Genomic DNA, 113,389 nt, shown 5'->3' on the forward strand with positions numbered 1-113,389 from the left:
AGGTGGTGCCGCGCACGCCTTCACTGACGATCACCGTCAGCGTCGCATCCAGAATGTCGCTTTTAATATCCCTGCTCACAACCATTAACCCGTCTCTTTCTGCTACAAAACAGGGCAAGAATAACCTGTATGGCCTGGCAAAGCCCAGATACATCTGTGCAGCGGTGCTCACTCCCGTTATTATTCCACCTGTGAGTGATAACCAGATGCAGGGAGGCGCTATTAACAGCACAGGGATAATTATCAGTGACGGAGAGGTGCGCCGGTGAACGCCTCTGCATCACGTCATGCCTTTCATTACGTTCCGTTCCGCAACCTGTTTTTCGCCCGAACGCTCACGGTGCTGGGCAACAGCGTCGCGCCCGTGGCGCTGGCGTTTGCCGTGCTGGATATGGGCGGTTCCGCTGCCGATCTGGGGATAGTGGTCGCCGCGCGCTCGCTGTTTAACGTGGTTTTTTTGCTGTTCGGCGGCGTGCTCGCCGATCGCTACTCCCGCAATCGCGTGCTGCTGCTGTCGTCGGCGGTTGCCGCGCTGTCGCAGAGCGGCGTCGCCTGGCTGGTGCTGGACGGGAGCGCGACCCTGAACGCATTAGCCCTGCTGAGCGCGGTGAACGGCGCGGCGGCGGGCATTGCGCTGCCTGCCTCTTCCGCGCTGGTGCCGCAGACCGTGCCTGCCCAGAAACTGCGTCAGGCGAATGCCTTTATTCAGTCGGGGGTCTATGCCGGGACCATCGTCGGCGCGTCGCTGGGCGGTATTCTTACCAGCGCCGTCGGCGCAGGCTGGGGACTGGCGGTTGATGCGCTGGGCTTTGCCATCGCCGCGCCGCTCTACTTTTCAGTTCGCACCGGCGTACAGCTTGCAGGTTCGCAGACAACGCTGTGGCAGGATCTACGCGACGGCTGGCGGGAATTTACCTCGCGCAGCTGGGTCTGGGCAGTGGTGGCGCAGTTTGCCGTGGTCAACGCCGCCTTTACCGGTATGGTAATGGTTCTCGGCCCGGTTATCGCTGACGACTCCTTTGGTCGCGCGCGCTGGGGCATGATGATTGCGGCGCAGAGCGTCGGGCTGATTCTGGGTTCCTGGATGGCGCTGCGCTGGCGTCCTCGTCGCGCGATGCTCGCCGGGGTCATGCTGGTGGCGCTCTGCGTTCTGCCCATTTTGCTGCTGGCAGAGGGCGCGCCTGCCGTCTGGCTGATGATCGCATTTTGCGTGGCGGGCATAGGGTTCGGCCAGTTTGGCGTCGTCTGGGCACAGGCGCTGCAAACCCATATACCGCGCGACCGGCTGGCGCGCGTCTATGCCTATGATGCGATGGGATCCTTTATCACCATTCCACTGGGCGAGCTGGCGGCCGGGCCGCTGGCGATGCAGTTTGGCAGCAGCGCTGTGCTTGTCACCTGCGCGGCGGCGGTGCTGGCGGCGACCGGGGCCGCCTGTCTGGTGCCGTCGATTCGGGGGTTAACGCAGCGGGAATAGCCAGAAGAGAACAGCAAAAAGCCCGCTCAGGTTTCCCTGAGCGGGCTTCTCTAAATATGGCTCCTCTGACTGGACTCGAACCAGTGACATACGGATTAACAGTCCGCCGTTCTACCGACTGAACTACAGAGGAATCGTTTGAACGGGGCGCATATTATCGACCTGCCTCTGCCTTGTCAAAGCTCTTTTTCACAAAAACGTTCAACTGCTGAAATAAGCGTCAGGCCACCAGAGGCGACGGCGACGGCCTGCGGCGCAGCGAGAAAAATATTTTTCTATTCACGGCAGGGATGGAACGAAAAAATCTTTTCGACATCAGCGTGGCTGAGCCTTAACCGCCGAGCATTAACCCCCTTTAATAAAGATTTCAAAGCGGCTCACACTTCTCAGCGCTGCCGTTTGCTTGCGCGTTTTGCGAAACGTATATTCCGAGATATGCAAACAATGAAATATAAGGGCAGGCGATGAATAAAGTCAGAATCGGCATGATCGGCAGCGGTTATATCGGGCGTTGTCACGCCATCGCCTATGCGCAGGCGCCCACCGTCTTCGCGCTGAAAGGGGAAATCGTGCGGGAAATGCTGGCGGAGGTGAACCCGACGCTGGCTGAGAAACAGGCCGCCGCCTTTGGTTTTGCCCGCTCAACCGGTGACTGGCGCGAGCTGGTGCGCGATCCTGCTATTGACGTGGTGGACATCTGCGCACCCAACTTTTTGCACAAGGAGATGGCGCTGGAGGCAATTCGCCACGGCAAGCATGTTTATTCAGAAAAGCCGCTGTCGCTGTCGGTAGCGGATGCCGAGGAAATGGTGAAAGCCGCACAGGCCGCTGGCGTGAAAACCCTGGTGGGTTTTAACTACATGAAAAATCCTACCAGCCAGCTGGCGAAAGAGATTATCGCGCGCGGCGAAATCGGCGAGGTGGTGCACTTCTACGGCACCCATAACGAAGACTATCTGGCGAAGCCGGAGACGCCGCTTGACTGGCACTGCCAGAAAGCGCTGGCGGGTCTCGGCGCGCTGGGCGATCTGGCGGCGCATATCGTCAATATGGCGCACTACCTGGTGGGGGAGATCGACGAGGTGAGCGGCGACATGATGACGGTGATCAAAACGCGTCCCGACGCGAAAGATCCCAGCCGCCTGCTGCCGGTAGAGAATGAAGATCAGGCCAGCGCGCTGCTGCGCTTTCGCAACGGCGCGCACGGCGTGATTGAAACGTCGCGAATCGCCTGCGGCAGTAAAATGGGCCTGACCTATGTGGTGACCGGCACCAGAGGCGCGCTGCGCTACAGCCAGGAGCGGATGGCGGAGCTGGAACTCTATCTGCATGATGAACCGGCGGGACGTCAGGGATTTAAAACCATTCTGACCGGTCCGGCGCATCCGGATTATGCGAACTTCTGCGTGTCAGCCGGGCACGGCATCGGTTTTAACGATCAAAAAACGGTCGAAATTCGCGATCTGATCAACGGTATTGCGGCGGGGGATCGTCTGTGGCCTGATTTTGCTGAAGGATTGCAGGTGCAGAAAGTGCTGGAGGCGATTGCGGTTTCTGCCGCAGAGCGACGCTGGCAGGTGGTTTAAGGGAGCAGGGCGCGCGGCCCGTTAAGACTGCGCGCCTGAAAGGCTAACCCGTGGCTTTTTCCCACCACAGCTTGTCCAGCGCATAGTAGCGGTCGCGCTCGCTCTCCGGCTGCTGCAAATCGCGCTTCCACGGCTTCGCCAGAATATAGTGCAGGTTCTTTACCTCGCTCTCCTTCCACATGCGGCTGTGCTGGAAAGGCAGCGTTTTCAGCGCGTTGTAGATATAAGAGAGCGGCTGCCAGCGTCCGGCGAATGCTTCGTTCAGCAGGTCCTGCTCCGAGAAGGGATACGCCTTTAAATCTTCAATCGCGGCAATGCGGTTCGCCAGCTGCTCAAAGATGACATTATCCGGTTTCAGCACCAGAAAGCCGCCGTTGAGGTAGTTATCCAGCGAGGCGGGCGCAGGCTCGCCGCGCTCCTGCCAGGTGTAGTGGCAGTTTTCCGGCTGCCAGCTGGCGGGATAAGAGGCAATCTGGTTAGGGTTGCAGCGGCAGGCGTGGCAGGCTGCCAGCAGGTTGTCGCCCAGATCGAGTGTAAACAGCTCATCCATGTTTTGTAGTACCAGCATATCGGCATCGAGAAACGCCACGCGCGCGTAGTCGGTTAGCTGCCAGGCGCGCAGCTTGGTCCAGACTTCGCCAAACTGTGCCGACGCGTAATGCTGCTCCAGCTCGCGGTTGGGGTAAATCGGCTCGACCGGGTGCACCACGCAGCCTTCAGCCTGCAAGGCTGCGCGGTCCGCCAGCGGGATCGCTTCGGTGGTCATCACGACAAGCGGCCAGCGCGTGCCGCTCTGCTTTAGTGAGCGGTGCAGCGCCTTTACGCCCACCAGATAGTCAGGCTGCGTCAGCAGTGTAATCCATGCAAACATGGTTCTCTCCCTGTAAAAGTCAGTCAAAAAGCGCGGTCAGATAGTCGTTGCTGAAGCGGCGCTGCGGATCCAGTTCGCTGCGCAGCGCGCGAAAATCGTCCCAGTGCGGATAGAGGTCGCGCCAGGCGTAGCGGCTGGCGTCATAGTATTTGCCCCAGTGCGGGCGACCGCCTTCTTCCGCCAGCAACTTCTCCACCTCGGTAAGAAAGTGCAGGCCATCCTGCGACAGCGAGCCGTCGTCAGCGTAATAGACCACAAAGCCAAAAAAGCAGGTCGGCTCGCCATAGGCCGGGCTGAGCCAGGCGTCTGACGCGCCGGTGCAGCGCAGGATAATCGGGTAGTGCATATGCGGTTTTTCCGCGGCGTACCAGCGCTTGATTTTGCTGATAACGGCAGGGGTGCGCGAAAGCGGCACGCCAATTTCAACGTTGATTTGCGGCACCGCAATGCCGCGGCAGAACAGCTGGTAAATATCGCCGGTCACGTCGGTAAAGTCGCGAAAGCGGGTAACGGTGCGGAACTGCTTGCCGCCTTTGCCATGGATCTGAGTATCGCGGTGCATCTGCTCCAGCGTCTGATCGATGGTGCTGTTCAGACTGTCGTCGCCTTGATCGGTGTGCTTTACCACCTCGCGACCGTTGCGCTGCCACTCTGCGTTTTCCTGCTCGCTGGCTTCGTTCGCGTTCCAGACGTGCATCAGGTTGTCGTCAACGAACCACCAGGCCTTGCTCAGCGCATACTCCTGGTTCCAGCGCAGCAGATCCTGCTCAAGGTTATCCGCCGACACGGCGTTTTTATGGCAGGTATAGATGCGGAACGGCTGGGTACGCAGCGTCACGGCGGTCACGATGCCGAGCGCGCCCAGCGTGACCTGAGTGGCCGGAAAGTCCGGCTCGCCGCGCGTAAATTCGCGTACTGACCCGTCGGCCAGCACCATGCGAATACGCAGCGCCTCGTCCGCCAGCGAGCTTTGATGCAGCCCCTGACCGTGCGTGCCGGTCGCCATCGCGCCCGCCAGCTTCTGAACGGCAATGACGCCGGGCGAGGCAGCCAGCATGCGATCCATTGCGGTCAGCTGAATATAGACGTCGTTGAGCGTGGTGCCTGCGCCGACGGTAATGCTGTCGCTGTCCTGCGCCAGCAGGCCAGAGAGCGCGCTGATATCCACCAGCACAGCTTCTTCGTCGACACACAGCATACGGCCCGGCGACAGGCGGCTGCCGACTACGCGCACGCGACCTTGAGTATTCCGCAGCAGCTGTTGTAATTCCGCCTCGCTGCGCGGCTGGTGTAACCGCTGACGGCTGCCAACGCGGGCGTTCTGCGCCCAGTTCCACAGCGCGTCATCCTCGGCGCTGAGGGTAGTGTTGCGTAGGGGATAACGTTCGACGTCTCTGCTCACGACTGCGTTCCTGTGTTGAGATCTGAGAAATAATGTCAGTTAAGCGTAGCCCATCGCAGCATTGTCGCTTCCCTTAGGCCGTTTTACGGATGTAACGCAGCGTCGCCGTCACCGCCAGCTGGCGATTGCGGCGGATACTCTCTTCTTCGCTGTTATCGGGGCTGAACAGCGCGTTAAAGGTGTAGCGATTAGAGACGTGATGCACACAAATACTGCTGATCAGGCGGTGCACGTCGATGGTCTCTATTTCGCGAATAAAAATACCCTGCTGCTGGCCGCGCGTCAGGATCGCCTCCAGTACGTCAAGGGCGCTGCGGTTCAGCGCCTTAATGCGCGGCGACTGGGAAATATAGCGACCGCGCAGCAGGTTCTCCGTGCACACCAGCCGCATAAAATCGGGATGGGTGACGTGGTAGTCAAAGCTGGCTTCCACCAGCTTGCTCATTGCCAGTTCTGGCTCCATCGCCGCCAGGTTCAGGCCGGTTTCATGCTGACGGATCGCCTGATAGACCTGCTCCAGCACCTCGATATAGAGCTTTTCTTTGCTGCCGAAATGGTAAACCACCATTCGTTTGGTGGTCTGCGCATTCTCCGCAATCTGCTCCAGACGTGCGCCCTGCATGCCGTATTCGGCAAAGGTCGTCAGGGCGCCGGCAAGGATGCGTTTTTTTAGCCCTTCAGGGTCATTTTTTCGTTTTGGGGTGGTATCCGACATAGTGCTCAGTAACAAAGAGAGTCAAAACGGCATGGTAGCACAGCCTGACAGCAGGATTTGGCGACGCGAGCGGCAACCTGTTTATATGCATTTCAGGAATAGCATTGCCGTATAAATCATAATGCAGATATAAGCAACTGCGTATACTGCGGCTATCTGTCGTTACGACAGTCAATCTTAACTTTAGCGACTATCACTTTTGGGAAGCAAATTTATGCACACACGTGTGGCTGTTACTAAAAATAAACTTTTGTCTGTTACCGCCGCCGCGCTGCTGCTGGCCGGTAGCGCTCTGGCCCCTTTTGCCGCCGCCCAGGCCGCGGACAAAACCTCCGTCAAAGTGGGAATTATGAGCGGCGAAGATGAGGATGTCTGGCGCGAGGTGGTGAAGCAGGCGGCGGCAAAAGGGTTAACGGTAAAAACCGTGGTTTTTAACGACTATAACCAGCCAAATGAAGCCCTGCAGAATGGCGAAGTGGACGCCAACGCCTTCCAGCATCAGCCTTTCCTCAACAACCAGATCAAAGTTAACCACTACGACATCGTGCGCGTCGGCGACACCGCCGTATGGCCCATCGGTCTCTACTCGAAAAAAGTAAAATCCGCCGCGGAGCTGAAAAAGGGGGCGGTGATTGGCGTACCGAACGATCCCTCTAACGAAGCGCGCGGGCTGGTTCTGCTTGAGCAGCAGGGCGTGATCAAACTTCGTCCGGGGGCAGGCATCGCGGCCACCACCGCCGATATTACCGATAACCCGCGCCAGGTTCAGATCAAAGAGCTGGACTCCGGCATTATTGGCCGCTCGGTGCCCGATCTGGATGCGGCGGTGGTCAATACCGACTGGGCGCTGAAAAGCGGTCTGACTAAAGAGGACCGCATCGCTCAGGAGCCGGTCAAAGACAACCCTTACAACAACTTTATCGCGGTGAAAAAAGAGAGCGTCGATGCGCCCTGGGTTAAAACCCTGGTGGCCTCTTACCAGAATGATGCGGTAAAGAAAGTGTTTGATCAGGTTTACAAAGGCACCGGCCTGACCGCCTGGTAAGGATAGCGAGCATGACGGTATTTTCAGAGGCAGCCGCGCCTGGCGCGGTGATGCGCGGCGTCGCCGAGGGCGCGCAGGATGTCGCCGCAGCAGGTGACAGCGTGGTGCGCCTGCAAAATGTGTCGCGCCGCTTTGGTCAGACGCAGGCGCTAAAAGCAGTGTCGCTCAGGGTGCGTAAAGGCGAAATCCTCGGCATTATCGGCCGCAGCGGCGCGGGGAAATCGACATTGATCCGCTGCCTTAACGGGCTGGAGCAGCCCGATGAAGGCGTGATTGAGATTGAAGGGCAGCGGATTACCGGTCTGTCGGAGAAGCAGCTGCAAAAGGTTCGCAGCCGCGTCGGCATGGTATTCCAGCATTTTAATCTGTTGTCGGCAAAAACCGTCGCGCAAAACGTGGCGCTGCCGCTGAAGATCGCCGGTATGCCAAAAGCCCAACGCGCCCAGCGCGTCGCGGAGCTGCTGGAGCTGGTAGGGCTGGCGGATAAGGCGCACCACTATCCGGCGGCGCTGTCGGGCGGCCAAAAGCAGCGCGTCGGCATTGCGCGCGCGCTGGCCGCCAGCCCGGCGCTGCTGCTGTGCGACGAGGCGACCTCCGCGCTCGATCCTGAAACTACCCGCTCTATTCTCGCGCTGCTGAAATCGCTGAATCAGCGGCTCGGCATCACCATTTTGCTGATCACCCATGAAATGGAGGTGATCAAATCGGTGGCGCATCGCGTGGCGGTTATCGACGCCGGGGAGATCATCGAGCAGGGTCCGGTGTGGCAGGTGTTCGCGCATCCGCAGGCGGCGCTTACGCGCACGCTGCTGCGCGGGCTGTTGCCGCAGCTGCCCGACTACCTTGCTGCCCGGCTGAGTCAGCAAAAGCAGGGCGAGGCGATCTATAGCGTGCACTTCGCCGGGCAGGAGGCGCAGGGCGAACTGCTGACGCGCTTTGCCTGTGCCTTGCCCGGTGCGTTTCGCCTGATCCAGGGCGGCATCGACCATATTCAGCACTATGCGGTGGTGCGCTTCTTTATTGCCATTCCGGCCAGCAACAGCGCCGATGAGCAACGGGTTCTTGCCTGGCTGCATCAGCAGCAGGCTCAGGTAGAAAAGGTGGGTTATGTCGCCAGTGATGATTGATCTGCTGCTGAACGCGCTGTGGGAAACCGTCATTATGACGGCAATCTCCGGCCTTTTTTCGCTGCTTGCCGGGTTGCCGCTTGGCCTGATTCTGGTGATGACCAGCCCTGGCGGCATTGCCGAGCATCGCGGCGTCAATCGCGTGCTTGGCCTGATTATCAACGGCTTTCGTTCTCTGCCGTTTATTATTCTGCTGGTGGCGCTGATCCCTTTTACGCGCTTTCTGGTGGGGACGTCGCTGGGAACCTGGGCGGCCATTGTGCCTTTGTCGATCACCGCTACGCCCTATTTTGCGCGGGTCGCGGAGGTGTCGCTGCGCGATGTCGATCGCGGACTGATTGACGCCGTACGCGCGATGGGGGCCAGCAAGCTGCGTATCGTCTGGGACGTGCTGATCCCTGAAGCCTTGCCAGGCATTCTGGCCGGTTTCGTGGTGACGCTGGTGGCGCTGATTGGCGCGTCGGCGATGGCTGGCGCGATTGGCGCAGGGGGGCTAGGCGATCTGGCGATTCGCTATGGCTATCAGCGCTTTGATACCGCAGTAATGGTGGCGGTGATCGCGGTGCTGATCGTCCTGGTGTGCGGCATTCAATGGCTGGGCGACCGCCTGGTGACGCGCATCGACAAGCGGCGCTAGCGCGCTTGTGCTTTTTCCCGCAATGGATAGCACTATTTCTTTTTAAACATCAGCGCGCTACCGGCATAAAGTACCGGCAAACAGTTGTTTAATCCGTCAAGGAGTGAGCCATGCATCTTGCCCGTTTTCCTCGCCTCTCGCTGGGCCATTTTCCCACGCCGCTGGAGCCGCTGCACAATCTGACCAGATTGCTGGGCGGTCCGCAGCTGTGGATTAAGCGAGATGACAGCACCGGTCTTGCCACGGGCGGCAACAAAACGCGCAAGCTGGAGTTTCTGCTGGCGCAGGCGCTGGCAGAAAAGGCGGACACGGTGATTACACAGGGGGCAACCCAGTCTAACCATGTCCGTCAGACTATCGCGGGCGCGGCGCGTCTCGGCCTGAAAGCCCATGTATTCCTCGAACAGCGCGTCAGCGACTACGGCGAAGCCTATCAGCGCTCCGGCAACGTCCTGCTCGACAGGCTGCTAGGCGGCGAAATCATCGCGCATCTGCCCAATGGCGCAGATATGCAGCAGGCGATGGAGCAGCACGCTGCGCAGCTGCGTGAACAGGGGCATCGCCCCTACGTTATCCCCGGCGGCGGCTCGAATCCGGTCGGCGCGCTCGGCTATGTCGCCTGCGCGCAGGAGCTGCTGTGGCAGTCAGCGCAACAGCGGTTGCGCATCGATCATGTGGTGCATGCCACCGGCAGCAGCGGCACCCAGGCGGGTCTGGTCGCCGGTCTGTTCGCCAGCAACAGCGCTATTCCGGTGCTGGGTATCAGCGTGCGCGCGCCGAAAGAGAAACAGCAGCAAAACGTCTGGAATCTGGCGTCGCAGACGCTGGAACTGCTGGGCGTCGCGCAGCCGCTGCCGCGTGAGGCGGTGGTCGCCAATAGCGACTACGTGGGCGACGGCTACGGCATTCCTGCGGCGAGCACGCTGGAGGCGTTGACGCTGCTGGCGCAGCATGAAGGCATCTTGCTCGACCCGGTGTACTCCGCCAAAGGCTTTGCCGGCCTGATCGATCTGATTCGTCAGGGTCATTTCCGCCAGCATGAGAATGTCGTGTTTATCCATACCGGCGGCGCGGCAGGGCTGTTTGGCTATCAGCAGCCGCTGGAGAGCGCGTTCACCCATGGCTAAGCCGTTTCTGCTTGGCGTACTGGGCGGCATGGGACCCCTCGCCGCCGTCGATTTTCAGCATCAGCTGCTGCAGGCGGTGAACAGCCAGAGTGACCAGCAGCAGATCCCGATGGTGGTATGGAATGTGCCGCAGATCCCCGATCGGCAGCAGGCGCTGGCGGGCACCGGCCCGTCGCCGCTCCCGCAGCTGATCGACGGCATTGAAAAACTGAACCGCGTTGGCGCGAGCCATATTGTGATGGCCTGCAACACCGCGCACCACTGGTTTGAGGCCCTACAGGCCGCCAGTCAGGCGCCGCTGCTGCATATCGCCGACGCCACGGCGGAGGCGGTCGCCGCGCTGTCGCCGACCTCGGTGGGGCTGATCGCCACTCAGGGTACGCTGGACGCGGGCTGGTTTCAGCAGCGCTTCGCGCGCCACGGCATTGAGACGCTGCTGCCGACGGCGACAGAGATCAGGGACTATTTTGTGCCGGGCTGCTACGCGGTAAAACGCGGTGAGGTTGCGGCAGGCGGCGAGCTGCTGGCGCGCCAGGCGCAGGCGCTGCTGGATCGCGGCGCGGAACGGCTGGTGCTGGCCTGTACCGAAGTTCCGCTGGCGCTGCGAGCGGCAGACTGGCAGCCGCCGCGTAAGGCAATCGATCCGGCAGAGGCGATGGCGGCGCTGTGCGCCAGTCTCTGGCAGCAGCAACAGACTCTTTTTTAATTACAACATACTTTAATCACGTCACGCGTTCAGCGCGTGCGACGGCATGCTTTTGCCTGTCGTCAGGACATTCACAAGGGAGACGCTATGAAAAAGCAGTGGGGATTATTACTGGCCGCCAGTCTGATCAGCGGTTTTAGCTACGGCGCTACGCCGGATGAAGTGCGTATCGCCTACAGCGGCGGCTCGCAGGTGCTGATGCTGGCAAAAGCCGACGGCTCGCTGGAGAAAGCTTTTGGCACCAGAGTGAACTGGGTACAGTTCGCTTCGGGGGCGGACGCGCTCAATTACTTCGCCAGCAACGCTATTGATATTGCTAACTTCGGATCCAGTCCGGCGACGGCCGGCATCGTGCGTAAACTGCCGATAGAAATCGTCGGCGTTTCTGGCGTTATCGCCAGCTACGAACGGCTGATCGGCAAAGAGGGCATCAGGGATCTGCGCGATCTGGAAGGCAAGCGCGTTGGCTATCCGCCCAATTCCACCTCACAGTACGCGCTGGACGCAGCGATTAAGGTCCATCATCTGGATCGCAGTAAAATCACGCTGCTGCCGCTGCGTCCGGCGGAGATGGTCGCTGCCTGGAAGCGCGGCGATATTGATGCGGGCTACGTCTGGGCGCCATTTGCGCAGGAACTGGAGGCGGCAGGCGGTCATCAGGTCTTTGCTACCAAAGATCTGCAAAAAGATGGCTACCTGATTTACAACAACTATGCGGTGCGTAAAGCCTTTGCCGAACAGTATCCGCAGATCGTCACTGAGTTCCTGCGCGTGCATCAGCAAAAGGTTGACGACTTCCGTAAAAATCCTGAGCAGGCGGCGGCAACGGTGGCGAAAGTAGTGGGCGCGCCCGTGACGACGGCAACCAATACTCTCTCCGGGCTGGAGTATCCGTCGCTTCAGGATCAGGCGACCACGGCCTGGCTGGGCGACGGTAAAGATGCCGACGCCAGCGGCATCGGCAAGGCGCTGAGCAAAACGGCCAGCTTCCTCGCTGAAACCGGCGAAGTGCGCCAGCGTGATATTCCGGCGCACTGGAATGCCGCTATCAATCCAGGTTTCTTACAGCAAGCAGCACACGCCGCGCCATGAAACTCCGGACAAAAATGAGCATCAGCGTTATCTCCGTGACGCTGTTTTTTCTCCTGTGGCAAACGGCCGCCGAACGGCAGTGGGTCGATCCGCTGCTGCTGCCGTCGCTGAGCGACATCGGTATTACCGCGCAGGAACTGGTCAGCGACGGCTATCGTCAGGTGCCGCTGTGGCAAAACATCGCCGTCAGTCTGGCTCGCTCGCTCGGCGCGTTTGCCTGTGCGATTGTCCTTGGCGTGCCGCTTGGCCTGCTGATGGGCATGTCGGAGCCGCTGGCGGCGGCGCTCAATCCCTTTGTGCAGTTTCTGCGTCCGCTGCCAAAAATCGCCCTGATCCCGCTGGCGGTGGTGTGGCTCGGTATCGGCGAGGCCTCAAAGTTCTTTCTGATCTTTATCGCCACCTTCCTCAGCGTAGTGGTGGGCGCGCACGCGGCGGTAGAGCGACTGGCGCGCGCGCGGATTCGCGTCGCGCAGACGCTGGGGGCATCGCCACGGCAGATTTTTCTGCGCGTGGTGCTGCCGGACACCTTGCCTGACCTCTTTACCACCGTCAGGCTGTCGGTCGGCATCGGCTGGACCTCGCTGATCGCCGCGGAAATGGTGGCCGCAAACTCCGGCCTCGGCTGGATGGTCATTAACGCCAGCGCCTATCTGCGCACCGATATTGTGATGCTGGGTATATTGCTGCTAGGCGGCATTGGCTATCTGCTGGATCTGCTGCTGCTGGGATTACAGCGCTGGCTGGTGCCCTGGGCGGGGAGAGACGCATGAGCGAACATATTTCACTTCAGCAGGTTACGCTGCGCTTTGCTGCGCTGACGGTGTTGCAGGAGATCGATCTCAGTCTGGAAAAAGGAGAGTTTGTCGTGCTGCTGGGTCCCTCCGGCTGCGGCAAATCCACCATCCTCAATCTGCTGGCGGGATTTACCCAGCCGCAGCAGGGACGCGTGCTGTGCGGCGGCGAACCGGTACGGCGGCCGCATCCGTCACGCGGCATGATTTTTCAGCAGCCGAATCTGTTTCCCTGGCTCAGCGTGCTGGAGAACGTCACTTTTGGACCGCGTCTGCGCAAGCATAACCGGGCGGAAGTGGAGTCCCGCGCCCGTGAATGGCTGAAGCGCGTCGGGTTGGCCGGTTTTGAAAATCACGCGCCCTGGCAGCTTTCCGGCGGCATGAAACAGCGCGTGGCGCTGGCGCGCGCCTGGCTGCCAGGCCCAGAGGTGCTTTTACTGGATGAACCCTTCGGCGCGCTTGATGCGCAGACCCGAATGATGATGCAGGAGCTGCTGCGCGAGGCCTGGCTGGCCACAGAGACCACGCTGCTGTTTGTGACTCACGACGTCGAAGAGGCGCTGTTCCTCGCTGACCGGATTCTGGTGATGTCGGCGCGTCCCGGACGCATCGTTGACGAAATCAGGCTGCCGTTTGGCCGCCAGCGTAACATCGAAACCCTGGCCAGCGAGCCGCACTACAGCGACATCAAACGCCATGTGCTACAGCGCGTGCGTCATGAGGCGAAACGTCATCTGACGCCCTTCACCGAGGAGGAATAATGAGCCTGAATACGCTCCGGCAGCGGCTTGAAAACAGTCTGGAACAGCATGGCGCTCGCTATGTTGAGGTGGCGAAGGCCATCTTTAATCGACCTGAAACCGGCAACAACGAATACTTTGCCAGCCAGCAGCTGACGCAGCTGCTGGCGGCGCAGGGTTTTTCCGTTACGCGCAGCGTAGCCGGACATGAGACCGCGTTTTACGCCATTAAGGAGAGTGATAAGCCTGGCGCCACGGTGGCCTTTCTTGCTGAATATGATGCGCTGATCGGCATCGGTCATGCCTGCGGTCATAACCTGATCGGCGTAACCAGCGTCGCTGCGGCGATTGCGCTGGCCGAGACGCTGCCGCAAACCGGCGGCCGGGTAGTCGTGCTGGGAACGCCTGCGGAAGAGGGCGGGCTGGCGGGGCCTGGCGGTCCAAAAGGAAACGTTAAAAAACGCTTTGTCGACGCGGGCCTGCTCGATGGCATTGACGCGGCGCTGATGGTGCATCCGGCGGGTAAAACCCGCCTTACTGAGACGACGCTGGCGAACAATCATCTCTATTTTCACTTCTACGGCACGCCTTCGCACGCCGCCAGCGCGCCGCACAAGGGCATTAATGCCCTTGATGCGCTGGTGTTGCTCTACAACGGCATCAGCGTGCTGCGTCAGCAGTTGCCAGACGGCGTGCGCGTGCACGGCATTATTACCAACGGCGGCCAGGCGCCCAACGTCATTCCTGAATACGCCGCAGCGCACTATTACATCCGCGCCGACAGCCGTGAGCAGGTAGAAGCGCTGGAACCGCGCCTGCGCGCCATTGCCGAAGGCGTGGCGCTGGCAACCGGCACGCGCGTCGAAATTGATCATCAGACCGGCCCGCGCGACTTTCAGCTTAATCCGGCGCTGGATGCGCTGCTGCTGGAGGAGCTGACGGCGGCGGGCGAGCAGGTGGATGTTTCGCCCCAGACCAGTAAGGTCTCCACCGACGCGGGCGACATCAGCCATGCGGTGCCGACGGCGCATCCCTGGCTAAAAATCGGCTCCGACGATCTGATTTTTCATACGGTGCCTTTTCGCGAGGCGGCAAATTCCGAACAGGGCTATCAGGCGCTGATCACGGGCGCGCGCGTGCTGGCGCGCACCGGGCTGCGGCTGTTAACCGACGCCGACGCGCTACAGCGCATCAAGGCGGATTTCACTGCGCAGCAGAGGAGACTATCGTGACGCAACCCATTCGCAGAAAACTCAAAACGCTGGTCGGCGCGGCCAGCGTCGTGGCGGCAGGCAACGACAGCGCGCCGGACATCGGGATTAAACGTGCTATTGCGCTGGCGAAGATCGCGGAGCGCGAGAAGATTACCGGCCTGTTTACCGCTGACCTGTTACAGGCCGATCCGGCCGGGCTGGCGGGAACCACGGGCAGTCAGGATCCGCTGATTACGCTGGCGGCGCTGAGTCAGGCCACCTCGCATATCGGACTGATTGCCACCGTCAGCACCAGCTGGCTGCATCCTTATCATCTGGCGCGGCAAATTGGCACGCTGGATCACCTGAGCGGCGGACGCGCGGGCTGGAATGCGGTGACCTCATCGGTAGGTGAAGAGAATTTTGGCGAAGGCGAACTGCCGCCGCCGGAAGAGCGCTACGCACGCGCCAGCGAGTTTATTGAAGTGATCAATGCGCTGTTTGCGGCTAACCAGCCCGATGCGGTACAGCGCACGGCAAGCGGCGGCATTAAAATCGATCCGGGGAAACTGCATGCGATTAACTATCGCGGCGACTATTTTCAGGTGGCCGGACCGCTCAACGTGCCGCCGCCGCCTCAGCGCCGCCCTGTGCAGTTTCAGGCCGGACAGTCGGACGCCGGCGTCTCGCTTGGCGCACGCTTTGCGGAGGTGATTTACACCTCGCAGCCGACCTTCGATGCGGCGCAGTCATTTGTCGCCGACGTGCAGCAGCGAGCGCGGCGCTTTGGCCGCCAACACAACCTGCCGCTCATAATGAACTCTTTCCATGCCATTATCGGCGACAGTGATGCTGACGTGGCGCGCCGCCTGCGCGAGAAGCATGAGCGTATCAATTATGAGCAGGGCAGGCTGCGCGTGGCCGATATGCTGGGCGGTAACCTTGATCTGAGCGATCTGCCGCTTGACCGTCCGCTGCCCGCCGCGCTGATCCCGGAGCTGGGGCAGGTACATCGCCGCCAGGGCCGCGCCGCTATCTTCCGGGGCTTTGCGCTGGAGGGGCTGACGCTGCGCGAGCTGATTATTAAAGCGGAAGAAACCGGGCACTGGTTCACGGCGGGAACGCCGGAAATTCTGGCCGATGCGATTGAACAGCGCTATCGGGCGGGCGTGCTGGATGTAATATCTCTGCATGGTCTGGGTCAGCCAGACCAGCAGGACTTACTGCTCAACGGACTGTTGCCTGAACTGCGCAGACGCGATTTGCTGGACAGTGACTATGTCGGCGAGGATTTTCGATCGAGCCTGGAGCTGTTACCCCTGCCGCAGGCCTGACGCCGCCGCTGCGTTTCAGTCTGCTTATGTTCCCGCTGTTCACGTGAACCGCGGGCATGTTCCTTTAATAGCCTGATTTTGCGGCCTGGGCTGAAAAAAAACTGATTGTTTGCAGTCCCAATGATGAAACTGCACAGCGCTTCTCAGACTTCACCGGTTATCCAGATGACCTGCCTGTTCCCACCCATCACACTCCGGTTATGGCTTTACATCTTTATAGGTTGCAAGCTATATTTGTCAGGAGGACGCGTGTGGGTAATCAAAACCACGGACAGATTTGATAGCTGGTTTACCCGGCTGTGCGATAGCGATCGCGCCAGTGTGCTGGCTGCCATGATCTCCCTTCAGGAGAGAGGGCCGGGTTTACCCAGGCCCTGGGCTGATACGCTGAAAGGCTCTCGCTATGTCAATATGAAAGAGCTGCGTATTCAGTGCCGGGGTTATCCCGTTCGCGCCTTTTTCGCTTTCGATCCTGACCGGACGGGAGTGTTGCTCTGTGCCGGTCATAAATCAGGAAATGAAAAACGGTTTTACGAAGTGATGATCCCCATTGCCGATCGGGAATTTACGCACTGGCTTAAGGGGCTGAAACAGAAGAGGTAACAGGGTGGGCAGAACACTTAAACAACTTATTGCGGATGAAAAGCCGGACGTGGTTGCTGAAGCACAGGCCATCGCATCGGATATATTGCTGAATATTCATCTGGCCGAGCTGCGCGAGAAAGTGCAAAAAACTCAGGTTGAGATGGCGCAGACGCTGGGCATCAGGCAGCCCACCGTCGCCGGTATGGAAAAACCGGGGCGAGACATCAAACTCTCTACGCTGAAACGCTATGTTGAAGCGACGGGCGGCAAATTACGTCTGGATATTGAACTGCCGGACGGCACCCATTATGCCTTCTTCGTGTAAAACGCGTTGAGTTAACGCGCTTTCTGACCGAGGGCCAGCCTGTAGCGCTGGCTTTGGTCAAACGCCGCAGACAAAAAGCCAAAAGCCCGCTCAGGTTTCCCTGAGCGGGCTTTTTAAATCTGGCTCCTCTGACTGGACTCGAACCAGTGACATACGGATTAACAGTCCGCCGTTCTACCGACTGAACTACAGAGGAATCGTTGGAACGGGGCGAATATTAGCGACGCCGTTCGGCCTTGTCAAAGCACGATTTCACTTTTCTCGTCTGAATGCTCGCAAAAGCAGCGGATTGCCGCTTTTTCAACTGATTTGGCGCGATTTCAAACTGCCAACAGGATCTCACTTTAAACGCATTTCCTGACAGATGTTAGAGGCGTGTCAAAGTTTTGTTATTTGCCGATGTTAAAACAACTGTTTCAGTGCTTTTATGATAAAAATTTCAAAATATGAATTTATGGAATAAATAAACTGCATATCATCACGGCCGAAACGATTCTGTGAAAATGGAACGGGATTCTAAAATTAATTAGTGTGAAAACAGATGATTGCAAAAAGGAGGGGTGGGTCACAAAAAAGCGCAAACGACCAGGTTTTACCTCTTTCAGCAGAAATGAAACCGCCCGCAACGTTGAGTGAATGTAAAAGATATTTTTCATTCGCTGTATCAGCAGCGTCGGCAAGTTAACGACAATAAGGGTTACCCATGAACATCAAAAAAACACTCGCTGTCACACTGTTAGCCTGCATGTTGCCCGCCGCTGCTATGGCAAAAGATCTCTCTGTCGGCGTCTCGATGGCGCTGTTCGATGATAACTTCCTGACCATCCTGCGCAACGCGATGCAGAAAGAGATGCAAAAGGATGGCGTTAAGGGACAGATGGAAGATGCCAAAGGCGATGTGTCGCAACAGTTGCAACAGGTGCAGAACTTTATCGGACAGGGCGTAGACGCGATTATCGTCAACCCGGTGGACACCAACGCCGTCAAACCCATTATGGATCAGGCCACCAAAGCCGGTATCCCGCTGATTTTCGTCAACCGTCGGCCGCAGGCGGAACTCACCGACAAAATGGCCTACGTTGGCTCTGACTCAGAACTGGCGGGCCGTCTGCAAATGGAAGCGCTGGCGAAAGCGATGAACGGCAAAGGCAATGTCGCCATTCTGATGGGCGATCTTGCTAACGAATCGACGCGCGACCGTACTAAGGGCGTCGAGGCGGTAGTGGCCAAAAATCCCGGCATCAAAGTCGTACAGAAGCAGACCGCTAAGTTCATGCGTAATGACGCGGTGGACGTGGTGAGCAACTGGCTGACCGCAGGCGACGACATTCAGGCTATCGCCTCTAACAACGATGAGATGGCCATCGGCGCGCTTCAGGCGCTGGGCAAAAACCCTAACCATATCCTGATTGCTGGCGTCGACGGCACTCCTGATGCGCTTCAGATGCTGAAGAACGGCAAAATGGTCGCCACGGTGTTCCAGGATGCCAAAGGGCAGGGTGAAGGCGCGGTTCAGGCGGCCGTTAAGCTGGCGAAGGGTGAGAAAGTGCAGAAAATCATCGACATTCCTTACCAGCTGATCACCAAAGACAATATGGAGCAGTTCGTTAACCGTAATCAGAAATAACCGATCCCGACTCAGCCGTACGGAGGTGATGTATGACCGCTTTTGCGCTTGAAGCCGAAGGCATCAGCAAGTTCTTTCCCGGTGTGAAGGCACTCGACAATGTTTCGCTGCGCGTGCGTCCGGGATCGGTACATGCCCTGATGGGTGAAAATGGCGCGGGCAAGTCCACTTTAATGAAGTGCCTGATCGGGATGTACCGTCCCGATCAGGGCACCATTCGCATTAAAGGGGAGCCGGTGCAGTTTCAGGATACGATGGACGCCTTGCGTTCCGGCATCTCTATGATCCACCAGGAGCTCAACCTGGTGCCCTATATGACCGTGGCGGAGAATATCTGGCTGGGACGCGAGCCGATGAAATATGGCTTTGTCGACCACGGCAAGCTCAACCAGCAGACCCAGACGCTGCTTGATCAGCTTAATATCCGCCTGAAAGCCGATCGGCTGGTGGGCGAGTTAAGCATCGCCGCCCAGCAGATGGTAGAGATCGCCAAAGCGGTTTCCTGGAACGCCGATATTGTCATTATGGACGAACCCACGTCCGCGCTGACGGAAGGGGAAGTGGCGCATCTGTTCACCATTATTCGTGACCTGCGCGCGCAGGGTAAAGCCATTATCTATATCAGCCACAAGATGGACGAGATCTTTGCTATCACGGATGAAATCAGCATCTTTCGCGACGGCAGCTGGGTAGGAAGCAATCACACCGCGCAGTTTACCCGCCAGTCGCTGATTACCCAGATGGTCGGACGCGAACTGACCCAGCTCTTTCCTAAATTTAACAACGCGATTGGCGAGGAAGTGCTGACGGTGCGTAACCTCACCAGCAAAGATCGCTTCCATGACGTCAGCTTTAGCGTACGGCGCGGCGAAATCCTCGGCGTAGCCGGGCTGGTTGGCGCGGGGCGCAGTGAAGTCATGGAGAGCCTGTTCGGCATGGAGAGCATTGACAGCGGCGAAGTGCTGATTGATGGCGTTCCTGTGCAGATCGACTCGCCTTCCAGCGCGATTGAAAAAGGCATGGCGTTTTTAACGGAAGATCGCAAAAAGTCCGGGCTGTTTCTGGTGCTGTCGGTCATGGAGAACATGAGCATCGTCAATATGCCGGAATACAGCAGCAAAAGCGGCTTCGTTAGTCACGTCAAAATGGCACAGGACTGTATGGAGCAGATCCGCCGGCTCAATATTAAGACGCCGACCATGGATCAGATCATCAATAACCTGAGCGGCGGCAATCAGCAGAAAGTGTTAATTGCCCGCTGGCTGCTGGCGCAGCCCAAAATATTGATTCTCGATGAACCAACGCGCGGGATTGACGTCGGCGCAAAAGCAGAAATTTACCGTTTGATCTCTGAGCTGGCCAACCGCGGCGTGGCCATCATCATGGTGTCGTCTGAACTGCCGGAAATTCTCGGCATGAGCGACCGCGTGATGGTAATGCATCAGGGACGTGTTACCGGCATCCTCGATAAAGAAGAGGCCGACCAGGAAACTATTTTGTCGCTGGCATCCGAGTGAGGCGCGAGACAACTATGAGCAACATGAAAGTGACTGCCACTCCGGCAACCCAACCCTCGTCGTTCTTTAGTCATCTGCGGCACAGGCTGCCAAAAGATACCGGTATTTTTATCGTCATGGTCGGCATTGCGCTGATTTTTGAGGTGGCCGGCTGGTATGTGCGAGACCAGTCGTTTCTGATGAATACCAACCGTCTGATTCTGATCGTATTACAGGTGGCGATCATCGGGGTGATCGCCGTAGGCGTCACCCAGGTCATTATTACCACCGGTATCGATCTCTCTTCCGGCTCGGTGATTGCGTTGACGGCGGTGGTCGCCGCCAGTCTGGCGCAAACCTCTGACAGCCTGTCGCCGATGTTTCCGTCGCTGGTGAATATGCCTGCCGTGGTGCCTATCGGCGCGGGGATTGGCGTGGGGCTGCTGTGCGGCCTGGTGAACGGCGTGCTGATTACCCGTACCGGTATCCCGCCCTTTATCGCCACGCTGGGCATGATGGTATCGGCGCGCGGGCTGGCGCAGTATTACACCCAGGGTAATCCCATTAGTTTCCTCTCCGATGGCTTTACTTCTATTGGTCAGGGCGCCATGCCGGTAATTATTTTTCTGGTCGTGGCGCTGGTATTCCATATTGCCCTGAAGCACACCCGGTATGGTAAATATGTCTACGCCATCGGCGGCAACATCACGTCGGCCAGGGTATCCGGCATCAACGTGAACAAATATCTGGTGATCGTCTACACCATCGCCGGCGCGCTCTCCGGCCTGGCGGGCGTGGTGCTGGCGGCACGCGTCAGCAGCGGCCAGTCGAGCATGGGGATGTCCTATGAACTCGACGCCATTGCCGCAGCCGTTATCGGCGGCAGCAGCCTGATGGGCGGTGTCGGGCGCATTACCGGCACGCTGATTGGCGCGGTGATCCTCGGACTTATCAAAAGCGGATTTACCTTTGTCGGCGTTGACGCCTACGTGCAGGACATTATCAAAGGCGCCATTATTGTGGCGGCCGTCTCGATTGATATGCATCGCAACCGCAAAAAACGCTGATTGATCCGGCATTCAGGCCTGCTTGCGCTCTCACAGTAAGCAGGCCTGAATAAGTTTTACTGCTGGATAACCGGCTTTCTCCGCGTAAATCACGCTTTCCTGCGGCGGGTCATCACTTTTATGCACGTCTGGCTCGCATATCCTGCACCAGCCGAGTGCAGTCTTTGACGAGCAGCCTGCGCAATCCCCATTCCTGCGGCTTATTACCTCTTAATGAGTAATCAGAAACGCTTATTTTTCGCGTTGTTAGGATTTACTGCCACTGCCAGAACGGGGACGGCGCGAAAACTGGCCTGCTAATTGCAATCTTACTTTCAGCAGGCCAGCTGGCCTAAGAACAGAGATAACTGGCATTCGGGGAAAGTGACGGAGGCATGATGAATTTAAGACGACTGAAATACTTTGTAAAAATCGTCGATATTGGCAGTTTGACGCAGGCGGCTGAAGTGCTGCACATTGCGCAACCTGCGCTCAGTCAGCAGGTCGCCACGCTGGAGAACGAGCTGGACCAGCAGCTGCTGATCCGTACCAAGCGCGGCGTGACGCCGACCGAAGCCGGTAAAATTCTCTATGCGCATGCGCGGACTATTTTACGCCAGTGCGAACAGGCGCAGACGGCAGTGATCAATGCCGGTCAGGCGCTGAGCGGGCAGGTGTCTATCGGCCTGGCGCCGGGTACGGCGGCCTCCTCGCTGACCATGCCTTTGCTGCAAACGGTGCGGGAACAGCATCCGGATATTCTGGTTTATCTGCATGAAAACAGCGGCAGCACGCTAAATGAGAAGGTTATGAACGGCCAGCTTGATATGGCGGTGCTCTACGATCGCGCGCCGACGGCGGGCATCACCAGTATGCCGCTGATGAAAGAGGAGCTTTATCTGGTGGGCGCGACCGACTGCCCCGGCACCACTGTGGATTTAGCCGATGTCGCGCAGATGAGTCTGTTTTTACCTCGCGACTACAGCGCGGTGCGCAAACGTGTCGATGAAGCCTTCTCGCTGCGTCGATTGAGCGCGCGCATTATTGGCGAGATCGAGTCGCTGTCGATGCTGACGGCTGCGGTTGCCAGCGGCATGGGCGTTACCGTGCTGCCGGAATCCGCTGCGCGGTCGCTGGTAGGTTCCACCCAGGCATGGATGGCGCGTATCAACAGCCCGGCGCTAAATCTGCCGCTGTCGCTGAACGTCTCGGCGCGTATGCCCCTGACGCCGTCTGCGCAGGCGGTGAAAGATATTCTGCTGTCGCTGCTGAATAAGCCGGTAACGGATGAAAGGCCCTTGTTGTTGGTGGGATAACCATAGAATGGCGGTCCTCAGGACCGCTTTTTGCTTCTCAGCCCTTTGCTAATGCTGAAGCGATGCATCCAGAAAACATCAGCCAGGGAACGTTGCCCTAATATGTAGCTCGCTCATTCCATGAGTCAGTGTAAATAATATTGCCGGCGCAATGCTTCCAGGTGATTTTTTCATAGCGCAAGAGAATCGTTTCAAGATGCGTGCCGGTATTTGAGCCGGAAAAAAAATCGGGCGTGATTGAGGTTATTTTTACCCCTTCAAGAATAATGTTGAAGTATTCCTGCTCCAGACCTGCTTCATTAATCTGGTACATTTTTATAGTAGCGCCCTGAAGTGTTCTGCCAGTGCTTAATGCGCGAAAAAGCAAAGGCGTTACGCGGTCAAACTCCTTTTGAAACATAATGGGAAGATGTACTCGCGTTCCCGTTAATTTACCTGTGTTTCCATCCGCAGGAATATTAACATTATGCGTAAGTGATTTTAACTCAATCGCCCCTTCACGGCCTTTCACAAGCGAGGCGCCAGTCATGGGCGAGCCATTTTCATCAGTTAACCAAAGGTATGCTGGATGAGACATAAAATTCCCTTTTAGAAGTGATTGTTAGTCGTACTTGTCAAAGCGTCCAAATAAGATTGGGTGGAAAATAATGAATGCAACTATCGATATGAAAGTGAATATAATCCAGTGATCAGGAAATAAATAAAGGAAAAAGCATGCGGATGCAAAAATCCAGACAGGGAATAAGATCTCGGTGAATAATATCGACAGAAAGCTTTTAAACATGGAGTACTTCCTTTATATAATTGTGAAATCCCTGGAAATCGTTAAGGAAATGCATTTGATAATGTTTAATCAATCCGGCAAGGACAGGCTCAATGAAGTAATACAACATTTCAATTTCTGCCTGATAAAGAGCCTGATAGTATTCAGGATCAAGTTGCTTAAGCCGCCGAGCCGCGAGGGCGCATTTTTGGTCGGTGCCGATTAGCTGAAACGCCAGGACAATGACTGGCACTCGTCGTGACAAACGTTCAATAACAACACGGGTTACTAGTTCAGAGGCAGCAAGCGCATTGGCCAGAGATAAAGCTATTGCCAGGCGCATAGCTCTGCCTGTCATAACATGGTCTGCAACCTTCGTGATTTTTGCATTAACGCTACGAACGCGGCCTGAAGGGTTTCCATTCTTACTATCATCGATGATCGTTTCAAAATAAAGCCTGAACATGTGACTGATTACATTACGGTAACGGTACAAAGAAAGAACTGATCGATGCATTCTTTTTTCTTCTGCAATCAGTTCCTGACATACGTCCCGATAGCCGGGAATAACACAAGAGGAATACCAGCTAACGCGTTCCACTCCTGCATAAATATCTGTGCCGATCTCCTTTATTGCTCTCCATGTTGAAATCACACCCTGTTGACCATAAACGGCTAACTGCCGTTCACTCTGGAACTTCATCCTTAAATAATCCGAAGCCTGCATAATTAATCCCTGTATAGTGCAAGGTTATCAGGGTAGGCATTGAGGCAGAACAGGTTCAAGCTATTCCGCCTGCGGGCCTTCCATTTTGTGAACCCGATAGCGCACCAGACTAAAAACGCCTGCCGATGGCGCGGCCGCTGAATCTTCCATATTCCCCACATGCATAAGCGAAAAGTTTTTATTATTTGTTGTTATCAATAAACCTTCTTACCATCGGAGTTAACAATTTCGTAAAGGGAGGTAAATATCGTGAATTTCCAGCAACTTAAAATCATCCGTGAGGCAGCGCGCTGCGAGTTCAATCTGACGGAAGTGGCAAACACGCTGTTTACCTCTCAATCTGGCGTTAGCCGTCATATCCGCGATCTGGAAGATGAGCTGGGCGTAGAAATCTTTATCCGCCGCGGCAAACGTCTGCTGGGCATGACCGAACCGGGCAAGGCGCTACTGACCATCGCCGAACGTATCCTGGATGAAGCGGGAAAAGTGCGTCGGCTGGCCGATGTTTTTACCAACGAAACCAGCGGCATTCTGACCATTGCGACCACCCACACTCAGGCGCGTTACAGCCTGCCGCGCGTGATTAAGGCATTTCGTCAGCTCTATCCCAATGTCCGTTTGGAGCTTAATCAGGGATCGCCGCAGGAAATCGTGGCAATGTTGCTGGCAGGCGAAGCCGATGTCGGCATCGCCAGTGAACTGCTGGTAAACAACGCCAGCCTGGCCGCCTTTCCGTGGTTCAGCTGGCACCATGCGCTTCTGGTGCCCAGCGATCATGAGCTGGTGCAGCAGCAGCCGGTATCGCTGAGCACGCTGAGCCGTTATCCGCTTATTACCTATCGTCAGGGCATCACTGGCCGCTCGCGCGTTGACCGCGCCTTCCAGAGCGCCGGGCTGAAGCCGGACATCGTGCTGAGCGCGCAGGATTCCGACGTGGTGAAAACCTATGTGGAGCTGGGGCTTGGCGTCGGCATCCTGGCCGATCAGGCCTGTGAAACGCAGGAAGACGAGGCGCTGGTCCGCATCGACGCACAGCATCTGTTTGACGCCAACACCGTCTGGCTTGGCCTGAAGCGCGGCCAGCTGCAACGTAACTACGTCTGGCAATTTATGGAGCTGTGCAACGCGAATCTGTCGCTGGAAGAGATTAAACGTCAGGCGCTCTCTTATCAGAACGAAGACGAACCCGTTATCGATTTCGAAATTTAATCGGGCAGCGATTCGACGATGGCCAGTTGCAGGCCATCCCAGCCTTTACTGCCGACGGTTTGCAGCGCGGTAGCCGTCAGATGCGGACTGCCGCCAACGTCGCGCAGATACTGCCGTAGCCCCTGCACGTTCTCGTCGGGGGACTGTGAATCGACAATCCGTCCGTTGCGCACCACGTTATCGCCAATAATAACGCTGCCGACGCGCGCCAGCTTTAGCGCCCAGCGCAGATAGTGCGGATTGTTGCGCTTATCGGCATCGATAAAAATCATATCGAAAGGACCCTGCAACCCCGGCAGGCTTTCCAGCGCCGGTCCTACAAGCAGTTCGATTTTTTCCGCTACGCCTGCCGCGGCAAAATTTTCGCGCGCGACCTGCGCATGCTGAGGCGAAAACTCCAGCGTCACGATTTTGCCGTTCTCCGGCAGGGCTTGCGCCAGCCACAGCGTGCTGTAACCGCCCAGCGTGCCGATCTCAAGAATACGCGAGGCATTCATCATGCGCGCCAGCAGATAGAGCAGCTTGCCCTGGTTGGCCGCCACGTCAATTGGAGGCAAACCGGCCGCCGCGTTGCGCGCCAGCGCCGACGTCAGTGTCGCATCCGGTTTTACCAGCGTCTGGGTAAAATAGTCATCCACTGCCCGCCACATATGATCGCTCATGTTTATCTCCTTGCTTAAAAACTGAGCATAGCAGCCATGCGGCATAAAATTTTCTTTCTGCGCGTAAAACTCGCTGTTTACGGTTTCTGCCCGGTGAGAAAAACATCCTGCGCTGAGGCGACGCGATAGAGTGGAATCAAACCGATCAAAAAGGAGAGTGAGATGTCGCGTCTTCAATTAAACGATTCCGATCTGCTGCGCCAGCAGGCGCTGTTCGGCGGCCGCTGGCAGGATGCGCATAACGGGGAAACCCTGCCGGTTATCGATCCCGCGACCGGCGAAACGCTGACGACGATACCGGCGCTGGGTCGCGATGAGACGGAAGCGGCAATCGCCTGCGCCGAGTCGGTGCGCATTGCCTGGGCAAAAATGCCCAACGCCAGCCGCGCCGCGCTGCTGGAGAAGTGGTATCAGCTGATCCTCGATAACGCTGATGACCTGGCTGCGATTATGACCGCCGAGCAGGGCAAGCCGCTGGCGGAAGCAAAAGGCGAAGTGGTGTACGGCGCCAGCTTTGTAAAGTGGTTCGCCGAAGAGGCGCGCCGCATTTACGGCGACACCATTCCTGCGCCGAGCGACGATCGCCGCATTCTGGTTCTGAAGCAGCCGGTCGGCGTCGCGGCGGCCATCACGCCGTGGAATTTCCCTGTTGCCATGATCACTCGTAAAGTCGCCCCGGCGCTGGCGGCAGGCTGTCCGATTATCGTTAAGCCGTCGGAGCTGACGCCGCTGTCGGCGCTGGCGCTGGCGGTGCTGGCAGAGCGCGCGGGCTTCCCGGCAGGCGTACTCCAGGTTGTCACCGGTCAGCCTGCGGAGATCGGCGCCGCGCTTACCAGCAGCCGCACGGTGCGTAAAATCTCGTTTACCGGCTCCACGCGCATCGGACAGCTGCTGATGCAGCAGAGCGCTGACAGCGTCAAGCGCCTTAGCCTGGAGCTGGGAGGCAATGCGCCCTTTATTGTGTTTGACGACGCCGACATCGATATTGCCGTAGCGGGCGTAATGGTCAGCAAATTTCGCAATGCCGGTCAAACCTGCGTCTGCGCTAACCGCATCCTGGTGCAGCGCGGCATCTATGAACGCTTCGCGGCGAAGCTGCTCGATGCGGTTGCTACGCTGAAAGTGGGCGATGGTTTTGCGGCGGGCAGCACCATCGGCCCGCTGATCAACGAGCGTGCGGTTGAGAAAGTGAACCACCATATCGAAGACGCGCTGGGGCAGGGCGCAGAGCTGCTGGCTGGCGGTATCAGCCGGGGCAACGGCACCTGGGTCCAGCCAACGGTGCTTGGCAAGGTCACCGCCCATATGCGGATCGCCCACGAAGAGACCTTTGGTCCGGTCGCGCCGCTGTTTATCTTTGATGATGAAGAGGAGGCGATACGCATGGCCAACGATACGCCTTATGGCCTGGGCGCCTATTTCTTTACCGAAAATATTCGTCGCGCGTGGCGCGTCGCCGAAGCACTGGAATTTGGCATGGTCGGCTTTAATACCGGCGCGATTTCATTAGAGGTGGCTCCCTTTGGCGGCATAAAATTATCCGGCACCGGGCGAGAAGGTTCGCGCTATGGTATTGAAGAATATCTGGAACAGAAAACATTCCATATTGGCAGTCTGAATTAATCCTCCTCCTTTTTATTCTTCCTGAAAGAAAGCGTTTGCAGCCTCGGCTGCAGGCGCTTTTTTTGTTGGTGCGCTGCGTCAGGCTTTTCTCATTCTTCGCCATTTTAGTGCAAGTTTCATGCGCGTTGCACCACGGCAATGCATGAATTTTGTGAGCCAAATCATCTGTTTACCTCTTCGGCAATTACGCAAAATTTCCGCTTTCAATACGGCAGAAAATTTTTTTGCGCTGTTTTAAACGCATTTTTATTTTTCAGCTGGCTGGCATACTTTCTGCATTACCTTTTTGCATGAGCTTATTAACGCTGAATATAAGCCTGTTCTGCGGCGCTAATTCCATAACGGTTGACGGGTGTAACAAATAAGGATTTATCCATGTTAAGTTTCGACCCTGAAAAAGTTTCGCTTCCGGTTGGCCATTATATCAACGGCCATCACATTCAGACCCAGGGCGCGGCGTTTGCGGTAAAACGCCCCTCAGACGGCAAGATCTACGCCACGCTGCGCGAGGCTGACGCGGCCGATGTGGATCGCGCGGTGCAGATTGCCCATCAGGCAGTAAAAATTAGCGGCTGGGCCGGCTGCGCGCCGCGCGAACGCGGCCGCGTGCTGCGCCGCTGGGCCGATTTAATTGAGCAGGACAGCCTGCTGGCGCAGCTGGAGGCGCTCGGCTCCACACGTCCTGTCTCGGATGTGGTACAGCATGAAATTCCGTTCACCGCCGAGGCGATTCGCTTCTATGCCGAATGCGCCGACAAGTACAGCGGCGATCTCTTTCCTACCCGCGACAGCAGCCTCGGCATGCTGATCACCGAACCTTACGGCGTAATTGGGGCTATTACGCCATGGAATTTTCCCCTGTCGATGGCGTCGTGGAAATGCGGCCCGGCGCTGGCGGCAGGCAATGCCGTGGTGCTGAAACCCTCTGAGCTGACGCCGTTTTCTACTGTGCGCATGGCCGAACTGGCGGTGCAGGCCGGGCTGCCCGCAGGCGTGCTCAATATCGTGCAGGGCAGCGGCGCGGTGACCGGCCACGCGCTGGTGACGCATCCGCTGGTGCGCAAAGTCTCTTTTACCGGCTCGACCGTTACCGGCGCGCGCATTATGAGTGATGCGGCCCAGCACGGCATGAAACCGGTGACGCTGGAGCTGGGCGGCAAAAGTCCGCAGCTGGTTTTTGACGACGCGGGCGATATTGACGTGGTGGCGCAGCGCATCCTGCGCGGCTTTACCGCTAACGGCGGCCAGGCCTGTGTCGCCGGCACGCGTCTGATCGTACAGCGCGCCATTGCCGCGCCGCTGCTGGACCGTCTGACCGTTCTGTGCCGCAGCGTACAGCCGGGCGTCACCTGGGACGGCGACAGCCGCTACGCGCCGCTGATTGATGAACGCCAGGGCAACAAGGTCGCGTCTGTGATTGCCGCCGCGAAGGCGCAGGGGGCAGAGGTGCTGGTGGGAGGCGAGCGTTTCGCCGACACCGCGGAAGGCTGGTTCTGGCAGCCAACCTTGCTGTGCAATCTTGCGCAGGACAACCCGGCGGTGCAGCAGGAGATCTTCGGCCCGGTGCTGACGGTGCAAACCTTCGAGGAAGAGGAAGAGGGGCTGCGGCTGGCGGCGCACGAGATTTACGGCCTGTGCGCCGGTGTACATACCCTGAGCCTGCCGCGCGCGCTACGCGCCATGCGCGCCATCGAGGCGGGCACGGTGTGGATTAACCGTTACGGCCGTTCCGGCGACTTCATTATTCCGACCGGCGGCTTTCTTGGCTCCGGCATCGGCAAAGATTTGGGGCGACAGGCGTTTCAGGCCTGCCAGCGCCAGAAAAGCGTACTGATCGATTTTTAACTTTTCCTGAGAGACGAGGTCGCGTCATGGCACTGTTTAAACCGAAATTCATCACCTTTGACTGTTACGGCACGCTGATTAACTTCGATATGGCGGGCGCGGCGGCGCGCTGCTTCAAAGAGCGCGTGGCGGCGGACGAGATGCAGGCATTCACTACCGATTTCTCTCGCTACCGCATGGACGAAGTGCTGGGCGCGTGGAAGCCCTACTACGACGTGGTGAGCAACGCCATCCAGCGCACCTGTAAGAAGTGGGGCGTGGCGTGGGATAAGGCCGACAGCGACTTTATCTACACCGACTGCGCCACCTGGGGACCACACCCCGACGTCCCTGCCGCGCTGGCGACGCTGGCGACCGAATTTCCGCTGGTGCTGCTCAGCAACTCCATGAAAGATCTGCTGCCGCATCATATTCCACGTCTGGGCGCGCCGATTCATATGGCTATTACCGCTGAGGAAGTGGGGGCCTATAAGCCGCAGATGAAGGGCTTTGAGTATATGTTGCAGAAGCTCAACTGCCGCCCGGACGAGATCCTGCATGTCTCCTCCAGCTTCCGCTACGACCTGATGACCGCGCACGACCTCGGCATTACGCATAAAGCCTGGGTCAACCGCGGCCATGAACCGGCGAATCCTTACTACGGCTATACCGAAATCAATGACCTCGGCGGATTGCCTGCCGTGGTCGGACTCTGAGGATCGCGCGATGAAACTCGAATCGTTCTGGCAGGCCACCGCGCCGCAGTTTCACGGCGCGGCGCAGGGATCGCTGCCGTCGCGCGCCGACGTGGTGGTTATCGGCGGCGGCTTTACCGGCGTCTCGGCGGCGCTAAGCCTGGCGCGCCACGGTCTTGACGTAGTGCTGCTGGAAGGGGGCGAGGTGATGAGCCAGGCCTCGGCGCGCAACGGCGGACACTGCAACACCGGCGTGGCGCAAAACTTCGCCTCGCTGGTGGCGAGCCAGGGCATCGAAAAAGCGACGCGTTTCTACCGCGCCTATGACGACGCGGTGAGCTATGTCGAACAGCTGGTGCGCGATGAGCAGATCGACTGCGATTTTCGCCTGTGCGGCAAGCTTAAGCTCGCCAGCAAGGCGTCGCACTTTGCCGGGCTGCGTGACGCCTGCGAACTGATGCGCCGCACCGTCGACCCCGACATAGCGCTGCTCGATAAAGAGGAGATTCGCCGCGAAGTGGACAGCGACGCATTTCACGGCGGACTGCTGCAAAAGCGCGGCGGCCAGATGCACATGGGTAAGTTCGGCGTCGGCCTGGCGGAGTCCGCGGCGCGCAGCGGGGCAAAGATTTTCCCCTGTCATGCGGTCACCGGCTTAACCCGTCTTGAAGGCTATCGTCATCGGGTGCAGACCGCCAGAGGCGACATTCTGGCCGACCGGGTGCTGATGGCCACCGGCTGCTCCAACGTTGGTCCTTTCCGCTGGTTTCAGCGCCGTATCGTGCCGGTAGGCAGCTTTATCGTGGTCACCGAGCCGCTGGGGGACGCGGCGATCCGTAAGGTGCTGCCGCAGGATCGCACCTATGTCACCTCGCTTAATCTCGGCAACTACTTCCGCACCACCGCCGATCGTCGGCTGGTGTTCGGCGGACGGGCGCGCTTCGCGGTGAGCAATCCGACCTCCGATTCGCGCAGCGGCGAGATCCTTCAGGCCACGCTGGCCAGCCTGTTTCCGGCGCTGGCTCAGGCGCGCATCGACTACTGCTGGGGCGGCATGGTGGACATGTCCGCCGACCGTCTGCCGCACGCGGGCGAACATGACGGCGTTTTCTACTCTATGGGCTACAGCGGCCACGGCACGCAGATGTCGGTGTGGATGGGCGCGGTGATGGCCGATCTGATTGCGGAAAAAAGTAACCGCAACCCCTGGCAGCGCGACGCCTGGCCTGCGCTGCCGGGCTATCACGGCAAGCCGTGGTTTTTACCGCTGGCCGGACTCTATTACAAAGCCAAAGACCGTTTCTCGTAATGCTTGTATTGCAAGGGTTAAACCTTAACGCTTATTGAGGGTACGCAGATGAGTAAAAATGATAACAACGCGCTGACGCGCATGCTGACCGAAGGCACGCTGTCACGCCGCGGCCTGATGAAAATGCTCTCCGCCGGCGCGGTAATGAGCAGCGGGATTATTGGCTTTCCACAGCTGGGCTTCGCCGCAGAAACCCCGGTGAAAGGCGGCAAGCTACGCGCCGCGATGTCAAACGCCTCTGCCACCGATACGCTGGACCCCGCCAAAGCCAACAACAGCGGCGACTATACCCGCCAGTGCATGTTTTACAACGGCCTGACCGAGCTGGACAAAGATCTGAAAGCCTTGCCCGCGCTGGCGACATCGCTGGACTCCAGCGACGGCATCACCTGGCAGATCAAGCTGCGCAGCGGCGTCACCTTTCACGACGGCAAACCGCTTACCGCCAGGGATGTGATCTATTCGCTCAGCCGCCACAAAGACCCGGCGGTCGCCTCCAACGCCTTTAAGATTGCCGATCAGTTCAAGACCCTTAACGCGGTCAGCGACAGCGAAGTGCAGCTGGTGCTGAGCCAGGCGAACTTCGATCTGCCCTATATCCTCGCCGCGCCGCCGTTCCTGATTGTGCAGGACGGCACCAGAGATTTTACCAAAGGCATCGGCACCGGGCCTTATGTCTGTAAAGAGTTCTCGCCGGGCGTGCGCTCGGTGGGCAGCAAAAACCCCAACTACTTCAAGCCAGGCCTGCCGCACCTCGATGAGGTAGAGCTTCTGGGCGTCACCGACCAGGCGGCGCGCGTTAATGCGCTGATGTCGGGCGATCTGCATATCGTCTCGACGCTGAGCGCCAACGACTGCAAGCGCATCAAGGCCACCAGCGACTTTGGCGTGCTTGAGAGTAAATCGGGCATGTACACCAACCTGATTGTGCGCACTGACATTAAACCGGGCAGCAGCGAAGATTTTGTGCTGGCGCTCAAGTATCTTCAGCCGCGCGAAATGCTGGTGAAAACCGTGCTGCAAGGCTACGGCGACGTCAGCAACGACACGCCGGTGCCGCCGTGGCACCCGCTGTATAACGCCGACCTGAAACCGCGCCCGCTGGACGTCGAAAAAGCCCGATTCCATATCGAGAAAGCGGGAATGAAGGGCGCAACGGTAGAGATTATTACCACGCCAAACATTGAGGGGGCGGTGGAGGGCGGCCAGCTCATTCAGCAGGTGTCGCGCAACGCGGGCATCAACGTTAAGGTGCGTCGCGTGCCTTATGACGGCTACTGGTCGACGCACTGGACCAAAGATCCGGTGGGCTACGGCTCTATCAACCCGCGCCCGACGCTGGATATGCTCTTTTCGCAGTTCTATCTCTCTGGCGCGCCGAACAACGAATCCGGCTGGAAGAATCCTCAGTTTGACCAGCTGGTGGTCGCCGCGCGCGGCGAGCGCGACCAGGCGAAGCGCAAGCAGATGTATGGCGATATGCAGAAGCTGATCTACGACCACTGCGGCACCATCATCCCGACCTTTATCAGCTCTACCGACGGCTTTAGCAAAAAGGTAAAAGGCGTCGAGGCCTGGCCATCCGGCATGATGATGGGCTACCGCTTCCACGAATTCGCCTGGCTGTCCGCTTAACCTCTTTACGCTGGAGAACGCCGATGAACCGATACATGATGTTCCTGATTGCCCGGCGCACCGGCGCCGGCATCCTGACCTTGCTTATCGTCTCAGCGGTGGTGTTTTTTATCACCAGCCTGCTGCCGGGCGACGCGGCGCAGATGATCCTCGGACAAAACGCCACGCCGGAAACCGTGGCGGCGCTGCGCGCCCAGCTGGGGCTGGATCAGCCGCTGCTGCTGCGCTACTTCAGCTGGCTGGGCGGTATGCTACAGGGCGATTTCGGCACCTCGTTCGCCAGTCATCTGCCGGTCACGCAGCTGGTGGCGCAGCGTATTCCGGCCACCTTTGAACTGGCGGCGATCACCACGCTGATCTGTGTGCCGCTGGCGCTGATCATCGGCATTGCCGCGGCGATGAAGCGCGGTTCGCTGCTGGACCGCGCGCTGGTGGTCAGCACCATGGCGATGGTGGCGGTGCCGGAATTTCTGGTGGCGACCGTGGCGGTGCTGATCTTCGCCGTGAAGCTGCACTGGGTGTCGGCGATGTCTTTCGGCTCGCCGAATATGGATTTGGTCAGCTACCTGAAGGCCTATGCGCTGCCGGTGCTGACGCTGTGCTGTGTGCTGGTGGCGCAGATGGCGCGCATGACGCGCGCCGCCATTATTAATCAGCTCGATAGCCCTTATCTGGAGATGGCGCTGCTGAAAGGCGTCTCGCCGCTGCGCGCGGTACTGCGTCACGCCTTGCCGAACGCCGTTGGTCCTATCGCCAACGCCATTTCGCTCAGCCTCTCCTATCTGTTCGGCGGCGTCATCATCATCGAAACCATCTTTAGCTATCCCGGCCTCGCCAGCCAGCTGGTGGACGCGGTCAGCAATCGCGATCTGCCGGTGGTGCAGTTTTGCGTGATGCTGTTCGCCGGTTGCTATCTGGTGCTGCTGCTGCTGGCTGACGTGCTGACTATCGCCTTTAACCCGAAATGGAGAAGCGCATGAATACCTTACTTCCCGTTCGTTTCTTTCAGTCACTGTCAGTCTCTGGACGGCTGGGCCTGGCGGTGTCGATTTTCTGGCTGCTGCTGGCGGTGTTCGGCAACCAGCTGGCGCCGCACAACGTTGAGGATATTGGCGGCGGCCCGCTGTTTGGCGGCTTTACCGCTGACAACTGGCTCGGCACCGACGCGCTGGGCCGTGATATTCTCAGCCGCATCTTATACGGCGCGAAATTCTCTATCGGCCTGGCGCTGGGCGCGGCTATCGGCGCCAGCCTGATCGGCACGCTGCTGGCGCTGCTGGCGGCCGTCACCGGCCGCTGGCTGGAGGAGATTCTGGGCCGCGTCAACGACGCCATGCTGGTCCTGCCGGGCAAAGTGCTGTCGCTGATGATTGTCGCGGTGTTTGGTTCCTCGCTGCCGATGCTGCTGCTCACCGCCATCTTTACCTACTGGCCGGGGGCGTTCCGTATCGCCTTCGCCATGGCGGGCAGCCTGCGCAATATGGACTATGTACGCGCTTCGCGGCTGCGCGGCGAGAGCCGCTGGTATATCGCCATTCATGACATCCTGCCCAATATGGTGCACCCGATGCTGGCCGACTTCGGTCTGCGCTTTGTCTATATCGTGCTGCTGCTTAGCGGCCTGAGTTTCCTCGGTCTTGGCGTCCAGCCGCCCTATGCCGACTGGGGTACGCTGGTGCGCGAGAATATTCAGGGGCTGTTCGACGGTTCGCCCGCCGTTCTGATGCCTGCGCTGGCGATTGCCAGCCTGACTATAGGCGCGAATCTGTTTATCGACAGCCTGCAACAGATGCGTCCGCTGACGCTGGCGAAGGAGGGCGTATGAACGTCATGCCGCATACCGCAATGCCGGTGATTTCCGTAGATAAGTTGCGCGTGACGGCGCAGAGCGATCGGGGCGAACCGATCGATCTGGTGTCCGATATTCGTTTTACCGTGCAGAAAGGAGAAGTGCTGGCGCTGATTGGCGAGTCTGGCTCCGGCAAGACCACCATCGCCATGGCGCTGATGGGCTATGCGCGCCACGGCTGCCGCATCGCCGAAGGCACTATCCACGTCGCGGGCGTTGACGTTAACAGCCTCAGCCCGCAGCAGTTGAGGGAGTTTCGCGGCAACAAAGTGGCCTATATCGCGCAGAGCGCGGCGGCCTCGTTTAATCCGGGCATGAAGATCATCGACCAGGTCATTGAGCCGGTGGTAATCCACGGCACCATGACGCGCAAAGAGGCCAGGGCCAAAGCGGTGGCGCTGTTCCGCGATCTGGCGCTCCCGAATCCCGACACCATCGGCGACCGCTGGCCGCATCAGGTCTCTGGCGGCCAGCTACAGCGTCTGATGACCGCTATGGCGCTGATTGGCGACCCCGACGTGGTGATCCTTGACGAGCCGACCACGGCGCTCGACGTCACTACGCAGGTTGAAGTGCTGAAGGCCTTTCGCCGCGTGGTGGCGCAGCGCGGCGTCACGGCGATTTACGTCAGCCACGATCTTGCGGTTGTCGCCCAGATGGCGGATCGCATTCTGGTGCTGCTGCGCGGGCAGATCGCCGAGTATGGCACCACCGAACGGCTGATCGGCGCGCCGCAGGCGGATTACACGCGCCTGCTGATGGATGCGGCGCGGCAGAAAGAGCGGCCCAGCCCATGGCATGCGAAGAACGACGACGTGCAGCCGCTGCTGGAGGTGCGCGATCTCTGCGCCGGTTATGGCCCGCGCGGCAGCGATGGTCAGCCGAAAATTCGCATCCTCGAAGATATTCATCTCCGGCTGTGGAAAGGTCAGGCCATCGGCATTATCGGCGAATCAGGATCGGGCAAAACCACGCTGGCGCACGCCATCGCCGGACTCAACGCCCCCTGTCACGGCCATATATTGTTTAACGGGCACTATATCGCGGGCGATATGCACAAGCGGCCTGACAACGAACTGCGCCGCATTCAGTATGTGTTTCAGATGGCGGATACCGCGCTTAACCCGGCGCACAGCGTCGAGCGCATCCTGGCGCGGCCGCTGGCGCTGTTTCACGGGCTGCGCGGGCAGGCGCTGACCCAGCGCCTGCATCAGCTGCTGGATCTGGTGAAGCTGCCGCGCAGCGTATTGTGGCGGCGTCCCTGGGCGCTCTCCGGCGGGCAGAAACAGCGGGTTAATCTGGCGCGCGCGCTGGCGGCGGAGCCGGATCTGATTCTGTGCGATGAAGTCACCTCGGCGCTGGATACCGTGGTCGCGGCGGCGGTGCTGGATCTGATCGGCGAGCTGCGGCGCGAGCTGGGCCTGTCGGTGCTGTTTATCAGCCACGATATGCACGCGGTCCGCGCGGTGTGCGACAACATCGTCGTGATGAAGTCCGGACGCATCGTTACCCAGCTGGCGCGAGAAGATTACGACAAACCGACCAGCGAGCTTTACTTTGAGCGCCTGAAACGCGCCGTGCCGGAGCTGCGGCAGGGGTGGCTCGACGAGCACGAAGAGATTCTTAAAGCGGAATAGGGCTATCCTGCTTGCCAGATTGTCCTCAGGCAGTGCGCGCCATCCTCACGTACTTCAGTACGCGCCGGGGCTGCGCGCTGGCCGTGAACAGGCTGGCTGCGCCGATAACGCCTTCACCGAATACAGACGAGGTTATAACGCTATGCCCGCTCCACTCCGCTATGTACAGGACAGCGCAGATTTCCCCGACGCCGCCGATGTGGTGATTATCGGCGCTGGTATCGCCGGCGCTGCCGCCGCCTGGGAACTGACGAAAAAAGGGCTAAAGGTGGCGCTGCTGGAAAAGGGCCTGGTCGGGGCTGAGCAGTCGAGCCGCAACTGGGGCTGGTGCCGCCAGCAGAACCGCGACGAACGTGAGCTGCCGCTGATCATCTATGCGCTTCAGCGCTGGGGCGAGCTGGCGCAGGAAACCGGCGAAGAACTGGGCTTTCGCCGCAGCGGGCTGGTGTATGCCACGCGCAGCGAGGCGGATATTGCCGCCTGGGAGCGCTGGAACCGCATGGCGAAAAATTACGACGTGCGCAGCGAAATCCTCACGGCAGAGGCGGCGAAGGCGATGACGCCGGGCAGCACGACGCGCTGGCTCGGCGGCGTCTCGTCGCCCACCGACGGCCATGCCGAGCCGCGCCTCGCCGCCCCTGGATTAGCCATCGCCGCGCAGCGTCTTGGCGCGCAGGTGTTCCAGCAGTGCGCGGTGCGCGGACTGGATATTGCCGCCGGACGCGTCAGCGGCGTCTTAACCGAGCGCGGCTTAATTAAAACCAGCCGGGTGATCTGCGCCGCAGGCGCATGGACCTCAATGTTCTGCCGCCGTCACGGCATCGATCTGCCGCTCGGCAACGTCATCGGCACGGCATTTCGCACCCAGCCTGGTACGCAGGCGATAGCGATGCCGCTCTACACGCCGGGCTTCGCCTGCCGACCGCAGGCTGACGGCAGCTATACCGTTTCAGTATCCGGACGAGGACGGCTGGAGCCTGGCGCGCAGGGCATTCGCTATGCGCGTCAGTTCTATCCCACCTTTAAAAGCCGCCGTAAAAATCTGCGTGTGAATCTCGGCGTGAAACCCTTCTTTCACGGTCCCGAAGCGCTCGGCGGCTGGGCTTTCGACCGTGAATCGCCGTTCGAACGCGCGCGCATCCTCGATCCCGCCGCCGACGCGACTGTTGTGCAGGCGGGCTTAGCTGCGATGCGCGCAGAGTATCCGGCGCTGGCCGGGCTGAAACTGGCGCAGGCGTGGGGCGGCATGATCGACAGCACCCCCGACGCCATTCCGGTTATCTCTACCGTGGCGGCGCTGCCGGGGCTGGTGCTGTCGGCAGGCTACAGCGCCCACGGCTTCGGCATCGGGCCGGGCGCAGGACGGCTGGCCGCCGATCTCGCCGCCGGCGACACGCCGATTGTTGATGCTACACCCTATCGCTACAGCCGTCTGGTTGACGGCAGCGCACTTGAAACGCCAGGCATGATGTAAGGAGCACCGCATGACCGCAATTTTTCGCGCGATGACCGCGCAGGATCTGGAACACTGCTACCGCATGACGCAGCAGCTGAAATGGCCGCATCGCCCTGAAGACTGGCAGCAGGCGCTGGCGCTGGGCGAGGGCGTCGTGATTGAAGAGAGGGGCAAGCTGCTGGGCAGCGCGATCCTCTGGCGCTGGGGCGAGCGCGCCGCCACTATCGGCCTGGTGATTGTCGATAATCAGCAGCAGGGGCGTGGGTTGGGTAAACAGCTCATGCTGACCCTGCTGGAAAAAGTTCCGGACCATAACGTGCGGCTGCACGCCACTGAGATGGGCAAAGGGCTGTATGAAAAGCTCGGCTTTGTCGCCACAGGGCAGATTTTTCAGCACCAGACGCGCTCGCTGGAGAGCGTGCCCTCAGTCATGATCCCGACGGGACTGACGCTGCGCCGCGCGCAGGCGCAGGACGCGCCCGCGCTGACCGCGCTCGATCGGCAGGCGCACGGCATGCTGCGTCCTCAGCTGATCGCGCATATCGTCGGTCAGCATCAGACCGTGCTGCTGGAGGACGTGCAGGCTAAGGTTCAGGGCTTTGCCAGCCTGCGCCGCTTCGGCCACGGCTGGGCGATTGGCCCGATCATCGCTGCGGATTTACCGGTCGCTCAGGCGCTGGTCGCCTCGCTGATGCAGGGACTACGCGGCGAGTTTGTGCGTATTGATACCGATGCCGCGCTGCCGCTGGCGGCCTGGCTCGCCACGCTGGGGCTGGCGCAGGTGGATAACCCCACCACGATGGTGCGCGGCACGCCCTGGATGCCGCAGGCGGGCGGCATGCAGGCCTTTGGCCTGATGACTCAGGCGATGGCCTGATGCAGATCCTCTATAAATCCGATCCCCAGCGCGGCGCGCTGTGGCAGCAGTGGCTGGCGCAGCACGCGCCTGATATTCAGCTGCATCTCTGGCCTGAGACCGGCAATCCGCACGAGATTGAGATGCTAATCGCCTGGCAGCCGCCGGAAAACATGATGGAGACCTTTCCCGGCCTGAAAGCGCTGCTGTCGGTGGGCGCAGGCGCGGATCAGTTTGATCTCAGCGCGCTGCCGCCCGACCTGCCGGTGGTGCGCATGATTGAACCTGGCCTGACGCAGGGCATGGTGGAGTACGTCACCTTTGCGGTGCTCGGCCTTCATCGCGATATGCCGCGCTACCTGCAACAGCAGCGCGACGCGCGGTGGCAGGCGCACAGCGTCAGGCCCGCCGCGGCGCGGCGCGTTGGCGTAATGGGGCTGGGCGAGCTGGGGCAGGCGTCGCTGCGCCAGCTGGTTTCGCTCGGCTTTGACTGCGCCGGCTGGAGCCGTACGCCGCGTGAGATTGAGGGCGCGACGTGCTTTCACGGCGCGGATCGGCTGGGCGCGTTTCTGGCGCGCAGCGATATTCTGGTCTGTTTGCTGCCGTTGACGGCGGAGACGCGCGGCCTGCTTAACCACGATCTTTTCCGTCAGCTGCCCGCAGGCGCCGCGCTGGTACAGGCGGGGCGCGGGGCGCAGCTTCATCACAACGATCTGCTGGCGGCGCTCGACAGCGGCCAGCTGAGCGCAGCGGTAATTGACGTCACCGATCCGGAACCGCTGCCGTCCACCCATCCATTCTGGCGTCATCCCGCTATCTGGCTGACGCCGCATATCGCCAGCCAGACGCAGGCCGACAGCGCTGCGGCCGCGCTGCTGGAGAACCTGCGGCGCTACCAGCGCGGCGAGCCGATGAAAGGCCTGATCGATCGCGCACGAGGTTACTGATGAATATCGACGCTCTGATTGCGCTGCGGCGCGATCTTCATGCTCATCCTGAAGCCGGCTATCAGGAGCGGCGCACCAGCGACATGGTGGCGCGCTTCCTGCAACAGCTGGGGCTGGAGGTTTATCGCGACATCGGCAAAACCGGCGTCGTCGGCGTGCTGAGGCGCGGCAAAGGCGCGCGCGTTATCGGACTGCGCGCGGATATGGACGCGCTGCCGATGCAGGACCAGAGCGAGACGCCGTGGAAAAGCCGCACGGCCAACCTGAGTCACGCCTGCGGTCATGACGGCCATACCGTTATGCTGCTTGGCGCGGCGCAGCAGCTGGCGGAGTCGGGCGATTTCAACGGCACTATCTGTTTTATCTTCCAGCCGGCGGAAGAGGGGCTGGCGGGCGCGCAGGCGATGATCGACGACGGGCTGTTCAGCCGCTTTCCCTGCGAGTCGGTTTACGCGCTGCACAACTGGCCGGAACTGCCGCTCGGCGAGGTGCAGACCCGTCCCGGCGCTATTATGGCGGCGGCAGACCGGTTCGATATCGTCGTCAAAGGCGGCGGCGGCCATGCGGCGCAACCGCACCTGACGCGCGATACGCTGCTGGCGGCCAGCGAGCTGGTGGTACAGCTCAATACGCTGGTGGCGCGCGCCATCGACCCCTGCGAAGCGGCGCTGCTGAGCGTCACGCGTATGCAGGGCGGTTTCTCCCACAATATGATCCCGGCGGAGGCGACGATTACCGGCACGGTGCGCACCTTCAGCCCGGCGGCGCAGGACACGCTTGAAGCGCGACTGCGCGAGATGGCGCGGCACGTGACCGCCGCGCACGGTTTGCAGGCCGAGGTGAGCTATCTGCGCTACTACCCGGCTACGGTTAACAGCGAGACCGAGGCGAATCTGGCGCTGAGCGCGCTGGGCGAGGCGGGCTTCAGCGTCCGTACGGCGCGGCAGCCTGCGCTGACCTCGGAGGATTTCGCCTTTATGCTACAGGCGAAACCGGGGGCTTACCTGTGGATTGGCTCCGCGCCGTCGCAGCCGCTGCACCACTCTGCTTATGACTTCAACGACGACCTGATCCCTTACGGCGTCCGCGCATGGACGGCGCTCGCTCGCCGCGCATTACAGTAAGAAATTTCCCTGCTGAAAGGGCGCTGTTTTTAACAGGAAATGCCGCCGCGTTACCCAGAACGGCAGCATGCTAAACCAATGGGTTGCGATACTTGAGCCAACCGAACGTTACCTGGATGAGGTATAAAAATGCAGAATGTCATGGCCGAACAACAGACATATTCCGACAACAGTTTGCTGCTGGATGCGCGCGAGCAGAGTGTGCCGCGCGGCGTGGTTACCGCTCACCCGCTGGTGATTGAACGGGCGAAAGGCAGCGAAGTCTGGGATGTGGAAGGCAACCGTTACCTCGACTTCGTCGGGGGAATTGGCGTGCTGAACGTGGGGCATAACCATCCGGCGGTGGTGAATGCGGTGACGCGCCAGCTGGGGCTGGTGTCGCACGCCTGTTTTCAGGTGGTGGCCTATCCGGGCTATATCGAACTGGCGCAGCGTCTTAATCAGCTGGTGGGCGGCGATGAGCCGTATAAAAGCGTGTTCTTTACCAGCGGCGCGGAGGCCGTAGAGAATGCGGTGAAAATCGCGCGCGCCCGGACCAGCCGCTCCGGCGTCATCGCCTTTGACGGCGCTTTTCACGGCCGTACGCTGCTTGGCGTGACGCTCACCGGCATGAGCCAGCCCTACAAGCAGAACTTTGGCCCGTTCCCGTCGGATATTTACCGTCTGCCGTTCCCTAATCCGCTGCATGGCGTCACCGAAGTAGACTGTCTGAAGGCGCTGGAGCAGCTGTTTGCGGTACAGATCGCGCCGGAGCGCGTGGCGGCGATTATTATCGAGCCGGTTCAGGGCGACGGCGGTTTTCTGCCTGCGGGTCCGGCGTTTATGCAGGCGCTGCGCCGCATCACCGAGCAGCACGGCATTATGCTGATCTGTGACGAAGTGCAGACCGGCTTTGGCCGCACCGGCAAGATGTTCGCCTTCCAGCATTTCAATATCAAACCTGACCTGATCACCGTGGCGAAGAGTCTGGGCGGCGGTCTGCCGATCTCCGGCGTGGTGGGCAAAGCGGCCATTATGGACGCTCCCTTGCCGGGCGGGCTGGGCGGCACCTATGGCGGTAACGCGCTGGGCTGCGCGGCGGCGCTGGCGGTGCTCGACCTGCTGGAGCATGACGCGTTGTTAACGCGCGCGAATCAGCTTGGCGAGCAGCTGCATGCGCGTCTGCAACAGCTGGCGGAGAAGTACGCCTGCATCGGCGATGTGCGCGGCCTCGGCTTTATGCTGGCGGTAGAGATCCTCGACTTTGAAACCGGCAAGCCGGACGCCGCGCTGACGCAGAAGATCCTCGACAGCGCCTGCCAGGAGGGACTGCTGCTGATTAAGTGCGGCGTTCATCGTAACGTTGTGCGTTTTCTTGCCCCGCTGGTCACAACGGATTCACAGCTGGACGAGGCGCTGCACATTTTTGATATTGCGCTGGCGCGCGCCACCGGCCGTCTGGGTTAACGCCATCTTCCTCATTGATATTGCTGGAATAATTATAATTTTTCCTGATGGATAGCACGCGCGGTAACGCTGGCGTTGTTGGCGCAAAGCGTGTTATACCATCAGCACGTCCTGCACAATTGGTTAACAATGAGGGGTGGTATGAACGGCTTAATGAAACTTGACCGCATTGATATCAACATCCTGGTGCAGCTGCAAAAAGATGGCCGTATCAGCAACGTTAATCTCGCCGATGCCGTGGGACTTTCGCCCAGCCCCTGTTTACAACGCGTTAAGCGCCTTGAGCAGGCTGGCTTTATCACGGGCTATGAAGCTCATATTAATCTCACCAAAATCACCGACTCGGTGACGGTGTTCACTGAAGTCACGCTCTCCGGCCACCGCCGCGAAGACTTTATGAAATTTGAAAGCGCGCTGCGCGACGTGGATGAGCTGATGGAGTGCCATCTGATCACCGGCGGCTACGACTACCTGCTGCGCTTTATCACCCGCAGTATTGAGCATTATCAGGACGTTATTGAGAAGATGCTCGACGCGCAGATCGGTATCGACAAATACTTCAGCTATATCGTTATCAAGTCGCCGGTGCTGAAAAGCAGTGTGCCGCTGCGTTCGCTGATTACCCGGCAAAATGATGTGCTGGGAACGGTATAGGCTGAGCTGAGCCGTATTGATGCGCGAGATAAGCGCATCGCGCGGACTCACTCAGGGGAGTAATGGCAACGATGGGCTAAGCCGGGCAGCAAGGGTAATCACGCCGTAAAAAACGCCGCTTTTCTCTTCAGCCCTTACGTTTTTTTCTACTCTGCCTGATGCGCGCCGCAAAAAACGACTAAGCCCAGCCCAGGGCTTTTTTATTGCCCGGACGCCGCGAGTCTCACAGCATAAAATTTCATTTCTGCCTTTTTTTCACCGCATCTACGCGGTCAACGCCTCTCTTTCAGCCGTGGCCGCTGATGCAGTGCCATTACTATAAATTCACAGCGTGACAAGGAGTTACTGATGACCGCACTGATTATTGCCGACCATCTCTGGCAGCGTGACGATGTCACCCTGTCGACGAAACGGACGCGGCTGGATATGGACTGGATTCATTACCAGCTTGCCGAACGCTCTTACTGGGCGCAAGGGCAGACGCGCGCCGCCACCGAGCGGGCGATTGCCGCTTCGCTGCCGTTTGGGCTGTATCACGGCGAAGCGCAGATCGGCTTTGCGCGGCTGATTACCGACTACACCCGCTTCGGCTGGCTGTGTGACGTGATTATCGACGAAGCCTGGCGTGGTCATGGCTTAGGCAGCTGGCTGGCAGGCTGCGTGCGCGAGCATCCGGAACTGGCTACGGTGCGCCGCTGGATGCTCTCAACAAACGATGCTCATCAGCTCTACCAGCGGCTCGGCTGGCGCGTGGTGCAGGAGCCGCACAAGCTGATGGAGTTCCCTCTCTCCTGACTCTGGAGTGACACAGATGCGTTACCGCGTTGGCGTGGATATAGGCGGGTCCTTTACCGATTTCGCCGTGCTGGATCGGCAAACCAGCCAGATCCATACCCTGAAAGTCCTGTCGCGGCCGGATGCGCCGGGCAGTGAAATCCTCACAGGCCTGACGCAGTTCGCCGAGCGCGACGGTCTCGATCCTGCTGAGATCGGCTACTTTACCCACGGCACCACGGTGGGCATCAACGCGGTGATTCAGCGGCGCGGCGTGCGGCTGGCGCTGTTCGCCACCGAAGGTTTTTGCGACGTGCTGGAGCTGGCGCGTCTGAAAATCCCCCATATTCATGACCTCTTTTCCCGTCGCCCCGCGCCGCTAATCAGCCGCGACCGCGTCTTCGCTATTCGCGAACGTACCGATCGCGACGGCAAGGTGCGGCAACCCGTTGACCGCCAGAGCGTGCTGGACGCTATCGAACAGGCGCGCGCAGCGGGCTGCCAGGGCATCGTGGTGGCGCTGCTGCACAGCTATCGCAACCGGCACAACGAGGCGGCGGTAAAGGCGATTGTCGACGAGGTCGCGCCAGAGCTGCTGACCTCCTGTTCTGCCGACGTCTGGCCGATTATTCGCGAATATGAGCGCACCATCACCGCCACCATTAATGCCTATGTGCAGCCGATGGTCATTAACTACCTGGAGAAGTTTGAGCGCGCGCTGCGTGACAAAGGCGTCACCACGCCGCCGCGGATAACCAGGTCTAACGGCGGAGTAATGGGCGTAGAGCAGGCGAAGCGCGAATGCGTGCAGATGGTGCTTTCCGGCACCGCATCGGGCGTAATCGGCGCCAGCTATCTCGCCAGCGCCTGCGGCTTTGACCGTATTCTCAGCCTGGATATTGGCGGCACCAGCGCTGACGTGGCGGTGATCGTCAACGGCGAGGCGGCGCAGGGCAACGGCGAAATTATCGGCGACTTCCCGGTCTATATCCCGTCGGTGGCGGTGACCTCTGTCGGGCAGGGCGGCGGATCGCTGGCGTGGATCGACGCGCAGGGCGTCATGCAGATGGGACCGGACAGCGCCGGCTCGCTGCCGGGACCGGTCTGCTTCCAGCGCGGCGGCACCCAGCCAACGGCGACCGATGCCTTCGCCGCCTGCGGCATGATCGGCCACGGCGATCTTGGCTATCACGCCGTGCAGGTCGATGTCGCCGCCGCGCGCGCCGCCTGGCAGCCGCTGGCGGAACGCCTCGGCGCGTCGGTGGAGCAGACCGCTGAAACCGCCATCGAACTGGCGATCTCCAGCATGTACAGCGACACCAGCGGCCTGCTGTCGCGCTTCGGTCTCGATCCGCGCGAGTTCTGGTTCCTTGCCTTTGGCGGCGCAGGTCCAATGATGGGCTGCTTTCTGGCGCGAGAACTCAATATGAAAGGCGTGATTGTGCCGCCGACGCCGGGCGTGCTCTCCGCGCTGGGCGGTCTGGTGGCGGATATCCGCAACGACTTTATCCGCACGCTTTACGGCGATCTCAACGCCCGACTGGCCGACCGGCTGGCGACAGAGGCGGAAAATCTGAGCCAGCGCGCGCAGGCCTGGCTGGCGGCGGAGCACGGCCCTGATACGCCTTTCACGCTTCAGTTCAGCGCCGATATGCGTTATCGCGGCCAGTCATTTGAAGTAGACGTGCCGCTGGAGCGGGCGTGGCTGGAGACGGCGGACGTGGCGGCGCTGCATGCGGCCTTTGACCAGCAGCATGAGCGGCTGTTCGGCCACAGCGACGCCGCCGCCCCGGCGCAGCTGATTAACCTGCGGCTGGTCATTACCTCGCCTACGCCGAAACCGACGCTGAATCGTCTCGCGCCAGCCAGCGCGCCGGTAGAAGTGGCGAAACAGGTGCAGGCGTGGATAGACGGCGCCTTTCACCAGGTGGATCTGGTGCTGCGCGGCACGCTGCGCGCGGGGCATCAGCTCCTCGGCCCGGTGATTGTGGCGCAGGACGACTGTACCACCTGCGTGCCGCCGCGCATGCGGGTCGAGGTAGACAGCTTCGGTAATCTGTTAATCACGCCCCAGGGCGAGGAGAAGTCATCGTGGCTATAGACGGACGTAACCTGCAAATTCTGGCTAACTACTGCGCGGCGGCGGCTGACGCGATGGCCTTTACCCTGATGCGCACCGCGCACTCAACCTTTGTCAAAGAGACGGAAGATTTCTCCTGTCAGATCGTCAGCCGTAACGGGCTGGCGTTCGCCTCGCCGCGCAGCTTTGGCGCGCCCTGGTACAGCGGCATTGACTATGCGCCGGTGCTGGCGCTGATTGACCGGTATGACGAAGGCGATATCTGCATCACCAATGACGCATACGCGGGTAACGTCGCCACCCATTCGCCCGATATTCATATCTGGAAGCCGGTGTTTTACGCCGGGGAAATTGTCTGCTTTGTGGTGGGCCACATCCACAATACCGACATTGGCGGCGCGGTGCCCGCTTCGCTGTCGCGCTCGCTGACCGACATCGTGCAGGAGGGTATCCGCATCCCGCCGCTGAAGATGGTGCGCAACGGCGCGCTGAATGAGGATGTGGCGCGTATCCTGCGGCTTAACGTGCGCGTGCCGGAGCAGAACTGGGGGGATTTCAAGGCGCAGATTGCTTCGGTCAATATCGGCGAGCGTAAGATCCATGACATTATTGCCCGCTTCGGCGTGGACGATTTTCTTCAGGGGATCGAGGGCATTCTCGACTATGCCGAACAGCAGGCGCGCGCGATTATCCGCACTATTCCTGACGGCGACTATTTTTATGCCGACTACGCCGATGAAGACGGCGAAGGGGGCTATCCGTGCCGCATCGCCATCACGCTGCGGGTACGCGGCGAGACGCTGGAGCTGGACTATACCGGCAGCGATCCGCAGCTTGCCTCATCGCTGAATATGCCAACCGGCGGCCGGGAGCGTCATCCGCTGGCGCTGGTGGGCGTAACCTATGTGCTCTCGACGCTGGACCGCACTCTGCTGCTCAATGCCGGAACGCTGCGCCCGACGCGCGCCATTTTGCCGCCGGGAACGGTGATGAACTGTGAGGCGCCCGCCGCCGTGGGCATGCGCTCGCTGACCTGCGCGCTGTCGCAGATCGCCACCGTCGGCGTTTTTTCGCTGGCGCTGCCGGAGCGCATCCCTGCTAACTCGCCGGGCGGCAACTCGATTATGAACATTCGCACGCTGGATGCCGACAACCGCACTGTTGTGGCCTCGCTGGGACCGGTCGGCGGCGGCGCGGGCGGCACGCCGCGTCACGACGGGCCAGACGGATCGGGCGGACTCTCCGCGTTTCTGAAAAATACCCCGATTGAGATCAACGAAGCCGAAGTGCCGGTTCGCTTCCTGCGCTACGGTCTTGTCGCCGACAGCGCCGGTCCCGGACGCTTTCGCGGCGGACTGGCCACGGAAATGGCCTTTGAAATCTTTACGCCGGAAACCACTGTCACCGCGCGCAACCGCAACCGCTCGGTGTTTGCCTCGGCGGGCGTGGCGGGCGGCCGCGCGGGGGCCTGCTCTTACTTTCGCACGCTGCGCGACGGCAGGGTGCTGGAGCACGGCAACCGCGACCTGATCCACTGTCAGCCTGGAGATGTGGTCGAGGTGCGCGGACCGGGCGCGGGCGGCTACGGCTTACCGTCGCAGCGCGCCGCTGACGCCGTGCTCAACGACGTGCGCTGCGGTTTTCTCAGCGTCGCGGCGGCGCGCGAGCAGTATGGCGTCGCCATCGTCGAGGGAGAAGTAGATCGGGCGACAACGGCGCAGCTGCGCGCCGCCATGCCGCAGCAGGCCGAGGCGCATTTTCATCACGGCGAGGCGCGTCAGCGCTTTGAGGCGCGCTGGACGCCGGAGCGTTACCATCTGCTCACCGCCTTTCTTGCCGACGCGCCGGTCAGCTGGCGTCATTTTCTGAAAACCCAGGTGTTTCGCGCCGTCGAGCAGGTAGGGGAGGCAGCGGATATGACGCAAATATTCAGTGATTTACGGCTGCGCTTTCCTGCATTAGCAGAGGGATAAGGCGGATTGTCGTCTACCCTTACTCTCTGACACGGATTTTCGAGGAGGCGACACCATGAGCATGAAAACCAGCGATTTCTTTGTGCAGCGGCTGAAAGCCTGGGGCGTAACCCGTATTTACGGCTATCCCGGCGACGGTATCAACGGCGTACTGGGAGCTATCCAGCGCGCTAACGAGAAGGGCGACGGGATCGAGTTTATTCAGGTGCGGCACGAAGAGATGGCCGCCTTTATGGCCGCCGGGCACGCCAAATTTACCGGCGAGCTGGGCGTTTGCCTCTCCACCGGCGGCCCAGGCGCAACCCATCTGCTCACAGGCCTGTATGACGCTAAAATGGATCACGCACCGGTGCTGGCTATTGCCGGTCAGGCTGAGGTGACGGCGCGCGGCGCAAGCTACCAGCAGGAGATGAATCTCGATCGCGTGTTTGCCGACGTGGCGAATTTCGTCCAGGAGGCTGCGGCCCCTGCGCAGATCCGGCATCTGATCGATCGCGGCGTGCGCATTGCGAAAGCGCAGAACGGCGTAGCGGTGGTGATCGTGCCGAAAGATATTCAGGACGAACCCTGGGAAGCGCCGAAACATCTGCACGGCTTTACCCACTCTGGTCCCGGCTATCAGCGTCCCAAAGTGGTGCCCTATGAAGCCGATTTGCAGCGCGCCGCCGAGGTGCTCAACGCCGGGAAAAAAGTGGCCATCCTGATTGGCGCTGGCGCGCGCGAGGCGGCGGTGGAGGTGGTGCAGACCGCCAACGTGCTGGCGGCGGGCGTCGCCAAGGCGCTGCTGGGCAAAGATGTGCTGCCGGACGACGCGCCCTTTGTTACCGGCTCTATTGGCCTGCTCGGCACCAAACCCTCGTGGGAGCTGATGCAGAACTGCGATACGTTGCTGATGATCGGCAGCGGCTTCCCCTGGACCGAATTTCTGCCCGAAGAAGGCAAAGCGCGCGCGGTGCAGATTGATATCGATCCGGCGATGCTGGGGCTGCGCTATCCCTGCGAAGTGAACCTGCACGGCGACGCGGCGGAAACCTTGCGCGCGCTGCTGCCGCTGCTGGAGCACAAAGAGGACCGTAGCTGGCAGGAAGAGATCGCGGTGCAGGTGCGTGACTGGTGGAAGGTCATGGAAGATCGCGCTCATGCGCCCGCCAACCCGGTTAACCCGCAGCGCGTGGTGTGGGAGATGTCGCCGCAGCTGCCGGATAACGCTATTGTCACCTCGGATTCAGGCTCCTGCGCCAACTGGTTCGCCCGCGACTATCGCGTTAAGCAGGGGCAGCGCGCGTCGCTCTCCGGCGGGCTGGCCTGTATGGGCGCGGCGGTGCCTTATGCGATTGCCGCCAAATTCGCCCATCCCGATAAGCCGGTGGTGGCGCTGGTCGGAGACGGCGCAATGCAGATGAACAATATGGCGGAGCTGATCACCATCCAGAAATACTGGCAGCAGTGGCAGGATCCGCGCCTGATCGTCTGCGTGTTCAACAACCAGGATCTTAATCAGGTCACCTGGGAACAGCGGGTCATGGAGGGCAACGCGCGCTTTGAGGCGACGCAGCAGCTGCCGGACGTGCGCTACGCGCAGTTTGCCGAAACCCTGGGCTTGCAGGGCATCTTCGTCGATAACCCGGATGAGCTGGAGGACGCGTGGCGGCGCGCGCTGAGCGCCGATCGCCCGGTGGTGCTGGAGGTGAAAACCGATCCAGAAGTCGCTCCGCTGCCTCCGCACATCACCTTTAAACAGGCGAAAGCCTTTATGAGTTCCATGGCGAAAGGCGATCGCGGCGCGGCGCAAATTATCAGCGACACCGCCAGCCAGCTGCTGCATAAGAAGTAGGGCGCACACAGCGTTAAGCGGCCCACCAGCGGGCCGCTACTCTTACTCCTCTCTCTTCTCCCGGCCATCTGCGTCGGGACTCAGGCAATTCGCCGTAAATCATTTTTTGGAGCAAATCATGGCTACAGAGAACAATCCGGTGTGGTTTATTTCAGGCTGCTCGACAGGTTTTGGACGCGAACTGGCGCAGCAGGCGATAGCGCGCGGCTTCAGGGTGGTGGTCACGGCGCGCGATACCGCGAAAGTGGCGGATCTGGTGGACGGTCAGAGCAACGCGCTGGCGGTGGCGCTGGATGTGACGCGTGCGGAGAGCATCGACAGCGCAGTGAAGGCGGCGCTGGAGAAATTCGGCACCATCGATGTGCTGGTGAATAACGCGGGGTATGGCTATCAAAGCTCGGTAGAAGAGGGAGAAGAGCAGGCCATCCGCGATCAGTTTGACGCCAATGTGTTCGGCCTGTTCGCCCTGACGCGCGCCGTGCTGCCCACCATGCGCCAGCAGCGCCGCGGTCATATTATTAATATCACCTCGGTCGCGGGCTTTATCGGCTTCGCCAGCTCAGGCTACTATTCGGCCAGCAAACACGCGGTCGAGGGCTGGTCCGATTCGCTGGCGGTGGAAACCGCCTCGCTTGGCATCCATGTCACCTGCGTCGAGCCAGGTCCGTTCCGTACCGACTGGGCGGGGCGCTCGCTGCATCAGACGCCGAGCAGGCTGCCGGAGTACGCCGAAACCGCGGCGGCGCGCATGAAGGCCACCTCGGAGTACAGCGGCACGCAAAAAGGCGATCCGGCGCGCGCGGCGCAGGCGATGATTGCCATTACCGAGCACAGTAATCCGCCGCGCCATCTGGTGATGGGCGCGTGGGGCTATGATGCGGTAACGGCGAAGCTCAAAGAGCGTCTGGCGCAGATCGAAGCCTGGAAGCAGACGTCCGTCGAGACCGATTTCCCGGAGTAATTTCACCGGCGCGCTGGCTCGCAGCGCGCGTTATTGCCCCTGTCGCCTCCCGTCCTTAGCGCATCCAGTCGCCCAGCCGCTCAAAGGGGATCGCTTTGCTGAACAGGTAGCCCTGGAGCTGATTGCAGCCCGCATCGGCCAGCGCGCTCATCTGCCCTGGCGTTTCCACGCCTTCCGCCGTGACCGTCAGCCCCATGGCATGCCCCAGCTTCACTACGGATTCGATAATCGCGACGGAGTTATCCGCTACGCCCAGCGACTGGGTAAAAGAGCGGTCGATTTTGATCTTGTCGACCGGGAAGGTGCTGAGGTAGTTAAGGCTGGAGTAGCCGGTGCCGAAATCGTCCAGCGCGATGCGAAACCCCGCCTCGCGCAAGGCGATAATGATGGCGCGCGCCTCATGCTCATCTTCAATCAGCACCCCTTCGGTGATCTCCAGCTCGATACGCTGAGGATCGCCGCCGCTTTCACGCACGATCTCCGTCATGCGGGCGACAAAGCCGGTGGCGCGAAACTGCACCGGGGAGACGTTAACCGCCACCATCAAATCCGGGAAGCGCTGCTGGGTCAGACAGGCTTCGCGCAGCACCCATTCGCCCAGCGGAATAATCAGCCCGGTCTCCTCCGCGATGGCGATAAAGTCGCCTGGCGCAATGGCGCCGCGCGTCGGATGATCCCAGCGCAGCAGCGCCTCCACGCCCACCATATTTTTGCCGTCAATATCCATCAGCGGCTGATACCACACCGCCAGCCCGCTGTAGCTCTGGAGCGCAACGCGCAGGTCGGCGGCAATGTTCTGCCGCGTGCGGATCGACTCATCCATGACTCGCTCGAACTGGCGATATTTGCCGCGCCCGCTGCTTTTGGCCTCATACAGCGCAATATCGGCTTTACGCACCAGCTCCAGCCGATCCAGTCCGTCTTTCGGCGCTAATACCAGTCCGATGCTGGCTCCGCTCCATACCTCGCCGCCGGAGAGCGCAAAGGGCTGGCTGAGGGTGTCGAGGATACGCTGCGCCAGCGCCTGTACCTGACCGATATTGTCCACCTCTGACATCACCACGATAAATTCATCGCCGCCGATGCGTCCTACGGTATCGCTGGCGCGCACCAGCGCGGAAAGGCGCTGCGCTACCGCGATAATCAATTCATCGCCGGCGTGATGGCCATGGGTATCGTTAATGTTTTTAAAGCGATCAAGGTCGATCAGCAGCAGCGCCACGCGCTGTTCATGACGCGTCGCCTGCGCCAGCGCCTGGGTCAGGCGCTCCTCCACCAGCGCGCGATTCGGCAGCCCCGTCAGTACGTCGTGAAAGGCGAGATGCAGCGCCTGGGCTTCGCTGGCGCCGAGCTTCAGCATCGACTGCGACAGGTTCAGGGATGACGTCCACAGGCGGCGCACCATATAAAAACAGAGCAGCATCACCACCAGCACCGCAACGCCGGTTGACGGCCCGATGGCGCGCAGCATCTGCGCGCCGGGGCGCATCGGGTCCCAGTTGATATAACCGACGCCTTCGCCCTGCTGTGAGGTCAACAGAAAACGCGCAGGCGCATCGGGCGGCGCGCTGAGGTCAGAGAAGTGCAGTCCTTTTAGCTGGCTGCGATCGGACAGGCCGGCGAGATAGCCATCATCGAGAAATTTCAGGCCGACCAGCCTGAATTGCGCCGCGTCGCGGCCAATATCGCCGATCGCCAGCGCGGCCGCGCGGCCTTCAACGCGCGCAAAATCGGCCTCTTCCTGCTGCGTATGTCTGCGCAGCAGAGCGCTGCTTAACACCGCCTGTACGACAGGATCGGCGGCGGGCGCGTCCAGCGGCTCTCCGTTGCGCCACGCCTGCACCGGATGGTTGTCGCTGTCCAGCACCATGATCAGCTGATGGCCGAACATGTCATACAGCCAGTGGCCCACATTATCGTTTAGCCAGCGCAGATCCGCCTGCGCGGTGCTGAGGTGCGTTTCCAGCGGTTCCCAGCGCGACAGGCTGCGCAGCTGACGCTGATGTTCCGCCAGGCTCTGGCTGAATGAGGCCTCAATCATGCGCTGCTGCTGCGCTTTCGCCTCCTGATTCGTCAGCGTCGTGCCGAGAAAAAGCGCGGTGCCGGCACCGATAAAGGTCAGCAGCAGGATCGCCACCAGCGGCAGGAGGACTTCGCGAATAAAGCTGCGGCGAAAACCGGCAGAAAGTTTGACGCTGTTAATCATTTTCATTTTTCACGTAACAAGGATGTGTCAGTTAATAAGCTAGCAGAAATCCACTGTCCTGCATCGGCATTGAAGCGCAGGCTTATCACTGAAAATTCGCTAAAAAATCTCTGCCGTTTCGTTCGCAAGACTCTTCAGTCAGGCTAATCAAAGCCGTGGTCAGGGAAAAGGCGCAAGGGCAAATTCATCGGCGCGTCACTGCGCGGTCACCGTTCTGTCATCTGTAACGCTCAAGGTAGTCCCCATCACGCAGCCGGTATGGCTGCATTCGCCACCTGTTTCCGGTTGAGGTTTCGATCATGACAGAGATGTCCAGACATCCGACCACGGTTTACCAGGCCGTCGCCGCGCAGCTCGAACAAACGCTGCGGGAGAACTACCGCAGCGGCGACTATCTGCCTTCCGAACAGCAGCTGGCCGAACGCTATGAGGTGAATCGCCATACGCTGCGGCGAGCGGTCGATGAGCTGGTCAATAAGGGGCTGCTACAGCGCCGCCACGGCGTCGGCATCCTGGTGCTGATGCGCCCTTATGACTATCCGCTGCATGCGCAGGCTCGCTTTAGCCAGAACCTGCTGGAGCAGGGGAGCCATCCCACCAGCGAGCGGCTGCTGGCGGTATTGCGTCCAGCCAGCGCCGATGTGGCCAGCGCGCTGGGCGTCGCCGAGGGGGAAAATATTATTCACTTGCGCACCCTGCGCCGCGCGAACGGCGTGCCGGTGTGCGTAATCAACCACTATTTGCCCGATTTGCGCTGGTGGCCAGCGCTACAGCACTTCAGCAGCGGCTCGCTGCACGATTTTCTGTTGCAGCGCGGCGGCCATCAGCTGGTGCGCAGTCAGACGCGCATCAGCACGCGGCGCGCGCAGGCCAAAGAGTGCCGCCTGCTGGAGATTGCGCTGCATGCGCCGCTGCTCTGCGTGCGTACCCTGAATAAAACCCGCGACGGCGCGCTGGCGGAATACTCCGTCAGTCTGACGCGCGGCGACATGATCGAACTGACCCTGGAGCATGAATGGAAAGCTTAACGCAACGGCAGCACTGGTTGTCAGTGCTGGCGCACAGCAGCGCCACGGCGCTGGCGCAGCACTGGCAGGCGCTGCATCTCGCGCCGCGATTTTCTCTGATCCGCCCGGCGGAAATCGGGCTGACGCGGCTGATGGCGCGCATGGGCGCCAGCGGCAGTCGCTTTGTGATGGGCGACGCCACCGTGACGCGCGCCGTGGTGCAGCTGGAGGATGGCACGCTCGGCTACAGCTACGTGCTGGGCCGCGACAAAGCGCACGCCGAATGCTGCGCCCTGATTGACGCCCTGTTACAGCAGCCGCAGACCCACGCCCTGCTGACGCAGAAAATAATCACGCCGCTGGCGGCTCTGCGCGAGGAGCAGCGCCAGCTGCGCGCCCGCGAGATCGCCAGCTCGAAAGTGGATTTCTTTACGCTGGTACGCGGAGATAACTGATGACTTTACTGGCAAGTTTTAACCATCCGGTGGCCGATGCGCAGCGCGCGTTCCGCCGCATCCTGAAAGCGATGAGCGAGCCGGGCGTCATGGTGTCGCTGCCGCTGACGCAGGGCTGGGGCACGCTGTCGCCCGCCGCGACCGCCGTGCTGCTGACGCTGGTGGATCAGGAAAGCCCGCTGTGGATCGATCCGCAGATGGATAACGACACGCTGCGCAGTAATCTGCGCTTTCATACCGGCGCGCCGCTCCGCGATCGCCGCGATGCCCCTTTTGCCCTGAGCCAGGCCGCCAGTCAGCCCTGTCCATCGGACTTCGCGGCAGGTGATAACTTCGCGCCGGAGAAAAGCACCACCCTGATTATCGAGCTGCCGTCACTGAATGGCGGTCTGACGCTGCGCCTCTCCGGACCGGGCCTGCGCGAGCCGCGCGCCATTGCGCCGCAGCTGCCGGAGAGCGTGCTGGCCTACCTGCGCAACCGGCCGCATCCCTTTCCCCAGGGCGTCGATCTGATTTTTACCTGCGGCGAAGCGATGATGGCGCTGCCGCGCACCACTGACGTGGAGGTGTGCTGATGTATGTCGCGGTTAAAGGAGGCGAGAAGGCGATCGCCAACGCCCATCGGCTTCAGGCCGACCTGCGGCGCGGCGATCGCGACGTGGCGGAGCTGGGCTGCGATCAGGTGGCGCAGCAGCTTGGGCTGGCCGTGGACCGCGTGATGACCGAAGGCGGCATCTACGATCCTGAGCTGGCGGCGCTGGCGATTAAACAGGCCAGCGGCGATCTGGTTGAAGCGATTTTTCTGCTGCGCGCCTACCGCACTACGCTGCCGCGCCTTGCCGACAGCGCGCCGCTGGCGACCGACAATATGCGCCTCGAACGCCGCATTTCCGCCGTCTATAAAGACCTGCCCGGCGGCCAGGTGCTTGGTCCGACCTGTGACTACAGCCATCGCCTGCTGGATTTTACGCTGCTGGCTAACGGCGAGACCCCGCCCGCGCCGCGCGCCGACGAGGCGCAGGTCACGCACAGCCCGCATATGTTCACCCTGATGAGCGACGAAGGGCTGGCGGCGCGTGAAACCGACGACGGCAGCGAGCCGGTTGATATTACGCGCGAACCCATGACGTTTCCGGCGTCGCGCGCGGCGCGTCTGCAACAGCTGGCGCGTGGCGACGAGGGCTTTTTGCTGGCGCTCGGCTACGCCACCCAGCGCGGCTATGGCCGCACCCACCCGTTCGCTGGCGAGATCCGCACCGGCTACCTCAGCGTCAGCCTATGCCCGGAAGAGATCGGCTTCGAGCTGGAAATCGGCGAAGTGCTGCTGACCGAATGCGAGATGGTTAACGGGTTTACGACCCAGGGCGAAGAGGCGCCGCATTTTACGCGCGGCTATGGCCTGGTGTTTGGCCGCGCCGAACGCAAGGCGATGGCGATGGCGCTGGTGGATCGCGCGCTGCAAACCCGCGAACACGACGAACGCATCACCAGCCCTGCGCAGGACGAAGAGTTCGTGCTGGCGCACGCCGATAACGTGGAAGCCGCCGGCTTTGTTTCTCACCTTAAACTGCCGCACTACGTCGATTTTCAGGCGGAGCTGGCGCTGCTGAAGCGCCTGCGTCAGGACCATCAGGAGCGCAACCATGGCTGAGCTGACCGGCTATAACCCTGGCTATCTCGACGAGCAGACCAAACGCGCCATCCGCCGCGCCATCTTAAAAGCCGTGGCGATTCCGGGCTATCAGGTGCCGTTCGCCGGACGCGAGATGCCGATGCCCTACGGCTGGGGCACCGGCGGCATTCAGATCACCGCCAGCGTGATCGGCGATGCCGATGTGCTGAAAGTGATCGATCAGGGGGCGGACGACACCACGAATGCGGTTTCAATCCGCCACTTCTTCCGGCGCGTCAGCGGCGCGGCGACCACGGAACGCACCCGCGACGCCACCCTGATCCAGACGCGCCACCGCATCCCGGAGACGCCGCTGGAAGAGGATCAAATCCTGATTTTTCAGGTGCCGATCCCGGAGCCGCTGCGTTTTATTGAACCGCGCGAAACCGAAACGCGCACCATGCACGCGCTGGAGGAGTATGGCGTGATGCAGGTGAAGCTGTATGAGGATATTGCGCGCTATGGCCATATCGCGACTACCTACGCCTATCCGGTAAAGGTCAACGATCGCTACGTGATGGACCCGTCGCCGATCCCTAAATTCGATAATCCGAAAATGCATATGACGCCCGCGCTTCAGCTGTTCGGCGCTGGCCGTGAGAAGCGCATTTATGCGCTGCCGCCCTATACCAAAGTCGAAAGCCTCGATTTCGACGATCACCCTTTTACCGTGCAGGAGTGGGACGAACCCTGCGCGCTGTGCGGCTCGCGCCACAGCTATCTCGACGAAGTGGTGATGGACGATCGGGGCACGCGCCTGTTCGTCTGCTCCGACACCGACTTTTGCCATCAGCAGCAGGAACAGCAACATGCACAGTGAACAGCCGCTGCTTGCGGTCCATAACCTGACCCATCTTTACGCGCCAGGCAAAGGTTTTGAAGCGGTGAGCTTCGATCTCTTCCCCGGCGAAGTGCTGGGCATCGTCGGCGAGTCCGGCTCCGGCAAAACCACGCTGCTGCGCAGCCTGTCGGCGCGGCTGGCGCCGCAGCAGGGCCATATTCTCTATGCTCAGCGCGATCTCTACGCGCTGTCGGAGAGCGAACGTCGGCGCCTGCTGCGCACCGAATGGGGCGTAGTGCATCAGCATCCGCTCGACGGGCTGCGCGCGCAGGTCACGGCGGGCGGCAATATCGGCGAACGGCTAATGGCGGTGGGCCATCGTCACTACGGCGATATTCGCGCGCAGGCGAGCCACTGGCTCCAGGAGGTCGAGATCGCCGCTAATCGCATTGACGATCTGCCGACCACCTTTTCCGGCGGAATGCAGCAGCGTTTGCAGATCGCCCGCAATCTTGTCACCCAGCCAGAGCTGATCTTTATGGATGAGCCAACCGGCGGTCTGGATGTGTCGGTGCAGGCGCGCCTGCTCGATCTGCTGCGCACGCTGGTGCGCGAGCTGAATCTGGCGGTCATCATCGTCACTCACGATCTGGGCGTCGCGCGCCTGCTGGCGCACCGGCTGCTGGTGATGAAAGAAGGGCGCGTCGTGGAGAGTGGTCTCACCGACCGCGTGCTGGACGATCCGCACCATCCCTACACTCAGCTGCTGGTTTCCTCGGTGCTTAACTAATGTCGGATAACCCCATGAACATACAACTGCGCGTCGAGAATTTGTGCAAAACCTTTGTACTGCACAACCAGGGCGGCACTGCGCTGCCCGTGTTGCAGAATGCGTCGCTGGAGGTGGAAGCGGGCGAGGTGGTGGTGCTGCACGGCCGCTCCGGCAGCGGCAAATCCACGCTGCTGCGCGCGCTCTATGGCAACTACCAGGCCAACAGCGGCCATATCTGGCTGCGTCATCAGGATCGGTGGGTTGATATGGCGAACGCCCCGGCACGGCAGATTGTGGCGATGCGTCGCGACACCCTCGGCTGGGTCAGCCAGTTCCTGCGCGTGATCCCCCGCGTCCCCACGCTGGACATTGTGATGCAGCCGCTGCTGGAGCGCGGGGTAGAGCGTGCCTTTTGCGAGAAGCGGGCCAGAGAGCTGCTGGAGCGCCTTAACGTGCCGCCGCGTCTCTGGTCGCTGGCTCCTTCGACCTTCTCCGGCGGCGAGCAGCAGCGCGTCAATATCGCGCGCGGCTTTATCGCCGACTATCCGGTGCTGCTGCTGGATGAGCCTACCGCCTCGCTGGATAAAGCCAACAGCGCGGCGGTGGTGGAACTGATCGAACAGGCTCAGGCGCGCGGCGCGGCCATCGTCGGCATTTTTCACGATGAGGCGGTGCGCGAGCGGGTGGCGGATCGTCTGCACGTTATGCAGCCGGTTATCAGCGAGGCGCAGGCATGATTATTAATAATGTCAGACTGATCCTCGAACAGGAGGTCGTGGCCGGATCGCTGGAGATGCGCGATGGGCTGATCGCCAGCTTTAGCGAAACGCCGAGCCGCCAGCCCGGCGCGCTCGACGGCGAGGGCGCGTATCTGCTGCCGGGCCTGGTCGAGCTGCACACCGATAACCTGGATAAATTCTTTACCCCGCGCCCGAAAGTGGACTGGCCGGCCCATTCCGCCATGAGCAGCCATGATGCGCTCATGGTCGCCAGCGGTATTACAACGGTGCTGGACGCCATCGGCGTCGGCGACGTGCGCGATGGCGGTCATCGCCTCGACAATCTGAGCAAAATGATCGACGCCATCCGCGACAGTAACCTCAAGGGGCTGAACCGCGCCGAGCATCGACTGCACCTGCGCTGCGAGCTGCCGCACCCCACCACGCTGCCGCTGTTTGAGGCGTTAATGACCACGCCGGAGCTGTCGCTGGTGTCGCTGATGGATCACTCGCCGGGCCAGCGGCAGTACGCCTCGCTGGAAAAGTACCGGGAGTATTACCAGGGCAAATATGCGCTGAACGATCGGCAGATGGATGCGTTCGAGCGCGAGCAGCTGACGCTGGCGGCGCAGTGGTCACAGCCGAACCGCCAGGCCATTTCCGCGCTCTGTCGTACTCGCCATATCGCTATCGCCAGCCACGATGACGCCACCGAGGCGCACGTTGACGAGTCGCATGCGGTGGGCAGCGCCATCGCCGAATTTCCCACCACGCTGGAAGCCGCGCGCGCCTCGCGTGACAGAGGGATGCAGATCCTGATGGGCGCGCCCAATATCGTGCGCGGCGGCTCGCATTCGGGCAACGTGGCCGCCTGGGAGCTGGCCGCAGAGGGGCTGCTGGATATTCTCTCCTCTGACTACTATCCGGCGGCGCTGCTGGACGCGGCGTTTCGTCTGGCCGCCGACGAGCGCAACGCGCTGGCGTTGCCGCAGGCGGTCGCGCTGGTGACGCGCAATCCCGCGCGTGCGCTTGGTCTGGCGGATCGCGGCCTGATTGCCGAAGGCCGCCGCGCCGATCTGGTGCTGGCGCACACCGATCACGGCCATCCGCATATTCGGCATGTCTGGACGCAGGGCAGGCAGGTTTACTGATGGCGCGGCTGATCTGGCTTATCGGACCCTCAGGCTCAGGCAAAGACAGCCTGCTTAACGGGCTGCGCGAAGCGCCGCCGCCCAACGTGCTGATCGCCCATCGCTATATTACGCGTGCGGCCGATGCGGGCGGCGAGAATCATATCGCCCTGACCGACGCGGAGTTTGCGCGGCGAGCGGCGCAGGGGCTGTTCGCCCTGCGCTGGACGGCGCACGGCCTGCACTACGGCATTGGGCTGGAGCTGGATGTCTGGCTGGCGCGCGGTCATGACGTACTGGTTAACGGTTCGCGTCAGCATCTGCCGCAGGCGCAGGCGCGCTACGGCGCGCAGCTGCTGCCGCTCTGTTTGACGGTGTCGCCAGAGGTGCTGGCGGCGCGCCTGCGCCTGCGCGGACGGGAGAGCGAGACGGAGATTGCGCAGCGCATAGCGCGCGCCGCCCAGCTGCCGCCGTCGGGCTGCCGCTTGCTGAACAATAACGGCGCGCTGTCGCAAACCCTGTTGCAGCTGCGCCAGCTGCTGGAGCCGCTGCCATGAAGCTGACCTTTCTCGGCACCGGCGGCGTCACCGCCGCGCCGCTTTTTGGCTGTGACTGCGCCGCCTGCGCGCGGGCGCGCGTGGAGGTCAGGCGGCGGCGCGCGCCGTGCAGCGCGCTTATCGACACCGGCAGCGAACGTATCCTGCTGGACGCCGGTTTGCCATGGCTGGCGGAGCGTTTTGCGCCCGGCGAACTGTCGCGCATTCTGCTGACGCACTACCACATGGATCATGTGCAGGGGCTGTTTGCCCTGCGCTGGGGGGTGGGCAACAGGATCCCCGTCTGGGGACCGCCGGATGAGAAGGGCTGCGACGATCTGTTTAAGCATCCCGGCCTGCTCGATTTTCGGCCTGCGCTGACGCCTTTCGTCCCTCACGCATTCGGGGCGTTGCAGGTCACGCCGCTGCCGTTGCAGCACTCGAAGCTAACGCACGGCTATCTGTTTGACTGGCGCGGCTCGCGTCTCGCCTGGCTGTGCGATACCTGCGGGCTGCCGCCGGATACAGAGGATTTCCTTTCCGGTCTGTCCCTCAGTGCGCTGGTTATCGACTGTAACGATCCCCCTGCGGCCACGGCGCGCAACCATAACGACGTCACGCGGGCGCTGGCGATAATCGAGCGGCTGGCTCCGCAGCGCGCCTGGCTGACGCACCTCTCGCATCAGATGGATAACTGGTTATCACACAACGCCTTACCTGAGTCCGTGCAGGCTGCTTCTGACGGCTTAACCCTGTCGCTGGGCGCCAGCGACCCTGTCACCGTTTGATCACCGGACTGTCATCAGAGAGTCATCGCGCCGCGCCCTAATAGGCGTCAACTTACGACTGGTCAACGACGACGGAGTACATCATGGCTCAGGCCCTGTTAAAAACGGTAGTGGACAACAGCAGCGCGCCGCTGCGCCGGACGGAACATAAGGTTCTGTCGGTGCAGGGGCTGGGTAAGTCCTGGGGCGAGAACCGCGTGCTGGACAATGTCAGTTTTGATCTGCATGCGGGAGAAATGGTCGCCGTGATCGGCCGCTCAGGCGCAGGCAAATCGACGCTGCTGCATATGCTTAACGGCACCATTGACGCTTCCGAAGGGGCGGTTTACAGCCTGCGCGCTGGCGAGGCCGATCGCAATCTGCTGACGCTTAACAGCCGCGAGCTGCGCCAGTGGCGCAGCGAGTGCGGCATGATCTTTCAGGACTTCTGCCTGGTGCCGCGCCTGGATGTACTGACCAATGTGCTGCTGGGCCGCCTGAGCCAGACCTCGACGCTAAAATCCTTTTTCAACATTTTCTCCGACAGCGACCGGGCGCACGCCATTGAGCTATTGCAGTGGATGAATATGCTGCCGCAGGCCCTTCAGCGCGCCGAGAATCTGTCAGGCGGGCAGATGCAGCGCGTGGCGATCTGCCGCGCGCTGATGCAAAACCCGAAAATCCTGCTGGCCGATGAGCCGGTGGCGTCGCTCGATCCCAAAAATACTCAACGCATCATGGATGTTCTGCGTCAGGTCAGCGAGCAGGGCATCAGCGTGATGGTCAATCTGCACTCGATCGACCTGGTGAAAAGCTACTGCACGCGCGTGATCGGCATTCAGCGCGGCAGAGTGCTGTTCGACGGTCATCCTTCGTACCTGACCGACAGCCTGCTACATCAGCTGTACGGCGATGAAATCAATCAGCTCCACTAACCTTCACGGCAAGAGAAAAACCTCGAATGAAACTGACTTTATTAGCGTTACTGACTGGCGTAATGACCTTTGGCGCGCACGCAGCGGAGGCGCCGAAAACGCTGAATCTGGGCATTCTCGGCGGGCAGAACGCTACCCAACAGATCGGCGACAACCAGTGCGTAAAAGACTTTTTTGATAAGGAACTCGGCGTCGACACGAAGCTGCGTAACTCCTCTGACTATGCGGGCGTGATCCAGGGGCTGCTGGGCGGCAAGATTGATATGGTGCTGAGCATGTCGCCCGCCTCATATGCCTCGGTCTATCTGCAAGACCCGCAAGCGGTGGATGTGGTGGGTATCCTGGTGGATGACAAAGACGGGTCGAAAGGCTATCACTCGGTGGTGATCGTTAAAAACAGCAGCGACTATAAAAAACTGGAAGACCTGAAGGGCAAATCATTCGGCATGGCCGATCCCGATTCAACCTCCGGCTTTCTGATGCCAGACCAGGCGTTTAAAAAAACCTTTGGCGGCAGCGTAGATGATAAATACAACGGCTTTTTCTCCAGCGTGACCTTCTCCGGCGGCCATGAGCAGGACATTCTCGGCGTGCTGAACAACCAGTTCGACGGCGCGGTGACCTGGAGTTCGCTGGTGGGCGACTATAACAGCGGCTACAGCTCAGGGGCCTTTGGCCGCCTTATCCGTATGGATCACCCCGATTTGATGAAGCAGATCCGCATTATCTGGCAGTCGCCGCTGATCCCGAACGGCCCGCTGCTGGTGAGCAATAAGCTGCCAGCGGCGTTTAAACAGAAGGTAGTAGAGACCATTCAGAAGCTGGATAAAGAGCAGCACGCCTGCTTTGTGAAGGCGGTAGGCGGCGCTCAGCATATCGGCCCGGCCTCGGTGGCGGATTATCAGAACATTATCGATATGAAGCGCGAGCTGGCGAAAGGCCAGCGCGGCTGAGTTAAGGGCGTTCCTTTCGCGGGAAGGGAACGCCTGACGCCGACGCGGTTAGCCGGCTTCGCCGCGATTTTTTCATCTGATGCAGGACTCTCTTTTGACTGACTTCGAACGCTACTACCAACGCATCCGCAGCCAGCAGAAACGCGACGCGCTGGTCTGGTCGCTGGTGCTGGCGACGCTCTATCTGCTGGCGGGCAATCTGTCGGAATTTAGCCTGACCACGCTGTGGGAATCGCTGCCGCACGTTTTCGATTACCTGTGGGAAACCCTGCCGGCACTGCACTTCTCCACGCTGTTCAGCGGCGCGAAAACCGAAGGTTCGCTGGCTTACTGGGGCTATCGCCTGCATTTTCAGCTGCCGCTGATCTGGGAAACCCTTCAGCTGGCGCTGGCCTCGACCCTCGTCGCGGTGTGCATCGCCACGATGCTGGCCTTTTTCGCCGCCGATAACACCCAAACGCCGCGCAGCCTGCGTATCGCCATTCGCGCCGTTGTCGCCTTTTTACGCACCATGCCGGAGCTGGCCTGGGCGGTGATGTTTGTTATGGCGTTTGGCATCGGCGCTATTCCCGGTTTTCTCGCGCTGGCGCTGCACACCATCGGCAGTCTGACCAAACTGTTTTATGAAGCCGTCGAAAGCGCGTCCGATAAGCCGGTGCGCGGGCTGGCCGCCTGCGGAGCCACTAAATTACAGCGGATGCGTTTTGCCTTCTGGCCGCAGGTTAAGCCTGTTTTCCTGTCTTACAGCTTTATGCGTCTGGAGATCAACTTTCGCTCTTCGACCATCCTTGGACTGGTGGGAGCAGGGGGCATCGGCCAGGAGCTGATGACCAATATCAAGCTCGATCGTTACGATCAGGTCAGCATGACGCTGCTGCTGATCATTATGGTGGTGTCGCTGCTGGATACGGTTTCCGGCAGGCTGCGCCGCCGCGTGGTGGAGGGAAAATCATGATGGCGCTGGCGCCGGACATCAACAGACTGAAGCAGGCGCATCCTGCGCTGTTCGCCACACAGCGGCGTTACTTGCGGCGTGTCGCGCTGCTGGCCGCAGCGGGACTGCTCTATTACCTGTTCTTTTTTAGCTTTTACGGCATTGAATGGAGCCGCGCGGCGCTGGGCGTGCAGCAGCTGGGACGTTATTTTCTGCGCATGTTTGTCTGGCAGGACTTTTTCAGCTGGCCGTTCGGCTACTACTTTTCGCAAATCGGCATTACGCTGGCGATTGTGTTTGCCGGTACCCTTACCGCATCCATTATCGCGCTGCCGCTGTCGTTTTTCGCAGCGCGCAACGTCATGCACGACCGCGCGACGCGTCCGATCGCCTGGGCGGTGCGTCGTCTGCTCGATCTGCTGCGCGGCATTGATATGGCGATTTGGGGACTGATTTTCGTGCGCGCCGTCGGCATGGGTCCGCTGGCAGGGGTGCTGGCGATCGTGATGCAGGACGTGGGGCTGCTGGGCAAACTCTATTCAGAAGGGCATGAGGCGGTCGAGCCTGCGCCGAGTCGCGGCCTGAGCGCGGTCGGGGCGAACAGCCTGCAAAAGCACCGCTTCGGCATCTTTACCCAGTCATTTCCCCACTTTCTGGCGCTGAGTCTCTATCAGATTGAGTCCAACACCCGCTCGGCGGCGGTGCTGGGCTTTGTCGGCGCGGGCGGCGTCGGGCTGGTGTACGCCGAGAATATGCGCCTGTGGAACTGGGATGTGGTGATGTTTCTCACTCTTGTGCTGGTGGCGGTGGTGATGATGATGGACGCCGTCTCCAGCCGCTTGCGCAAGCGCTATATCATCGGCAAGCCGGTGCCGCTCTGGCAGCCTGCCGCGCGCGGCTAAGACGCTGGCTGCGCTGCCATGCGCGGGTCAGCGCCTGCGCCAGCTGCGCGCTCTGCCAGGGCTTCGCCAGCCGTTCGCACAGCGGCAGCGCCACTGGCTGCATACGCAGATCCTGTCCGCTGATCAGCAGCGTGGCCAGTTCGGGCCACTGCTGCTGCGCCTGGCGAATAACGTCCGCGCCGTTTAGCGCGCCGGGCAGCATCAGGTCGCTGATGAGCAGGTCAATATCAGGCGTCTGGCGCAGCAGCGCCAGCGCTTCTTCCCCGCTGGCGCACTCCAGCGTCACATAGCCAAGCTGATGCAGATGTTCGCACAGGGTCTGACGCACCGCCGACTCATCATCCAGCACCAGGATCAGCTTATCGCCCGGCATGGAGGGCGCGGCGGCCATAACCGGCGGCGGCGCCGCCGCGCGCTCAGGCGCGCGCGGCAGCCGCAGACGCAGAGTGGTTCCCTGTCCCGGCGCGCTATCAATTTCAATCTGTCCGCCTGACTGGCGCACAAAACCATACACCATCGACAGGCCCAGTCCGCTGCCGCAGCCGGTCTCTTTGGTGGTAAAAAAGGGTTCAAAGGCCTGTTCCCGCACCTCCGGCGTCATGCCGCAGCCCTGGTCTGTCACCTCTATCACCACGCATTCGCCTCTCTCATGCTGCTGACTGGCGATGCGCAGGCGGATTTCGCCAGGCTGCTGCGCCATCGCGTCGCGCGCATTGACCACCAGATTCATCAGCGCGTTCTCCAGCTGACTGGCGTCAATCCAGGCCAGCCAGCCGGGCGGCTGCGTCTCAATGATCAGACGCTGGCCAGGCAGTAGCGAATGTTGCAGCAGACTTTGCAGGCCATCCACCAGCTGCACCACCGACACGGCGCGCGGATGCAGCGCCTGTTTACGGGAGAACGCCAGCAGACGCTGAGTGAGCAGGGCGGCGCGATCGGCCGCCTGTCGCGCCCGTTCAATGCGGTTCGCCAGCGTGCCGGGCGGCAGTTGCCCCTGCGTCAGCGCCAGACTGCCGATGATCACCGCCAGCAGGTTATTAAAGTCATGGGCGATACCGCCGGTAAGCTGGCCGACCGCTTTCATCTTCTGGCTGTGCACCAGCGCCTCTTCCAGCGCTTTGCGCGCGGTGCGCTCCAGCACGGTGTTGACGATACCGCGGCGCGGCACGGGACTGAAGCGCAGTTCAAGCGTGCGGCCATCGGCCAGCCGTACTTCCTGCGGTTCGCCGGAATCCAGCAATGCCACCCCGACGCGCTGTAGCAGCTGGCGGTAGTGCAGGCCGCGATGCAGCGCATCATCAGGCAGTCCCAGCAGCTGCGGGTACTGCGCGTTCCACACCACCAGCTGACCGCTGTTGTCGAACAGGGCAAAGCCGTCCCGCATCGCCAGAAACGTAGATTCGAGCTGGCTGCTTTTCTCTTTGAGCAGGCGTGAGGTATGCGCCAGCGACGCGGTATTGCGTGCGAAGACGTTAAAGGCGCGCGCCAGGTCACCCAGCTCATCGCGTCGCTGTAGACCCGGCACCGGCACGCGTTTTTCACCCTGCGCCAGCCGCGTCATGGCGCTGGCGATAGCGGTGAGGCTGGAGCCGAGGTTGCGATAGATATAGACCCCGGCATAGCCCGTGATCGCCAGCGCCAGCAGCGCGAACAGCGCAATAAACAGGATCACCGAATTGAGTTCACGGTGGGTCGCCGCGCTGCGCGTTTCGCTCTGCTGCGCCACCTGCTGCACGCAGGCGGTGATATCGTCATTCAGCATCGCCACCAGCGCCTTGATGCGATAGGTCGCCCAGGCGATCGCCAGATCGTTTTCCGCCAGCCGATCCGCCAGCGGCGTCAGCGAGCGTTGCGTCGCTATCAGACGTGCGATCTTGTCATCCAGCACGGCATTGCCCGATGTCGGCTGCCACATGGCCATGACCTGCTGGAGCTGCTCCACCACCGCAATGGGCGAAGGGGTGCGAATTGCCACGGCGATCAGACGCTCGGTCTGCTGGCGCAGCGAGAGCGATGGTCCGCGCGGCGTGGCAAGGCGGTTGATATGCTCCAGCAGCAGCTGCGACTGCCACAGACCGCTGAGCAGCGCGTTGCGCTGTAGATGGCGCTGATGGCCGTTAACCAGTAACCGGGCGATGGTCTGCTCCAGCATCAGGCTGCGTGCGCGGATGCGTGCCACCTGTTCCGGCTGGCGCGCGGCCAGCGGCGCGGCGGCGAGCAGCGCCAGCGAGCGCTGAAGCGCCTGCTGATTCTGCTCCAGGCGTTGCGATTCACTCTGATACTCCAGCGCGCCGACGACCTGCGACAGCCGCACGGCCGCTGTGGCGACGCTGGCCGTGTCGCGCGCCAGCGCCAGGCTGGCGCTCATATCAATCAGGGTTTGCGCCTGCGCCTGCTCCTGAATACGTCCGGCATGGCGAAAGCCCAGAATGGCGACGGCGCTGACCATCAGCGTGACGCAGACCACCAGCAAGTTAAACAGCAGCAGGCGGCCACGCGCGCCCGCCTGCCAGAGATGTTGATGCCGCATTCCGCCTCCGCGCCCGCCGTGACTGAGGCGAGTATAGGGCCTGCCCTGGCGCCATTTATGACAAATATGAACCGGGGCTGACATTTTCCATTTATCTGACGTTGCTTTACTCAGCCATAACCACGGTTATCTGGAGCGGCCCATGACAGCCACACCGATTCTGCAAATGCGCGACATCAAGCGGCGCTTCGGCCAGTTCTATGCGCTCAAGGGCGTCGATCTCACCGTCTATGCCGGTGAAATCCATGCGCTGATGGGCGAGAACGGCGCAGGAAAAAGCACGCTGATGAAGATCCTCGCGGGTGCCTACAGCGCCACCAGCGGCGAGATCCTGATCGACGGCCAGCCTTACGCCATAAAAGGACCCAAAGAGGCGCTGGCAGCGGGCATCACGCTGATTTACCAGGAGATCAACCTCGCCCCTAATCTGACGGTCGCGGAGAATATTTTTCTCGGCAGCGAAATGTCGCGCGGCGGACTGATTCGTCGTCGCCAGATGGCTGAAGAGGCCCAGCAGGTTATCGATCGGCTTGGCGCGCAGTTCAAAGCCACCGATCGCGTCAGCCGCCTTAGCATCGCCGAACAGCAGCAGGTGGAAATCGCCCGCGCGCTGCACCGCAACAGCCGCATTCTGGTGATGGACGAGCCTACCGCCGCGCTCAGCAACCGCGAAACCGAGCAGCTGTTCGCGTTAATTAAACGGCTGCGCGCGGAAGGCATGGCCATTATCTATATCAGCCACCGTATGGCGGAGGTGTATGAGCTTTCCGATCGCGTCAGCGTGCTGCGCGACGGACAGTATGTCGGCAGCCTGACCCACGACAGCCTTAACGCCAGCGAGCTGGTGCGCATGATGGTGGGCCGTCCGCTGAGTGACCTGTTTAACAAAGATCGCACTATTCCCTTTGGCGATATTCGGCTGGCGGTCAATCACCTGACTGACGGCGGCAAGGTGCGGCCGAGCAGTCTGGCGGTGCGCGCCGGGGAGATTGTCGGGCTGGCCGGGCTGGTGGGGGCAGGACGCAGCGAGCTGGCGCAGCTTATCTTCGGCGTGCATAAACCGAGCGGCGGTGAAATCTGGATCGACGGGCAGAAGGTCGCTATCCACTCGCCGCGCGATGCGATTGCGCGCGGTATCGGTTTTCTCACCGAAAACCGTAAAGAGCAGGGGCTGTTTCTGGAGATGGCCGCGCAGGAGAACATCGTGATGGCCACGCTGGAGCGCGATGCCAGCTATGGCCTGCTGAACCGGCGCAAGGGGCAGAAGATCGCCAGCGACGCCATCACCACGCTGAATATCCGCGTGCCGCACGCGCAGGTGCGCGCCGGAGGACTATCCGGCGGCAATCAGCAAAAGCTGCTGATTTCGCGCTGGGTATCCATCGGGCCGCGCATCCTTATTCTGGATGAGCCAACGCGCGGCGTTGACGTCGGCGCCAAAAGCGAAATCTACCGCATGATGAATCAGATGGCGCAGCAGGGCGTGGCGATCCTGATGATCTCCAGCGAGCTGCCGGAGGTGGTGGGCATGAGCGACCGGGTTTACGTGATGCGCGAAGGCACTATCGTCGGCGAGCTGGATCAGGCGCACATCAGTCAGGAAAACATTATGACGCTGGCCACCGGGGCGCAGGCCGCGTCGCCGATGGAAATATAAGGAGCGAACTGTGACCACAGAAACTACACGCGCAACCTCTCCCACCGTGAAACGGGCGCTAATGGGAGATTTACTGCAAACCGTCGGGATTCTGCCGATTCTGGTGCTGATTGTGGTGGTATTTGGCTTTGTCGCGCCCAACTTTTTTACCGAGGCCAATTTGCTCAATATTACCCGTCAGGCCTCGATCAATATCGTGCTGGCGGCTGGCATGACCTTTGTCATCCTCACCGGCGGTATCGATCTTTCCGTCGGCTCGATGCTGGGAACCACGGCGGTGGTGGCGATGGTGGCGTCGCTCGATCCCATGCTGGCCGGCATGACGATTCCGATGGCGCTGGGAGCAGGGCTGGCGATGGGGCTGTTCAACGGCATCCTGGTCGCCTGGGCCGGTCTGCCGCCTTTTATTGTCACCCTCGGCACCTATACGGCGCTGCGCGGCGCGGCCTATCTGCTGGCGAACGGCACCACGGTGATCAATTCCGACATCAGTTTTGAGTGGATAGGCAACGGCTATCTTGGGCCGGTGCCCTGGCTGATTGTTATCGCCTTCGCGGTGATTGCCATCTGCTGGTTTATCCTGCGCCGCACCACCCTGGGCGTACATATCTACGCGGTCGGCGGCAATATGCAGGCGGCGCGCCTGACCGGCATTAAAGTCGGGGCGGTGCTGGTGTTTGTCTATGCCATGAGCGGCCTGCTCTCCGGACTGGGCGGATTAATGTCAGCCTCGCGCCTTTACAGCGCCAACGGCAATCTGGGCGTGGGCTACGAGCTGGATGCTATCGCCGCCGTGATCCTCGGCGGTACCAGCTTTGTGGGCGGCATCGGCACCATTACCGGCACCCTGATTGGCGCGCTGATTATCGCCACCCTTAATAACGGCATGACGCTAATGGGCGTCTCCTATTTCTGGCAGCTGGTTATCAAAGGCGCGGTCATCATCATTGCGGTGCTGATCGACAAATATCGTACCCGACACCATGTCTCCTGATGGGGGCGTACCTCTTTTTTACTCTCCGCCATTAAGCCGTTGGCGATACTAATAACAGCAGGAGAAGGCCTATGCGTTTTAATCCGATTGTAACCGGGCTGCTGGCGGCAACGCTGTTCAGCGCCTCTGCCGCCCAGGCGAAAGATCTTAAATCTATCGGCGTCACCGTCGGCGATCTCGCCAACCCATTTTTCGTGCAGATTACCAAGGGCGCGGAGATGAAGGCGCACGAGCTGGCGGGTGATAAGGTTAACGTGACGCTGGTCTCCAGCGGCTACGATCTGGGCCAGCAGGTAGCGCAGATCGATAACTTTATTGCGGCAAAAGTCGACATGATTATTCTTAACGCCGCCGATTCCAAAGGCATTGCGCCTGCGGTGAAACGCGCCCGCGACGCCGGGATTGTGGTGGTGGCGGTGGACGTTGCGGCTGATGGCGCCAACGCCACCATTACCTCCGACAACACCCAGGCGGGCGAAATGGCCTGTAAATATATTTCAGATCGTCTGAAAGGCAAGGGCAACGTATTGATTATCAACGGGCCGCCGGTGTCAGCCGTGCAGAACCGCGTTGAGGGGTGCATGAACGAACTCAAGCGTCACCCCGATATTAAACTGCTTTCGTGGAACCAGAACGCCAAAGGCAGTCGCGAAGGGGGACTGGAGGTGATGACCGGCCTGCTGTCGGCGAATCCAAAAGTTGACGCCGTCTTCGCTATCAACGATCCGACGGCCATCGGGGCGGATCTGGCGGCGAAACAGGCGCAGCGCAGCGAGTTTTTTATCGTGGGCGTCGATGGATCGCCTGACGGCGAAGAGGCGTTGAAACGTAAAAACTCGCTGTTCGTCGCCACGCCGGCACAGGACCCGCAGGTTATGGCGGCCAAAGCGGTAGAGATCGGCTACGACATTTTGCAGGGCAAACCGGCGCCGGATAAGCCGGTACTGATCCCGGTTTCCCTGATCGACCGTGATAATGTGGGCAGCTATAAAGGCTGGACGGTGAAATAACCTCTGCCAGAGCGGTTCGCCTGCGGCTCAGTCAGGCTGTCAGTCGAACCGCTTCCGGCCGCATGACATCGGCGGAAAAAACATAGCCGAGGCCGCGAATCGTGCGGATCAGGCTCGGCTGATGCGGATTGGTTTCTATCTTGCGCCGCAGGCGCATAATCAGCACGTCAATGGTTCGGTCAAACACGTCCAGGCTCTCGCCGTGAGTCAGTTCCAGTAGTTGATCGCGCGTCAGTACCTTGCGCGCGTGACGCACCAGCGCGCGCAGCAGAGCATATTCCCCTTGCGTAAGCGGTACGGATTCGCGCTGGGGATTAAGCAACTGACAGCGCGCTTCATCAAGCTGCCAGCCGTTGAAGCGCCAGCCGCTCTCCGCGCTATCGGGCAGGGCGAGACGTCCGCCACGCCGCAGCGCCGCGCGCGCTCTTGCCACTACTACGCGGGGGTTAAAGGGTTTGGCGATATAGTCATCCGCCCCCATTTCCAGTCCTACCACCATTTCGGCTTCTGAACCCATCCCGGTGAGCATGATGACCAGCAGATCCGGGCGCTGGCGCTGGAGCTGTTGCAGGACCAGCAAGCCATTGGTATCCGGCAGCATCATATCCAGCATAACCAGCGCGATGTCGCTGTGCTGCGACAGCAGCGCTGCCGCGTCCCGACCGTAGTGACAGCAGTAGACGCTAAACTGTTGTTCGTTCAGCACATCCTGCAACAGTTCGCAAACGGCCTTATCATCATCGATAACCAGAATGGCGGGCTTCATGCAGCGCGACCTCAAAGTTATTAAAAGGTTAACAAGATTGTACACGGGCCGGTTTACGTCGTTCTGCGAGGCGATGGAAACGTGAGCAATATCGCGGTCGAAATTACTGAAGCGTGCGTTGGCGCAGAATTTTTTTACCTTTCGACCGACGCATGAAAACGATTGCGCAGCAGCGGGGCAATGCACCATAATCGCGCCTCCGTTTGGTTCAGATTTCTCTTATAAAATGCCAGGGCTGGCGAGGTAAACGATTGCGTCTGATGCTGGCATAGCGATTGCTATTTATACAGGTCTTACGCAGATTCAGGACGTTACGTCAGCGGTCGTCAGCATGCAGCGGCGCGCTGTGCGTGAGTACCACAATAATCAGCATGTAACCCACACTGGCAAGTGAGAACGCGCATTCGTGCCGTCTCCGCTCTTGAGAGATGATGATGTTAGAAAAACTGTTCAAACTAAAAGCGCACAATACGACGGTTCGTACCGAAGTGGTGGCCGGGATTACCACCTTCCTGGCGATGGCGTATATTCTGTTCGTTAACCCCAGCATTCTGGGCGCGACCGGCATGGATAAAGGCGCGGTATTTGTCGCGACCTGCCTGGCGGCGGCGATTGGATCGGTGCTGATGGGGCTTATCGCCAACTATCCGATCGCGCTTGCGCCCGGCATGGGGCTTAACGCCTTTTTCACCTACACCGTTGTACTGCATATGGGCTACACCTGGCAGATTGCGCTGGGCGCGGTATTTCTGTCGGCCGTCATCTTCTTTGCGCTGTCGATTTTCAAAATCCGCGAGTGGATTATTGCCAGCATTCCGCTGCCGCTGCGCGCTGGGATTGCGGCGGGCATCGGGCTGTTTCTCGCCCTGATCGCGCTGGAAGGCGCGGGTATTGTGGTGGATAACCCGGCGACCCTGGTTGGCCTGGGTGATTTGACCAAACCCGGCCCGCTGCTGGCACTGCTCGGCTTTGTGGTGATTGTGGTGCTGGAAGCGCGTCGCGTGACTGGCGCAGTGCTGATCGGCATTCTGCTGATTACCTTTATTTCAATGGGTATCGGGTTGTCGCCTTTCGCTGGCGTATTCTCCGCGCCGCCCTCTATCGCCCCGACCTTTATGCAGCTCGACATCGCCGGCGCGTTTAACGTGGGTCTGGTCAGCGTCATCTTTGCCTTCCTGTTTGTGGACGTGTTTGATAATACCGGCACGCTGCTGGGCGTAACTAAACGCGCCGGTCTGGCGGATGAGCAGGGCAATATCCCGAAAATGGGACGCGCACTGATCGCTGACAGCGCCGCTGCGCTGTTTGGCTCGCTGCTCGGCACCTCGACCACTACCAGCTACGTGGAATCGGCTGCGGGCGTGAGCGCGGGCGGGCGCACTGGCTTAACCGCTATCGTGGTGGCGATTTTATTTCTGCTGGCGCTGTTTTTTTCCCCGCTGGCAGGAAGCGTTCCGGTCTATGCAACGGCGCCGGCCCTGCTGTTTGTTGCCGTGCTGATGGCCTCTGGCCTGGCTGAAATCGACTGGAAAGATGTCACGACCGCTGCGCCGGTCACCGTGACCGCGCTGACCATGCCGCTGACTTACTCGATCGCCAACGGTATCGCCTTCGGTTTTATTACCTGGACGGTGGTGAAGTTACTGAGCGGTCGCACCAAAGAGATCAACGCCGCGCTGGTCATCCTCTCTGTGCTGTTCGTGATTAAACTTGGCTGGCTGAGCGCCTGATCCTCGTTGAGGCCGCAGCAGCAGGCTGCGCGGCCTTATCCCTGCTCTGCGCGGAAGACAGTCCTTGTCTTCCGCGCATTTTTTTATCCCGTTCCCTTAAGTTTGCGTACTGGCTTCCAGAGTGCCGCAGAAACGGTGTTAATGCCTCTGCCAGGCGACTATCCTGCAAGCCGCTGGTGTAACAGAACGCTGCGATCGAGCGACTATTTTCAAGGAATTAGTTGAACGCGGAATGTAATACACACAGAAAAAGGTAAAATTCCAGACAGCAGAGCACGCGCCAGCGGAAAGCTGTACCCCATTGCAAGGAGAAGCAATCTTATGGAACACACGTTAAGCGCCGTGCCTCGCTATTTGCCTCCGCTTTTACTCCCTCTCCGACAGACTGGAGGAAACGACATGGAACGCCTCACGAAACGAGTCGAGCGCCTTGAACAGGATACCGGTCAGATTAAAACGGACCTGGCGGTGCTGACCGAACGCTCGAAAAATTTTGCCACCAAAACGGATGTGGACGCGCTGCGCACAGACCAGTTTAAGCTGCGCTGCGAAATGCTGGCTGGATTTGCCCGAATTGAAAAGCAGACTGCCGCTCAGTTTGCTCGTATTGATGAAAAACTGGCGCGTGCGGATGCCTGGACTCTACAGGCAAATGGCAATTTTGCGACCATCAGCGAGCAGTTTAAACGCATTGATGAGCAGTTCGAGCGTATTGATGAGCGGTTCGAGCGTATGGATGAAAGATTTGAACGTATTGATGAAAAATTCGAACGTATTGATGAAAGATTCGAACGTATTGATGAAAGATTCGAACGTATGGATACGAAATTCGAGCGCATCGATGAAAAATTTGACCGCCTCAACGATCGTATTACCTGGACGCTGCTGATACCGGCAGTGTTAGCCGTGCTCGGCTGGGTGGCGAAAGAGGTTTTGATAAGGGCATAAAAGACGGATGTAACAGAGCACAAGACAGCTGTCCTGTGCTCAGGTTCATTACCGGAACGGCGGTTCGTTAAAGGTACGCAGCTTACGAGAATGCAGCTTGTCGCCTTCAGCCCGCAGCAGCTCTACCGCGCAGATGCCAATTTGCAGATGTTCGGAGATAGCCCCTTCATAGAAGCGATTCGCCTGGCCCGGCAGTTTAATCTCGCCGTGCAGGGGCTTATCTGATACGCACAGCAGCGTGCCATAGGGCACGCGAAAGCGATAACCCTGTGCGGCAATAGTCGCGCTCTCCATATCCACCGCCACCGCACGGCTCAGGTTAAAGCGCAGTGCCGAGGCGGAGTAGCGTAGCTCCCAGTTACGGTCGTCCGTGGTAACCACAGTGCCGGTGCGCAGACGCTGCTTGACCTCTTCGCCTGGCATATTGCTGACGGCTTTGGTGGCGTCATACAGCGCTCGCTGCACTTCCGCGATGCTGGGTACTGGAATATCAGGCGGCAATACGCTGTCCAGCACATGGTCGTCACGCAGATAGGCATGCGCCAGCACGTAATCGCCGATGCGCTGGCTTTCACGCAGTCCACCGCAGTGGCCAATCATCAGCCAGGCGTGGGGACGCATCACCGCCAGATGATCGCAGATGGTTTTCGCATTGGACGGGCCGACGCCAATATTGACCAGAGTAATGCCGCGTCGGCCAGGCGAGGTAAGATGCCAGGCCGGCATCTGATGCTTCTTCCACGCCAGATCCAGCATGGCCGCATCGCTCTCTGCCGTATCGGCGGTGATCACCGCGCCGCCTGCGCAGGCCAGACTGTCGTAATCGCTGTCAGGATCGCGTACCTGCTCGGTGGCCCAGCGCACAAACTCATCTACATAGCGCGTGTAGTTGGTGAACAGCACGAACGGCTGAAAATGCTCTACCGAGGTGCCCGTGTAGTGGCGCAGCCGCGCCAGGGAGAAGTCGGTGCGCAGCGCATCAAAGTGCGACAGCGGAAAGATAGCGTCGGGATTAAACAAGCCATCGGCGGTTTCATCACCGATTTGCGACAGTTCGGTGGTGGGAAAATGGCGCGCGATACTGGCGCTCATGGTGCGATCCAGCGACAGATCGGAGCCGTCAATAACGTAGGGATAGGGGATCTCCTGGCTGGATGGACCCACCTGAATCTCTACCTCATACTCTTTCTCCAGCATCGCCAGCTGTTCGCTGAGGTAGTGGCGCAGCAGCGCCGGACGGGTAATCGTCGTGCTGTAGCTGCCGGTATGGGTAAAGCGGCCCCAGGCGCGCGTACGATTCTGCTGCGGGCCTTCGCCGCGCCAGGTAATGCGCAGTTCAGGATAAACAAACAGTCCCTGGCGACGAGCGGCAGCATCGGGCAATTCGCCTTGTTCCGTATAGATTTTAATCGCAGCGCGCAGCGCGTTGACGGCGTCGTCATACAGACGTTCAAGTTCGTCCAGCGCCTGCTGGCGGTTAAGGCTGTTCCGTTGTGTAGGCATTCGCTCTCCTGGTATTAAGTGACCTCACCCACAGCTTAGCGGGTTTGCCGCCGCCACAGGGCAAGAATCTGTGATCAACCGCATTATGCACCAACAGAGTGCTGGCGTGTTGCCAATCCCCGCCTACGTTTAAATGAACCCGAAGGTGACGTCGTGCGCTGTCGCTGGCGTTGCCACCTTCCTTTTGCAAAATCTCGCTATCCGTTTCGTTCTGGCGAGGTTCTTGCTTGCGATACATGGCGGCTGTTACAGCCGCACATCGCTTTCCTGAACCTGACAAATAACCTTTATCACTCCTGCGCCGTGGTCGGGCAAACGCAAACTAACTGTGTTGAGGATAGACAGCATGTCTCTGAAACTGATCAAGTTGTCATTAAACGTCGTGATTGCAGGCTGTTTCGGTGCCGCGCTCAGCGCGCAGGCAGATATTAAAATCGGCGTTGCCGGACCCTTTTCCGGACCTAATGCCACTTATGGCGCTCAGTACTGGAAAGGCGCAACCCAGGCTGCGGAAGACATTAACGCGGCGGGTGGGATTAACGGTGAGAAAATCGTGCTGGTGCAGGGCGATGACGCCTGCGAACCCAAACAGGCCGTGGCGGTGGCGAACCGTCTTGTCGATCAGGACAAGGTTATGGCCGTGGTCGGCCATTTCTGCTCTTCCAGCACCATGCCGGCATCAGAGGTGTATGACGACGCGGGCGTACTCTCTATCACCCCTGGCTCTACCAACCCCCAGATTACCGAGCGCGGTATGAAGACCCTGTTTCGCATGTGCGGCCGCGACGATCAGCAGGGCGCTATCGCCGCCAACTTTATGCTCGATAAGCTGAAAGCGAAAAAGGTTGCGGTCATTCACGATAAAGATACCTATGGCCAGGGGCTGGCCGACGCCACTAAAGCGGCGCTGGAAAAACGCGGCGTGAAAGAGGTGATGTATGAAGGTCTGTCGCGCGGCGAGAAAGATTTTAACGCGCTGGTGACCAAGATTGCCCAGGCGAACCCCGACGTGGTCTATTTTGGCGGCTGCCATCCGGAAGCCGGTCCGCTGGTGCGCCAGATGCGCGAGCAGGGAGTGAAAGCCAACTTTTTTTCCGGCGACTGCATCGTGACGCAGGAACTGGTGACCGCAGCGGGCGGGCCGCAATACACCAACGGCATCTATATGACTTTTGGCAACGACCCTCGTCAGATTCCTGACGGCAAAACGGTGATTGAGAAATTCCGTCAGGGCGGCTTCGAGCCGGAAGGCTATACCCTTTATGCCTACGCCTCTGTTCAGGCGCTGGCCGCCGCCTATAAAGGCGCAGGCAAAGACAACGAAAAGGCCAGCGAATGGCTCAAGTCTCACGACGTGCCTACCGTGATGGGTAAAAAAGCCTGGGACAGTAAAGGCGATCTGAAAGTTTCTGATTACGTAATCTATCAGTGGGACGATAAGGGTAAATATCACCAGCTCTAAGCCATATTCTGCCCCGCGCGCGGCGGGGCTTTTCCTGTCCGGGCCGCCTGCCGTGCGGCCCGCTTTGCGCAGAGACTTATTATGGATGCCTTTTTACTTCAGCAATTGATCAACGGCCTGACGCTGGGCGCGGTATACGGGCTTATCGCCATCGGCTACACCATGGTTTACGGCATTATCGGGATGATTAACTTCGCCCACGGCGAGGTCTATATGATCTCCGCCTATCTGTGCGCCATTGGTCTGGCGCTGCTGTCGTTTTTCGGCGTGCACTCGTTCCCGCTGCTGATTTTTGGCACGCTGCTGTTCACCGTGGTGGTGACGGCGGTGTACGGCTGGACCATTGAGCGCATTGCCTACCGGCCGCTGCGTCACTCTACGCGGCTGGCGCCGCTGATTTCCGCAATTGGCATGTCGCTGATTTTGCAAAACTATGTGCAGTTGAGCCAGGGACCGAATCAGCAGGGCGTGCCCACGCTGCTCACCGGGGTGCTGCGCGTCGAGTTTGACGGCGGGATCGTGCAGATCACCTGGACCAAAATCTTTATCCTGGTCGCTGCGCTGTGCGGGATGGCGCTGCTGACCTGGATTATTCAGTACACCCGGCTTGGCCGTATCTGTCGCGCCGTGCAGCAGGACCGGCGCATGGCGGCCATTCTGGGGATCAACACCGATCGCGTTATCTCGCTGGTCTTTGTCATCGGCGCGGCGATGGCTGGCCTGGCGGGCGTGCTGGTGACCATGAACTACGGAACCTTTGATTTTTACGCCGGCTTTATTATCGGCATTAAAGCCTTTACCGCGGCGGTGCTGGGCGGCATCGGGTCGCTGCCTGGGGCCATGCTGGGCGGCCTGCTGCTTGGCGTGGCGGAGGCGCAGTTCGCCGGACTGGTCAACTCCGACTACAAGGACGTCTTCTCTTTCGCCTTGCTGGTGATGATTCTCATTTTCCGACCGCAGGGGCTGCTTGGCCGTCCGCTGGTAGCGAAAGTATGAGGGCGCAATGATGAATGACTCTCTTCAGCTTCGTCAGGCGCTGCGCGAAACGGTCATGGCCGGGCTGATCGCGCTGGTGGTGTTTGGACCAGTGGTAGGGGTAGTACTCAAAGGGTATAGCTTCAGTCTCGCCCCGGCGCGCGTGGCGCTGCTGGTGGCGATCGTGATGGCGGGAAGGCTGCTGCTTAGCCTGTTTCTGCAAACCGCGCGTGGCCGCGCGCTGCTGCGCCGCTTCGAGGGCGCAGACGATGGCGTATACGTGCGTGAGCCGGGCTACCGTTCGCGGCTGCGCTGGGTGCTGCCGCTGCTGCTGATTATTGCGCTGGCGTTTCCCTTTCTCTCCAGCAAGTATCTGCTGACCGTAGCGATACTGGGCTTGATCTATGTGCTGCTGGGGCTGGGGCTTAATATCGTGGTCGGGCTGGCGGGCCTGCTCGATCTCGGTTACGTGGCGTTTTACGCCATTGGCGCCTACGGACTGGCGCTGGGCTATCAGTATCTTGGGCTGGGATTCTGGAGCATGCTGCCGCTGGCCGCGCTGCTGGCGGCATTTGCCGGAGCATTGCTCGGCTTTCCGGTCTTGCGCATGCACGGCGATTATCTGGCGATTGTGACGCTCGGTTTTGGCGAAATTATCCGCCTGGTGCTCACTAACTGGCTGAGTTTTACCGGCGGACCCAATGGCGTGTCCGTGCCGTCGCCAACCTTTCTCGGACTGGAGTTCGGTCGGCGCGCGCGTGAAGGCGGCGTTCCTTATTACGAATTTTTTCATCTCGACTACAACCCCAACATGAAGTTTATCTTTCTCTACATCGTCCTGGTGCTGGTGGTCGCGCTGGTGCTGTTGATTAAGCATCGCCTGACGCGCATGCCGGTCGGCCGCGCATGGGAAGCGCTGCGCGAAGATGAGATTGCCTGTCGCGCGATGGGCCTGAATCATGTGCTGGTGAAGCTCTCGGCCTTTATGCTTGGCGCCTCCACGGCGGGCATCGCCGGGGTGTTTTTCGCCAGCTATCAGGGCTTTGTCAATCCGACCTCTTTTACCTTTTTCGAATCGGCGCTCATTCTTGCCATTGTGGTGCTGGGCGGGATGGGATCAACGCTGGGCGTGGTGCTGGCGGCGTTTGTGCTGACGGTTGCGCCTGAGCTGCTGCGCAGCTTTGCTGAATACCGCGTACTGCTGTTCGGCATGCTGATGGTCGTTATGATGATCTGGCGGCCGCGCGGGCTGGTGCGCACCAGCCGCGTCGGCGTCGCGCCGCGCAAAGGAGTGCGACATGAGTGATGCTATTTTACAGGTCGAACATCTGATGATGCGCTTCGGCGGCATTAAGGCGCTTAACGACGTCAGCCTGCGCGTGCAGCGCGGATCGGTGACGTCGCTTATCGGTCCCAACGGCGCGGGGAAAACCACGGTGTTTAACTGCCTGACCGGCTTCTACCGCGCCAGCGGCGGACGCATTCTGCTTAACGCGCAGGCGCGCAGTACCGATGTGATTCAAATTCTTGGTCAGAAAATTCAGCCGCGGGACTGGCTGCGGCCCGCGCAGCTGGGTTCGCGGGTCTGGTACAAAATGTTCGGCGGCGCGCATCTGGTCAACCGCGCCGGGCTGGCGCGTACGTTTCAAAACATCCGGCTGTTCCGCGAGATGTCGGTGATTGAAAACCTGCTGGTGGCGCAGCATATGCTGGCGAACCGCAATCTGCTGGCAGGAATTTTTAATACCAGAGGCTATCGCGAGGCGGAGAATCGCGCGCTGGATCGCGCGTTCTACTGGCTGGAAACGGTGGATCTTGTCTCTACGGCCAACCGGCTGGCCGGCACGCTCTCTTATGGCCAGCAGCGGCGGCTGGAGATTGCGCGCGCCATGTGCACCCAGCCGGAGCTGATCTGTCTGGATGAGCCTGCGGCGGGACTTAACCCGGTTGAGACCGAGGCGCTGAGCGCCATTCTGCATCGCCTGCGCGCTGACCATCGCATCAGCGTATTGCTGATTGAGCATGATATGCCGATGGTGATGGCGATATCCGACCATATCGTGGTGCTCGATCATGGGGATGTTATCGCGCAGGGTACGCCGACCGAGATACAGCACGACCCGCGCGTTATTGCCGCCTACCTGGGCGCAGAGGAGGAGGAGCTTCATGGCTGAGCCGATGTTAATGTTTGAGTCAGTCGACCTGTTCTATGGGCCGGTGCAGGTGCTGAAAAAGGTGTCGCTCAGCGTTTTTCCCGGCGAAACCGTGGCGCTGATTGGCGCAAACGGAGCAGGCAAATCCACCCTGCTGATGTCCATTTTTGGTCAGCCGCGTATTGCTCAGGGCGAGATCTATTTTCAGGGCGAGCCGATCAGTCAGCGTTCTACCCATTTTATCGCCGCCAGCGGCATCGCGCAGGCGCCGGAAGGGCGCCGTATCTTTGCTGATATGACGGTGGAGGAGAATTTACTGATGGGCACCATCGCCATCGGCAGCGCGCATCAGAAAACCGATCTGGCGCGTATGTACGCGCTGTTTCCGCGCCTGCTGGAGCGGCGCAGGCAGCGAGCGATGACCCTGTCCGGCGGCGAGCAGCAGATGCTGGCGATCGCCCGCGCGCTGATGAGCCGTCCCAGACTCCTGCTGCTGGATGAACCCAGCCTTGGGCTGGCGCCGATTGTCGTAAAGCAGATCTTCGCCATTTTGCGCGAGCTGACGCAGCAGGGCATGACGCTGTTTCTCGTTGAGCAGAACGCTCGTCATGCGCTGGCCATCGCCGATCGCGGCTATGTTATGGTCAACGGCGAAATTCGGCTCAGCGGCAGCGGCCGGGAGCTGCTCGACAACGAAGAGGTGCGCAGCGCCTATCTGGGCGGCGCAGCAGCCGCTGCGGCAGGCGGCGATAAAAGAGTGTAATAATGATTGAAAAATCAGGGAAACGCTTTGCATAAATAGATAAGCGCACTCATCATTAGAACTCCTGTCCAATCTGTTCTGATTTGGTTATTCCCTTGCAAAATCCTGGCGTAGCAATGATGCAGGCGATAAAGCGCACGGCGTGGTATCCCAAACGTCGCTTCTATCGCACGCTGTTCTGGCGTGAGATCACGCCACTGGCGGTGCCCATCTTTATCGAAAACCTGTGCGTGATGCTGATGGGCGTACTCAGCACCTTCCTGGTGAGCTGGCTGGGCAAAGAGGCGATGGCGGGCGTTGGGCTGGCGGACAGCTTCAACATCATCATCATCTCGTTTTTTGCCGCTATCGATCTGGGAACCACGGTAGTGGTCGCCTTTAGCCTGGCGAAACGCAACGGCAAGCGCGCCCGCGCCGCCACGCGTCAGTCGCTGGCGCTAATGACAGTGCTGTCACTGCTGCTGGTGTTCGCCATTGAGCTGTGGGGACATCTGATCGTCGATTTGATTGCTGGCGGCGCGGAGCCAAGAGTAAAAGAGCTGGCGCTGAGCTATTTGCAGGTGTCAGCGTGGAGCTACCCGGCGGCGGCGATTGCGCTGATCGGCAGCGGCGCGCTGCGCGGGGCCGGGAATACCAAAATTCCCATGCTGATTAACGGTGGGATGAATATCCTCAATATCGTTATCAGCAGCATATTGATCTACGGCGCGTTCTCCTGGGACGGACTCGGTTTCGTCGGCGCAGGGCTGGGGTTGACCATCTCGCGCTATATCGGCGCGATTGGCGTGATTTACGTGCTGATGATCGGCTTTAACGCCTCGCTGAAAATTAGCCTTCCCAGCTATTTCCGCCGCTGGGATGGCAAAATCCTGATGGAAGTGCTGGGGATTGGCGTACCGGCAAGCATCGAATCGGTGCTGTTCAACGGCGGGAAGCTGCTGACGCAGGTGTTCGTCGCAGGTATGGGCACGGATGCCATCGCCGGTAACTTTATCGCCTTCTCTATTGCTTCGCTGATTAACCTGCCGGGCAACGCGCTGGGATCGGCCTCGACTATTATCACCGGCACGCGCCTGGGACGAAATCAGGTCTATCAGGCAGAGCGGCAGGTGAGGCATGTGTTCTGGCTGGCGACGCTCTGCCTGTGCGCGCTGGCGTTTCTTACCGTGCCGCTCTCCGGCGTGCTGGCGCGTTTTTATACGCGTGACCCGGACGTGATCAGCGTGACGCAGCATCTTATCTGGCTTAACGCCGCCTTTATGCCGATCTGGGCGGCCTCCTGGGTACTGCCCGCTGGCCTGAAGGGCGCGCGCGATGCGCGTTACACCATGTATGTTTCTATGTTCAGCATGTGGGGCGCGCGCGTCGTGGTGGGCTATGTGCTGGGCATTATGCTTGGCATGGGCGTGGTGGGCGTCTGGCTCGGCATGTTCCTTGACTGGGCGGTGCGCGGCGTCTGCTTCTGGTGGCGATTAAAAAGCGGCAAGTGGCTGGATAATTACCGCAAGATGCTGGCGAAGCAGCAGTAGGCAGCGACGTCACGCCTGGCGCGCAGCGGCAGCGTGCGGAACAGCGCGGGTCGAGCGCGATTACGATCAAAGCCAATGGCTTTGATCGGGCAACGGTGTGGCCCGTCCGTGAATGATTAAGCCGTTCTGCGAGCGCTGTAGTTTTCTGCTGGTCCAGTAAAAATCAACACAGCCCTAAGCGGCATGCTTCAGTCAGCCAGGAGCCTGTTATCTGTTTTCCGGCAATAAACTGCATAAATTGATGGTTCAGGTAGGGCAGCAAACGCGATTAACTGACATCCTCACTTAAAGAGGAGATCCTTTATGACCGCGCTATTGCAACTATGGAAAACGCGTCTCGACGCTTTTCTGGCCTTTCATCATGGCAATAACCCTGAGACCGAAACCAGTCTGGAGCTTGATCTCCTGATCCCCGTCAGTCAGCTTTATGGTTTTGAGTATTATCCCTCGGTGCATCGCTATCATGAAAAATAGCGGTCCCTGTTGTCTCTGTTTTCGATAAAGCCTGTTCTGACCAGAACGGGCTTTTTTTATACTGGCGCATCGCACTCGCCGCCTCGGCACGCACGAATAACGGCAAAAGGCGCTGGGACCCCGTCCGCCGCAGGTGCGTTTTTACCGCAGAAAGCAGCGGCTTCTCAATCGATGAGGCTGCGTGTCTGGGGCGAAGTGTAAGAATAAGGCTCATTCAGCCGCAGCGGCTATGGTTAAGAAGAGAGACCTTCTACCACGGAGATGCGAATGAGCGACAACGAAAGTGCCGCGCTGATACAGGCGCGGCTGGCACTGACCGCGCAGCAGCGCGCCCAGACCCGAACCGCGCTGGCGCAGAAAAAAGAGGCCGAGCCGGATAGCGCTCGCGCCCAGCGCTACGCCTTTCAGCAGCGGCTGCGCCAGGGCGTTATCGTTGGCGAAAGCAACGATCTGTTACCGATTGCCTTTTTGCAGCAGGGTTTAACCTGCGCGCGCGGCGTCGCGCTGCTGCGCGAAGACGGCATACCGAAGGGCAGCGGTTTCCTGACGCACGGCGGACTACTGGTCACCTGCCACCACCTGTTGCCGCAGCCGCCCGCGCAGGAGCGCGTGACGGTGCAGTTTGGCTGGCAGCGAACCGAGACGGGTGAGCTGGCTGAAGGCGTCAGTTATCACCTTGACGCGCAACGTTTCTTTTTGACCAGCCCGACCGACGAGCTGGACTGTACGGTGATTGCGCTGGGCGAGCCAGTTAACGGCGGCGGCGAACTGCCGCAGCCGATTGCGCTCAACGATCGCAATGATAAGCATGCCCTGGGGATCAGCCTCAATCTTATTCACCACCCCGGCGGCGCGCCGCAGCAACTTACCCTGCGCGATAACAAACTGCTGGCGCGTCATCAGCAGCTGCTGCACTACACGGCGGATACCGATAGCGGCTCTTCCGGCGCGCCGGTGTTGAATGACGGCTGGCAGCTGGTGGCGCTGCACCACGGCGGCGTTGAAAGCGATGATGGCTGGGTGAATGAAGGTATCCGTATCAGCGCCATCATTGACTGGTTAAAAGGGCAACTGACGCAGCTGCCGGAGGCGCAGCAGGCACAGCTGATGCAGGCGCTAACCGGCAGCGCGACGCTGACCGCCTCGGCAACGGCGCCGGATACGAACTATGGCAACCGGGACGGCTTTCAGCGCGATTTCCTGGAAGGCGCGCCGATCGATCTGGCGGCCATTATCGCCCCACGCGCTGCCGAAGTCGCGCCGCTGCGCAACGGGCGGCAGGGAGCAGAAGCGCAGCTCGACTATCAGCACTTTTCACTGCTGATGAATGCCGAGCGGCGGCTCGCTTTTTTTACCGCGACCAATATTGACGGCGCACGCTACCTCGCCATCGATCGCGGCAGCGGCCAGCCGTCGCTGCTGGAGGAGGCGGATCGCTGGGTGGAAGACAGCCGCATCGACAGCCGCTACGTTACCGGTCAGGAATTTTACAGTGAATACAGCCGCTGGTTTGATCGCGGGCACCTTACGCGCCGCAGCGATCCGACCTGGGGCACTGCGGCAGAGGCGGTGCGGGCCAACAAAGATACCTTCCACTTTACCAACTGTTCGCCGCAGCATTTTCGCTTCAATCAGAGCCTGCAATACTGGCAGGGCGTTGAGCGTTATATCCTGGAGTCGGGCGTACTGGAGTCAAAACGCAAAATCAGCGTCCTGACCGGCCCCGTGTTGAATGACCAGTGGCGGCAGTATGCGGAATGGCAGGTGCCGCTGATGTTCTGGAAGGTGGTGCTGCGCATTGGCAAAACCGGCCAGCCGCAGGCAACGGCGCTGCTGGTCAGCCAGGCGGATCTGCTGGATGAGCCGCGCCGCGTGTTGCCGCATACAGAGGTTGCCCCGCGGCCCAATGTCGATGAGTATCGCGTAACGGTTAGCGCGCTGGAGACGCTCACCGGGCTGGATTTCGGCGCTTTTCGCCACTGGGAGAGCTGGCAGCCGGATGAATCGCTGCTGGCGCAGCCGTTGCCCGCGAAGCTGATTATGGGGTGGGGAGAACTTTTATAGCCGATGCGCTTACTGCGACCCGAAGCCTGCTCAGCCTCCCGTTGCGCGGGCTTTTTTATTGAAACTCTTTTCCCATCAGGCCGTTACGCTTAATGCTTCTCCTTGCGATTTTGTCATGGCTGCTACACTTACTGCTCGTGCTGATAACGATTCAGCTCCCATAACGACAGCCTGAATGTCACTAAAAGGAGAGAGCGTATGACAGACCGTCCACAAAATCCTCAGCAGGCGCAACAGCAGGAATGGCCCGGCAGTTTTCTGCGAATGGACCCGGTACCCGATCATGGCGAAACCAGCTATCAGGGATCCGGTCGCCTGAAGGGCAAAACCGCCATCATTACCGGCGGCGATTCCGGTATTGGTCGCGCCGTGGCTATTGCCTATGCGCGTGAAGGCGCGAATGTGGTGATCTCCTATCTGGACGAGCATGAAGACGCCAGAGACACGGCGCAATGGGTCGAAAAGGCGGGGCAGCAGGCGCTACTGATCGCCGGCGATGTCACCGAGGCGGAACACTGCCGCAGCATTGTGGCGCAGACCGTCGAGCGCTTTGGCAAAATCGACATCGTGGTGAATAACGCGGCCTTCCAGATGACCCGCAGTTCGCTGGAGGAGATCGGCGACGATGAATTTGACCGCACCATGAAAACCAATCTTTACGCCATGTTCTATATCTGTAAGGCGGCGGTGCCCCATATGCCGTCTGGCGGTTCCATTATTAATACCGCGTCAATTAATGCCGACCAGCCGAAGCCGAAGCTGATTGCCTATTCCGCGACCAAGGCCGCGATCGTTAACTTTTCAGGCAGCCTGGCGGCGCTGCTGGCAGAGAAGGGAATACGCGCCAATGCGGTCGCGCCCGGTCCGATCTGGACGCCGCTGATCCCGGCCACTATGCCGCCTGAACAGGTTGAAAGCTTTGGTAGCGAAGTGCCGCTGCAACGTATGGGCCAGCCCGCCGAGCTGGCGCCGGCCTATGTGATGCTGGCCAGCGATGAATCGAGCTATATGTCTGGCGCAACCATTGCCGTAACCGGTGGCGTGGCGGTAATTTAATCTCGCGTAAGGGAGAGAGATGAACGCTTATCCTTTAAAACTGACTACGCCGCTCGCCACGCATATATTTGGCGGACGGCGTATCAGAGAGCAGTTGGGAAAAGCCGGTCTGCCTGACACGCCTGTTGCAGAAACCTGGGAGATCAGCGACGTCGACGGCATGATCGCCAGCGTGACCAATGGCGAGCTGGCGGGCACCACGCTGCGTACGCTGACTGAGCGCTATCCTGACGAGTTGGTCGCGCCCGGCTGGCGCGGGCCGCATTTCCCGCTGCTGAGTAAATTCATTGACGGATCCGGCATGCTGCCGGTCCATCTTCACGCTGACGATGCGCTGGCGCAGCGGCTGGAACGGCAGCCAAACGGTAAAACCGAGGCCTGGCACATTTTGTGGGCCGCGCCCGGCGCGACCTGTCTGCTGGGCGTGCGTGACGGCGTGGACAATGCCAGGCTAAAAGCCGCGCTGCTGGCGCAGGATTACGATGCGGTGATGTATCGCCTGCCGGTCAAAGCCGGCGATACCTTTTATGTGCCTGGCGGAATGCTGCACAGCTTTGGCCCCGACACGCTGATTTATGAAATTGAGCAGACCTCTGACATCCAGCAGCATGCTATGCCCTGGCGAATGGAGGATGGATCGCGTCTGACTCAGGACGCGTGGGAGAGCAATATCGATGCGCTGCTGGCCGAGCTGCGGCCAGAGCTGCGCTGCACGCCGCAGCCGGGGCTGGCGCTGGAACAGGCAGGATTAACGCGGCTGTTTTGCTGCGCCTCTCCCTGGTTTGCGCTGGAGCGCTGGCGCTTTAGTCAGCCGCAGCGGTTGAATTTCAGCAGCGCGCGCATTGTTTCTAACCTCGGCGAGCCGCTGACGGTCGAGGGCAACGGCGTCAGCGTCACGCTGGGCCGCGCTGAGTCTCTGCTGCTGCCGGCCGCGCTGGATGAGGTCAGGCTGCGCGAGGCGGGCGAGCTTCTGATCGGCTATGTGCCGGATCTTCCGCGCGAGGTTATTGCCCCGCTGCGGCAGGCGGGATATAGCGATGAGGTCATCGCGCGGCTGGGCGATTTACGGGGTTTGTAAGGCAGAAAGGCGCTGTAAAAAGACCTTGCAGGACGCGGCTGTAGCAGCAAACCAGCCGGACGCTGGGAAAGCAAAAGCCCGCTCAGGTTTCCCTGCGCGGGCTTGTTAACATCGCTCCCCTGACCGGTATCGCTTTTGTCAGCCTCAGGCCAATAAGACAGCCCAACCTGAATGTTCTGACAACACCATCCCTGTTTTATGGCGTAGAGGCGGTAGTCTTGAGCGCTAAAGCGTCTTTGCCACCATGCCAAACGCGGCCAGCATCATAATACATCCGGCCGAGCGGAAAAGGAGTCGCTGCGCTTTTGCACTGGTAAGGAGGTGGCGTATTCTCAGCGCGGCGAGAATAAAAACCGCGCCAACGCTCAGAAGGACCAGCACGGTAAGCGGCACCAGCATTCCCCCCCATGTCTGTAATGAAACATTATCCATAGAGATAACAAGAGGCAGTATCGCCAGATAGAAAGCGATGGTTTTAGGGTTGCCGAGCGTGATGGTTAACCCTGAAAGCCAGGCAGATGCCAGTTGTCGTTTTGTCGCTTTCTGGTCAATGTTTACGGCCTGCGGCCGGTGACGCCAGAACTGCCATGCCAGCATGCATAAGTACAGGGCGGCAGCCCAGTTAATCAGCGTAAAGACGGAGGTGTAAGTATGAGCAATCACCGCCAGACCAAATACCGCAACAGATAAATAAATCAAATCGCCGACAATGAGTCCGGCCAGCATCGTAAAGCCGGTTAGCGCGCCACTGCTTACGCTACGAGCGACCAGTGCGGTCATACCCGGTCCAGGGATTGCGGCGGCTAAACCGAGCGCAGCCAGGTAAGAGATGATTTGAGCCGTTCCTGACATAATGATTCCTGTCGAAATGAAATGCGGGAAGATAAGTTAATCGGGGTTGTTGTTCATCGATGTCTTGTTCCAGGCAACGACCGATCGGGCAAAGACCAGATCCTGAACGGCAAGCCCCACGGACTTAAACAGGGTTCTCCGGGGCTTAAGTGCTGTAGGACGAATCTCTGACGTAAGCAACTCTCCTGTTTCCGTTCCCGGATTGTCCTGGGATAAAAAACCCTGTTGTTTTGCCTGTTGCAGACAGCTGGAGGAATGCCAGACGGACTCTCTGGAATCAACGTACAGCTCAGCCGCGGCATAGATGTCAGGGCTTATTTCCTGAAAACCGGGCGCTGAAGCGCCAACGGCGTTGATATGACAATGAGCAGGCAGATCGCGGGAGCTGAGAAAGGGCGCATTTGATGCCGTTACGGTACAGATGATGTCCGCATCCGAGATGGCCTGAGCGGGCGTCATCGCGACTGTGACGGGGAGTCCTGAGTGCTGCCGACACCAGTCTGCAAATACCGACGCGCTTGCTGCGCTTCTTCCCCAGACGGAAATATGCCGGAGCGGGCGAACTGCCATCATCATCTGCACGTGTTTTCTGGCCTGGACCCCCGTGCCCAGCACAGCAAGATGGCTGGCATTTTGCGCAGCCAGCATCTCCGTTGCCAGCGCAGAGGCAGCCGCAGTACGTAATTCCGTTACTGAGGCTGCATCAACAAGGACTATATCGCCCTTATCGGAAGCATCATAAAGCAGAATGCAACCTTCATGAGACGTATGCCTGTCGCTGTGGCTGAAATCTACCTTGACCGTTTTTAGGCCAAACCCAGCATAGGGCCCTTCTTCAATACAGGCGGGCATCGTGCCCATCAGAGAGCCTTTCCCGGAAGCGATAACGCTGCGCAGCGTCTGTTTAACTTTTCCCCGGCTCACCAGGATAAAAGCGTCCCGGCTCAACTGTAGACATTTCAGCGGAGATAAAGCCTGCTCAACCTGCTTACGACTAATGAATTGCATGGCGAATATCCGTCTTTATTGCGTGGACGCGAGCTGAAACTGAGGCTCAATCTGCGTCTGCGCGATGCTATTGAGCAGCGTTGACATCGTTTTCTGCGCTACCGTTGGCTCAGAAATTATTTACCCTGGATCATTTATAGAGCGGGAGATTCCCGGTCATCTTTGTAACTTTCTTTTTAGGACCAATGATTCCAATCGCTACCAGCTCAATATTATTACTTTTTACTGAGGATATTTTTTCACCATACTCTTCATAGGTTCTGCATGACTGTGCCAGCGCGCTAAAAGGCATAGCATAAATATCATCATCACTTTCAGCACTGGCCTGTATTTCCCGCAGATATTCACCTGAAGCCAGCAAAACAGGAAGCGGAGCGTAAATCACCCCTGGGTAATTGACATCATCAAGGCTTTGCATATCTGGGCCAACAAGATTTTCTACGGTGCGTCCAAAGCTAATGCCAATAACGCTTGCCGCATTCATAGCAAGACCGGCTGGAAGGTCTTTATCAATAATAATCGTACAGCGATGTTGGCTTGCGTCAAATTTCATCTTTCATCCTCAACTCTACACAAATTTTCTCAACGGGCGTTGGGCAGGTCATTTAATACAGAGAGCAAACCACTGTTCAGCGTAAAGTCACTGGGCAGCTCAATATCTACAACTTTCCAGTCTGTGATAGATCGCCATTTTGCGACGCCTTACTGGTGATCAGGGTGGGTAATATAAGAATCAAGATCTTTACGGTTTTCGAACAGGCTAATCACGACGAAATCTGCGGCTATATCTCGCTTTGTGGTGTTTCTGCCGCAGCTCCATCCTTTTATTTCACCAATGTGATTTGGATGGGCTCGCGTTGCTCTTTCTGCATTGATGGCTTCCAGGGATGCCCAGCTCCATGAGTTCCTGAAAGTAAAAGTGACGATATGCATTAACATAAGATTGAGTTTTCTCCTTATGCTGCTTGAGATGATTCATTAAAAAGGCGAATTTATTATGCAGCAGCGAAATGGAAAAATGTTACCTATATCATTTACTAAATGCTGAATTTTGGGTAAAAACTACCTCTTGCCGCCCCTACAGAGAAAGGAGTTTCCCCATATGGCGCTTGGTCCGACAGATATGAAAATCCTCAAGATTTTACAAGACGATGCGCGTGTAACTAATCAGGAACTGGCGGAGAAGATAAACATTTCAGCCTCTCCTTGCTGGCGCAAAGTACGCAAGCTCGAAGAAGATGAAGTGATTCAGGGCTATCGGGCTGTTCTCGATCGTAAAAAAATCGGTCTGGGTGTAATGGTGTTCATTCGGGTCGCCATTGACAGCCATAGTGAAGCGGAGGCCAGGAAATTTGAAGAAGAGGTGACCGCGCTGGAGGATGTAGTTGCCTGCTATAGCATCGGCGGTGATGCCGACTTTCTGCTACAGGTCGTGGCGTCGGATTTGGACTACTATGCTGATTTTGCCATGTCAGTGATCCGCAGACTGCCAGGAATTAAAGAGATGCAGAGTATGTTTGTGCTTAAAGAGATCAAACCACTCGTCACTTATCCTGTAAAGAAACTCTCTGAGTAGGCTGGGGCTGCCGGGATAGTTCAGGACCAGGAGGCTCTGAATTAGCTAAAAGATACACACCTTTGGAAGCGGAAATCTTGCAGCGTGTTTTGGATGGTTTGCAGCTACGGATTTGGCGTAGGTAAGAGAGATATGCGGATTATGCCCTCATCAAGCCATCATAACCCTAAACCTGCTTACCAGACTTCCCCGATGCAGAAAGTAAACGATAAACGCATCGGGAAATTGTTTCACACTACCGCCTGAAATCTGATTCACATCAGCATTCGCAACCGCCATGAAAACAAAAAGCCCGCTCAGGTTTCCCTGAGCGGGCTTCTCTAAATATGGCTCCTCTGACTGGACTCGAACCAGTGACATACGGATTAACAGTCCGCCGTTCTACCGACTGAACTACAGAGGAATCGTTTCGATGGGGCGCATATTAATGGCAGCGCGCCGGGGTGTCAACAGCAAAAAACACATTAGCATTCAACTGGCTAGCTTTGCAGCAAAGCGATCGCGGATTAAGCGGGGTAGGGCGAATTTTGCGCAAAACGCGGTAGCGGATGCTGTCGATAAAACTGGCTTAAGTGGCGATACATCGCCGGGAAGCGTTCCGCCAGCAGCTGCGGCGCGGTAAAAAAGTATTCGGACAAAACGGCAAAGCATTCGGCCGGGTCGCTGGCGGCATAGGGATCGATGGTCGCCGCCTGCTCGCCGACCAGCTCGACCTCGTTTTCAATCTCGTCCATTGTCGTCCGCAGGTCTTTTTCCCACTGCGCGACGTCGCGCAGCGGCATCACGGGAATACCGCTGGTATAGCCGCGACCGCGCGCGTCCAGCTTGTGCGCCACTTCATGGATAACCAGGTTATAGCCGGACAGGTCGAAAGCATCCTGGAGGTCAAGCAGGTTCAGCACAATGGGTCCCTGCGTCCAGCTCTGGCCCGCATGGATGGCGGCAGCATGATGAACCAGACCCTGCTCATCTTCCCAGCTGTCGGCAACCTTAAACGGTTCCGGGTAAATCAGCACATCGTGAAAACCATCCAGCCATTCCAGACCCAGTTTGAGCACTGGCAGGCAAAACAGCAGGGCGATGCGTACGCTGCGCAGCGCATCGAGTTCGACATCCTGTAGCGGCACCAGCTTTTTCTGCTGAAGAAAACGCTGCGCCATCGCAATCAGCGCCTGCTGTTCCTCTTCATCCAGCCAGCTAAACACCGGTTTTGCCAGCCCCTGCTGCCAGGGCAAATCGGCGACAGCAGTGCGGTTATCGTTTTTCCACGGCCATTTGAACATCGCTGTACTCGCTGATGAATTATCCGCGCTATCCTGAAGCCAGAAAAAATGCCAGCATCCGCAGGGGCGCTGGCACGAGATTTCGCTACAGGGATGAAAGCTATCTATTCAACCGCTTAGCATGCAATTTGTCTGTGATTCAACCCGCAAAGCGAACTTATTCGCGCTCCACGCGCGCAAATTCAATCACCCAGACCCAGGGATTCACTTCCCAGCTGGTGGCGCCGTACTGCTTTTGCCAGGCTTTGCGATAGGCCTCTTTTGGCGACTCCGCATTCATGTTCATAGTGAAGAAATTATTCAGGAAGTGGGAATCAGTCTGCACCCCTTCCGCCATAATGTCATCTTCACTGATGTCCTGAATTTTCTCCGCCCGCACGGCTGTGATTTGCAGATTGATCCGGCTCGCCCAGCGCGGCATGTGAATCGCGGTCTGCCAGCCAAACTGATCGGCTTCCAGCCCGCCCTGAGCGTGATGTCCCAGTTCATTATTATCGGCGCGGTACTGACAAAACTGCGGCAAACGGAAGGGGACGGGATCGCGCTCATACTCTGCCAGATCGCTTTCCGGCACGATGGGACCGCGCCATGTTTCGCGCACCCATAAAATATCGCCCGGCTTGCCATAGGGACAGTGCTGGCTGATGTCAGCCATCGACATTAATTTGTAACCGTGCAGATGGTTAGCGTTGACGTCAAAAGCATGTACGCCTTCATGATGATCCTGACCTGGGCCAAAAGCCTGCGTTTTCATAATGCGTCGGGTCTGGGTTTGCTGGCCAACCAACAGGGCGCGAACCCGCTGTTCGGAAAAAAGAATCGGCCGTTCTTTCATTGATTACCTCTGAATATACATAGAACCCGGTTGACACGCGTGAAACCGCCGTCTTACGCCTGCGCTCAGGCTTGGTGGTTTTACATCAATCTGCTTAATAATTTGTCGCCTTACTGCTGGGGCAACGCGGCAAGTTTTTCGTTATGAAAAGCGAAAATGCAAAAACCGCACCAGACCGAGTCTATAAAGTGGTCCCTTACCTGGTATAGCCCGGATACAGTACGTTATATCGGCCGTATTGAAAACCTTTTCAGATTTTTTCACCTTCACAAAGCAGAAATGTGCCATTTGGGGATAAAAAATTCCCCCGCACAGGGTGAAAGCCGTGCGGGTCTGTAGCCACCATGTGGTCAGAGATATTAATAAGATTCGCTTAAGGTAATTAATATGGGGAAATGCTGAAATTTTGTTAAATGCTGGGAAATCCCTTGAATTAGCGTTATAACTCGATTCCGCTCTCATTGTATTGCTGAGACGGTCTTATCACAGCGCAGTCAAACCACCCTGTGTCAAAAATTTGTCATCGGCCAGTCGGTAAGATGACGTCCCACTGCGTACGGTCTGACGTAAACACCGTACCCAAACCTTAACAGGGAGATAAGCCATGTCGCTCTCACTCTGGCAAACGCGCTTCGAAAGCTGGTTTCAAATTAACTGGGTCCACGATGATAAAGCGCATGATATTGCTCACCTGCGCCGCGTCTGGATGAGCGCACAGCGCATTATGGCAGGCAGCGATGCCAGCCCGCTGGTGATCCTCACGGCCTGCTACTTTCACGATGTGGTTAACCTGCCTAAAAATCACCCTGAACGTCATCTTGCCTCAACCTATGCCGCAAAAGAGACCGCGCGCATCCTGAAGCAGGATTTCCCGGATTTTCCTGCCTCGCTGATCCCGGCGGTGGCCCATGCGGTAAAAGCCCACAGTTTTAGCGCAGCCATTACGCCTGAAACGCTTGAGGCAAAAATCGTGCAGGACGCCGACCGACTGGAGTCGCTGGGCGCGATCGGCCTGGCTCGCGTCTTTTACACCGCCGGGGCGCTTAACCGTCCGCTGTTCGACAATGAGGACCCGCTTGGCAAAATGCGCGAACTGAACGACGTTAACTGGACGCTCGACCATTTCCAGAAGAAGTTGCTGCGGCTGCCGGAAACCATGCAAACCGAGACCGGCAGAGCGCTGGCGCAGCACAATGCTGACTTTCTGGTGCGCTATATGGCGAAGCTCTGCGCGGAGCTTCAGGGCAACCTCACCAGTTTTGACGAGGCGGTACTGCGCGACTTTAGCCAGCTGCGCGCCTAATATTAAATTTTTATGACAGTATGTTAAACGACGGTTACTTCCGCTACGTTGTGGAAAAATAACGAAGGGAGTAATGGAATGACTGAGACGGTAAATCTGACGATCAAAATTAATCCGGCGCTGAAGGAGCAGATCAAACAACGGGCGCTGGATAATCAGATCTCAATGAGCCAGGAGATTGTTCAGCGACTGCAGGAGAGTCTGCTGCCGCCTACCGCAGCGGAGATAGACAATCAGGATACGGTAGAAGCCGCATCGAACGCCTTCTCGGCGGATGAAGTCAAACAGCTTCGCGCTCTGCTCAAGAAGCAGAGCAAGAAAAAGAAATAAGCAAGAACCCGTCGCAAGACGGGTTTTTTATGGCGGGTCAGAGAGGTCCAGTGTGAAACTGCCGCACGCTCTGCGCCAGCCGCGCCGCCTGCTGCTGTAACGCATCCGCCGCGCGCTGCTGCTCTATGCTCAGGTGCGCGCTGGAGTGAAGCGCTTCATCCAGTTTATGAATTTCGGCGGCGACAGCGGTAACGCGGCCGCTTTGCGCCGTCGCGTTCAGCTGGAGACTCTCCAGCTGGCCCGCAATCGCGCTCACTGCGCTGCTAATGGTTTGAAACAGCGCCTCCAGCATTTTGACCTTATCAAAGCCCTGCGTAACATGCTGCTGCGTGTGCTGAATCAGACGCTCAATGCGCTGCGTTGAACCGCTACTCTGGCCGGAAAGCATGCCGATCTCTTTCGCCACCACGGCAAAACTGCGGCCGTAAGTCCCGGCGTGAGCAGACTCAATCGCCGCGTTTATCGCCAGCAGGCGGGTTTGCAGCGACAGATTCTCCAGCATATCGACAATCCCGGCAATATCGCCTGAGGCCGTGACAATCTGACGCATCTGCGCTTCCATTTCGTCTACCCGCGAGACGCATTGCTGCATCAGCGTGTCGGCGTCATGCGCCTGCTGCGTTGCCTCGCGCGAGACCTGCGCGCCGGTTTCCATCTCTTCCGCTACCCGACGCAGCCGCTGTGACAAATGGGTAAAACTGGCGTTCTGCGACCGATGCTGCTCGCTGACGCGAGCATTGTGCTGCTGCATCTCGCCTGCGCCCGCCGCGACACTGGCGGCGATCAGGTTGATCTCCTGAACGATATGGCGCAGGCCCTGGCGCATCTCCGCGATGGCGCTAAACAGCTGTTGAGTCTCCTGCGACTGCGCGCGCACGGCTGGGGGCGAGGTCAGCAGGTCGCCAGTCGCGATCTGCTGTAGCTGGCGGCTGGCGCTGCGCAGCGGTGCAATCACGCCGCGCGTCAGCAGCACGCCGCCGATCAGCAGCAGCATAAACAGCAGCGCGCTGACGATCAGCGACAGGTTACGGCTGTGGGTCATGGCTGCTAACGTGGTGCGGCTGGCCGCATCGAGTCGGGTATTGGCTGCCTGAATGTCGCTAAACCAGGCGTCATTAAACTGCTGCTGATAAGCCTGCATCGGGACCATAAAAAAGGCGTCGATTTGGTTAGCCTTCAGCCCTTTTAGCTGCTCCTCCAGGCCCTGAGACAGCAGCGTAAAGCCTTGCGCCAGCGGGCTGTTCTCCTCGGCCTGATAGCGGGCAAACAGGGTTTTAGCCTGTTGCAGCGAGGTGCTGGCGCTGTCCGCCAGACTTTTCCAGCTGTCTACCGAGCCGCTCTGCTGATCCTGCATTAAATAGAGTCCAGCGCGGTGGCTGTTATCGCTGGCGGTTAACAGCTCAATTCGCGCCTTGTCGAGCAGTGCCAGTCTTTCCCGCAGCGAGGCGGACTGTCTGAGCGCGTGCTGCGTGTCTCTGACCTGCGCGGTAAGTAAGGCCATGCCTGACGACTGCAACAGGCAAAAAAGAACCACAAACAGCATAAAATTGCCGCGCAGGCTGCCGAGCCAGCCGGGAAGCGGCAGGCGAGGAAGAGAGAGGCGGCGTGAAAAAAGCGTGAAAGCGGACATAGCGCAACCCAAAAATAAAAGCGAGTATTCGCCGGTTGCGTGACAACGATGTGACAGCAGGCGCCTGTGCCGAAAAACAGCACAATGCGCCTTTCTAAGCTAAACCCTGGCGCTGTTATGGTTGATTTAGCTGCTTGATCAGGGGAAGCAGCAATTGTGCTACCGCGGCGAAAACTGGCACCACGACTGAATTACCAAACTGTTTGTATGCCTGGGTATCGGAAACAGGGATGCGAAAACGGTGCTCGCCCGGCGCTTCAAAGCCCATCAGACGGGCGCACTCGCGCGGCGACAACCGGCGTGGACGCCGCGCCATATTGTCAGCGTTGCTGAAGTCCGCTTCGCCCAGCGCGGCATCCCAGCCGCGATCGATAAGGATTTCCGAACCGTCTTTGTAATAGCGTGCGGACAGGGTGCGCACGCAGACGTCTGCCTGTCGCGGATCGTTGAGGCCAAAACCAAAGCCGTTGCCTTTGGCCTTGTGTTTTCTGGCGTAGTCGTAGAGGTAACGCCACAGCTGGGCGGAGAGAATATATTTTTCCTCTGGCGCTGGGTCCAGCAGGCTTTGCAGGCTCGGCACCGCTGTCGGGTAGAGCCGACGGATGTCGCGCAGGGAGAAGGACTGGCTAAAAGCGTAGTCGCGGCGAATACCCACCAGCACAATACGTTCGCGATGCTGCGGCAGAAAGTGACGCGCGTCGATAATTTTTGCGTCCGGCGCGTCGGTCGCGGCATCGGCCACGTCATATCCCAGCTCATCCAGCGTAGCCATAATAATGGCGAAAGTGCGCCCTTTATCGTGGCTTTTAAGGTTCTTGACGTTCTCCAGCACAAATATCGGCGGTTTTTTCGCGGCGATAATGCGCGCAACGTCGAAAAACAGCGTGCCCTGCGCTTCGCACTCAAAACCGTGGGCGCGGCCCAGCGCATTCTTTTTGCTGACGCCCGCCAGCGAGAAAGGCTGGCAGGGGAAACCGGCCAGCAACACCTGATGATCGGGAATTTCCGCATCAATGTGGCGATAGATATCTGCTTCGTCATGCAGGCCCGCCGGCTGGGTAATAAGCCGGATGTCGGTATTAAAACGATGTTCCTGCGGATCGCTGTAGTGATTCGCCTTATAGGTGCGCACCGCTTCTTTGTTCCATTCGCTGGTAAATACGCACTTGCCGCCAATGGCGTCAAAGCCGCGGCGAATACCGCCAATGCCGGCAAACAGGTCAATAAAGCGGAACTGCGGGCAATCGTAATGAGCGGGACGGGCAGGCAGCAGGCTACGCAGCAGCGTTAATTCTCTCTCACTCAGCGGCGGCAGGGCGCTTTTATTCTGGCGCAAACGCGTGAGCTGCTGCGGCGTCCAGTCGCGAAATCCCGCCTCATGAAACCTGGCTGCTAAGTCACGCGCAGCGTAGATGGCCAGCACCTGGCGCATCAGATCGGCGGTAGCGCTATCGGGAGAGAGAGGAGAAGCGGCGGGTTCCGCTGGTGCGGTGGCGTCATCGGCAAGCATGCTTTTTTCCTTAACAGTGAAGGGGCTATGCTAACACTCCTGAGGCGTCGAAGAAATTGGCGGGCGATGCCTTCAGGCTGCTTAAGGAAAGACAACAAGCGCAGCGGAAGCTTTCGCTTTCGTTGAGTCAGGCTAAAGTTGATAGAAAGGGCAAAAAGGAGACGCCATGGCGGATGTACATTCCAGCGCGACGCGCAGCAAGAATATGCGGGCTATACGCCAGCAGGATACCGCGATTGAACTGCGCGTCGCGCAACTGCTGAAAGATCGCGGCTTTGCCTATCGCGTACAGGATAAAAACTTACCGGGCCGCCCCGATTTCGTGCTGCTGGATCAGCAGGCGATTATCTTTGTGCACGGCTGTTTCTGGCATCATCATCACTGCTATCTTTTCAAAGTCCCGGCGACGCGCACCGAGTTCTGGACCGGTAAAATCAACAGCAACGTTGAGCGCGATAATCGCTATGTGCGTCAGCTTCAGGAGAGCGGCTGGAAGGTGCTGATTATCTGGGAGTGCGCGCTGCGCAATAAGCTGCGGCTCAGCGACAGCGATTTGCAGGAGCGGCTGGAGGAGTGGCTGCTGGCGATGGATCAAAGCGCGGAAATCGATCATAACGGTATTCAGCATTACCGGCCGCGTTAAGGCTGGCTTGCCCTGGCGGGCTATAACGGGTTAGATTTCGCCTTCCTTCGCGATCGGGAGTTCGGCATGAACAGTATCAAACTAACGGTTAAACGACTTTATCAGCTGCGCGATGAGCGTATGGTCAACTCGCATGCCACGGCGCGCGTCTATGTTGGCGATACCCTGGTCGCGACGGAAGAGATAACCGGCATGACGGAAAGCCCGGTCAGTAAATATCTGCATGCAGGCGAGCTGACCGGCGCTGTTCGCGTAGAGTGGGATTGCGACGGCATCGCGGAAATAACGGCTGCGACGCTGGAGCGCTGTCCCTGTTGTCAACATAACGAACCGGAATAAGGAAGACATTTTGGCAGGAACCAGCTTACTAACGTTACTCGATGATATTGCAACGCTTCTGGATGATATTTCCGTCATGGGAAAAGTGGCGGCAAAAAAAACGGCGGGCGTCCTGGGCGACGATTTGTCGCTGAATGCCCAGCAGGTGACAGGGGTTAAGGCCAATCGTGAGCTGCCGGTGGTATGGGGCGTCGCCAAAGGCTCTTTTCTCAATAAACTGATTCTGGTGCCGCTGGCGCTGCTGATTTCCGCTTTCGCGCCCTGGCTGATTACGCCGCTGCTGATGCTGGGCGGCGCTTACCTCTGCTATGAAGGGGTCGAAAAAGTGCTGCACAGCCTGCAACATGACAAGCAGGAAAAGAGTCCTGAAGCGCGCCAGCAGCGGCTGAATAAACTGGCGCAGCAGGACCCGCGCGAGTTCGAGAAGAACAAGGTCAAGGGCGCGGTGCGCACTGACTTTATTCTCTCTGCTGAAATCGTCGCTATTACCCTCGGCATCGTTTCTGAGGCGCCGTTGTTAAACCAGGTGTTGATCCTCGCCGGTATCGCCATTCTGGTCACCATCGGCGTGTATGGCATCGTTGCCGCCATCGTGAAACTTGACGATCTGGGCTACTGGCTCAAGGATAAATCTTCCGCCGTCGCGCAGGGCGTCGGGCGATTTTTGCTGGGTTTTGCGCCCTGGCTGATGAAGATTCTGTCAGTGGTCGGCACGCTGGCGATGTTTCTGGTCGGCGGCGGGATTATCGTTCATGGCCTGGCCCCGCTGCATCATCTGATTGAACAGATTACCGGCAATATGAGCGGGCTGGTGGCCAGCCTGCTCAGCAACGGCGCCAGCCTGGTGCTCGGCTTTATCGTTGGGTCGATTGTGCTGTTGGTGGTGAATCTGATTGCTAAACTGCGCGGTAAATCGGTATAAAGCAGCACTGCGATACGAGGTAAAGTCAGGAGAAAAGACGCCATGAACGACGATATGTTTGAATTTGATATTGACGCCCAGCTGGAGCAGGCCGAAGCCAAAGCGGCGGAAAAGGTCAATGAAGTGCCTGACGACGCGGGCGATGAAGATGACTGCGAAGGCTGCAAAATCTGATTCAGGCCTGAAAAATGTTAAAAGCGGATAATAAATTTTATCCGCTTTTTTTATTTTCAACATTTCTTACTGCTTTATTCTGAATTTGCATTTTTTTGCCCGTCTTTACGAGCAAGAAGTCCGGATGGCTGCTATAGATAAAAAGGTTCTGATAACGGTCAAAAGGAGGACGCAACATGGTTTTTATGATCAGTGATGAAGTTCGGCACAAAGAGGGTGGACCGGCTATGGTCGTCACCGGCTATGCCAGCGGAATGGTGGAGTGTCGCTGGTATGACGGTTATGCCGTGCGTCGCGAGGCATATCATCAGGATGAGCTGAGCCATTTCCATGCTGAGACGCCACTCGCCAGCTAAGTTCGCCGTAACGGGGATGCTTTGCCCATCCCCCGTGACTTCACGCAGTTTTTCCCTCGGTACGCCTGCTATACTCGCCAGATCTTAGTTATCCGGAGCATCGTCGCTGATGGCTGTTTTGCCGCTCTCTGTCCGGACATTACGTCCTGCGCTGCGTATTCATCTCGTCTTTTTAGCGGTCTTCCTTTTCTCTTCATTTCTCACCTGGCGTGAGCTGCACACCCTCAAAATCAACTATGAAGACCGACAGCGCGCCGCGCTGGTGGATATGCAAAACGGGCTGGAGAGTCAGTTTCAGGAGAGCATCGACGGCATGATCTATTACCGCCGCATGTTCAACTACGCGCTGGCGCACCCGCTTGATGCCGACCACGGTCGCCGGGCGCTGCTTGAATTTCAGCAGCTGCGTTCTCAGCCCGCCTGGCAACTGCGCCTCAATATGTCGCGCAGTATGCCGATCAACGGCGTCAGCGATAGCTGGCTGACGCACGACAGCCTGCTACAGCGAGACGCGGCCCGGATGGACGCTGAGCTGCGAGCGGCCATGGAGTTTAGTTTTATTTTGCAGTTCAGCGATCCGGACACCGATTTCCATACGCGCTTCTGGTACACCTCTCGCGCTGGTTTTTTTATCAGCTCGCGCCCGCCGCATGACCTTTCAACCCTGGCCGCCAGCTACGCCACTATGGTATCGCGCCCGTGGTTTCGGGCCATGCAGGCAACCGCGGACGATGCTAAACAGCTGCGCTGGTCTGGTGTTTATCAGGGCGCAGAGCGCGAGGGCGCGATGCTGACGGCCAGCACGGCGGTGTTTAACGATGGCTACTGGTATGGCGTGCTGTCGATGGATTTTACCCGACAGCGTATTGACGCGCTGCTGAACAGAATGCGTCACAGCGCCTTACAGGGCAGCGTGGTGCTGCTGGATAACATGCAACGGCCGATTGCGTCGCTTGATGCGGCAGACAGCAAAGCGCTAAGCCAGCAGGCGCAGCGACTGCTGAGCGCGCAAATGGCCCGTCAGCCGCAGGGTTCGCTACGGCTGGAGCATCAGTTTATTAGCTGGAGCAAGCTGAGGAATGTCGATGGCTATCTGCTGAATCAGCAAACGCTGACGCAAGGGCTACGGCAGGATTTAGGACGCGCCACCCTGTTTATGTTAAGCATGTGGCTGCTGTTTGTCCTGCTATTGCTGCTGGCGCATCAGGTGGTTATTCGTCTGGTCACCCGCTTAAGCGATCTCTCCGCCACGCTGGCCTGGCGCGCCAGCTATGATGGTCTGACGCAGTTGCTTAACCGCAGCGCTTTTTTTGAACGTTTTGAGGCGCAAGCGGCGCGCTGCCGGCAGCTGAATGCGCCGCTGGCGGTCATTCAGCTGGATATCGATCACTTTAAAGCGGTAAACGACAGCTGGGGACATCAGGCGGGCGATGCGGCATTAACGCGCGTTGCGGCGATCATTGCGCAGACGCTGCGTAAAAACGACCTTGCCGGACGCGTCGGGGGCGAAGAGTTTTGCGTTGTGCTGCCGGAAACCACGCTGGCGGACGCAGAGCAGGTGGCGGAACGTATACGCCAGCGTCTTGGCGCGGAGATCATTGAGGTCAGCCCTGACGGGGTATTCGGCGTGACGCTCTCCGCTGGCGTAGCAAACAGCGAAGAGCAGGGGGACTATCGTGCGCAGAACTTGCAGGCGGAGGCGGACCGCCGACTTTATCTGGCGAAAAGCCGGGGCCGTAATCGCGTGGTGGCCAGTGATTAAACCTTGCCGTCGTTATCTTCCTCCACCGCCTGATAGATGCGTTGCAGAATATCAGGGAAAGCCGACTGCACGCGGCTCCAGCTTGGAATAAAGGGCTTGTCGTTAGGGCGTTCAATAAACGCCTGACCCGCTTCCAGGATCGACTGCGTAAACATCTCTACCGCCGCCTCTTCAATATGCTGGTCGAACTTCAGCCCGTTCATCGCGGCTTCGTGGTTGTAGATCTCCATCATGTCCAGCGCGTTGCGGTAGTAGGTCGCCTTCAGTACCCGGAACGAATCGCTGGTCATCGGCACCCCCATAGTAGCCAGCTTGCGCAGCAGGGACTGGACGATGTCGCTGCTCATGCGCTTCAGGCCGCCCGTACCGTCATCCTCCGCCAGCGGCTGATGTTTGTGGTCGTAATTGTGCGCAATTTCTACCTGGCAGGTCTGCCGCGTGGTGTAGTTGCGATAGATCTCTGACAGCACGCCGATCTCCAGTCCCCAGTCGCCGGGAATTTTTATGCCGTTCAGTACATGGGTGCGCATTGCAAACTCACCCGACAGGGGATAGCGGAAGCTGGAGAGGTAATCAAGATACTCTGAATGGCCATAGACCTTTTGCAGCGAGCGCAGCAGCGGGCCGACCAGCAGGCGACCCACGCGGCCATTAAGCTTGCCATCCGCCACGCGCGCGTAAAAGCCTTTGCAAAATTCATACTGAAACGCCGGATTGGCCAGCGGATAAAGCAGGCGAGCCAGCATGCCGCGTTCATAGGTCACGATGTCGCAGTCATGCAGCGCCACGCACTGGGTGCGATCGGACGCCAGCGTAAAGCCGGTACAGAACCAGACATTACGGCCTTTACCAGGCTGGGAGGGCGACAGGCCCTCTTTATCCAGCTCGGCGTCAATGGCTTTCAGGCGCGGGCCGTCATTCCATAAAATGCGATGGCGCTGCGGCAGGCGCGAGAAAAATTCGCGCGCATAGAGAAACTGATCGCGGTCGGCGCGATCCAGACCGATAACGATCTCATCCAGATAGGGCACTTTCGCCAGCTCATCGACAATATGACTCAGGGCGGGGCCTTCCAGCTCTGAAAAGAGCGACGGCAAAATCAGACCCATCTTGCGTTTTCGCGCGAAGCGCACCATCTCTTTTTCCAGCGACTCTACGCTGCGATTGGTTAAGTTGTGAAAATTGGTAATCACGCCATTCTGATAAAAATCACTCATCGCGCTATCCTTTTATAAACGGTGGGTGCGGCTTAATGGTGTTGGGTCAGAAAATAGTCGAGGCCTTCTTTCCAGCCTTCCGGACCATAGTGCGCCGTATGGTAGACCTGCTGCGTATCCTCTCTTGTCAGCCTTACCGGCGTTTTGCTGTAGCCTTTAATCACCACGGCATGCTGCACCGCATCAAGCATCGGCGCATCGTTCGGGCCATCGCCGAGGCCGATGGTGACAGGAGCATTGTCGTACTGGCCGAGCAGCCAGCTCAGGGCTTCGCCTTTACCGCTCCCCGCAGGCATGACGTGCCAGAAACGACCGCCCTGCGTCAGCTGTAGCCGCTGCTGCGCCAGGGCGTTGCGAAACGCCTCCAGCTTCTCCTCTTCATCACGCCAGACAATCACCTCTGAGGCTTCGCGCTGACGCGCCAGCGCCGATTCGCTTTCGCTAAGCCCGGTCATTGCCGCTACCTGGGGATCGCTAAAATCGCAGAAGCCCTGAAAGCGAAAGCGGCGCTGTAACTCGCTGAGCGACTGGCAGAGCGCGTCATAGTCGGGACTGTCAGACGGAATGCGCACTCGCCGTTGCGCCGACATCTGCACAACCGCGCCGTTTTCAGCAATAAAAGGGAGTCCTGTCAGTCCAAGCCGTTTTTGTAGCGGCACGATCTCTGCGGCCGTTTTACTGGAGCAGAGCACCACCGGCACCTGATGCCGCTGTAGCTCGGCCAGCCAGTCAGCGGCGGCATCCCAGCGGTAGGTATGATGATCGAGCAGGGAGCCGTCCAGATCGGTGACGATTAACAGCGGCTGTTGCAAACTCGGCATAACGGTCTCCTGACGACATTAACTGGCGGATTTTCAGTATGATAGTTGAAGCCCGTTTGCGCCTTCTTTTCGCCGACGGTGGCAAATTTCCAGGATTATTCCTAAAACGCAGCGGCGGTCAGCGGCGAAATGCACAAAAAGCGCGCAGCGCTGAGCCGCGCCGCTCAGGCGGTTGCAGGCGATTTTGGGTAGCTTTAGCAGAAAATGTTGCAAATTTGTGCATAGCTAAGACTTGTCTTAAGCGCTGCCAGGCGTACTCTGCAAAGGCATCAAGCATTTCCTGGTGTAACGAATCTGGCAGTCAATTACCCGGCGATCCCTGCCGGGCATTTTTTATCCGCCCGATCAGCGGTTCATTTCATTGCAGGAGCAATCGCGGATATCCAGCTCATACTCATCCGCCAGCTCAATACTGCTGCCCCAGGCTCTGCCGCCGGTTCTGAGATGGCGGCTGTTGTCTGCTTCCGTAAAATTTTTCAGAGGTTCTGGCGTATGGCGCTGAATAGTTTCCAGCAGCGAATCAACGTCAGGTCTCGCGCTGGGCTGAAGGTCAGCGGCGCGTTCGTCTGTTGGGACCATCTTCGCTCTCCTTTTTGTGAAAAGGATATACAGACTCTCCGGCCGCAGGATACGGCGGATCGATTAAGTATAGACGGCGGGGCGCGGTGGCGACGGGCAGGGCGAAGAGGAAACGGCAGATAAAAAAAAGCCCGCGCTGCGCGGGCAAAATCCTTGTTACTTTTAGGTTGACTGCGCCTTTAGGGTTGGTGCAGTGAGGAAAGTGTAAAAGGTTGCCCTGTCAGAAGTCTTGTCGCGAAACGTTAAGAAATTGAAAAAGCGCTCCCTTACCTAAATTTACCTGCTTTTTCCTTGATAAACAGGATCATCATCTATAGTTAGAAGCGGAGTTAAATCATAAGGCTACAAGGAGAGACTATGGATTTATTACGTATCATTATTGCGATTATTTTGCCTCCGCTGGGTGTATTTTTGCAGGTCGGTTTTGGCGGCGCGTTCTGGCTTAATATTCTGCTGACGCTCTGCGGCTATATTCCGGGTATCGTCCACGCGGTTTGGGTGATTGCGCGTCGCTGAGCGAAGCCTCTTCGTTTACACTGATGCTCAGGAAAATCATCAGGAGAAACGCGCATGAAGGTCAATGACCGCGTCACCGTTAAGACCGACGGCGGCCCACGCCGCCTCGGTACTGTCCTCGCCGTTGAGCCATTTAACGAAGGCGTGATGTATCTGGTCGCGCTGGAGGATTACCCGCTGGGCATTTGGTTTCTTAATGAGGGCGATCATCCGGACGGGGTATTTGTCGAACCCTATACGGAAAGTTAAAGGCTGAACCCCGGCTCAGCGAGCGGAAAGGTGGGCTGTTTCGCAGCGCAGACAAGCCTGATTCACGCGCGGATGCCCGATAGAGTAAAGGAGCCATTAAGGCTCCTTTATCACGTTTAGCCTCTGATAGCAGGGCGGCGCACTGGCGGACCCCGATGTCAGAACGTTTCCCAGTTCTCATTGCTGGCTGTCGCCAGCGCCGGTCGCGGCGTTATCAGCGGCGATTTCAGCGCGGGCGTAGCAGGGGCGGCTGCCGCTGCCGGGCGCGCAGGACCATCGTGCAAGCGGAAGGCGGCCACCGCCTGAGTCAGCTTGCCCGCCTGATCTTCCAGCGAGGCCGCCGCGGCCGATGCCTCTTCCACCAGCGAGGCGTTTTGCTGCGTCACGTTGTCCATTTCCGTGACTGCCTGGCTTACCTGCTGAATGCCGCGGCTCTGCTCATCAGACGCGGCGGCGATCTCGGCCATAATGTCCGTTACGCGACGCACGGCTTCCACAATCTCGCCCATGGTATTACCGGCTTCGCCCACCTGATGCGAACCGTCTTTGATCAGATTGACCGATTCCGCAATCAGCGCTTCGATCTCTTTCGCCGCCTGGGCGCTGCGCTGCGCCAGACTGCGGACTTCACTGGCGACCACGGCAAAACCGCGTCCCTGTTCGCCCGCGCGCGCCGCTTCTACCGCCGCGTTCAGCGCCAGGATATTGGTCTGGAAGGCGATGCTGTTAATCACATTGGTAATTTCCGCGATCTTTTTCGAGCTGCCGGAAATATTGGTCATGGTTTTCACCACGCCGCTGACCAGTTCTCCGCCGCTGCGGGCTTTGCCTGACGCATCTGCCGCCAGCTGGCTGGCATGATGAGCATTCTCCGCATTCTGTTTCACCGTGGCGGTGAGCTGTTCCATACTGGCAGCGGTCTGCTCCAGCGCGGCGGCCTGCTGCTCTGTCCGGGAGGAGAGATCGGTATTACCGGCAGAAATTTCGCCGGAACCCTGATAGATCGCTACCGCGCCTTCGCGCACCGTGCCAACGGTTCTCACCAGGGAATCCTGCATCAGCTGCAAATTGTGCAGCAGAGAGCCGATCTCGCTGCGGCCGTGTGGTTCTGGCGGCGCGGTGAGATCGCCCTGCGCGATACGCTCAATACGCGCGACCGACTGACGCAGCGGACTAATCACCACGCGGCGCAGGAAGATAAAGGTCATTAACGTCAGCAGCAGCGCCGCGGCGAAGGCAACGCCCATGGCGATAAAGCCAATATGCGACTCATGCTCTGCCGTGGCGTTAATTGCCTCGGCGCGCTGGGTACGTAATTTAATGGCCTGCAACAGCACCTCGTTATAGGCGTTGTCGAGCTTGCGCGTGACGTCGGTTTCCTGCGCGATAATGCCCTCAAAGCTGCCCTGTTTACCGGCGTTAATCATCGGCACCAGGCCTTTTTCAACGTAGTCGTTGAAACGGGCCGTTAGCGGCGTGTCCAGCGCGATGTCTTCAGGCGTTTTAACCTTGCGGTCCTGATAAATTTTAAAGCCTTCCTTTGCCTGCTGAATGCGCTTTTCGGTGGCGGCGATGCTGGCTTTAAACTCATCCATTTCGCCAATTCGCGCGGCGGCGCCGGCCTGAATAATAAGAAGACGCGCGGTGCGCAGATGGTTTGAACTGTTGGAAATCCCCATGCGCACCTGGATCTCATCCGTCGCATCCCGCAACGACTGGTTACTCTGGATCAGGAAGTAGCTGGCAAGGGCAATACAGAGCGCGAACAGCAGCATGATGCCGCCAAAGATCAAACTAAATAGCGGCACCAGACGCAGGTTGCGCCACAGGCCTGCTTTGGACTGCGCTGAAGAAACCGGTGAGTTATTCATATCCTTACTCTCATGTCGGGGGTATGAAGTTAACATCGGCAATGCAAAGCGAAGAGTTAGAGAAAGGAGTGCGATCTTGCTCGCAAAAATGGCGAAAAAAAACCGGCTCAGTGAGCCGGTTCTTGCGAAGGGTGATTATCTTACATTGACATAAATGCCAGAGGTAACATTATCGGTTAAGCGCACCACATGATAGATAACCTGTTTATTATGCGTTTTAATCTTACGCTTGATATTACCTTTATGTGATGAAACCGTTTTGGCCTTAATTTGCATTTTATCTGAAATCTGAATGGTGTCATGACCTGACATCCACATTTTCAGCATATTGGATTCCGTCTGGCTTAATGTCAGCGGATGAACATCAAGACCTGAAGAAATACGCGGCGAGGCGTTGAGCTTCTTCTGCAAATAGGTGCTGAGTAAAGAGTCCAGTGTAGTCGTTTTTATCGATTTTGACGTAATAATCAGGTTCTTACGAACGTAGAGGTATTCCTCAAAATGGATATTGGAAATCGCCATAAAGATAAAAAACAGCGTTTCAGGGTGCTGCATAATAATGTTTCGGATGCGGTCGCTGGAATCCGATTCATGAATGAAACATTCTTCGTTAATAAACACTACGCCAGGTTTTAACTGTTCGCAGCGCTGCTGTAGTTGATCAATGTCGGAGACAGAAAAGATATTCTTCTTTTTGACTCCCTTACAGGACATGTAGTCCGATAATCCCAGGCGTGTGTAGTTGCATGAATCCATAATAATCGTTGGCATGTTAGCGACCCTCACCAATTTGTTATCCGTTTAAATCAACGATGAATTACGCGTTGCGGTACGAGAGAGATTTCTAAGACACTTTTTTATTCTGCTCAGCAGTCTGGCGACAGGCCATACGCCTGCCAAAAGTATTCTTCCCTGACCCGTTTCTGCAAAGTTGTTTTTGTGCTGCCTTGACGTCACTTATCCCTCCAGTGATAGCGGGAATCGCTGGCGGTTTGCAATAAGCGTGCATAACACCCTGTTTTGAGAGCTTCGTCACTATCGCGCATAACACAGTGGATGCTGATAGGACAATTCTTAAAAACATTTGATTCGCGAAAGTGTGACGTTTTAGCGAGTGTTGACAATGCCGGAAAAAGAAGGTCCTGACAAGAAAAATCGTTAAAGGATTTTTTTTGTTCCAAAACAAGCTGTTGCCGATTTTGTCAACGATTCCACTGAGTTAGCTGCATCAGGAATCTGAGAAATAAAATACTTGAAGCGCGGTTTAATAAGAATAATTTTCAGAGCCTGTGCACACTTATCAGAATTTCCTTAGTTGATTTCTGAGAAAACTGGTTTGAAAAATGCACAGAATGTTTTAGGGGGCTTAAGTATCGCTTAAGGGAGATAGTAAGATACTTAATCTTCAGGGGTGAGACAGTTCCGAAAGAAACTGAGCAAGCAAATCGAAGACTTCGCTGAACAGGTGCTCACAGAAGGGCGCAACCAGCGGCATCATTAAGCCCATGGTTAAAATGCCCACTGTTAAGGTAATTGGAAAGCCAACCGCAAAAATCGACAGCTGAGGTGTAACACGGTTTAACAAACCCAGTACCAGGTTTACCAGAAGTAGCAAAACGATTAAGGGTAACGCTAACATCATGCCATTAAGGAAAATTAATCCGCCCGCTTTGACCAGTGCATTAAAAGCATTGGCGTTTAACGGCTGCGCGCTGATGGGAAGTGTATGAAAACTGTCCGCCAGCAACGAGATTAACCACAGATGACCATCGAAGGTCAGAAACAACAGCATGGCCAGCATATCGAGAAAACGGGCCAGTACGGGCATATTCAGGCGGCTGCCCGGATCGAAAAAGGTAGCGAAAGACAATCCCATCTGTAGGCCAATGATTTCACCTGACAGACGTACCGCAGCAAAGGCCAGCTGCATGGTTAACCCCAGCCCGATGCCAATCAGCATCTGCTGAAGCAGCAGCCAGAAACCGGCAGCAGAGAACAGCGTAACCTCCACGGCTGGCAGCGACGGCACCATCAGCCAGGTAATCAGCACCGCAAGGCCGATTTTGACGCGATTGCTAATCGTACGTTCGCTTAGCAGCGGAGCCGTAGCAAACAGTGCCAGCATGCGCGCAAGCGGCCAGAAAAACTGACTGACCCAGTGAACCAGCTGGCCGCTGTCGAGCGTAACCATTAGCCGATGATGTAAGGCAGGTTAGTAAACAGGGTGCGGATATAATCCAGCACCAGACTCAGCATCCAGGGACCGGCAATCACCGCCGTGGTGGCGACGGCCAGAATCTTGGGAATAAAAGAAAGCGTCTGTTCGTTAACCTGGGTTGCGGCCTGTAGCAGACTGATAATCAGACCGCTGACCAGCGCTGCCAGCAGCAGCGGCGCGGCAAGCATCAGCGCAACGCGCATCGCTTCCTGGCCCATCACCATTACGGATTCTGGCGTCATCGTTTTCTCCGGGGAATCGGAATAATCAGGAATAGAAGCTTTGCGCCAGTGATCCGACCAGCAGCTGCCAGCCATCCACCAGAACAAACAGCATCAGTTTGAAAGGCAGTGAGATAGTGGCAGGGGGCACCATCATCATGCCCAGCGCCATTAACACGCTGGCCACCACCAGATCGATAATCAAAAACGGGATAAAAACGGTAAAGCCAATCTGAAAGGCGGTTTTCAGTTCGCTGGTCACGTAAGCAGGCAGCAGAATGCGCATCGGCACGGCTTCCGGACCCGAAATAGGCGGCGTATTTGCCAGACGGGCAAACAGCGCCAGATCGGCTTCGCGCGTCTGACGCAGCATAAAATCGCGCAGCGGCTGCGCACCTTTTTCCAGCGCCACGTCCATGCTGATTTTATCCTGACTAAATGGCAGATAGGCCTCGTCGTAGATCTTGTCGAAGGTCGGCGCCATGATAAAGAAGGTCAGAAACAGCGCCAGACCGAGCATCACCTGATTCGGCGGCGCGGACGGCGTGCCCAGCGCATTTCGCAGCAGGCCAAAAACGATAATGATGCGGGTAAAGCTGGTCATCATCAGCAGAACGGCGGGAATAAAGGTCAGCGAGGTAATGAAAACCAGCGTCTGAACCGGCAGTGACCAGCTTTGACCGCCATTAGGCAACGCATGACTCACCAGGCCTGGCAGCTGGGCGTGAGCGGCCGGCGCCAGCAGCAATACTGGCAGTAAGGGAAGCAATCGACGCATCATTGAGGTTTTCCGGGACGTTTGACCAGGTTCTGTAACAGCTGACGAAAATCTTGCGGCGCGGCAGGCGCCGGGGCGCGCTCATCGGGCGCGACCGGCGGCAGGGTATGCAGATGGGTGATCTGCGCCGCCGTGACGCCCAGTACCAGGCGCGCCTCGGCGGTATCCACAATCACCACGCGCTCGCGCTGGCCGACCTGTACGCTGGCGCTGACCTTCAGCGCCTGACTGCCGCCGGTCTTCGGCGCGAAGCCAAGACGGCGCGCCAGCCAGGCGCAGGCGAGGATCAGCAGCACAATCACGGCCAGCACGCTGCTGACCTGGGTCAACACGGAACCGGCGGACATCGCCGGCGCCGCAGGCGCGGCGGGTTGCAGCGCGTGGGACTGGGTATTCATCATGCTTAACGGCTCAGGCGACGCATACGTTCTGACGGCGTGATAATGTCGGTAATGCGCACGCCATATTTATCATTCACGACCACGACTTCGCCCTGGGCAATCAGATAGCCGTTGATCAGGATGTCCAGCGGCTCGCCAGCCAGACCGTCCAGCGCCACCACCGAACCCTGCGTCAGGCGCAGCAGCTCTTTAATGGTCATTTTGGTGCGGCCCAGCTCAACGGTGAGCTTGACGGGAATATCCATGATCAGGTCGATGTCCTGCAATGAACCGGCAGCCGCGCTGCTCTCGAACGTCTTGAACACGTCGTCGCTCTGCGGCGCGCTGGTGGACGCCTGTTCATTCATCGCCTCAGCCCACAGGTCGTCCGCAGAGATATCGTCGGACGGTTTATTGCTGTCACTCATTGGGCTGTTCCTCATTCAGCGAATTTAAAATCGGGTTAATCAAATGCTCGACGCGCAGAGCATACTGGCCGTTCATGGTGCCGTACTGACTGGTCAGCACCGGCACGCCGTCAACGTGCGCGATAATGCGCTCCGGTTTCTCGATCGGCAGCACGTCGCCAGGTTTTAGCTGCAAAATACGTGACAGACGCAGCGAGGTTTCGGCGAAATGGGCAATCAGCTCCAGTTCCGAATGCTGCACCTGTTTCACCAGGTTTTCGCGCCAGTGGTTGTCTTCCGTGCGGGAGTTTTCCAGCGGCGGGTTGACCAGCAGTTCGCGCAGCGGCTCAATCATCGAGAACGGAATACAGATGTTGAACTCGCCCACCAGGTTGCCAATCTCCACCTGGAACGGCGTGTTGACCACGATGTCGTTCGGCGAGGTGGTGATGTTGGTAAACTTCACCTGCATCTCCGAGCGCACATACTCCACTTCCAGCGGATAGATCGCTTTCCATGCGTCGCTGTAGCCTTCCAGCGCCAGCTTCAGCATGCGGCGAATAACGCGCTGCTCGGTATGCGTGAACTCCCGGCCTTCCACCTTGGTGGGGAAGCGGCCGTCACCGCCAAACAGGTTATCCACGGCGATAAACACCAGGCTTGGCGAGAACACCACCAGCGCCGTTCCGCGCAGGGGCTTCAGGTGGATCAGGTTCAGGTTGGTTGGCACCGGCAGGTTGCGGGCGAACTCATGATACGGCTGAATCTTGATCGCACCGACGCTGATGTCCGGACTGCGTCGCAGCAGGTTAAACAGCGCCATACGAAAATGACGGGCGAAACGCTCGTTAATAATCTCCAGCGCCTGAAGACGCTCGCGCACCACGCGACGCTGGGTATTGGGGTCGTAAGGACGAATGTCGCCTTCCGGCCCGCTTTGACTCTTTTCATCTACCGCGCTGTCACTGTCGCCGTTGAGCAGCGCGTCAATCTCAGCCTGGGAGAGAATGCTATCGCCCATTGATTTACCTCAAAATGAAGGCGGTAAACAGCACGTCGGTTACCACCTGCGCAGGTTGTCCTTTCACCAGCGGAGGTGTCAGCACCTGCTTAATCTGATCAATCAGCGCTTGCTTACCTTGCTCTGTCGCCAGCGCGGCGGCGTTCTGCCGGGAGAGCAGCAGCAACAGCCGACTGCGGACTTCCGGCAGATAGTCATTTAGCCGACGACGAGTATCCTCATCCGGCAGACGCAGGGTAAAGCCTACGTACAGCACGCGGTCAGGATCGTTGTCAGGATTGACCAGGTTGACCGTAAAGGTGTCAAGCGCAAAAAAGACGGGAGCGGGTGGCGGTTCCACTTTCGCGGCTTCCGGTTTATCACTCTCGTGTTTATTCATCATTCGCCAGACTGCATAGCCTGCCACGCTACAAGCGGCCAGCGTTACAATCAGTAACACCGGAATTAAGAGTGAACGTTTGCGGCCTTTTGCTTTCGCGTTATCAGACATTTTTGCAGTAACTTCCTGTGAATTATGGGCAAACCTCTCGGTTTGCCTGGACAGATTATCCCGCGTCTTAAGTCAAACAATGGGAAGAAAAGACGCGGGTTTTACGCTTACCTTCAGCGTTTGTCGCTGTCAGGCAAAAGTATCGACAGCGCCGGTACCGAGGATGCGCGCCTGTAAGGCGGCAGGAACGGCGATCGGCGTTATCTCGCTATCGCTGTCCTGGGAGAGAGAGAAGGAACCGTGCTGTCCGTCGCGGCGAGCCTCCTGCTGTTGCTGCTGCTGGAAGCTCTGGTTCTGCGCGAAGCTGTCACTGCTCACCTGACTCTGTCCCAGGTTAATGCCGTTTTCCGCCAGCGCGCTGCGCAGCTGCGGAAGGGCGGCTTCCAGCGCGGCCCTGACCTGGCTGTGGCTGGAGGCCATACTTATCTGCGCCTGGTCGTTATCCAGCTTCAGGCTAATCTGGATTGCGCCAAGGTCTTCCGGATGCAGTCGCAGCTCGGCATTTTGCTGGCCGTTGCGGCTGAACATCACAATTTGCTGGCTCAGCGCCTGCTGCCACTCATCGCTGCCCAGCTGGGCGTTCAGCATCGGCGTGGAAGGCGTGCTGGTGGTCGCCGAGGCGGTCGTCGCCATCAGCGGCGCCGTGCTGCTGCTGAGCGGCGCGCTGGTCAGCGTGCTGCTGTCGGTCTGCGTCAGCGGCGCGCTTTTTTCATCCTGTTTGCTAAAGCTGCTTAACGCCTGCTGAAAGCTGCCGTCCAGCGTCAGCGGCGCGCTGGCGGCTGGGGCCACAGCGCCCGGCGTCACGGCCTGCGCGGTGGCGCTGACTTTCACGTCACTCTGCACCGACGCGGCGGACGGCGGCTGAGAAGGCTGCGCCAGCGAGCCGCTCAGGGTTTGACTCAGCGTGGTCAGGGCGCTACGGCGCGTGTCGCCGCCGGTTGACGCCGCGCTGGCCGTCGCGACTTTGTCGCTTACCGCTGCCGGGGCGACCGGCAGCATGGCAAACAGCGCCTGCATGGTTTGCGCATCGCTGTTGCTTACTGTTTCTGCGCTCTCTTTGTCTCTATCATCGGCTGATTTAGTGGCGGCTTTAATATTTTCCGGCGTGAGCAGCGCATCCTGACCGCCCTGTTTTTCAAAAGCCGCCAGCAGGGCGCTGAGTTGCGTCGTCGGCGTAGCGTCGCCCTGGCTTTCTTCCGTATTTTCAGCGGATTGCGCTACGGTTTCCTGCTGTTTCGCCAGCGTCAGCAGGCGATTGCCCAGCTCAGTCAAAAAATTTTGCGGCAGCGATTTGACGCTGTGCAAAATGTCAGCGCTATCTGAACTGTTCAGCTCGCCTTTTGCGCTGGCGGTGGTGACAC

At 58.9% G+C, this 113,389-nt stretch carries 110 protein-coding genes and 3 tRNA genes (2 of these 113 running past the window's edge); 78 read left to right on the forward strand and 35 right to left on the reverse strand.

Translation table 11 applies throughout. From position 1 onward, the window contains the following. Positions 1–85 carry the 5' portion of a TetR/AcrR family transcriptional regulator gene (locus tag BBB56_RS05340; RefSeq protein ID WP_123799541.1) on the reverse strand. It extends 455 nt beyond the left edge of the window, so the window shows 85 of its 540 coding nt (coding positions 1–85); it begins with the start codon at positions 83–85; its stop codon lies off the left edge, out of view. 180 nt (positions 86–265) lie between these two features. On the opposite strand from BBB56_RS05340, the gene BBB56_RS05345 reads away from it, so the two are divergent. Further along, a complete protein-coding gene (locus BBB56_RS05345) occupies positions 266–1,477 on the forward strand; it encodes an MFS transporter (RefSeq protein WP_233592990.1) in 1,212 nt (403 codons plus the stop codon). Between the two features lie 57 nt (positions 1,478–1,534). On the opposite strand, the gene BBB56_RS05350 is transcribed toward BBB56_RS05345, so the two are convergent. Continuing rightward, positions 1,535–1,610 (reverse strand) — tRNA-Asn (locus tag BBB56_RS05350). A gap of 331 nt (positions 1,611–1,941) precedes the next feature. Here BBB56_RS05350 and BBB56_RS05355 point away from each other — a divergent pair. Continuing rightward, positions 1,942–3,063, forward strand: coding sequence for a Gfo/Idh/MocA family protein (locus BBB56_RS05355; RefSeq protein ID WP_123799543.1), 1,122 nt, complete (start codon positions 1,942–1,944; stop codon positions 3,061–3,063). Between the two features lie 43 nt (positions 3,064–3,106). Here BBB56_RS05355 and BBB56_RS05360 read toward each other — a convergent pair whose 3' ends face one another. The 3 genes from BBB56_RS05360 to BBB56_RS05370 form a co-directional block, all read right to left on the reverse strand. Continuing rightward, positions 3,107–3,934, reverse strand: a complete 828-nt coding sequence (locus BBB56_RS05360) for a glycosyltransferase family 8 protein (RefSeq protein WP_123799545.1) — start codon at positions 3,932–3,934, stop codon at positions 3,107–3,109. A 19-nt stretch (positions 3,935–3,953) separates the two neighbouring features. Further along, the gene (locus BBB56_RS05365; RefSeq protein WP_123799547.1) at positions 3,954–5,336 is read right to left on the reverse strand and encodes a D-arabinono-1,4-lactone oxidase; all 1,383 of its coding nucleotides are present in this window, start codon (positions 5,334–5,336) and stop codon (positions 3,954–3,956) included. A gap of 73 nt (positions 5,337–5,409) precedes the next feature. Continuing rightward, on the reverse strand, positions 5,410–6,051 hold the full coding sequence (locus BBB56_RS05370) for a TetR/AcrR family transcriptional regulator (protein WP_123799549.1): 642 nt from the start codon (positions 6,049–6,051) through the stop codon (positions 5,410–5,412). Between the two features lie 214 nt (positions 6,052–6,265). Between BBB56_RS05370 and BBB56_RS05375 the strand changes: the two genes are divergently transcribed. The 12 genes from BBB56_RS05375 (at position 6,266) to proR (ending at position 16,753) form a co-directional block, all read left to right on the forward strand. Then, a complete protein-coding gene (locus BBB56_RS05375; protein ID WP_123799551.1) occupies positions 6,266–7,096 on the forward strand; it encodes a MetQ/NlpA family ABC transporter substrate-binding protein in 831 nt (276 codons plus the stop codon). Positions 7,097–7,107: 11 nt separating this feature from the next. Then, a complete protein-coding gene (locus BBB56_RS05380; protein WP_123799553.1) occupies positions 7,108–8,223 on the forward strand; it encodes a methionine ABC transporter ATP-binding protein in 1,116 nt (371 codons plus the stop codon). Beyond that, positions 8,204–8,860, forward strand: coding sequence for a methionine ABC transporter permease (locus BBB56_RS05385; RefSeq protein WP_123799555.1), 657 nt, complete (start codon positions 8,204–8,206; stop codon positions 8,858–8,860). The genes BBB56_RS05380 and BBB56_RS05385 overlap by 20 nt, the downstream gene beginning before the upstream one ends. A 110-nt stretch (positions 8,861–8,970) precedes the next feature. Continuing rightward, positions 8,971–9,987 (forward strand): D-cysteate sulfo-lyase, encoded by a 1,017-nt coding sequence (gene cuyA / locus BBB56_RS05390; protein ID WP_123799557.1) that lies wholly within the window; start codon positions 8,971–8,973, stop codon positions 9,985–9,987. Then, the gene (gene cuyB / locus BBB56_RS05395; RefSeq protein ID WP_123799559.1) at positions 9,980–10,693 is read left to right on the forward strand and encodes a cysteate racemase; all 714 of its coding nucleotides are present in this window, start codon (positions 9,980–9,982) and stop codon (positions 10,691–10,693) included. The genes cuyA and cuyB overlap by 8 nt, the downstream gene beginning before the upstream one ends. Positions 10,694–10,780: 87 nt before the next feature. Continuing rightward, the gene (locus tag BBB56_RS05400; protein WP_123799561.1) at positions 10,781–11,785 is read left to right on the forward strand and encodes a taurine ABC transporter substrate-binding protein; all 1,005 of its coding nucleotides are present in this window, start codon (positions 10,781–10,783) and stop codon (positions 11,783–11,785) included. 14 nt (positions 11,786–11,799) lie between these two features. Next, complete coding sequence (locus tag BBB56_RS05405) at positions 11,800–12,555, forward strand: ABC transporter permease (RefSeq protein WP_370661848.1); 756 nt, start codon at positions 11,800–11,802, stop codon at positions 12,553–12,555. Next, complete coding sequence (locus tag BBB56_RS05410) at positions 12,552–13,337, forward strand: ABC transporter ATP-binding protein (RefSeq protein WP_123799565.1); 786 nt, start codon at positions 12,552–12,554, stop codon at positions 13,335–13,337. Before BBB56_RS05405 ends, BBB56_RS05410 begins: the two co-directional genes overlap by 4 nt. Then, entirely contained in the window at positions 13,337–14,548 is a 1,212-nt protein-coding gene (locus BBB56_RS05415) for a M20 family metallopeptidase (protein ID WP_123799567.1), read from the forward strand. Before BBB56_RS05410 ends, BBB56_RS05415 begins: the two co-directional genes overlap by 1 nt. After that, positions 14,545–15,843 (forward strand): NtaA/DmoA family FMN-dependent monooxygenase, encoded by a 1,299-nt coding sequence (locus BBB56_RS05420; RefSeq protein WP_123799569.1) that lies wholly within the window; start codon positions 14,545–14,547, stop codon positions 15,841–15,843. The genes BBB56_RS05415 and BBB56_RS05420 overlap by 4 nt, the downstream gene beginning before the upstream one ends. 249 nt (positions 15,844–16,092) lie before the next feature. Then, entirely contained in the window at positions 16,093–16,446 is a 354-nt protein-coding gene (locus BBB56_RS05425) for a type II toxin-antitoxin system RelE/ParE family toxin (RefSeq protein WP_123799571.1), read from the forward strand. Positions 16,447–16,450: 4 nt separating this feature from the next. After that, a complete protein-coding gene (gene proR, locus BBB56_RS05430) occupies positions 16,451–16,753 on the forward strand; it encodes a transcriptional regulator ProR (protein ID WP_123799573.1) in 303 nt (100 codons plus the stop codon). 120 nt (positions 16,754–16,873) lie between these two features. On the opposite strand, the gene BBB56_RS05435 is transcribed toward proR, so the two are convergent. Beyond that, positions 16,874–16,949 (reverse strand) — tRNA-Asn (locus BBB56_RS05435). A gap of 507 nt (positions 16,950–17,456) precedes the next feature. On the opposite strand from BBB56_RS05435, the gene BBB56_RS05440 reads away from it, so the two are divergent. From BBB56_RS05440 to nac, 4 genes are all read left to right on the forward strand, one after another. Then, positions 17,457–18,380, forward strand: coding sequence for a sugar ABC transporter substrate-binding protein (locus BBB56_RS05440; protein ID WP_123799575.1), 924 nt, complete (start codon positions 17,457–17,459; stop codon positions 18,378–18,380). A 32-nt stretch (positions 18,381–18,412) separates the two neighbouring features. Beyond that, on the forward strand, positions 18,413–19,897 hold the full coding sequence (locus BBB56_RS05445) for a sugar ABC transporter ATP-binding protein (RefSeq protein ID WP_123799577.1): 1,485 nt from the start codon (positions 18,413–18,415) through the stop codon (positions 19,895–19,897). Positions 19,898–19,920: 23 nt separating this feature from the next. Continuing rightward, entirely contained in the window at positions 19,921–20,943 is a 1,023-nt protein-coding gene (locus BBB56_RS05450) for an ABC transporter permease (protein ID WP_199756212.1), read from the forward strand. Positions 20,944–21,320: 377 nt separating this feature from the next. Continuing rightward, entirely contained in the window at positions 21,321–22,238 is a 918-nt protein-coding gene (gene nac / locus BBB56_RS05455) for a nitrogen assimilation transcriptional regulator NAC (RefSeq protein WP_123800339.1), read from the forward strand. 97 nt (positions 22,239–22,335) lie between these two features. Here the strand turns inward: nac and BBB56_RS05460 are convergent, their stop codons facing one another. Both BBB56_RS05460 and BBB56_RS05470 read right to left on the reverse strand, forming a co-directional pair. Next, on the reverse strand, positions 22,336–22,815 hold the full coding sequence (locus tag BBB56_RS05460) for an Hcp family type VI secretion system effector (protein WP_123799581.1): 480 nt from the start codon (positions 22,813–22,815) through the stop codon (positions 22,336–22,338). 199 nt (positions 22,816–23,014) lie between these two features. Next, on the reverse strand, positions 23,015–23,728 hold the full coding sequence (locus BBB56_RS05470; protein ID WP_123799585.1) for a hypothetical protein: 714 nt from the start codon (positions 23,726–23,728) through the stop codon (positions 23,015–23,017). A gap of 249 nt (positions 23,729–23,977) precedes the next feature. Between BBB56_RS05470 and cbl the strand changes: the two genes are divergently transcribed. After that, positions 23,978–24,937, forward strand: coding sequence for an HTH-type transcriptional regulator Cbl (cbl, locus tag BBB56_RS05475; protein ID WP_123799587.1), 960 nt, complete (start codon positions 23,978–23,980; stop codon positions 24,935–24,937). Here cbl and BBB56_RS05480 read toward each other — a convergent pair. Continuing rightward, positions 24,934–25,599, reverse strand: a complete 666-nt coding sequence (locus BBB56_RS05480) for an O-methyltransferase (protein ID WP_123799589.1) — start codon at positions 25,597–25,599, stop codon at positions 24,934–24,936. The genes cbl and BBB56_RS05480 overlap by 4 nt on opposite strands. Positions 25,600–25,761: 162 nt before the next feature. Here BBB56_RS05480 and BBB56_RS05485 point away from each other — a divergent pair, with 162 nt between their 5' ends. The 19 genes from BBB56_RS05485 to BBB56_RS05575 all read left to right on the forward strand — a co-directional run bounded on the left by BBB56_RS05485 (position 25,762) and on the right by BBB56_RS05575 (position 50,276). Beyond that, positions 25,762–27,222 (forward strand): NAD-dependent succinate-semialdehyde dehydrogenase, encoded by a 1,461-nt coding sequence (locus BBB56_RS05485; RefSeq protein ID WP_123799591.1) that lies wholly within the window; start codon positions 25,762–25,764, stop codon positions 27,220–27,222. Positions 27,223–27,597: 375 nt separating this feature from the next. Further along, positions 27,598–29,067 carry an aldehyde dehydrogenase family protein gene (locus tag BBB56_RS05490; protein WP_123799593.1) on the forward strand — a complete coding sequence of 490 codons (1,470 nt, stop codon included), beginning with the start codon at positions 27,598–27,600 and terminating at the stop codon, positions 29,065–29,067. Positions 29,068–29,093: 26 nt separating this feature from the next. Further along, a complete protein-coding gene (locus BBB56_RS05495) occupies positions 29,094–29,762 on the forward strand; it encodes a haloacid dehalogenase type II (protein ID WP_123799595.1) in 669 nt (222 codons plus the stop codon). Between the two features lie 10 nt (positions 29,763–29,772). Beyond that, positions 29,773–31,050: an NAD(P)/FAD-dependent oxidoreductase gene (locus tag BBB56_RS05500; RefSeq protein WP_123799597.1), complete on the forward strand. Its 1,278-nt coding sequence runs from the start codon at positions 29,773–29,775 to the stop codon at positions 31,048–31,050. Between the two features lie 48 nt (positions 31,051–31,098). Continuing rightward, entirely contained in the window at positions 31,099–32,685 is a 1,587-nt protein-coding gene (locus tag BBB56_RS05505; RefSeq protein WP_123799599.1) for an ABC transporter substrate-binding protein, read from the forward strand. A 23-nt stretch (positions 32,686–32,708) separates the two neighbouring features. Further along, on the forward strand, positions 32,709–33,665 hold the full coding sequence (locus BBB56_RS05510; RefSeq protein WP_123799601.1) for an ABC transporter permease: 957 nt from the start codon (positions 32,709–32,711) through the stop codon (positions 33,663–33,665). Then, a complete protein-coding gene (locus BBB56_RS05515) occupies positions 33,662–34,510 on the forward strand; it encodes an ABC transporter permease (protein WP_123799603.1) in 849 nt (282 codons plus the stop codon). Before BBB56_RS05510 ends, BBB56_RS05515 begins: the two co-directional genes overlap by 4 nt. Beyond that, complete coding sequence (locus BBB56_RS05520) at positions 34,507–36,171, forward strand: ABC transporter ATP-binding protein (RefSeq protein WP_123799605.1); 1,665 nt, start codon at positions 34,507–34,509, stop codon at positions 36,169–36,171. Before BBB56_RS05515 ends, BBB56_RS05520 begins: the two co-directional genes overlap by 4 nt. A 142-nt stretch (positions 36,172–36,313) precedes the next feature. Then, positions 36,314–37,645: an NAD(P)/FAD-dependent oxidoreductase gene (locus BBB56_RS05525; protein ID WP_123799607.1), complete on the forward strand. Its 1,332-nt coding sequence runs from the start codon at positions 36,314–36,316 to the stop codon at positions 37,643–37,645. Positions 37,646–37,655: 10 nt separating this feature from the next. Continuing rightward, a complete protein-coding gene (locus BBB56_RS05530) occupies positions 37,656–38,504 on the forward strand; it encodes a GNAT family N-acetyltransferase (protein ID WP_123799609.1) in 849 nt (282 codons plus the stop codon). Further along, positions 38,504–39,430 (forward strand): 2-hydroxyacid dehydrogenase, encoded by a 927-nt coding sequence (locus tag BBB56_RS05535; RefSeq protein ID WP_123799611.1) that lies wholly within the window; start codon positions 38,504–38,506, stop codon positions 39,428–39,430. Before BBB56_RS05530 ends, BBB56_RS05535 begins: the two co-directional genes overlap by 1 nt. Continuing rightward, a complete protein-coding gene (locus tag BBB56_RS05540; RefSeq protein WP_123799613.1) occupies positions 39,430–40,554 on the forward strand; it encodes a M20 aminoacylase family protein in 1,125 nt (374 codons plus the stop codon). Before BBB56_RS05535 ends, BBB56_RS05540 begins: the two co-directional genes overlap by 1 nt. A 129-nt stretch (positions 40,555–40,683) precedes the next feature. Further along, on the forward strand, positions 40,684–42,000 hold the full coding sequence (gene gabT, locus BBB56_RS05545; protein WP_123799615.1) for a 4-aminobutyrate--2-oxoglutarate transaminase: 1,317 nt from the start codon (positions 40,684–40,686) through the stop codon (positions 41,998–42,000). 141 nt (positions 42,001–42,141) lie between these two features. Next, complete coding sequence (locus tag BBB56_RS05550) at positions 42,142–42,654, forward strand: Lrp/AsnC family transcriptional regulator (RefSeq protein WP_123799617.1); 513 nt, start codon at positions 42,142–42,144, stop codon at positions 42,652–42,654. A 348-nt stretch (positions 42,655–43,002) separates the two neighbouring features. Then, positions 43,003–43,449 (forward strand): GNAT family N-acetyltransferase, encoded by a 447-nt coding sequence (locus BBB56_RS05555; RefSeq protein WP_123799619.1) that lies wholly within the window; start codon positions 43,003–43,005, stop codon positions 43,447–43,449. 16 nt (positions 43,450–43,465) lie between these two features. Next, complete coding sequence (locus BBB56_RS05560; protein WP_123799621.1) at positions 43,466–45,529, forward strand: hydantoinase/oxoprolinase family protein; 2,064 nt, start codon at positions 43,466–43,468, stop codon at positions 45,527–45,529. Continuing rightward, positions 45,520–47,481 carry a hydantoinase B/oxoprolinase family protein gene (locus tag BBB56_RS05565; protein ID WP_123799623.1) on the forward strand — a complete coding sequence of 654 codons (1,962 nt, stop codon included), beginning with the start codon at positions 45,520–45,522 and terminating at the stop codon, positions 47,479–47,481. The genes BBB56_RS05560 and BBB56_RS05565 overlap by 10 nt, the downstream gene beginning before the upstream one ends. 55 nt (positions 47,482–47,536) lie before the next feature. Further along, positions 47,537–49,315, forward strand: coding sequence for a thiamine pyrophosphate-requiring protein (locus tag BBB56_RS05570; protein WP_123799626.1), 1,779 nt, complete (start codon positions 47,537–47,539; stop codon positions 49,313–49,315). A 118-nt stretch (positions 49,316–49,433) separates the two neighbouring features. After that, the gene (locus tag BBB56_RS05575) at positions 49,434–50,276 is read left to right on the forward strand and encodes an oxidoreductase (RefSeq protein ID WP_123799628.1); all 843 of its coding nucleotides are present in this window, start codon (positions 49,434–49,436) and stop codon (positions 50,274–50,276) included. A 55-nt stretch (positions 50,277–50,331) separates the two neighbouring features. Here BBB56_RS05575 and BBB56_RS05580 read toward each other — a convergent pair whose 3' ends face one another. Beyond that, a complete protein-coding gene (locus tag BBB56_RS05580; protein WP_123799630.1) occupies positions 50,332–52,482 on the reverse strand; it encodes a putative bifunctional diguanylate cyclase/phosphodiesterase in 2,151 nt (716 codons plus the stop codon). A gap of 299 nt (positions 52,483–52,781) precedes the next feature. Here BBB56_RS05580 and phnF point away from each other — a divergent pair, with 299 nt between their 5' ends. The 14 genes from phnF (at position 52,782) to phnE (BBB56_RS05650) (ending at position 64,045) form a co-directional block, all read left to right on the forward strand. Beyond that, a complete protein-coding gene (gene phnF / locus BBB56_RS05585; RefSeq protein ID WP_123799632.1) occupies positions 52,782–53,510 on the forward strand; it encodes a phosphonate metabolism transcriptional regulator PhnF in 729 nt (242 codons plus the stop codon). Beyond that, entirely contained in the window at positions 53,498–53,944 is a 447-nt protein-coding gene (gene phnG, locus BBB56_RS05590) for a phosphonate C-P lyase system protein PhnG (protein WP_123799634.1), read from the forward strand. The genes phnF and phnG overlap by 13 nt, the downstream gene beginning before the upstream one ends. Next, on the forward strand, positions 53,944–54,519 hold the full coding sequence (phnH, locus tag BBB56_RS05595; protein ID WP_123799636.1) for a phosphonate C-P lyase system protein PhnH: 576 nt from the start codon (positions 53,944–53,946) through the stop codon (positions 54,517–54,519). Before phnG ends, phnH begins: the two co-directional genes overlap by 1 nt. After that, positions 54,519–55,595 carry a carbon-phosphorus lyase complex subunit gene (locus BBB56_RS05600; RefSeq protein WP_123799638.1) on the forward strand — a complete coding sequence of 359 codons (1,077 nt, stop codon included), beginning with the start codon at positions 54,519–54,521 and terminating at the stop codon, positions 55,593–55,595. The genes phnH and BBB56_RS05600 overlap by 1 nt, the downstream gene beginning before the upstream one ends. Continuing rightward, positions 55,588–56,436, forward strand: a complete 849-nt coding sequence (locus BBB56_RS05605) for an alpha-D-ribose 1-methylphosphonate 5-phosphate C-P-lyase PhnJ (protein WP_123799640.1) — start codon at positions 55,588–55,590, stop codon at positions 56,434–56,436. The genes BBB56_RS05600 and BBB56_RS05605 overlap by 8 nt, the downstream gene beginning before the upstream one ends. After that, positions 56,426–57,187 (forward strand): phosphonate C-P lyase system protein PhnK, encoded by a 762-nt coding sequence (phnK, locus tag BBB56_RS05610; protein ID WP_123799642.1) that lies wholly within the window; start codon positions 56,426–56,428, stop codon positions 57,185–57,187. Before BBB56_RS05605 ends, phnK begins: the two co-directional genes overlap by 11 nt. A gap of 14 nt (positions 57,188–57,201) precedes the next feature. Next, a complete protein-coding gene (gene phnL, locus BBB56_RS05615) occupies positions 57,202–57,906 on the forward strand; it encodes a phosphonate C-P lyase system protein PhnL (RefSeq protein ID WP_123799644.1) in 705 nt (234 codons plus the stop codon). Next, positions 57,903–59,039: an alpha-D-ribose 1-methylphosphonate 5-triphosphate diphosphatase gene (gene phnM / locus BBB56_RS05620; protein ID WP_123799646.1), complete on the forward strand. Its 1,137-nt coding sequence runs from the start codon at positions 57,903–57,905 to the stop codon at positions 59,037–59,039. The genes phnL and phnM overlap by 4 nt, the downstream gene beginning before the upstream one ends. Next, a complete protein-coding gene (phnN, locus tag BBB56_RS05625) occupies positions 59,039–59,575 on the forward strand; it encodes a ribose 1,5-bisphosphokinase (RefSeq protein WP_123799648.1) in 537 nt (178 codons plus the stop codon). The genes phnM and phnN overlap by 1 nt, the downstream gene beginning before the upstream one ends. Then, positions 59,572–60,342 carry a phosphonate metabolism protein PhnP gene (phnP, locus tag BBB56_RS05630; protein WP_123799650.1) on the forward strand — a complete coding sequence of 257 codons (771 nt, stop codon included), beginning with the start codon at positions 59,572–59,574 and terminating at the stop codon, positions 60,340–60,342. The genes phnN and phnP overlap by 4 nt, the downstream gene beginning before the upstream one ends. 83 nt (positions 60,343–60,425) lie before the next feature. Beyond that, positions 60,426–61,256 carry a phosphonate ABC transporter ATP-binding protein gene (gene phnC, locus BBB56_RS05635; protein WP_123799652.1) on the forward strand — a complete coding sequence of 277 codons (831 nt, stop codon included), beginning with the start codon at positions 60,426–60,428 and terminating at the stop codon, positions 61,254–61,256. Positions 61,257–61,282: 26 nt separating this feature from the next. Further along, positions 61,283–62,209 carry a phosphonate ABC transporter substrate-binding protein gene (gene phnD / locus BBB56_RS05640; protein WP_123799655.1) on the forward strand — a complete coding sequence of 309 codons (927 nt, stop codon included), beginning with the start codon at positions 61,283–61,285 and terminating at the stop codon, positions 62,207–62,209. Between the two features lie 94 nt (positions 62,210–62,303). Further along, the gene (phnE, locus tag BBB56_RS05645; protein WP_123799657.1) at positions 62,304–63,164 is read left to right on the forward strand and encodes a phosphonate ABC transporter, permease protein PhnE; all 861 of its coding nucleotides are present in this window, start codon (positions 62,304–62,306) and stop codon (positions 63,162–63,164) included. Continuing rightward, entirely contained in the window at positions 63,161–64,045 is an 885-nt protein-coding gene (gene phnE / locus BBB56_RS05650) for a phosphonate ABC transporter, permease protein PhnE (protein WP_123799659.1), read from the forward strand. Before phnE (BBB56_RS05645) ends, phnE (BBB56_RS05650) begins: the two co-directional genes overlap by 4 nt. Here phnE (BBB56_RS05650) and BBB56_RS05655 read toward each other — a convergent pair. Beyond that, on the reverse strand, positions 63,999–66,575 hold the full coding sequence (locus tag BBB56_RS05655; protein WP_123799661.1) for an ATP-binding protein: 2,577 nt from the start codon (positions 66,573–66,575) through the stop codon (positions 63,999–64,001). The two genes, phnE (BBB56_RS05650) and BBB56_RS05655, sit on opposite strands and share 47 nt — an antisense overlap. 142 nt (positions 66,576–66,717) lie before the next feature. Between BBB56_RS05655 and BBB56_RS05660 the strand changes: the two genes are divergently transcribed. The 3 genes from BBB56_RS05660 to BBB56_RS05670 all read left to right on the forward strand — a co-directional run bounded on the left by BBB56_RS05660 (position 66,718) and on the right by BBB56_RS05670 (position 70,236). After that, entirely contained in the window at positions 66,718–68,232 is a 1,515-nt protein-coding gene (locus BBB56_RS05660) for a sugar ABC transporter ATP-binding protein (protein WP_123799663.1), read from the forward strand. Between the two features lie 61 nt (positions 68,233–68,293). Then, positions 68,294–69,226: an ABC transporter permease subunit gene (locus tag BBB56_RS05665; RefSeq protein ID WP_199756214.1), complete on the forward strand. Its 933-nt coding sequence runs from the start codon at positions 68,294–68,296 to the stop codon at positions 69,224–69,226. A 71-nt stretch (positions 69,227–69,297) separates the two neighbouring features. Further along, positions 69,298–70,236, forward strand: coding sequence for an ABC transporter substrate-binding protein (locus BBB56_RS05670; protein ID WP_123799667.1), 939 nt, complete (start codon positions 69,298–69,300; stop codon positions 70,234–70,236). A gap of 31 nt (positions 70,237–70,267) precedes the next feature. Here the strand turns inward: BBB56_RS05670 and BBB56_RS05675 are convergent, their stop codons facing one another. After that, on the reverse strand, positions 70,268–71,002 hold the full coding sequence (locus BBB56_RS05675; RefSeq protein ID WP_123799669.1) for a response regulator: 735 nt from the start codon (positions 71,000–71,002) through the stop codon (positions 70,268–70,270). 431 nt (positions 71,003–71,433) lie between these two features. Between BBB56_RS05675 and BBB56_RS05680 the strand changes: the two genes are divergently transcribed. Next, positions 71,434–72,732, forward strand: coding sequence for an NCS2 family permease (locus BBB56_RS05680; RefSeq protein ID WP_233593000.1), 1,299 nt, complete (start codon positions 71,434–71,436; stop codon positions 72,730–72,732). Between the two features lie 321 nt (positions 72,733–73,053). Then, positions 73,054–73,680, forward strand: a complete 627-nt coding sequence (locus BBB56_RS05685) for a hypothetical protein (RefSeq protein WP_123799671.1) — start codon at positions 73,054–73,056, stop codon at positions 73,678–73,680. Between the two features lie 48 nt (positions 73,681–73,728). Here BBB56_RS05685 and BBB56_RS05690 read toward each other — a convergent pair whose 3' ends face one another. After that, positions 73,729–75,183, reverse strand: coding sequence for an AMP nucleosidase (locus BBB56_RS05690; protein ID WP_123799673.1), 1,455 nt, complete (start codon positions 75,181–75,183; stop codon positions 73,729–73,731). Between the two features lie 346 nt (positions 75,184–75,529). Between BBB56_RS05690 and BBB56_RS05695 the strand changes: the two genes are divergently transcribed. From BBB56_RS05695 to BBB56_RS05735, 10 genes are all read left to right on the forward strand, one after another. Further along, a complete protein-coding gene (locus BBB56_RS05695) occupies positions 75,530–76,645 on the forward strand; it encodes a branched-chain amino acid ABC transporter substrate-binding protein (RefSeq protein WP_123799675.1) in 1,116 nt (371 codons plus the stop codon). An 81-nt stretch (positions 76,646–76,726) separates the two neighbouring features. Then, positions 76,727–77,641 (forward strand): ABC transporter permease subunit, encoded by a 915-nt coding sequence (locus BBB56_RS05700; protein ID WP_123799677.1) that lies wholly within the window; start codon positions 76,727–76,729, stop codon positions 77,639–77,641. A 7-nt stretch (positions 77,642–77,648) separates the two neighbouring features. Next, entirely contained in the window at positions 77,649–78,926 is a 1,278-nt protein-coding gene (livM, locus tag BBB56_RS05705; protein WP_123799679.1) for a high-affinity branched-chain amino acid ABC transporter permease LivM, read from the forward strand. Next, a complete protein-coding gene (locus BBB56_RS05710; RefSeq protein WP_123799681.1) occupies positions 78,919–79,794 on the forward strand; it encodes an ABC transporter ATP-binding protein in 876 nt (291 codons plus the stop codon). Before livM ends, BBB56_RS05710 begins: the two co-directional genes overlap by 8 nt. Then, positions 79,787–80,536, forward strand: coding sequence for an ABC transporter ATP-binding protein (locus BBB56_RS05715; RefSeq protein ID WP_123799683.1), 750 nt, complete (start codon positions 79,787–79,789; stop codon positions 80,534–80,536). Before BBB56_RS05710 ends, BBB56_RS05715 begins: the two co-directional genes overlap by 8 nt. 119 nt (positions 80,537–80,655) lie before the next feature. Further along, positions 80,656–82,065: an EmmdR/YeeO family multidrug/toxin efflux MATE transporter gene (locus BBB56_RS05720; RefSeq protein WP_123800343.1), complete on the forward strand. Its 1,410-nt coding sequence runs from the start codon at positions 80,656–80,658 to the stop codon at positions 82,063–82,065. 303 nt (positions 82,066–82,368) lie between these two features. Next, positions 82,369–82,539: a hypothetical protein gene (locus tag BBB56_RS23610; protein WP_199756201.1), complete on the forward strand. Its 171-nt coding sequence runs from the start codon at positions 82,369–82,371 to the stop codon at positions 82,537–82,539. A 267-nt stretch (positions 82,540–82,806) separates the two neighbouring features. Continuing rightward, positions 82,807–84,603, forward strand: a complete 1,797-nt coding sequence (locus BBB56_RS05725) for a DNA/RNA non-specific endonuclease (protein WP_123799685.1) — start codon at positions 82,807–82,809, stop codon at positions 84,601–84,603. A gap of 198 nt (positions 84,604–84,801) precedes the next feature. Then, positions 84,802–85,659, forward strand: coding sequence for an SDR family oxidoreductase (locus BBB56_RS05730; protein WP_123799687.1), 858 nt, complete (start codon positions 84,802–84,804; stop codon positions 85,657–85,659). A 19-nt stretch (positions 85,660–85,678) separates the two neighbouring features. Continuing rightward, positions 85,679–86,737: a class I mannose-6-phosphate isomerase gene (locus tag BBB56_RS05735; RefSeq protein WP_123799689.1), complete on the forward strand. Its 1,059-nt coding sequence runs from the start codon at positions 85,679–85,681 to the stop codon at positions 86,735–86,737. A 225-nt stretch (positions 86,738–86,962) separates the two neighbouring features. On the opposite strand, the gene BBB56_RS05740 is transcribed toward BBB56_RS05735, so the two are convergent. The 4 genes from BBB56_RS05740 to BBB56_RS05760 all read right to left on the reverse strand — a co-directional run bounded on the left by BBB56_RS05740 (position 86,963) and on the right by BBB56_RS05760 (position 89,536). Continuing rightward, entirely contained in the window at positions 86,963–87,589 is a 627-nt protein-coding gene (locus BBB56_RS05740; protein ID WP_123799691.1) for a LysE family translocator, read from the reverse strand. 36 nt (positions 87,590–87,625) lie between these two features. Next, positions 87,626–88,597: an ornithine cyclodeaminase family protein gene (locus BBB56_RS05745; RefSeq protein ID WP_123799693.1), complete on the reverse strand. Its 972-nt coding sequence runs from the start codon at positions 88,595–88,597 to the stop codon at positions 87,626–87,628. Between the two features lie 130 nt (positions 88,598–88,727). Then, the gene (locus BBB56_RS05755) at positions 88,728–89,150 is read right to left on the reverse strand and encodes a DUF2000 domain-containing protein (RefSeq protein WP_123799695.1); all 423 of its coding nucleotides are present in this window, start codon (positions 89,148–89,150) and stop codon (positions 88,728–88,730) included. Between the two features lie 149 nt (positions 89,151–89,299). Next, positions 89,300–89,536, reverse strand: a complete 237-nt coding sequence (locus tag BBB56_RS05760) for a Dabb family protein (RefSeq protein ID WP_370661849.1) — start codon at positions 89,534–89,536, stop codon at positions 89,300–89,302. 163 nt (positions 89,537–89,699) lie between these two features. Here BBB56_RS05760 and BBB56_RS05765 point away from each other — a divergent pair, with 163 nt between their 5' ends. Continuing rightward, positions 89,700–90,173, forward strand: coding sequence for an Lrp/AsnC family transcriptional regulator (locus BBB56_RS05765; protein WP_123799697.1), 474 nt, complete (start codon positions 89,700–89,702; stop codon positions 90,171–90,173). A gap of 327 nt (positions 90,174–90,500) precedes the next feature. On the opposite strand, the gene BBB56_RS05770 is transcribed toward BBB56_RS05765, so the two are convergent. The 3 genes from BBB56_RS05770 to BBB56_RS05780 all read right to left on the reverse strand — a co-directional run bounded on the left by BBB56_RS05770 (position 90,501) and on the right by BBB56_RS05780 (position 92,291). Then, a tRNA-Asn gene (locus tag BBB56_RS05770) sits at positions 90,501–90,576 on the reverse strand. 103 nt (positions 90,577–90,679) lie between these two features. After that, entirely contained in the window at positions 90,680–91,456 is a 777-nt protein-coding gene (gene mtfA, locus BBB56_RS05775) for a DgsA anti-repressor MtfA (protein ID WP_123799699.1), read from the reverse strand. Between the two features lie 157 nt (positions 91,457–91,613). After that, positions 91,614–92,291 (reverse strand): ASCH domain-containing protein, encoded by a 678-nt coding sequence (locus BBB56_RS05780; RefSeq protein WP_123799701.1) that lies wholly within the window; start codon positions 92,289–92,291, stop codon positions 91,614–91,616. Positions 92,292–92,895: 604 nt separating this feature from the next. Between BBB56_RS05780 and BBB56_RS05785 the strand changes: the two genes are divergently transcribed. After that, positions 92,896–93,594 (forward strand): phosphohydrolase, encoded by a 699-nt coding sequence (locus BBB56_RS05785; protein ID WP_123799703.1) that lies wholly within the window; start codon positions 92,896–92,898, stop codon positions 93,592–93,594. 78 nt (positions 93,595–93,672) lie between these two features. Then, complete coding sequence (locus BBB56_RS05790) at positions 93,673–93,924, forward strand: Arc family DNA-binding protein (RefSeq protein WP_123799705.1); 252 nt, start codon at positions 93,673–93,675, stop codon at positions 93,922–93,924. Positions 93,925–93,961: 37 nt separating this feature from the next. Here the strand turns inward: BBB56_RS05790 and BBB56_RS05795 are convergent, their stop codons facing one another. Together BBB56_RS05795 and dcm are read right to left on the reverse strand one after the other, a co-directional pair. Continuing rightward, positions 93,962–95,554 (reverse strand): methyl-accepting chemotaxis protein, encoded by a 1,593-nt coding sequence (locus BBB56_RS05795; RefSeq protein WP_123799707.1) that lies wholly within the window; start codon positions 95,552–95,554, stop codon positions 93,962–93,964. A gap of 115 nt (positions 95,555–95,669) precedes the next feature. Further along, a complete protein-coding gene (gene dcm, locus BBB56_RS05800; protein ID WP_123799709.1) occupies positions 95,670–97,064 on the reverse strand; it encodes a DNA (cytosine-5-)-methyltransferase in 1,395 nt (464 codons plus the stop codon). 166 nt (positions 97,065–97,230) lie between these two features. On the opposite strand from dcm, the gene BBB56_RS05805 reads away from it, so the two are divergent. The 6 genes from BBB56_RS05805 (at position 97,231) to dgcQ (ending at position 101,260) form a co-directional block, all read left to right on the forward strand. After that, positions 97,231–97,707 (forward strand): very short patch repair endonuclease, encoded by a 477-nt coding sequence (locus BBB56_RS05805; RefSeq protein ID WP_123799711.1) that lies wholly within the window; start codon positions 97,231–97,233, stop codon positions 97,705–97,707. Positions 97,708–97,773: 66 nt separating this feature from the next. Next, positions 97,774–98,046 carry a hypothetical protein gene (locus tag BBB56_RS05810; RefSeq protein ID WP_123799713.1) on the forward strand — a complete coding sequence of 91 codons (273 nt, stop codon included), beginning with the start codon at positions 97,774–97,776 and terminating at the stop codon, positions 98,044–98,046. A gap of 10 nt (positions 98,047–98,056) precedes the next feature. Next, a complete protein-coding gene (locus tag BBB56_RS05815) occupies positions 98,057–98,968 on the forward strand; it encodes a DUF808 domain-containing protein (protein ID WP_123799715.1) in 912 nt (303 codons plus the stop codon). Between the two features lie 42 nt (positions 98,969–99,010). After that, positions 99,011–99,142 (forward strand): hypothetical protein, encoded by a 132-nt coding sequence (locus BBB56_RS23910; RefSeq protein WP_255420550.1) that lies wholly within the window; start codon positions 99,011–99,013, stop codon positions 99,140–99,142. 176 nt (positions 99,143–99,318) lie between these two features. Next, positions 99,319–99,498, forward strand: a complete 180-nt coding sequence (locus BBB56_RS05820; protein ID WP_123799717.1) for a YodC family protein — start codon at positions 99,319–99,321, stop codon at positions 99,496–99,498. 109 nt (positions 99,499–99,607) lie between these two features. Beyond that, positions 99,608–101,260 (forward strand): cellulose biosynthesis regulator diguanylate cyclase DgcQ, encoded by a 1,653-nt coding sequence (dgcQ, locus tag BBB56_RS05825; protein ID WP_123799719.1) that lies wholly within the window; start codon positions 99,608–99,610, stop codon positions 101,258–101,260. Here the strand turns inward: dgcQ and BBB56_RS05830 are convergent. From BBB56_RS05830 to BBB56_RS05840, 3 genes are all read right to left on the reverse strand, one after another. Beyond that, positions 101,257–102,477, reverse strand: coding sequence for a glycosyltransferase family protein (locus BBB56_RS05830; RefSeq protein WP_123799721.1), 1,221 nt, complete (start codon positions 102,475–102,477; stop codon positions 101,257–101,259). The two genes, dgcQ and BBB56_RS05830, sit on opposite strands and share 4 nt — an antisense overlap. Before the next feature lie 32 nt (positions 102,478–102,509). After that, the gene (locus BBB56_RS05835; RefSeq protein ID WP_123799723.1) at positions 102,510–103,298 is read right to left on the reverse strand and encodes a mannosyl-3-phosphoglycerate phosphatase-related protein; all 789 of its coding nucleotides are present in this window, start codon (positions 103,296–103,298) and stop codon (positions 102,510–102,512) included. A gap of 345 nt (positions 103,299–103,643) precedes the next feature. Continuing rightward, on the reverse strand, positions 103,644–103,877 hold the full coding sequence (locus BBB56_RS05840) for a DUF2525 domain-containing protein (protein ID WP_123799725.1): 234 nt from the start codon (positions 103,875–103,877) through the stop codon (positions 103,644–103,646). Between the two features lie 357 nt (positions 103,878–104,234). Here BBB56_RS05840 and BBB56_RS05845 point away from each other — a divergent pair, with 357 nt between their 5' ends. Further along, entirely contained in the window at positions 104,235–104,393 is a 159-nt protein-coding gene (locus BBB56_RS05845; RefSeq protein WP_123799728.1) for a YqaE/Pmp3 family membrane protein, read from the forward strand. A 54-nt stretch (positions 104,394–104,447) separates the two neighbouring features. Next, a complete protein-coding gene (dsrB, locus tag BBB56_RS05850; protein WP_123799730.1) occupies positions 104,448–104,642 on the forward strand; it encodes a protein DsrB in 195 nt (64 codons plus the stop codon). Between the two features lie 158 nt (positions 104,643–104,800). On the opposite strand, the gene BBB56_RS05855 is transcribed toward dsrB, so the two are convergent. From BBB56_RS05855 to BBB56_RS05900, 10 genes are all read right to left on the reverse strand, one after another. Continuing rightward, positions 104,801–106,513 (reverse strand): methyl-accepting chemotaxis protein, encoded by a 1,713-nt coding sequence (locus tag BBB56_RS05855; protein WP_123799732.1) that lies wholly within the window; start codon positions 106,511–106,513, stop codon positions 104,801–104,803. Between the two features lie 135 nt (positions 106,514–106,648). Beyond that, the gene (rcsA, locus tag BBB56_RS05860; RefSeq protein WP_081142451.1) at positions 106,649–107,284 is read right to left on the reverse strand and encodes a transcriptional regulator RcsA; all 636 of its coding nucleotides are present in this window, start codon (positions 107,282–107,284) and stop codon (positions 106,649–106,651) included. Between the two features lie 634 nt (positions 107,285–107,918). Then, positions 107,919–108,704, reverse strand: coding sequence for a flagellar biosynthetic protein FliR (gene fliR, locus BBB56_RS05865; RefSeq protein WP_123799734.1), 786 nt, complete (start codon positions 108,702–108,704; stop codon positions 107,919–107,921). After that, positions 108,704–108,973, reverse strand: coding sequence for a flagellar biosynthesis protein FliQ (fliQ, locus tag BBB56_RS05870; RefSeq protein ID WP_123799736.1), 270 nt, complete (start codon positions 108,971–108,973; stop codon positions 108,704–108,706). Before fliQ ends, fliR begins: the two co-directional genes overlap by 1 nt. A 25-nt stretch (positions 108,974–108,998) precedes the next feature. Further along, positions 108,999–109,730 (reverse strand): flagellar type III secretion system pore protein FliP, encoded by a 732-nt coding sequence (gene fliP, locus BBB56_RS05875; protein ID WP_123800344.1) that lies wholly within the window; start codon positions 109,728–109,730, stop codon positions 108,999–109,001. Further along, the gene (fliO, locus tag BBB56_RS05880) at positions 109,730–110,128 is read right to left on the reverse strand and encodes a flagellar biosynthetic protein FliO (protein WP_123800345.1); all 399 of its coding nucleotides are present in this window, start codon (positions 110,126–110,128) and stop codon (positions 109,730–109,732) included. The genes fliP and fliO overlap by 1 nt, the downstream gene beginning before the upstream one ends. A 5-nt stretch (positions 110,129–110,133) precedes the next feature. Next, positions 110,134–110,538, reverse strand: coding sequence for a flagellar motor switch protein FliN (gene fliN / locus BBB56_RS05885; protein WP_123799738.1), 405 nt, complete (start codon positions 110,536–110,538; stop codon positions 110,134–110,136). Further along, on the reverse strand, positions 110,531–111,538 hold the full coding sequence (gene fliM / locus BBB56_RS05890) for a flagellar motor switch protein FliM (protein WP_123799740.1): 1,008 nt from the start codon (positions 111,536–111,538) through the stop codon (positions 110,531–110,533). The genes fliN and fliM overlap by 8 nt, the downstream gene beginning before the upstream one ends. 4 nt (positions 111,539–111,542) lie before the next feature. After that, a complete protein-coding gene (gene fliL / locus BBB56_RS05895; protein ID WP_123799742.1) occupies positions 111,543–112,028 on the reverse strand; it encodes a flagellar basal body-associated protein FliL in 486 nt (161 codons plus the stop codon). A 129-nt stretch (positions 112,029–112,157) separates the two neighbouring features. After that, a protein-coding gene (locus BBB56_RS05900) for a flagellar hook-length control protein FliK (RefSeq protein WP_123799744.1) crosses the window boundary here: on the reverse strand, positions 112,158–113,389 show its 3' portion. It continues 19 nt past the right edge of the window; only the last 1,232 of its 1,251 coding nucleotides appear in the window; the start codon falls outside the window, past its right edge; it ends in the stop codon at positions 112,158–112,160.

This window comes from Candidatus Pantoea deserta, assembly GCF_003813865.1.
Classification (GTDB): Bacteria; Pseudomonadota; Gammaproteobacteria; order Enterobacterales; family Enterobacteriaceae; genus Pantoea; species Pantoea deserta.

What these genes read in the sequence shown, in the direction of transcription:
- BBB56_RS05355 (WP_123799543.1), top strand. Translation starts at nt 1,942, where the DNA reads ATGAATAAAGTCAGAATCGGCATGATCGGCAGCGGTTATATCGGGCGT.
- BBB56_RS05360 (WP_123799545.1), bottom strand. Translation starts at nt 3,934, where the DNA reads ATGTTTGCATGGATTACACTGCTGACGCAGCCTGACTATCTGGTGGGC.
- BBB56_RS05370 (WP_123799549.1), bottom strand. Translation starts at nt 6,051, where the DNA reads ATGTCGGATACCACCCCAAAACGAAAAAATGACCCTGAAGGGCTAAAA.
- BBB56_RS05375 (WP_123799551.1), top strand. Translation starts at nt 6,266, where the DNA reads ATGCACACACGTGTGGCTGTTACTAAAAATAAACTTTTGTCTGTTACC.
- BBB56_RS05380 (WP_123799553.1), top strand. Translation starts at nt 7,108, where the DNA reads ATGACGGTATTTTCAGAGGCAGCCGCGCCTGGCGCGGTGATGCGCGGC.
- BBB56_RS05385 (WP_123799555.1), top strand. Translation starts at nt 8,204, where the DNA reads ATGTCGCCAGTGATGATTGATCTGCTGCTGAACGCGCTGTGGGAAACC.
- cuyA (WP_123799557.1), top strand. Translation starts at nt 8,971, where the DNA reads ATGCATCTTGCCCGTTTTCCTCGCCTCTCGCTGGGCCATTTTCCCACG.
- cuyB (WP_123799559.1), top strand. Translation starts at nt 9,980, where the DNA reads ATGGCTAAGCCGTTTCTGCTTGGCGTACTGGGCGGCATGGGACCCCTC.
- BBB56_RS05400 (WP_123799561.1), top strand. Translation starts at nt 10,781, where the DNA reads ATGAAAAAGCAGTGGGGATTATTACTGGCCGCCAGTCTGATCAGCGGT.
- BBB56_RS05405 (WP_370661848.1), top strand. Translation starts at nt 11,800, where the DNA reads ATGAGCATCAGCGTTATCTCCGTGACGCTGTTTTTTCTCCTGTGGCAA.
- BBB56_RS05410 (WP_123799565.1), top strand. Translation starts at nt 12,552, where the DNA reads ATGAGCGAACATATTTCACTTCAGCAGGTTACGCTGCGCTTTGCTGCG.
- BBB56_RS05415 (WP_123799567.1), top strand. Translation starts at nt 13,337, where the DNA reads ATGAGCCTGAATACGCTCCGGCAGCGGCTTGAAAACAGTCTGGAACAG.
- BBB56_RS05440 (WP_123799575.1), top strand. Translation starts at nt 17,457, where the DNA reads ATGAACATCAAAAAAACACTCGCTGTCACACTGTTAGCCTGCATGTTG.
- BBB56_RS05445 (WP_123799577.1), top strand. Translation starts at nt 18,413, where the DNA reads ATGACCGCTTTTGCGCTTGAAGCCGAAGGCATCAGCAAGTTCTTTCCC.
- BBB56_RS05450 (WP_199756212.1), top strand. Translation starts at nt 19,921, where the DNA reads ATGAAAGTGACTGCCACTCCGGCAACCCAACCCTCGTCGTTCTTTAGT.
- nac (WP_123800339.1), top strand. Translation starts at nt 21,321, where the DNA reads ATGAATTTAAGACGACTGAAATACTTTGTAAAAATCGTCGATATTGGC.
- BBB56_RS05460 (WP_123799581.1), bottom strand. Translation starts at nt 22,815, where the DNA reads ATGTCTCATCCAGCATACCTTTGGTTAACTGATGAAAATGGCTCGCCC.
- BBB56_RS05470 (WP_123799585.1), bottom strand. Translation starts at nt 23,728, where the DNA reads ATGCAGGCTTCGGATTATTTAAGGATGAAGTTCCAGAGTGAACGGCAG.
- BBB56_RS05480 (WP_123799589.1), bottom strand. Translation starts at nt 25,599, where the DNA reads ATGAGCGATCATATGTGGCGGGCAGTGGATGACTATTTTACCCAGACG.
- BBB56_RS05485 (WP_123799591.1), top strand. Translation starts at nt 25,762, where the DNA reads ATGTCGCGTCTTCAATTAAACGATTCCGATCTGCTGCGCCAGCAGGCG.
- BBB56_RS05490 (WP_123799593.1), top strand. Translation starts at nt 27,598, where the DNA reads ATGTTAAGTTTCGACCCTGAAAAAGTTTCGCTTCCGGTTGGCCATTAT.
- BBB56_RS05495 (WP_123799595.1), top strand. Translation starts at nt 29,094, where the DNA reads ATGGCACTGTTTAAACCGAAATTCATCACCTTTGACTGTTACGGCACG.
- BBB56_RS05500 (WP_123799597.1), top strand. Translation starts at nt 29,773, where the DNA reads ATGAAACTCGAATCGTTCTGGCAGGCCACCGCGCCGCAGTTTCACGGC.
- BBB56_RS05505 (WP_123799599.1), top strand. Translation starts at nt 31,099, where the DNA reads ATGAGTAAAAATGATAACAACGCGCTGACGCGCATGCTGACCGAAGGC.
- BBB56_RS05510 (WP_123799601.1), top strand. Translation starts at nt 32,709, where the DNA reads ATGAACCGATACATGATGTTCCTGATTGCCCGGCGCACCGGCGCCGGC.
- BBB56_RS05515 (WP_123799603.1), top strand. Translation starts at nt 33,662, where the DNA reads ATGAATACCTTACTTCCCGTTCGTTTCTTTCAGTCACTGTCAGTCTCT.
- BBB56_RS05520 (WP_123799605.1), top strand. Translation starts at nt 34,507, where the DNA reads ATGAACGTCATGCCGCATACCGCAATGCCGGTGATTTCCGTAGATAAG.
- BBB56_RS05525 (WP_123799607.1), top strand. Translation starts at nt 36,314, where the DNA reads ATGCCCGCTCCACTCCGCTATGTACAGGACAGCGCAGATTTCCCCGAC.
- BBB56_RS05530 (WP_123799609.1), top strand. Translation starts at nt 37,656, where the DNA reads ATGACCGCAATTTTTCGCGCGATGACCGCGCAGGATCTGGAACACTGC.
- BBB56_RS05535 (WP_123799611.1), top strand. Translation starts at nt 38,504, where the DNA reads ATGCAGATCCTCTATAAATCCGATCCCCAGCGCGGCGCGCTGTGGCAG.
- BBB56_RS05540 (WP_123799613.1), top strand. Translation starts at nt 39,430, where the DNA reads ATGAATATCGACGCTCTGATTGCGCTGCGGCGCGATCTTCATGCTCAT.
- gabT (WP_123799615.1), top strand. Translation starts at nt 40,684, where the DNA reads ATGCAGAATGTCATGGCCGAACAACAGACATATTCCGACAACAGTTTG.
- BBB56_RS05550 (WP_123799617.1), top strand. Translation starts at nt 42,142, where the DNA reads ATGAACGGCTTAATGAAACTTGACCGCATTGATATCAACATCCTGGTG.
- BBB56_RS05555 (WP_123799619.1), top strand. Translation starts at nt 43,003, where the DNA reads ATGACCGCACTGATTATTGCCGACCATCTCTGGCAGCGTGACGATGTC.
- BBB56_RS05560 (WP_123799621.1), top strand. Translation starts at nt 43,466, where the DNA reads ATGCGTTACCGCGTTGGCGTGGATATAGGCGGGTCCTTTACCGATTTC.
- BBB56_RS05570 (WP_123799626.1), top strand. Translation starts at nt 47,537, where the DNA reads ATGAGCATGAAAACCAGCGATTTCTTTGTGCAGCGGCTGAAAGCCTGG.
- BBB56_RS05575 (WP_123799628.1), top strand. Translation starts at nt 49,434, where the DNA reads ATGGCTACAGAGAACAATCCGGTGTGGTTTATTTCAGGCTGCTCGACA.
- BBB56_RS05580 (WP_123799630.1), bottom strand. Translation starts at nt 52,482, where the DNA reads ATGATTAACAGCGTCAAACTTTCTGCCGGTTTTCGCCGCAGCTTTATT.
- phnF (WP_123799632.1), top strand. Translation starts at nt 52,782, where the DNA reads ATGACAGAGATGTCCAGACATCCGACCACGGTTTACCAGGCCGTCGCC.
- phnG (WP_123799634.1), top strand. Translation starts at nt 53,498, where the DNA reads ATGGAAAGCTTAACGCAACGGCAGCACTGGTTGTCAGTGCTGGCGCAC.
- phnH (WP_123799636.1), top strand. Translation starts at nt 53,944, where the DNA reads ATGACTTTACTGGCAAGTTTTAACCATCCGGTGGCCGATGCGCAGCGC.
- BBB56_RS05600 (WP_123799638.1), top strand. Translation starts at nt 54,519, where the DNA reads ATGTATGTCGCGGTTAAAGGAGGCGAGAAGGCGATCGCCAACGCCCAT.
- BBB56_RS05605 (WP_123799640.1), top strand. Translation starts at nt 55,588, where the DNA reads ATGGCTGAGCTGACCGGCTATAACCCTGGCTATCTCGACGAGCAGACC.
- phnK (WP_123799642.1), top strand. Translation starts at nt 56,426, where the DNA reads ATGCACAGTGAACAGCCGCTGCTTGCGGTCCATAACCTGACCCATCTT.
- phnL (WP_123799644.1), top strand. Translation starts at nt 57,202, where the DNA reads ATGAACATACAACTGCGCGTCGAGAATTTGTGCAAAACCTTTGTACTG.
- phnM (WP_123799646.1), top strand. Translation starts at nt 57,903, where the DNA reads ATGATTATTAATAATGTCAGACTGATCCTCGAACAGGAGGTCGTGGCC.
- phnN (WP_123799648.1), top strand. Translation starts at nt 59,039, where the DNA reads ATGGCGCGGCTGATCTGGCTTATCGGACCCTCAGGCTCAGGCAAAGAC.
- phnP (WP_123799650.1), top strand. Translation starts at nt 59,572, where the DNA reads ATGAAGCTGACCTTTCTCGGCACCGGCGGCGTCACCGCCGCGCCGCTT.
- phnC (WP_123799652.1), top strand. Translation starts at nt 60,426, where the DNA reads ATGGCTCAGGCCCTGTTAAAAACGGTAGTGGACAACAGCAGCGCGCCG.
- phnD (WP_123799655.1), top strand. Translation starts at nt 61,283, where the DNA reads ATGAAACTGACTTTATTAGCGTTACTGACTGGCGTAATGACCTTTGGC.
- phnE (WP_123799659.1), top strand. Translation starts at nt 63,161, where the DNA reads ATGATGGCGCTGGCGCCGGACATCAACAGACTGAAGCAGGCGCATCCT.
- BBB56_RS05655 (WP_123799661.1), bottom strand. Translation starts at nt 66,575, where the DNA reads ATGCGGCATCAACATCTCTGGCAGGCGGGCGCGCGTGGCCGCCTGCTG.
- BBB56_RS05660 (WP_123799663.1), top strand. Translation starts at nt 66,718, where the DNA reads ATGACAGCCACACCGATTCTGCAAATGCGCGACATCAAGCGGCGCTTC.
- BBB56_RS05665 (WP_199756214.1), top strand. Translation starts at nt 68,294, where the DNA reads ATGGGAGATTTACTGCAAACCGTCGGGATTCTGCCGATTCTGGTGCTG.
- BBB56_RS05670 (WP_123799667.1), top strand. Translation starts at nt 69,298, where the DNA reads ATGCGTTTTAATCCGATTGTAACCGGGCTGCTGGCGGCAACGCTGTTC.
- BBB56_RS05675 (WP_123799669.1), bottom strand. Translation starts at nt 71,002, where the DNA reads ATGAAGCCCGCCATTCTGGTTATCGATGATGATAAGGCCGTTTGCGAA.
- BBB56_RS05680 (WP_233593000.1), top strand. Translation starts at nt 71,434, where the DNA reads ATGATGTTAGAAAAACTGTTCAAACTAAAAGCGCACAATACGACGGTT.
- BBB56_RS05685 (WP_123799671.1), top strand. Translation starts at nt 73,054, where the DNA reads ATGGAACACACGTTAAGCGCCGTGCCTCGCTATTTGCCTCCGCTTTTA.
- BBB56_RS05690 (WP_123799673.1), bottom strand. Translation starts at nt 75,183, where the DNA reads ATGCCTACACAACGGAACAGCCTTAACCGCCAGCAGGCGCTGGACGAA.
- BBB56_RS05695 (WP_123799675.1), top strand. Translation starts at nt 75,530, where the DNA reads ATGTCTCTGAAACTGATCAAGTTGTCATTAAACGTCGTGATTGCAGGC.
- BBB56_RS05700 (WP_123799677.1), top strand. Translation starts at nt 76,727, where the DNA reads ATGGATGCCTTTTTACTTCAGCAATTGATCAACGGCCTGACGCTGGGC.
- livM (WP_123799679.1), top strand. Translation starts at nt 77,649, where the DNA reads ATGATGAATGACTCTCTTCAGCTTCGTCAGGCGCTGCGCGAAACGGTC.
- BBB56_RS05710 (WP_123799681.1), top strand. Translation starts at nt 78,919, where the DNA reads ATGAGTGATGCTATTTTACAGGTCGAACATCTGATGATGCGCTTCGGC.
- BBB56_RS05715 (WP_123799683.1), top strand. Translation starts at nt 79,787, where the DNA reads ATGGCTGAGCCGATGTTAATGTTTGAGTCAGTCGACCTGTTCTATGGG.
- BBB56_RS05720 (WP_123800343.1), top strand. Translation starts at nt 80,656, where the DNA reads ATGCAGGCGATAAAGCGCACGGCGTGGTATCCCAAACGTCGCTTCTAT.
- BBB56_RS23610 (WP_199756201.1), top strand. Translation starts at nt 82,369, where the DNA reads ATGACCGCGCTATTGCAACTATGGAAAACGCGTCTCGACGCTTTTCTG.
- BBB56_RS05725 (WP_123799685.1), top strand. Translation starts at nt 82,807, where the DNA reads ATGAGCGACAACGAAAGTGCCGCGCTGATACAGGCGCGGCTGGCACTG.
- BBB56_RS05730 (WP_123799687.1), top strand. Translation starts at nt 84,802, where the DNA reads ATGACAGACCGTCCACAAAATCCTCAGCAGGCGCAACAGCAGGAATGG.
- BBB56_RS05735 (WP_123799689.1), top strand. Translation starts at nt 85,679, where the DNA reads ATGAACGCTTATCCTTTAAAACTGACTACGCCGCTCGCCACGCATATA.
- BBB56_RS05740 (WP_123799691.1), bottom strand. Translation starts at nt 87,589, where the DNA reads ATGTCAGGAACGGCTCAAATCATCTCTTACCTGGCTGCGCTCGGTTTA.
- BBB56_RS05745 (WP_123799693.1), bottom strand. Translation starts at nt 88,597, where the DNA reads ATGCAATTCATTAGTCGTAAGCAGGTTGAGCAGGCTTTATCTCCGCTG.
- BBB56_RS05755 (WP_123799695.1), bottom strand. Translation starts at nt 89,150, where the DNA reads ATGAAATTTGACGCAAGCCAACATCGCTGTACGATTATTATTGATAAA.
- BBB56_RS05760 (WP_370661849.1), bottom strand. Translation starts at nt 89,536, where the DNA reads ATGTTAATGCATATCGTCACTTTTACTTTCAGGAACTCATGGAGCTGG.
- BBB56_RS05765 (WP_123799697.1), top strand. Translation starts at nt 89,700, where the DNA reads ATGGCGCTTGGTCCGACAGATATGAAAATCCTCAAGATTTTACAAGAC.
- mtfA (WP_123799699.1), bottom strand. Translation starts at nt 91,456, where the DNA reads ATGTTCAAATGGCCGTGGAAAAACGATAACCGCACTGCTGTCGCCGAT.
- BBB56_RS05780 (WP_123799701.1), bottom strand. Translation starts at nt 92,291, where the DNA reads ATGAAAGAACGGCCGATTCTTTTTTCCGAACAGCGGGTTCGCGCCCTG.
- BBB56_RS05785 (WP_123799703.1), top strand. Translation starts at nt 92,896, where the DNA reads ATGTCGCTCTCACTCTGGCAAACGCGCTTCGAAAGCTGGTTTCAAATT.
- BBB56_RS05790 (WP_123799705.1), top strand. Translation starts at nt 93,673, where the DNA reads ATGACTGAGACGGTAAATCTGACGATCAAAATTAATCCGGCGCTGAAG.
- BBB56_RS05795 (WP_123799707.1), bottom strand. Translation starts at nt 95,554, where the DNA reads ATGTCCGCTTTCACGCTTTTTTCACGCCGCCTCTCTCTTCCTCGCCTG.
- dcm (WP_123799709.1), bottom strand. Translation starts at nt 97,064, where the DNA reads ATGCTTGCCGATGACGCCACCGCACCAGCGGAACCCGCCGCTTCTCCT.
- BBB56_RS05805 (WP_123799711.1), top strand. Translation starts at nt 97,231, where the DNA reads ATGGCGGATGTACATTCCAGCGCGACGCGCAGCAAGAATATGCGGGCT.
- BBB56_RS05810 (WP_123799713.1), top strand. Translation starts at nt 97,774, where the DNA reads ATGAACAGTATCAAACTAACGGTTAAACGACTTTATCAGCTGCGCGAT.
- BBB56_RS23910 (WP_255420550.1), top strand. Translation starts at nt 99,011, where the DNA reads ATGAACGACGATATGTTTGAATTTGATATTGACGCCCAGCTGGAGCAG.
- BBB56_RS05820 (WP_123799717.1), top strand. Translation starts at nt 99,319, where the DNA reads ATGGTTTTTATGATCAGTGATGAAGTTCGGCACAAAGAGGGTGGACCG.
- dgcQ (WP_123799719.1), top strand. Translation starts at nt 99,608, where the DNA reads ATGGCTGTTTTGCCGCTCTCTGTCCGGACATTACGTCCTGCGCTGCGT.
- BBB56_RS05830 (WP_123799721.1), bottom strand. Translation starts at nt 102,477, where the DNA reads ATGAGTGATTTTTATCAGAATGGCGTGATTACCAATTTTCACAACTTA.
- BBB56_RS05835 (WP_123799723.1), bottom strand. Translation starts at nt 103,298, where the DNA reads ATGCCGAGTTTGCAACAGCCGCTGTTAATCGTCACCGATCTGGACGGC.
- BBB56_RS05840 (WP_123799725.1), bottom strand. Translation starts at nt 103,877, where the DNA reads ATGGTCCCAACAGACGAACGCGCCGCTGACCTTCAGCCCAGCGCGAGA.
- BBB56_RS05845 (WP_123799728.1), top strand. Translation starts at nt 104,235, where the DNA reads ATGGATTTATTACGTATCATTATTGCGATTATTTTGCCTCCGCTGGGT.
- dsrB (WP_123799730.1), top strand. Translation starts at nt 104,448, where the DNA reads ATGAAGGTCAATGACCGCGTCACCGTTAAGACCGACGGCGGCCCACGC.
- BBB56_RS05855 (WP_123799732.1), bottom strand. Translation starts at nt 106,513, where the DNA reads ATGAATAACTCACCGGTTTCTTCAGCGCAGTCCAAAGCAGGCCTGTGG.
- rcsA (WP_081142451.1), bottom strand. Translation starts at nt 107,284, where the DNA reads ATGCCAACGATTATTATGGATTCATGCAACTACACACGCCTGGGATTA.
- fliR (WP_123799734.1), bottom strand. Translation starts at nt 108,704, where the DNA reads ATGGTTACGCTCGACAGCGGCCAGCTGGTTCACTGGGTCAGTCAGTTT.
- fliQ (WP_123799736.1), bottom strand. Translation starts at nt 108,973, where the DNA reads ATGACGCCAGAATCCGTAATGGTGATGGGCCAGGAAGCGATGCGCGTT.
- fliP (WP_123800344.1), bottom strand. Translation starts at nt 109,730, where the DNA reads ATGCGTCGATTGCTTCCCTTACTGCCAGTATTGCTGCTGGCGCCGGCC.
- fliO (WP_123800345.1), bottom strand. Translation starts at nt 110,128, where the DNA reads ATGAATACCCAGTCCCACGCGCTGCAACCCGCCGCGCCTGCGGCGCCG.
- fliN (WP_123799738.1), bottom strand. Translation starts at nt 110,538, where the DNA reads ATGAGTGACAGCAATAAACCGTCCGACGATATCTCTGCGGACGACCTG.
- fliM (WP_123799740.1), bottom strand. Translation starts at nt 111,538, where the DNA reads ATGGGCGATAGCATTCTCTCCCAGGCTGAGATTGACGCGCTGCTCAAC.
- fliL (WP_123799742.1), bottom strand. Translation starts at nt 112,028, where the DNA reads ATGTCTGATAACGCGAAAGCAAAAGGCCGCAAACGTTCACTCTTAATT.